Raw genomic sequence first — 108,726 nt, 5'->3', positions numbered from 1 at the left:
ATGGGGCCAATCTGGGGTCATTATTACTGGATATGGGGACACCCCTAATGGGGATACAGCTGCAGGAAAATAAACGTGCTATAGATCTGCTATGCAGCTTGGATTATGTGAATAAAGAGCAAATTGGCGCTACTGGTGCCAGTGGTGGTGGCAATCAGACCATGTGGCTAACAGCAATGGATGCTCGCGTCAAAGCTGCTGTCCCGGTAGTCAGTATAGGTACCTTCCGCTCTTATATTATGAATAGCAACTGTGTCTGTGAGTTACATCCTAATGGCCTGCAGCATTTTGAAGAGGGGCAGCTCTTGCAGGCGATGGCTCCTAAGGCTGTAAAGATCATTACAGCCCTAAAAGATGGGAACGCCGCATTTAACGTTCATCAGATGCTGAAGTCGTATCGTCTTGGCAAGTTAGCATATCAACAACAGGACTCGGCTGATCAATTAGCGTATGAATTATTTGATGAGTCGCACAGCTATACAATTGAAATGAATAAAGCTATGCTCTCTTGGTTTAATAAAAGCTTTAATTATCGCCAGTCCTTACCAATTGAGCTAAATGCGGTACATATGCTCGATACCAGTCGTTTGTCGGTGTTGCAATATGGGATTAAAAGCGAAAAATAATGACGATACCAGCCTTTGTGAATAGGGAGTTCAAACTAGCTGAAAATAAGTTAATCGTTACTAATGGGCGGAGCACAGAAACCTATCTGCAGGAGCTCCGCTTGCTGCTCTCCAAGGTCGAATCGGATCGACTGCTTTCGGTAAGAACGTTATTACCTGAGGCAGGATGGCGACGAATTATTCTCGAAACGGCTCAGCGGCAACTGATTCCTCTGCTCGTTAAGGAGCCTGCTGGAGGAGGGCAGATGATGCACGTGCTATTCCCCGATCAGGGCAAACAGGGACTTAATCTTACGGAAATTGAACAGATGGTCGCGAGGGGCGAGGGCATTGCGATCGTAGATCTCTTTGGCCTCGGGGAGCGAGCTTCAGCCAGTGCCGAACATATTGATGGGGCGCTACCTCGTTTTCATACCATCTCACGTTCAATGCTTTGGATGGGGCAAACTATGATGGGAATATGGGCCAACGAGATTACGCTCGTAAGTGACTATCTGCAGCAACATTACGGTAACCATAAGCTGATTGTTCATGCCTATCGCGAAACTGCTTTGGCAGCCTTGATCAGCAGCGACTTATCGCCACAACAACGGATACTGCAGCTCCGGCGATTGCCCGCCAGTTACCTGCCAGATATGACCGGCAGTCTGGAAAATTTCAACATGGCCGTCCATATTCCTGGAATTTTAAAGTGGGGCGATATACCCTTGTTGTTGGCATTGAGTAGGGAAGATATTAATGTGGATGAGCTGATGCCCTGGAGTGGTAAAAGCTGCCCAGAAAAGGATAAAAAGCAATTATTGAATAAGGTAAATGCGTATAAAAGAAAGTTTAACATTGGAGGAACTCTCCAGATCAATTAGTGACCATGGGAACAAATAGAAGATCATTTTTAAAATTATCTGGTCTAGCCGGTTTTGGACTAATAACCGGTTGCACTGCACAGGAAAAGGAAACCTCGGGTACTAAACTCGATCATATCCGGCTGGAAGCATCTAAAAAATATAACAGCATTTTTAACATGTCGGGCTATGCCGCACCCAAAATTGAAACTGTACGCGTGGGTTTTATTGGTGTTGGAAACCGGGGCTCGGCGGCGGTAGAACGAATGAGCCAGATTGCTGGTGTCAGCATTCATGGTATCTGCGACATCAGGCCGGAAAAAGCCCATGAAGCCAAAGAGCGGATTAAGACGTCAGGCCATATTGCCACAATTTATGCCAAAACTGGAGAAGATTGGAAAAGGATGTGTGAATCGGATCAATTTGATCTGATCTATATTGCTACACATTGGAGCATGCATGCTGATATGGCGATCTATGCCATGGAACAGGGTAAACATGTCGCACTCGAGATCCCCGCGGCAATTACCGTGGAGGACTGCTGGAGATTGGTGAGAACCTCCGAAGCAACAAAAAAACATTGTGTGATGCTCGAAAATTGCTGTTACGACTATTTTGAGCTATTGACGCTCAACTTGGCAAGACAGGGGTTTTCGGTGATATCATCCACTGTGAGGGGGCTTATATCCATGATATCATGGACAGCCTTTTGATGAGAAAAAGCGATACGATTTTTGGCGGCTCAAAGAAAATGCTGCTCGAAACGGAAATCTATATCCAACCCATGGACTGGGGCCGATTTGCCAGATACTTCGGATCAATCGTGGCAACAAAATGGACTATATGAACTCAATGTCTTCAAAGGACTTTATGCTTAATTCCAAAGCAAAGGAAATGGCACAGGTAGATAAGCAGTTTGAAAGTTATGTCGATAAACCTTTCCGCGGAAATATTAATGTGTCGAACATTATGAACTCAGACGGTAGTACGATGATGTTGCAGCATGACGTAAGTTCACCGCGTCCGTATTCGCGTATTCATCTGGTGAGTGGTACAAAGGCTTTTGCTCAAAAATATCCATTGCCTGGAAAGATTGCTATAGGGCATGATGATTTTTAGGAGCAACCGAGATGGCTGAATTGGAAAGAAGTATGCTCCTGGTATTATCACCAGGATCGGCGAGCTAGCAAAAGCAATTGGTGGTCATGGGGGATGGATTTTATGATGGATTGGCGATTGATCGACTGTCTTAGAAATGGGCTTCCGGTCGATATGGATGTCTACGATGCCGCAAGCTGGAGTGTTATCGGCCCATTGAGCGAATGGTCTGTGGCTAATGGCTCCCAACCGATTGAAATACCAGATTTTACAAATGGCCTCTGGAAAGATAATCTGGTACATGATATCAACTTAACAAAAGGTGGAACAACACAAGTATTGAAATCAACTAAATAAAATCAAGTGAACTTAAAAACTTTTAAAACACGCGAAGAACTGGGTTTGGCGGCTGGAACGGCCGGAATCGAGGCTATTAAAACTGCAATAGCGGAAAATGGTGAGGTAAATATTATTCTGGCGACAGGACAGAGCCAGTTTGAAACTTTGGCAACGCTGGTAGCGGCGACGGATATTGATTGGGGCAAAGTACGGATGTTTCATCTGGATGAATACATCGGTATTCCGGTAACACATAAAGCAAGCTTCCGTAAGTATTTGACCGAGCGCTTTCTTAATCTTGTAGCTCCTTTAAAAGAGGTCGTGCTCATTAATGGAGAAGGGGATCCCCAAGCTGAATGTGAACGTCTCGACAAAAAAATCGGTGCACATCCCATTGACGTTGCCTTTGTCGGGATAGGCGAAAATGGACACCTAGCTTTCAACGATCCGCCTGCGGATTTTGATGCCAGTGGAGCTTATCTGGTAGTAAACCTTGATACACAGTGCAGGCAGCAACAGCTAGGCGAGGATGGTTTGCATCGATTGACGAAGTTCCTGCTCAGGCTATCAGTATGTCTATTCGACAGATTATGTTATCCCGAAAAATTATATGTGCAGTACCAGATAAACGAAAAGCAGAGGCGGTGCGGAACTGCCTCTCCGGGATGATCTCGAACTGGCACCCTGCGAGCATATTACAGCAACACACGGATAGTACTTGCTATCTCGACAAAGAATCAGCTTCTTTACTATAATCCGCTGCGATGACATCAACTGCTTTAGATCGAAAGACAACATTGGTATCCATAGGGATCATAGGACTGATGTTCTTTATTTTTGGATTTGTCTCCTGGGTAAATGCGATACTGATTCCTTATTTTAAAATCGCATGTGAATTAAGTAATTTTCAGTCGTATTTGGTAGCGTTTGCGTTTTACATTTCCTACTTGTTGATGTCGATGCCTGCATCTTATATATTAAAGAAGCTGGGTTATAAAAATGGGATTATGGTCGGTTTTGGATTATGGCAATGGGAGCATTGTTATTCGTCCCGGCTGCTTATGGACGTACATACCTTATTTTTTTAGTAGGTCTTTTTACTTTGGGTACCGGATTGACGGTGCTGCAAACTGTCGCTAACCTGTATATTACACTGATTGGTGAAAAGAGCGGGCAGCACAACGAATTAGCATGATGGGGATCTGTAACAAAGGAGCCGGGATACTGGCTCCGCTGATCTTTTCATATGTTATCCTGCGACCCCAGGACAATACGCTTTTTAATCAACTGGAAGCAATGGATGAGGTATCCCGTGCCATCGCGTTGGATGAGTTGATTTTACGTGTCGTCTGGCCTTACACTGTCGTAAGTGGGGTGCTGTTTCTGATTGGGGTATTAGTCAAGTTTTCCATTCTCCCAGAATTGGATCAACAGGAAGCCCCTATAGCGGATGGACAAAGGATAAACAAAAAGGAATCTTTCAGTTCCCTCACCTCGTACTTGGGGCACTGGCAATTTTTTTTGCATGTGGGAACGCAAGTCATTGCGATCGATACCATAATTAATTATGCCGGATCGATGGGGTATCCCTGTTGGAAGCCAAAGCTCTGCCATCTTATACATTAACTGCTACGATCTGTGGATATCTCTGCGGTATTGTGCTGATCCCAAAGATCTGCAGCCAACGACTCGCGCTTAAATTTTGTACGATCCTTGGGTTAATGCTGGCGTTATTAGTTTGTACATCGCATGGCTCTGTCTATTTTTTTGAATAAAGATTTGGATATTTCGGTTTGGTTCATCGTACTGATCGGGCTACCCAATGCCCTGATTTGGGCTGGAATTTGGCCCCTAGCATTGGAAGGCTTGGGAAGTTATGCAAAACAGGGGTCTGCATTGTTGATTATGGGACTGAGTGGGAATGCCGTATTACCGTTGCTGTATGGATTATGGGCAGATGCTGTTGATGTAAGGTCTGCCTATTGGATATTGATACCTTGTTTTCTATATTTAGTTTTCTATGCATTCAAAGGCCATAGGTTACGCACATGGAATATATTTAATAAACAAAATTGAGCTATGCTAACGATTACAAACACTAACATCATTACGCCCAATCGCATCATTGAAAATGGAACAATAAGGATTGCTGAGGGAAAATTGTGGATATCGCTACGCAGCGAGTTTCAGCGGAAGAGCAGTCAGGTGAATGGCTGGATGCCAAGGGGCTTTTTTTGTCCCCGGGATTTATTGATATCCATGTGCATGGGGGTGGTGGTGCCGATTTTATGGATAATACGGTTGATGCTTTTCTAAAAGTTGCACAGACACATGTCTGTTATGGTACCACAGCGATGTTGCCGACGACACTGACCAGTGAGCCAAGTGAGTTATTGGCTTTGTTTGATACCTATATGGAGGCTTTAAACCGCAACGTGCACGGCTCGCGCTTTTTGGGGTTGCACTTGGAGGGACCTTATTTTGCGATGAACCAGCGGGGGCACAGGATCCACGTTATATTCGAAATCCAGACCCGAATGAGTATTTGCCTATTCTCGAGCAGTATCATCACCTGATTGCACGATGGAGTGCCGCTCCTGAACTTCCGGGGCGCTTGATTTTGGACAGAAAGTCCATGACTATGGAATTTTACTGGCCCTGGCTCATACAGATGCTATCTATGAAGAAATCCTCCCAGCAGTCGAACACGGCTATCGGTTGGCAACTCATTTGTATTCGGGAATGTCTGGAATGACACGACGGAATGCTTATCGTTATGCTGGGGCAATAGAAAGCTGTCTGCTTCTAGATGCTATTGATGTCGAGATTATCGCCGATGGTGTTCATTTGCCAGAACCCTTTTTAAAATTGATCCATAAAATCAAGGGTGATGATAAAATCATTCTGATTACAGACGCCATGCGGGCCGCAGGAATGCCCGAAGGAAAAAGTATATTGGGAAGTCTTACAGGTGGAATTGAAGTTATTGTTGAAGATGGCGTTGCTAAACTACCTGATTACTCTTCTTTTGCCGGGAGTGTCGCTACCGCCGATCGGCTAATCAGGACTATGATCAATATGGCTGGTTTAGATCTTATAACGGCCATAAAGATGATGACGCTAAACCCTGCAAGATTACTTGGCTGCGACGATCGTATGGGTGCGATAGATATCGGCAAGGATGCGGATATTGTTCTGTTTGATCAAGATATACGGGTACACTATACTTTTATATCCGGCAAATTATGTTATAAAAATTAATTAGGTGATCTTGTTGATCACCGAATCACGAACCACCAGTTTTCCAGGGAGTATAATATCCTGAATTTCGAAGTCTTTATTTTTATGTGACGGATCAGCAGGGCACAGCTACGTTTTCCGATATCAAAGGCGGGTTCCTCTATGGTGGTCAGATTGGGTTCGACTACGGTGCAGATGGGGTCATTTGTAAAACCAATAACGCTGATATCAATACCTACGCGCAAGTTGTGTTTTTTGATGCACAAGATTGCACCGACAGCTTTGCGGTCATTGGCGGCAAAGATGGCGTCGGGACGCTGAGGTAGTGCCAGTAGTTTGGTTGTATCCTCACTGCCGTGAATTTGCGAGAAACCGGAATGTACGATCAGGTTCTCTTCTAAAGGTCTGTTGCACTGTTTCAAGGCTTCAATATAACCGTTGAGCCGCTGTTGTGTAAATTTGAGGTCTTTCGGACCAGCAATATGGGCAATACGGTTGGCGCCATTCTCGAGTAGAAATCTTGTTGCCTGAAAAGCGCCCGCAAAGTCATCCTGTACAACTTTCGATGCTACGATATTATTTGGGACCCGGTCGAAAAATACAATAGGTAGCCCTTTAGCCATCAGTCGTTCAAAATGTTCGTTGATATAGGAATCCGAAGATATGGAGACTAGAAGTCCGTCGAGGCTACTGGTCGATAGGTTTTCCAGTAGGCTCTGCTCACGGGCCATACTATCGTTGGTGACATAAAGAATGATATTGTAATCCTGTTCATAGGCTTCCTCCTGAATACCTGAAATAACTGTCGAGAAATAATAGTTGGTAATAAATGGAATGACAACGCCAATATTTTTTGTTGAACCTGAGGCTAATGCCGCTGCATTTTTGTTGGGCTTAAAATTAAGTTCCCTGGCCAGTGACAATACTTTCTGACGTGTTGTGGGGTTGACATCATGCGTGTCTCGAAACGCTCGTGAAACAGTGGAAACAGAAATGCCAAGCATTTCAGCAATATCCTTGATGCCGATGGGATTTTTCATAGATAAAAGGTTGGTTCGAATTATTCGATTTACAATTTACTAAAAACTATTTATATATGATTGTGATATATGATATTGCCCTGTCAGAATTCAGTTACTATGATTTTTTTATCTTTATTGAGCATCAATAAAGAGGAGGTTTTTTGTTTTATTGCTTAGCTTGCTTTTTTATCTGTTATTACGTACGATTAAGGGTAGCCAATGATCCTATTTGATTTTATAAAACTCGTATTGATTGCAACTGTCTTCTTATGGAGTGGAGTACTCTATGGGCAGAATGATAGTGACCTGGTCAAAGGCAAGGTGGTTGATCCGGGGATGTCACCTGTTGCCTTGGCTACAGTAGGCCTGTACAGTAGCAGTGGGATATTGGTATCCAGTACAAACACCGATAGTCTCGGGACTTTTCAGCTTCGGGGTAAAATTCCGGGTAAATATTTTATCGCAGTGAAACACCTTGGCTACCAAGATTATAGGAGCACGCTATTTGACCTTGCCAATAGTAATTTGGAGATAGTAAAACTCTCCCGACAGGAAAATAAGCTGGAAGCAGTGACAGTCGAAGGCAAAAGAGCGGTGCTGACGGTTGATGGCGGCACCATTGTCTATCAGGTAGAAAATAGTATCGGAGCACAGGATATTTCGGCCTTTGATGCATTGAAAAGAGCTCCTGGTGTACAGATCGAAAATGAAGTCGATATTACGCTCAATGGTAAAAGCGGGGTGCAGATACTGTTGGATGGAAGACAAACTTTTCTTTCGGGCAAGGAGCTCAGCGATCTATTGAAGTCGATGTCATCGAATAACATCAGATCCATCGAAATTGTCAATAGTCCCTCGGCTAAATATGATGCGAGCGGTGCAGCTGGTATTATCAATATCAAAACGAAGAAAAATCAGTTGAAGGGCTTGAATGGAAGTATAACAAGTGCCTTTGCTTATGGTGTCAGCCCGAAGCAATTGCAGCATATGACCTTCAATTACCGGGTGAACAAACTTAATGTATTTGGGAGTTATAACCATACACTTGGCCACTACAATTACTTGTATGGCACTAATCGTCAGCAAAACGGCAAATCCTATGACAGCCACACGGTCGATGTGGATAAGCGCCAGAAAATGGGCGCTCAGGTGGGGATAGATTACTTTCTCAATGATAAAAATACAATAGGTCTTTTGGTAAACGGTAATTTTATCTTCGGTGGCGGACTGACCAATACAGCTACGACGATTGCTACACTTCCCTCGGTAGTGTTGGAAGGATCTCTTGATGCTATCAACGATTACTACGGCCAGAGCACCAAGCGCTACAACTTTAATCTGAACTACAAATATGAAGATACGTTGGGCCGTAGCTTAAATGTGGATTTGGATTACGGTCTTTTGATAAATGGAATAAAAACCTGCAATCGAATACCTATCGGGACAATGGGGAAATGTCTTTGACGAGAATCTGTACCGTACGCTGAATGATATCGATATTGATCTAAAAGGGCTAAAGGTGGATTACGCTACGAAACTGTGGGACGGAAAATTGGAAGCAGGTGCCAAATATTCGGCTGTAGGTTCTAAAAACAATTCCCGGTTTTATCATGTCGGCCCTGTAAGTGATAGTCTCGATAATAGACGGTCCAATGATTTTCATTTTGACGAACGCATAGCTAGTGCATATCTTGACTATAAAAGAACGATCGGAGAATGGTCTCTCCAAGCTGGACTAAGGCTAGAAAATGCGAATTCCAAGGGTGTTTTATTTTATAGGGAGCAAGAAAAGGATCTGGATGATCAAATCAATAGAAATTTCACTAATCTTTTCCCTTTTTTATCTATCACTAGGCAACTGGCCAATAAACAGACGATTTCACTGTCATACGCTAAGCGTATTGAACGACCAGCCTATCAGGATTTGAATCCTTTTGTCTATATGCTCGATGAGCTGTCTTTCTGGAAAGGAAACCCTTTTTGATCCCTTCACTGACCCAACGATTTTCCTTACTTTATTCCCTAAAGAGCTCGACGGTTGTCGGCTTAAATTATGCGTATACGGATCAATTGAATGCCAAAATAACGGATACATTGGAAGCTGATAAAATAATGATGATCAGCAAAAATGTGGGTACACAAAAGCATTGGTCGCTATCCTTGACTCAGACGCTATCACCAAAACCTTGGTGGGATATTACCTTGAATGGGTTGCTATATTATATCCACAATGATGTTTCATTTGACCAGTACCAAAACCTCAATTTAAAGCAGACTGCGGGACGTGTTAGCCTTCTTCAGTCTTTTAAGCTGCCGAATAAGGTGCGGTGTGAGATTTCAATGGTCTACAACTCGAAGCGGCTGGGTGGAGCAAATACGATAAGTAGACCGATCAGTCAAGTGGATATTGCATTACAAAAGAGTTTATGGAAGGACAAGGCGACGCTTAGACTAGCCGTGACGGATGTCTATAAAGGCAACCAGATTAAATACACGCAGAATTTACCCGGCTTGCAGTCATCAAGCTATGGCTATTATGAGTCAAGGCAGGTGCGTCTTAGTTTTGGCTATAGATTTAGCCGTGGGGCGACAAAGGAACAGCGTAGTCGAAAGTCAGCGCTCGAAAGTGAAAGTGGCCGAATACAGTAACGAAAAAATAAAGGATGTCAATCAGCTCCTGTGTTTTCTAAATATCGCGTTCTTGTAAAGCCATTGAGAATGGATGTGTTATACATCCCAATGTTGAATTTTCAGAAACTTAATCGTAATACCCATCTGCCCGAGGTGGTACATGTCATGGTGAATTAAACCCGTTAACAGGTACTTGTAATTGTGCGGAAAGGAGCTGTCAGCATGTGGGTAAGCAGTATGAAGGAAAGAATCATCTTTTCCTTCCAGAAAAGAAATAATATTTTGCTGTGTTGCGTGAAGATCCTGCATTAGATTTTCCCAACCACGTTTTCTTAACTCATCATTATTTCGCCAGTTTGCTGCATCACTCATCTCAAGTCCTCTTGGATTTCCCTTTAGGCGGCTCAAAACTTCCCTGCGCCACTCGATTAAATGGGATGCTAGTTCTGCGATGCTGTGCATTTCAGGGATGGGACGCTCAAAAGCTGTTGTTCCGTCCACCTGAGCTAGTTTCTTTGCAAAATTTTCGTCGATCCAGAGGTCAGCTGCTTCGACATCCTTTAATTGTTGAATATGATCTTTTATCAAAATATCATTCATGACTGTCAGTTTTTGTTCTTCTTTTTTAGAAAGGAACAATTGTTAGAAGAGGATAGTTTAAAGTTTGTGTATGTGTGCTTTGGGTTAAAGCGATCATCACGCAAGCTGAAAGGTCTCGCCCTCGATGTATAGCGCTTAGATCTTTTGTTCTGCAAGGTATCTGTATAAAGATTGTATTGATTACCCTGATATAATCGGTAGGTATTTCAAATGTTTCTTTTTGGAAAACGCGCTCTCCACAACTACTTGATAAGGCTTGTGTTTTTCAGAGGATTATTTCCTCAAACTCCAACGGATCTTTTTTACACAAAATATTTCGCTCAGCGATTCTCATCGCATCATTACCTGGATTATTAAAATGGTATATTCCAAGAAGGATCACATTGACCTTCTCTTGGGCATGTAGCGATGTTGTGGTTAAAGATGAAAATAATATATTTCGACTTAAGTTTTTGTATATTATTTTCATATGATATGATGAATAGGGCTATGAATGACTTTACCGCTTAACGAAAATTTAATATAATATTATCTGATACCTTATATTACACAAATAGCTTTGTTGTCAAGAATAGTATAAAAAAGTAGAAATCCATATTAGCCAGCATTCCCAGGTATTTACGAAAGCGTACATCCATTTACACGGATAATAGTTTGCATACAACGAATGGTAAATAAGATGTGCCGGATATCAATTTGCCGCTGTTGCCGGTCTGTAATTGCCTTATATTTAAACGTAACTCCATAGATAGTGGACAATGGAATAACTTTTTAGTCATTTCTGCCTCACATAATTTCACCGATCTGATGGATGGATAGTGATGAAGTTTGTGTTTAATTTGGTTGTTGTAGTGTGTTGATTATTAATTGTTATTATGTTTTTTTGTAAAAGGGTATTAGTCGGTATTGAACTGCTATATGCTAATGGCTAGTTTGAAATAGTGGTCATGGGGCGGTGCTTATTAGTAGGGGAATAAAAGATAAATTCTATAAATCGGAAAATTAAGACATGGAAAAAAATATTGAAAATAATACCATATCGTTGACAGTGATCGGAAATCTGACATTTAGAGCACTTAGCAGCAAAAGATATCAGATAGCCATTGGACTGATCCTGATGGCTATTCTGATCCCGGTAGCAGCCTTTATGGGTTTTGTAATGCACAATAATATCACCGATTTGAATAGGGGACAAATAATCGGTATTATGGGAGGCTTAGGTATTGTGTCCTTTGTTTGTGTCGCATTTATTTTTTCGAAATTCCTCGCTAAAAATATATCATGGCATTTTATCCAGATCGCATCTTGGTGCAAGGGGACGGGGTACGACAGTTTGATTTGGATAAGATCGTGAGTTTTGATATTTGGAATGATTCCGACTATGCTAAACTCGTGATCAACTACCAGGATAAGTTGATCAAGTATCATGTAGGTTTCGCTAATTTGATCTTTGGCAAACCTATTTTGGAGGAAAGAGATAAACTGGATACTATCTTTACAAAAGAAAGAGGCTTTAACAAAATGGTAGAAAACAGGAAAGGAATAACCAGAATCTACTATTCCATTGGGGAATTCTGACTGGAGCTTTTATTTTAAATTCAATAATTCGCTTTTAATATGATATTACGGAAAATAATACATAGTAAATCCAAAGGTCATTATGGAATAACTATGAATTATCAAGAGGCTCTTGCATTGTTCTATACGCTGAATTGGGATGATGAAAACACATTTTACAACCAAGAATTCGGGGATTCTTATTTACAGTTGAAACCCTTAGATAGGACTGAAGTAGCGGATAATAAAGTAATCAAAGTGGAGATACTAATAGATGAATATCTGATCAAATTTGCCGTCACAGCAGTGACGATGAGCGAAGCGACTGCTTTGATAAAATACTATTTTGAGCATGATAAAATCGGTAATATAGATTCCTATGGAGTCGGATATCCATAATGGATTTGTAGCGATGAACTTGGGATTTTTAAATGTGTTTTGTGTGTGTTTTATTTTTGTAATCTAGTTGGTTATATTGTTTATATGAATTAAAAGTGTAGTGCTAAAAATGCATGCTTATAACCAATGGTTATGGTTGTTTTTGAGTGATTTAATGTTTTTAAGCAGAGACGACTGTTGCGTATTCTCAGTATCCATTCAAAAAATCCCTTCTGCGGATAAATTGCTCCTTTAGACGGATTCTGTATAGCTTTCTTAACAATATCTTTGCAGCATATTTATATTATTTAGAATAATTCTTGATATGCTTTACACAACAAAAATTAAATGGTCATTTATTGCTAGTATACTGGCAGCGGTATGTTGGATTATCGGAGATATGTTTGTCGCGGGTTTTGATGTAGATCCTGGAGAATATCCACTTTTTTTCGAAGACTTATGCGGAGCAGGTGGATGTGGATATTGCGGTACTCATGCTGAAAGGGTCGAGCGAACGTCTCATGTTTGGTGCACTGATTGCCTCGATGACAGCTACTTTATTCTTACCGGGCGTGTGGCTGGCCTATCAGTATTTTAACGACAAATCAAGTGGTATGCCTGGGGACTTATTTTGTGTTAATAGTCAGTGTTATGTTGATGCCGCTAGGTCATGCGGACTTTTATTATACGGGTGAAATATATAAAGCGATATACCACAGCGATCCGGTCGCTCATCCATATCTGTTGGAGACAGCATCAGGCTTTACGAAGGTACTGTATATTGCTTGGGGACGGCTATTGTGGTGTTGATGGTAGGCTGGCTGCTGTTTTCGATACTGGTTTTTATGCGGAGGACACAGTTACCTCGCTGGGCAGCCTTTATCAGTCCTGTTTTTATCACTATATATCAGTTGCCCTTGAGATTCCTACCCTCGTCTGTACTGAAGGGTTGGTTACTCGCAGCGGGATTTAATATTGCCTACCTGATTTTTTTATCTTGTTGTGGCTGCTTTTTAAAAAACCTGCAGCTCAAGAGACGCTGAAGGATTCTTAATCTACATTAAGCTTTTAGCTTAAGCTAGGTTATTGGCTTATACCTCTTTGTTTGCGTAAATTTGAATATACAAAATCGAACAGCAAGCAAGCAAGCAAGCAAGCAAGCAAGCAAGCAAGCAAGCAAGCAAGCGGAGCGTATTCGGTGATGTATGAATTCAAAAGATAGGAGTATTAAAAATGAAAAAATCAATTGAAAAAATCTTCCCTCGTCCTGCACAGCCCGGTATGGTAGGTGACGGATTCCGTGTTTATAATATGGTTCCCGGTAACGGCATTACCAAGAGACGGATGAGTCCTTTCCTCTTATTGGATTTCAATGCGGAATTTGATTTTGGTCCATCAGATCATATTCGTGGGGTAGATGTTCATCCGCATAAAGGGTTTGAAACAGTTACAATCGCCTATAAAGGCAGTGTAGCGCATCACGACAGTTCAGGCAACAGCGGAGTGATCAATCCTGGGGATGTTCAATGGATGACAGCTGGAGCAGGAATATTGCACAAAGAGTATCATGAGGAGAATTTCTCCAGAGCTGGTGGCCCCTTTGAAATGGTACAGCTTTGGGTTAATCTTCCTGCAAAGGATAAATCTACCGAAGCACATTATCAGGGTATTACGGCAGATCAGATGGGCAAAGTACAGTTGCCTGAAAATGGCGGGATCGTCAATATCATAGCCGGTGTATTTCAGGATATAAAGGGACCTGCCGAAACTTATACTGCAGTCAATCTCTTTGATATTAAATTGGAAAAGGGACATCAGACAGCATTTAGTGTTCCGCAACATCACAATTCCGCCATTCTGGTGGTCAATGGAGAAGCGGAGGTCAATGGACAGTTGGCCAAAGAACATAGTTTTGTGCTGTTTGAAAACGATGGTGAAGAAGTCGTGATCAAGGCCAATGAGCAAGCTGTCTTATTGTTTATGAGTGGAGAACCTATTGACGAACCTATTGTAAGCTATGGCCCTTTTGTAATGAACACACAAGAGGAAATCTATCAGGCTTTTGAAGACTTTCAGGCTGGTAAATTTGGTACACTTGAATAATCATTAATGGAAAACCACTGTACTATTCTCTGCTAAAAACGGTTGCCGAATATAATTATCGGTTAATTGATTTCGTTATGAAAATATCCCCTAAGCTCAAAAGCTTAGGGATATTTTTTGAATAATGTACTCTTTATAACAAGCCTCTCTGTTTTTTTGTTTATAGATAGGCCTAGTATTCGAATAGCGACTAAGACGCTTTCTTGCTTTAAATGGTAGCAGATAATCCAGTAAAAAATAAGCTCAATAACAAAAAGGTATTTCAACTTGATGCGTAAGGGTCGAGTATAGAAACCGGGAAAGTTATATGCGTAGCATGGGGTAAAAATAGACCAATAAAGGCAGGTAATTCCTGAGGTCTTTCCTCAGGATTTTCAGCGCTTGTTGGATGCGGTAATCAACGGTCTTGGGTGAAACTCCTAATTTTAACGCAATCTCTTTGTAGGTGAAATTCTCAAACCTATTCAATTCAAAAGCCTCACGAAACGGACTAGGCAGATTGGCGATTGCTTTATCGATCTTCTCTTTCAGTTCCTTTTCAAAATAGAGATCCTGGCTCGATAGCTCGAATCCACTCAGCTGGCTTAATTCATAAAAAGAACTTGCTTTTGTTTTTTCCTTCTTGATTGCTGTCAAACAGCGGTTGCGTACAGCTGCAAATAGATAGCTTTTTAGGGAAGTACTAAAATAGAGGTTCTCACGGTTGTTCCAGAGCCATAACATCAAGTCCTGTACATTTTCTTGTGCATCAGCTAATTCCACATATTGCTTCCCATAAGCCAATAGCGGGGCATAGTACTTTTTGAAAATAGACTCGAATGCGTATTTATCTCCTTTAACCAGATTTTCGACGAGGATCTCGTCGCCTAAACTCGTATTCATAAAATAATAAAAAATTTTTAGGATATACTCCCCTTAAATAGTCATCCTTTAAAATCATTGTAAAAATGCATAAAAATGATGAATATATAGAAACTCTGCTTTTGAATTTTGTTAATAATAATTTAGCGGCAGATGAAGAGGAGTTTTTGCGGGGTTGGCTGCTGGAATCAGAAAGCAATCGAGACAGAGCACGTGCCTTCTGTGAATTTTACCATCAGATCGATGCCTACACAACTTTGGAGAGCACTGATACTGATCAGGCATTTGAGAAAATGACCGGGAAAATCGGTGAATTTAGGCCGGTTCGATCGCTGAGCTATCTCCGGGTACTCCAACGTGCAGCGGCTGTACTGTTTATTCCACTGTTGCTGGTTCAGTTGTATCAATGGTACGACAACCGTTCTGGTTCCGAAGCTTGGGTTACCATGCGGACCAATCCAGGAATGGTAGCTTCAATACGATTGCCAGATAGTTCAACGGTGTGGTTGAATGCAAATACAGTGATCAGCTATCCGCAGAAATTCAATAAAGAGCGACTTGTCAAACTGGACGGTGAAGCCTTTTTGATGTAACAAAAAATCCTGAAAAGAAATTTAAAGTACAGACTCCTGCGCAGGCGGCTATTGAGGTATTGGGAACCCGTTTTAATGTAGATGCCTACCATACGGACTCGACTGTGCGGGCAACGCTTGAAGAGGGAAGTGTACAGTTTAATTACCAATCCAATACAGGGTCTAAATCCTTGCTACTGCAACCGAGCCAGACTATAGTCTATAACAGGAAAAATCAGTCGATAGTGCCTAACGAATTAAATGAGAAGACCCTGACCTCCTGGAAAGATAATCAGATCGTACTCAAGAACACGAGTCTAACTGAGTTACTGACAATTGTATCCAAGCGATTCAATGTCAAGTTTAATTTGAAATCGTCGAAACTGAATGACGAACGGTTTACGGGTGTGTTTGATTCGCAACAATTGATTACGGTGTTGGAGCATATCAAAATATCCTCGCAGATCCAATATAATATGATCAATGATGGTAGCAAAACCGATGGTTCGATCACGGTGGAACTCTATAAATAAGCCTTATTACTATGTAAACAATAAAATTCTACTTATACAATTTATTAACCATTATCATGAACAAGTTAAGATTAAAACTGATCTTATTGGGTTTTGGAATCTCTGCATTCCAATTTGTCCAAGCCCAGCAGAAGTCACTGACTTTGTCTGTCAGCAACAAAAGCATGCAGACAATCCTGGATGAAATTGAAAAGAAATCGGGTTTTCGATTCTTCTACAACAACAATCAGATTGACACTAAGCGTAGTTTTTCGGTCAATGCCAAGGGCGAGGATATCAATGCCGTGCTTGAGCGACTTTTTAAAGGCACTGAAATCAGTTACCGTATTATGGAAGGAAATATCATCCTTTCGGTAAAGGAAAAATCAAGTGTTACGAAATCGGAAGGGCAACAGCAGCTGATTACGGTCAGTGGTATCGTATTGATGAATCACAAAAGCCCTTTTCCGGAGCAACGGTAAGTCAAGGGAACGAAAAACAAGTACGGATCAACTGGGGAAATTTACGATCCGTGTTCAAGCTGATCAAAATCTATTCGTCAATGCTCTTGGTTTTGAAAGTGTGGAGCTGAGCCCTTCAAGCTCACATGAACTTCGTGTCCAGTTGAACACAGGAAACAGGGCATTGGATGAAGTCGTGGTGACCGCCTTAGGGGTAAAACGTGAACAGAAAGCGTTGGGTTATGCTGTCCAAAAGGTAGGTGGAGCAGCACTTTCTTCAGCTAAAGGTGTGGATGTAGCGACTTCGTTGACAGGGCGTGTGGCCGGTCTGAATATTAAAAATAGCACTGAGTTTAACACTACGCCAACAATTGAACTACGCGGGCGTACACCCTTGATTGTAATTGATGGGGTAGCGTCGCAATTTGTTAGTCTACGGATGTTCCGGCAGATGATATAGAAGATATCAGCGTATTGAAAGGAGCAACAGCTGCGGCGTTATATGGTTCCAGAGGCGGTGCCGGAGCCATCATGATTACCACAAAAAGAGTAAGGGAAAGGGATTGGATGTGCAGCTTAATAGTAGTACAATGTTTAATGCGGGTTATCTGCGGAGACCAGAGGTCCAGACATCCTATAGTACAGGACAGGGCGGTAAATATAAACCGGGAAGTTATGTCTGGGGCGATAAGTTGGATATCGGAAGAACCGCAAAGATTTATAACCCTTATACTTTTCAGGAAGAGGATACCGAATTACGATCTGTAGGAAAAGATAATCTGAAAAATTTTCAACAACAAAGCTTTATTACCAATAATAATATAAGTATCGCTCAACGGGGTGAAAATGGTGGCGTCAGAGCTTCTTTTACGCATGTATATAATAAAGGCCAGTATGAAAACAACAAGCTGAACAAGATGACTTACTCCGTCTCCGGTGATATGACTGCTGGTAAATTTAAATTTGAGGGCGGGCTGAATTATAATAAGCGGTACTATCCAAATATGGGAGCCACAGGGTATGGTGGTGGCGGTATTCTTTACAACTTAACTGTTTGGTCGGGAACCGAATACGATATTAGGGATTATAAGAATTATTGGGTGACACCTAATGAAAAACAGAACTGGATGGATGCTTCCTGGTATGATAACCCGTATTTTATCGCTAATGAAATTGTGCATTCCGGTGATTACAATATCCTAAATGGCTACCTAAATACCGAGTTTAAGTCAAACGACTGGCTGACAATCACGGCACGTCTGGGTTCGGATGTTTATTCGCAGCTCGACCAATACCAAAATCCAATTGGTGCCGTGGGGGATGGCACCGGTTAGGCTATTTCTCAACAAGCCGTGAGGGTGGCTATAGTGTGAATGGAGATTTGATGGCAACAGCAAAGAAACAGTTTGGCCAATTCAATGTTGAGGGCTTCGTGGGTACGGGAATAAACTACCGCAATAAGGATAACCAAAATGGAAGCACCTCAGGTGGGCTAACGATTCCAGGATTCTATTCGCTAAAAGCTTCGGTCAATCCAGCAACAACAACATCTCAACTCGAGCGGCGCCAGGAGAATGCAATATATGGACGATTTACTGCTTCATGGAAAAATGCCGTTTTTTTGGAAGTGACGGGACGTAACGATTGGAGCTCTACATTGGACAAAAATAATCGTTCATTTTTCTATCCTTCGGTATTGTCCAGTGTGGTACTCTCTGACTTATTGAATCTGCCTTCAGCCATTAGTTTCTGGAAGGTAAGAGGCTCTTGGACAAGGACAAATACGGCTCCCGATATCTACGCCATTAACCAACAGTATACAATTAATAGCGATGTTTGGCAGGGGTTAGGAACAGCTTCTTATCCATCCACGTTAAGAAATGCTTCGATTAAACCAGTCACAATGGATTCATGGGAATTGGGTACTGGAATCAATTTACTGAAAAATAGAATACAATTTGATCTTACCTACTATGACGCATTAACATTTAACCAACAGCGTGATGCGGCTATCAGCTCTGCCTCAGGATTTTCTAGAACACAGATCAATATCAAAGAAGACCTACGCAGACGCGGTGTGGAGATTATGCTAGGTGCGGACGTTATAAAAGTGCTGACTTTAATTGGAATTCCAAAATCAACTGGTCTCGAGAACGCTATACGTATGATCGGGTGGATCCGGATTACTCCACAGATAGACCTTGGGTAAAAGATGGTGCTCGATGGAACTGGGTGGCTATTAATGATTGGGAAAGAGACCCTAGTGGTAATATTATCCATTATGGCGGATTACCTAGAGCGAGTGCCTACCAAACTGTCGCTGGATTTAACGAAGCTGACTTTATCTGGGGCTGGTCAAATACTTTTTCATACAAGCAGTTTACCTTAAACCTATCTTTTGATGGTCGTGTTGGTGGTATTGCTCAAAGTGTGACTGATCAGGCCATGTGGAATTCGGGAAGTCACCCTGATAGTGATAACGAATACCGCTATGATATGGTGGTCAATGGAAAGAATAATTATGTAGGTCAAGGTGTGAAGGTGCTTTCTGGTTCGGTTGATTACGATTCGTATGGTAATATCACCAGAGATGACCGTGTATTTACTGCCAATGATGTACCAGTGTCCTATGAAAACTATCAAATTCGTATGGCACCTTATATTGGTAGTCCAAGATCACAATTTATGTTTTCGCAGACCTTTGTCAAATTAAGAGATCTGAGCTTAGAATACCGTTTGCCAGTTGCCTGGTCACAGAAGATCAAAGCCAAAAATACATCGGTAGGTTTAATCGGGCAGAATCTGTGGATGTGGGCCAAGGACTTTAAATATTCGGACCCGGATATCGGTAAAGAAAACTTAAACTCAGCGTCAATCCGATATATCGGGATGAATGTAAAACTTCAATTTTAACTTAAACAGCAGCATCATGAAACAGAAAATAAATAAATTATTTGTACTAGTATTGACCTTGGGTACAACTTTTACATCGTGTAATAATTTTGAGGATATCAATACTGATCCCAATGGATCAACACGAGCGTCAAGGCCGCTATTAGCGACAAATATTATTTTGGATTTGACTTCGAGTAGTATGGGTAAGCCATTTTACGCCAACCAGCTGGTATCTAAAAGCTTGGCCTGGGGAGAAAGCGCAGATGGCAACCAATATAATTCTTTTGGTCGATCGGACCTGAGCGGCTACAGTACAGTAATCAACGGTAATAAAATGTTGGAGTTGACGACTGATGCAAATAGGCCGGCTTATGAGGGACTATATTACTTTGCTAAAGCCTATCAGATGTTTTATCTAACGATGACTTTAGGAGATATCCCTTATACTGAAGCGTTCCAAGGGGAAAGCGGGATTTTGAAACCTAAATATGATACGCAGAAAGAAGCCTTGTTGGCTATTTTAAATGATCTGGATCGATCTTATGAGGCTTTTGGTAAAGGAGTCAAGCTGGAGGCTGATCCAATTTTTAAGAGTGATCCGGTCAAATGGCGAAAGACTGTGCGCGCTTTTCAGCTTAAAGTATTAATGCATTTGTCTATTAAACAGACTGATAATGACCTGAAAGTGGCCAGCCGCTTTCAAAATTATGCGAAATCGGATTTGATGACCTCTAATGCGGACAACTTTCAACGCATTTATTCCAATAATGCCAAAGAATATTATCCTGTATATTTTACACGGCTTAATCATAATCCCTATGCGATGTTGAGTTATCTAATCATCGATAAATTGAAGGAAAGCTCAGATAACAGATTGTATTACTTTGCCAAACCGGCAAAAAGCGAAACAGATAAACAGGTGCCAGCCAATAGTCCGGATGCTTATCTAAGTGTTGACCCTTCAGCTTCATTTGATGTGATCAGCAAAAGATGGTCTTCTGGTCAATTCTCAGGAATTAATGCACGTTATACGCAATTGCCTAGCGGGGAGCCTATTGTTAAGTTAGGCTATGCTGAACAGCAATTTATTTTGGCAGAAGCTGCCTTGCGTGGCTGGATTCCAGGCCAGGCGAGTAGCTACTACAATGAAGCCATCCGTGCGAGTATGCTATTTGTGGCCGATAATACACCGGATGTTGCGGACTATCACCATAATAAAAAGATTGATGGTGCCAATATACAAGCTGTACAAAACCATCCGTCAAACCTTTTAACCGGAAACTTTGAGACAGATTTGGAGAAAATTATGTATCAGAAATACCTGTTGTCTTTTATGCAACGCGAGTGGGAATCGTATTATGACTATAGACGTACAGGATATCCGAAATTTCCGATTAATCCGAATACGAATCAGAATATCACGAATACAAAAATGCCGATGCGCTGGATGTATCCAAGCTCAGAATTTGATACCAATCGGGAGAATGTGGATGCGGCGATACAACGTCAATGGGGTGGTGTAGACAATGTAGACAAAATCATATGGTTGTTACAAAAATAAAATAGGACTTGTGCCAAAGTCTTTGGATATTTGAAGATTAGACTTGCCTTAGTTCGCTAGGGCAAGTTTTATATACTGATGCATTAATATATACCATAGATGAAAATAGGAAAATTTATAATGCTGTTGCTACTGCTCAGCATTGGGCAGTTCATAGTCGCTCAGGGAAAACCGAATTGAAAGTGTTGCAGATCAATATTTGGCAGGAGGGGACAGTCGTACCCAATGGTTTCCCGGCTATTGCAGATGAAATCATCGACAAGCATGCGGATATCGTGCTCTTTAGTGAGGTACGTAATTACAAAGGGACAGACTATATCCAGCGGATATTAGCAGAATTAAAATCCAAAGGAGCAAGCTATTTTGGTAAGTCAAGTGATGAAAAGCTGGATGTTGGATTGATCTCCAAATTTCCAGTGACGGACCAACACGCATTGTATGGCAAAGATAGTGGGATGGGAGGTGTGTTGAAAAGTAAGATCAAAGTTGGCAAACGCGATTTTGTCTTTTATTCTTTACACCTGGATTATACCAATTATGCCTGTTACCTACCTAGGGGTATGATGGTGTAACCTGGAAGAAAATGGAAAATCCGATTACTGAGGTATCGGCAATTGTGGAAGCCAATCGTAAAAGCAAAAGGGATGAGGCGATACGTGATATTATACACGATGTGGAGGGGAGAAGCAATTGCAATCTTTTATTGTTGCGGGTGATTTTAATGAACCTTCACATCTGGATTGGACTGTAGCGACAAAGGATCTGTTTGACCATCGGGGTGCTGTAGTGCCTTGGGACTGTTCAGTTCTATTGGAAAAGGCAGGATTTAAAGATAGTTTTCGTGTGCAGTATCCTAACCCGGTAAGTCATCCCGGCTTTACCTATCCGGCGTTCAATAAGGATGTGCCTATTGATAAGTTGGTCTGGGCACCTACAGCGGATGATCGGGACAGAATAGACTATGTCTATTATCGTAGTAAGCTACCATTAAAAGTGGTGAGGGCGAGAATTGTGGGACCTGCGGAAACGGTGAAATATGCCAAAAAGCAGGAAAAAGATAGCGAAGATGAATTTTTGCTTCCAAAAGGAATATGGCCTACAGATCATAAGGCCCTGTTGGTGACTTTTACCTTTTAGGAAAGGAAATTCAATTGCACTGCTGTTGATTGAATACGGTGCTAAAGGAATACATGGGGATATTGCACGGCATAAGAAGCACGGACAGGTTTTTAGCAATAGGTCTGTGCTTCTTTTTGGAGCCCTGGTTTCTGGTGGGGTATGACGGTAAGCCAACAGTGAAAATTGAACCTTTATTGGGAATACTCTGAATATCGACTGTACCTTTGTTGCGCTCGATCAGATCTTTACATAATACGAGCCCTAAGCCCGATCCGGGTTCATCTTCCGTACCGAATGATTTATGCTGTATTACATTAAAGAGTAAGGCCGATTTGGAGGGATTAATTCCAACCCCCTCATCTTGGATATGAATGTTGGTATGAATCTCATTTCTACTGCAATAAATACTTATCTTTCCGGCCACATAACTAAATTTGATTGCATTACTAATAAGGTTTCGGAGAATAATGGAGGTATGATCCTTATTGGCGAAGATATGTGTTCCTTCGGGTATAGCAACTTCTATCTTGAGCTGTTTTGCTTGTATTTGATCGGTAAACAATATGATGATTTCGCGGATCAATGGTTCGATCAGTACTAAAATAGCAGGGCTGGTAATCCCACGCATACTGCTACTTCCCCATTGCAGAAAGTCGTCCAGCGCTTGATTTTGATGTACAATCTGTTGATAAAGCTGTTGTATGTATTCTCTAGATACGGTATTGTTGAGAATCTGGTCGCGAAGCATCAATACCAATGCCTCCAAACTGGCAAATGGACTTTTGATATCATGAGCGACAATGGAAAATATTTTCTCCTTATCGCGATTCATAGATTCCAGTTTTCGACGCTGTTCCTCAATCTTCTCCATATTGTTGTAAATAATCTGTAGGAAGGAATTTACAGCGATAACAATAAAGGCAAGTGCATTGCTAATATTGAAGATCAGTCTTAGCCTGGGGACACGTTGGGCTACAGGAACAATGGTCGGAAAGAAATAGAGCAACGCAATAGCGAAAGCGGTAGCAAGGCAGAAAAAATATGGACACGACGGTCGTCGTAAAGCAACATCGAAGCAATCAGGGTGCATAATAGAAAATATTCGCCGCCATTTTTAAATAACATAGCACCCAAAAAAAAAAAAGATGAAATTGCTGACCAATAACATCGCCTTCGCAAAGTTATGTTTACCGTCATATTGTAGAAAGAGTACCGAAATAGAACAAATGGTATTGGATAGGTTGATCGTTGACAGCAGATAACGTTGGTCGATGATATTAAGGATAAAAAAGCAAAGTGTGGGCAATAAACAAAGTATGGCAATCAAATTGACCATCTGTATCCTTTTGAGGTCGATATAGGACATATCCGGATGCGTTCCGATATTCGTGAGTATGTTCCAATATCTTCGGATATAGTTCATAATTTTATTTAAACTGCTAGTGAATATTAATCCGCTAAATTAACATAAATAAGGTGTTGTAGCGCGATGCTTAGCGAAAAAATGTTCGCAATACTTTAATTGACAGATGGCTGGGGTACCTCTGGTGGATAATCGTGAGACAACTGATTTAAGACTTCGATTGAAAAGCATTAAATCAGTTGCTGGATTGATGGAGATTAGCTATTTTCTGTATGTAACCAGACTACTTTTTGCTCTGCTTCATGTTGTTGACCAATAATGTTGCGGTAGAGTTCTGGTCGTCGGGCGCTGATATAACGATGTCCGCCAGCCTGTATCAGTTTTTCGGGTGTGACTGTGGCTATGACAAAACTATCGTCAAATGTATGGCATTCTGCGAGAATATCCCCGAAAGGATCTAAAATCATTGAACAACCATTTTTAACTGATCGTCATCCATTCCGATGGGGTTTGAAAAAACGGTGTAAACGGCGTTGTCATAGGCTCTGGCTGGCAACCATTTCATTAACCAGCCGCGTCCTTTCATTCCATCAAACTCCAATCGCAGGGAGGTTGGGTCATTTTCACGGTTATGCCAGAGCTGAGGATCCACAAAGCCCGCTCCAGGTCTAGATGAAGGAGTACACATGGTCACATGTGGCATAAAGATAATGTCAGCTCCCAATAATTTTGTTGCGCGTACATTTTCAATGACATTATTGTCGTAGCAGATCAAAATGCCACATTTCCATCCTTTGATCTCAAATACCGTATAAGCTTGACCTGGGGTCAGATAGGGGTTTATGAAGGGATGTAATTTGCGATGTTTGGCGACTAAGCCATCTTTGTCGACACAGATATAGGGCTTATATAAATTATCGTTTTCATCTTTTTCAAATAAACCGGCAAGAATGGTGATATTGTATTTGGTTGCTATCTCGATCAACTTCTGGGTGCTGTTTCCTTCAGGAACGAGTTCGGCAATATCGAGCATTTGCTGTTTATCTAAATTTCTTGCGAAAGTATAACCAGTAATGGAGCATTCGTGAAAAGCAATCACATCAGCACCTTGGGCTGCGGCCTGTTGCGCAAGGGTGTCGATGATTGTCAGATTATAGGCTTTATCCGCACTTTTATGCTCAAATTGTGCTGTAGCAATTCTTAATTTGTCCATATTTCTTTCTTTGATCTATTGACAAATCTACTTGTAAGTTGTTAAGATAAATTGTACAAATCCGACAAACGATCAGGCAAGGCTTGGAGCTCCATAAAATTGATTGCCAGTCTGCTTGTATTGTTCAAATATATGGATGGTGTAAAACCAGTATATTTTTTAAATGTCCTGATGAGATGAGATTGATCAAAATACCCGCTTTCGTAGGAGATGGTCGTCAGTGTTGTACCATCAGGTTTATTGCGAAGTAACTTCAAAAAGAAATGGAGTTGGACAATGCTTCCGAATTTTTGGGACTCATACCGACCTGTTCGGCAAATAACCGTTCCATCTGCCGCTCATTATGACCACTGAGTTTGAGTAATTCTTCCACAGAGAGGAGCCCTTTGTGGTCGGTAATACATTTTAATACGTTAGAAAAGCAGGTCTGACCTGGCGATTTGTGTTGAATGGCGAGTGTATAAAAGAAGGTGTTTAATGCATTTAATTTAGCTGTTGGATACTTGCAGTACATAAGCTGATCGTAAAGCCGGTCTGCTGACTGTCCAAAGATATCCTTTAAGCCAATGATTTGATCTCTTAGCTCATGTGCCGGTATACCCAGTAATTTGTAGAGACCATCGGGTTGAAATACAACAATAATAAAGGAAATGCGTTCGACTACACAGAGATCTTTAAAATGACTGATCTGACCATACAAAAATGACTGCGGGAGATGATCGTTTCGGTTGATGGATAATCGGCCTTGATTCAAAAGAAATACCATTCCTGTATTGCCGTCCGAGAATAAGCGTAGCGTTTTTTGCGAATCGGCAGCGCTTTCCAAAAAGAGGTAGTGTTTGATGTAAGGCAATAATTCTTTTGGCGGGAGTATCTGCATGGCCTAATCCGTGAGTTGATGTATACCAAATGTACATATTTCCTGTTGTATGAAAAATTAAAAATGATTTGATATTTAGCGTTATCTGTCGTCTCAACTGAGGTTTCTGATCGCTCGCTTTACGATGTATATGGTTTCTTTACTTTTACTTTCTCTTTCCCATCTGGTACATAATTCTTTAACAAATAACGGACAGGTCTTGGCGGCGTCATTCAGCCAATTGGCCACGCTATTTTGCACATATCGGGATGGATCGGACTTCAAGGCTTCCAATATTGATAAGGCGATGGCGGGATTTTGTTTTAACGCATCAATATGTGCAGACCATACACCTCTGGGCCGTATAGCCTCTGAAGCAAAGCGCCTAATATTTTCATCGACGTTGTTGGTCCATTCGGTAAGAATATAAATGCTTTCTTGCAAGTTGCTGCTTATTTTTTCTCGTACGGCTAGCCAGCTGATTTCTCGAACACCAAAATGTTGGTCAGCAGCAAACTGTTGTATCCGGTTTAGTGTTTCGGAGGTACTTAGATCCTTATTTTTCCCAACAGTATATGCGGCCCAACAACGAACCAGATCAGCAGGATGAAGCGATATCGTCTGGAGGAAAACAGCGTCGTTTTGCTGCGTGATCTGTTCAAGAAGTCCGGTTCCGATGGCTTCATTGATGCTGTTAACAGTCTGTTTTTTTAACTGGTTAATTCTTTTCAATATAGGCTTAAGATAGGCTGTCCGATCATGCTGTGTGAGTAGATGGTTTAGCAAAACAGGTTGGTCTACGGCTAGCCATTCGACAAGATTGGCAGTTTCAATCTCGCCCTTGTTCAATTGTTCCAGAATAGATACTGGTATCTCACTTGTTTTTCGTGCACCTGTTCGTTTTGGTTTTGACAACTTTTTGCTGAATTTTTATTTAATACTGGCATATCCTCTTGTCTATTTTTCATATTTATTCCTAATCTTTGCAAAGATTCGAAAGTTAATCCATAAGTACAATAACGCATAAAATTGTCACTATGGGCTAAAAAAAGTCAACATTATGAAAAAAACGGATAGAGCCATAGAAGAAAAAAATATGCCCATTAGAATTTGCAGTCAATGCGATCAGTGGGAAATGGAAAATTCCGATTGTCTGGCGTATCAATCAGGGTGAAAAGCGTCCAAGCGAAATGTTGCGTGGTATTGTTAAAGTAGATCGGCGTGTATTGAATCAACAGCTAAAGGAGCTGGAGCGTGACGGAATACTTCGCAAGGAGGTCTTTAAAGAGCTGCCCCCGCGGGTAGAATATACACTGACACCGCTAGGTAAAAGTCTGGTAGAGGTGCTCTGGAAATTAAACGACTGGGGTGAATCGCTTTTAGTTGAAAAAATGATTCTCACTGTTAAAAGCCTACTCATTCTATGATCGATAGTGGGCCATATTGTTCCAATACATCACGTACTTAGTTTCTATAGTCGTTACAGCGATCTATACAGCTACAAAATTGCAATTTAGTCCTTCTTGGATTGGCGCGATTTGAGTTCTTGGTTGATCTGTATATTATTCACATAAATCGGTATAAACACACAAAATAAGGAAGCTGCAATACCTGAAAGAGCGTACTTTTTGTTTTAAAGGAGAGGTAGACCAAAACTACAATAGCTATAAACATGACAACACCAAAAGATATCATGACTCCAATGGACTGTTTTTTCTTTTTGTTTAACTCCTCGTTGGTCAATTGAGATAAAACTTTATTCTCTGGCATGGTTCAATTGTGTTAGGGTTTATAAAGAAGGGTTATATACTTCTCTTGTTAGAAACAAATTTAAATAAATTTTTGACCCTATCAAGTTTTTTTGATGCCGGTGGTAAAGCTAGATAAGAGCTGCTTTTCAAGGCTGAATCTTTGGGTTGCCGGGAATATAAGGGTATAAATGATAGAAGGGAAGGAAAAAATAAAAATTATCAAACGCTTGGTCAACTTTGTTGTTCTTTTATTTAACTAGTCTAGGGACTGGATGTTGTGAATTTCTATTTAAGTATTCATAATAGTAATGGCCAGATAAGGAATAGTATAAATAACCATAATAAAGAAAGAAATGAAATCAGCGAAATACATTGTGCTCAGTTTTCTCGAAAGTCTGAATAAAGAAGATTTTACTGCTGCATATGAATTATTGGATAGTGATATGGTGTTCGAGGGGTGCTTGGGAGTCGGCATACTGCAGATCATTATATTGCGGATATGAAGAAAATGAAGTTTAAATACAATATTAAAGAAGTAATGACAAATGGTAATCATGTGGCTATCTTCTATAACATTGATATGGGGGAATGGAGATCTTTAGTGCAGGCTGGTATCAAGTAGAAAACGAGCTGATCCTGAAGATAAAGGTTGTCTTTGATCCACGGCCGCTTCTGAAAGATAAATAGCTTGACTCAAGAGTTTGTGAATCCAAACTCTTGAGTCAAGCTATTCGGCCCTTCGTTTGAGATCGTCGGCGGCACCTGTTTTTCGAGACTGTCCTGTTTTGGTGGATCCAAAATTATAGCTATAGGACAACATCACAACGCGGGGTTCTCTTCTGCTTTTAAAATTTTCTTTGTAATCATTGTAGACAGTCACTCCCTTTATGGTATTGCTGTTGAATAGATCACTTAGGGCGAGCTTCAAGGTGTTTTTGTCCCTAAATTTCTTTTGTAACCCGATATTGAGATACCAATAAGGGTCAATACGGACGAAGGCATATACTTCGGTAGCTTTATAATTGGCCGCTAATTCGGCGACGAAATTTTTACCCAATTTAAGGGTATGGAGGCTATTCATGTCGAGGGTAAAATTGCCAATATTATTGATCTGTGTCCCTGAGACGTTTCCTGTATATGAACCGTAATAGAAGTTTGCACTATTGTTTATATCCCACCAATTGGTCGGCTTGATCGGTAGAATGAGATTCAGAGAGTAATAGGATGCTGATTTTAGGTTCTCTTCTGTCTGAACGGTGATATTTTCCCCATTTTCGATTACGGGTTTTATGACAGTCGTGATATTGTTGCTTATTTTGCTATAACTCAGGGTGGCTATATATCTACTTTTGAAACTATAGGTGAGTTCATAGTTTTGCGATGTTTGTGCATTTAGATCGGGGTTGCCAACACGATATGTTGTCGCATTAATATAGTATTTAAAGGGGTTGAGCTGTTGATAATTAGGACGGTTGATGCGACGGCTGAGATTGACTTCGAGATTATGATCTGTTGTGAACTCATAGGAAAAAACGGCACTTGGAAATAGCTGAGTGTATTGCCTTTTATTAATTTGTGCAGTGGTTAGTTGTGTTCCTGTCACATCGGTTTTTTCAATACGTAGACCTAATACGGTTTTCAGCTTATTCCATTTTTTTGATACATTACCGTAGGCTGCGTAGATGTGCTCCTGGTAGATGTAATGATTCGATTTATTGGTGTCCCTTACAGCAGGCGAGGTACTATGATTATAAAATTCAATATCGTTATCTGATTTAACGTAACTCGTTTTAAAGCCGGCTTCCAGTTTGAGGTTTTTAGGGAAGATCTTAATCCAGTCGCTTTTTAGTGCATAGATGTTCAAACCGCCATCAGTCTTTCCTCTCAAGATATAGGGTATACCTATAGGTTCATCTTCGTTGTTGTTGGTTTTGGTATCAAAACTTTGGTTCGATGTATTGACATAGCGAATGAAATCTATATCCGTGCTAAGTTCGGACCCCAGTGTATCCATACTGTATTTATGATTGAGATTAGCAGAGATATTTTTCAAGGTATTGGCCGTTTGACTTAAGGTGACGGTATGACTGAGTGGCTGATCGTTGGGACCTAGGATGGCCGTTTTGCTATCCCCACGTGGTTTAAAGACATTACTTGTGAAGCTGACAGATGCACCCAGTAGGTTTTTTTCAGTTAGATTGTAATCGAAGCCGATTTTACCGTTATGGTTACGGGTATTGAACTTAAAGAAATTGTCCTGTAGGTATGTTTTCTCTAAATTGCCTTCCGTGTAAAACTTTCGATCGATCATGAGCTCGTTAAATGCTTTGCGATAAGCAAAATTATAATTGGCAAAGAGGTTGAGCTTATTATTACGATGGTTGATATTAAAACTGTTGTTATTTTTAACGTATCTACCTGCACCTAACGCTGTAGAAAAGCTTCCGTTGGTTCCCTTATTTGTTCCTTTTTTTAGTTTTATATTAATAATGGCAGTTCCGGCAGCGTCATATTTTGCAGATGGGTTGGTGATGAGTTCAATTTTGTCAATCGCAGATGCGGGGAGTCCGCGGAGGTAATTGGCTAGCTCATCGCCGGTAAGTGGTGAGTTTTTCCCATCAATCTGTATTAAAATATTATTTTTCCCCGTAAAATAACGTTGTCATTCCCATCTATTGTAACACCAGGTGCTTTTCCCAGTATTTCTAACACAGATCCACCCGTATTTTGAAGACTACTTTCTACATTTAAGATCATTTTACCGTCATGTCGTTCAATAAAAGGACGTGATTTGTTGATGACGACGGTCTCCAGTCGTTGTTCGTTTATCCGAATTTCAGGTAAACCTATATCATGGTCCGTCACTTGAATGACCTCCGAATTGTAGAGGTCTGATTGACCACGACGAATTTTGAAGTAATAAGCTCCTTTGCTAAGGGCATCAAATCGAAACTCACCTTGCTGATTGGGAAATTCAGTTCTGATCAGCTTAGCCTCTGCATTGAATAGGTTAATTTCCAGTGAGGCAATTTCTGTGGTCGCTATTTTTCCAGATAATATAAAGTCATTTCTCTGAACCTGTTGTGCCATGATCTTGGTTGCCGATACAGACAGTAGCAAGGTTATGAATATGATCAAAATGCAACTTGCTTTCGAATGGTTGAGCATGATCATGTGGAGGTTTCGTTGAATTCGCATTTTTATATTTCTATCAACGTTGTATGTCTACTCCGTTAGTTGTATGTCGTATAAGCTAGTATTATGTTGCAGGATAATATGGTGTAAGTTTGGAATATCTCTCTTGCAATATTTTTTTGAATGTACGAATGGCTCCTGTTGTCATTACAAACAATTACGATTCGCCGAGATTGACTTAAGATTCGTTTCGTGTTGACCGAAAATAACTTGATATCTTTGATTCGGCAGTTGTTCATTTATTATTCAGGGGATTGAGGCCTTTCTTGTTAAAGATCTTTCTTTGAAAGTTAATGGATTGGAACAGTAATTTGTGCTATTTCGGATAATAGGATAGAAATCACTAAAGCATAACAGATAGTGGGTATAACAGAAATATTTGTGGTCATACTGTGCATTGGAATTGTCGGCTTAGTTGCTGGCATAATTTTGATGTTATTGTATTTTGCTCTTACGCTTTTACCAGAAAAGAGCTTTTGGGAAAATTTGATTGCAAAGCTTTTACCATAGCATATTATGTACTGCAGATAGGTATGATAATATTTCTGCTGGCGCTAGCGGGCATGACTGCCAGTATGGCTATTGACGGACTAGGAATGGGCGAATATAAGTTGAGGTTTAGCAAAACAGGTGGTGGGTATACAATGATCAAGTGGACTACCAGACCTATACGATTTGCTTTTCAGACTGTTGTTTTTATAGGTTTTCTATTATGCTCATCTATCTTTCAATTAAACAGATTCGATCTATTTCAAAGAAAAGATGATTTTTTAAGCGTCCTTGAATGAGACTTATTTTTATTATTATTGGCGGAATAGCAGGTGTTTTGTTTTCTTTTTGGGATACCATGGTTAGTTACTCCGATACGGCTCCAATTGACGATCAGTTTGGGCTAGCAATTATTTCATGGCCTTTCTTTTTAATCAAAACACTTATTTATCTATGTATGGGATCATTTTTTTGTTGGTTGATCAGTTTGGTCTTTAGAAGAAATTTACCAGAATGAGATTATACGGATAATGATGAGGCCATAGCGAATAATAAATATCTGCTAACGAATTATAAAATAACCTTATACACTACAAAAATCAACTGTATATTGCTGGAAAACTAATCTGGTATGAAGTGGATATTTTGCATATTGATTTTTGTGATAATGGAAACGAATGCAGCGTTTGCCCAAGCTTCTTTAAAGAGTGGTGTATACGAATTTACTGATATTACTTCGCCTGATACCCTTGGAAAGGGAAGAGAGAATTTGCTAAACTTTGAAAAGAAAACCATCAGAAGAACACTTATTGTATCAAATGATACGATCTGCTATCAGATTGGAGAGCATACACAAACACCTGCAGCCAGTTTTGGAATACAAGCAGATTATCGTTTGAAACTTAGATATCGCAATAATGGATTCAGTGCGGAAAGCAAGACTGTCAAATTGAAGCTTGTTATCCTAAATGATGAGATTATTACCGTAGAGGTTTTAGCGGGAAAGGCCAACTACTTTTATAGTGGCGGTCAATATTTTAAACGTGTAATTGCAATTCCATTTGAAAGAAAAACATTGATTTTTAAACGGAGATTGACACCTCAAGATATTGAAAAGCTATGGGAGCAAGAGCAATAAAGAATAATGTAGGAATTAACATCCTCAAAGTCGTCCAAGTTATTCTTGGAGGGATCTATATTCTGGTTATTCTGTTTTACCTTGGCCTTATTGTACCTGAATACCTTGCTTGTGTCGGTTGCGATACCGAAGGTGCAATGGGAACTGATATTTGGGGTGATTCCGTGCAATGTTTTGGCGATAGTAAGGTCTTTGGTCAGGTTTTGTTTGATCTGTCCACCGTGATTATCGTCGGGCTTTCTGTTATATTAAGTCTCCTATTCCTTTGGCGGAATTTAATAGCTAAGAATCAGGATCGAACTAAAAACCTCGGCAAACAATAAGTGTTATGAAAAGAGTCTTCATATTTATTTTAGCGGTTAGTACCTTCTTGCAATCTTGTCGTTATAAAACACAAGATCATGTCAAAGAAGGGGTAGTTCCAACAACAAAGGAAGCCGTAATACAACTTGATAGCCTAAACAAGGCTGATACTTCAATTCGCTCTTTTATTGGTCTAACAACTACCGATATTGACTTGTCAAAGATGCATGAATGCTTGGGAGTAATGTTATCCGAAAATGCATTGAAAGATAAGTATGCACTTGCGCAGTATTCCGCTATCATCGATCATTGCCAACACGGACAAAGCAAATTTGTCATTGAACGATTTCTGCGTCATGATGCGAATGGTAGATCTGTGTTTTTGATTGTGGATGAACTGGATGTGGTGGCCAACTATCCGGCAATCTGCTTTGGGAATTTCCGATTGGCAATCGAAGATGACAGAGAGGAAAACTATATCGTAGCGTTTTATAATAATGATAGTGAGAAGATTACTCAAATAAGCAGGATATGGCGTATTGACTTAGAAAAGGAAAAGTTTGTGGAAATTAGCAAACCTAAGGATTTGATATTAACTAATCCTGATTATGTTGAATCAGATGAAGATCCAGCATTTACATTCCCTTAACAGGGGAAAAGGCTTTGGACTTTATTGTCGATCCTACTGTTTTTGAGATTCAATATGAAACAAAAGGAGATTTAAATGCGGATGGTCTGTCTGATATCGTGATGGTGCGAAGAGATAAAACAAATAAAATGGCGATCAGATCAATCTTGGTACTACTTCAGAATAAAGACAAATCTTATCGTTTGGACAAAATTTCGAACCTCCTCATGCCGGTTGAATTTAATAAGGATGGATCAAAAATATATGGAACAGAGGATATTAATATCGTAAATGGCGAGCTTCACCTTAATTTCTATGGGCTTGCTGGTGTGCAGGGCAATATTTGGGGCATTTTAAATATTTTGGGGATGATCTGGTGTTGACTTATGTAGAGACTTATAATGTGGGTGCTGGCTCTTGGCAATCGCTTTACTATGATGTGGTAAAAGGAGAATTGACGGAGGAAATAACGGATACAACAAAGGAAGAGATGCCTGTCAAAACTAAGATATTTAAGATGAAAAAGGAGAAATATTTATTTGAAAATAGTTCGTTGGATGGGGTTATGGAAGCCTCTTATAAAATAGTCAATAACAATTAATGGAAATTGCCAACAAAATGTATATTAAATCATATTTAGTGATAAAGAAGGCTATATGTATTAAAAAAATTAGCATAGGGTTATCTATAACATTTTTCTTTTGGATAGACAGTTTAACCGAAAATATTTATTCTATTATCTTAATGATTATGGAAAATGAAAGCAATGGTAGTATAGATCGAAATCATGGGAGCTATGGTGTTATGATAAAGAAAAGTGTTGTTATTGTTTTGGCCGCTATGACTATTTTAATCTGTGGTTGGCTCATCCTTGGTCTGGTGAGCTCTTTGGATATTCCGTCCAATAAAAATGATCAGTTTGCAAGTGAGCAAAAGTGGCGGGTGGATCAACGGAGCGATATCGATTCCTGCGAAAAACAAATTATTAAAAATCAAATAGATCTGAAGCGTGCTAATGAAAGGCAGATTTCGGGGCGGGCTTTTCAAACACAAATATTAGCTCTTTTGATCATTGTATTGCAATTGATATTGATCGTTTTCGTGATATTGATACGCCGGAAGCCCTATTCTTGATAAAAGACTTCCTAATATGAAATTATTGAAATTTATATTTGTGGTGGTGATACTATTGGCATGTATTTTTTGCCTGATTTCATTTTTTGAAGCCGATACCATATTCCAACAGCTGCGGTGAGGATAATCTATACCGATATCGCATGGGAATCTATCAGATAGATACGAATATTATTAAAGAAAAGAAACTGAAGAAACTTGGTGGGCTATTGTCCTTTGCTGGAATACAGGATATTGGGTGCCCTAATGAGAAGGATAGACAGCGGGACAAAATGCTTGCACAAGCTATTGATAGCACAAATAGGAGCTTAAAATGGAGGCTTTTGAAAGATGATCTATGGATTAATAAAAATGGAGATATCGGATTAAAGGAAATGATCCCTGTTGGAAATGAAGGTATTACTTTTGTTGATAGTTATCTTACAAGAATGGGCTTTAATACAGAAGAACCATTGCATGCTATTATTGATACTAGTACCTTTCAAAAGCTAAACAGTGCATTTTATAAAGATAAAAAACATATTTATCGCTATTATGCAATGGCTTATGGCGGAAGCTTTTCTACTTTTGAAGAAGCTGATCAGGCAACTTTTGTAGCACTTGGTGATTGTTATGCTAAAGATAAAAGGCATATCTATGAGAATCGCCAAGGTATTTTGGATCATGTAGACTATAAGACCTTTAAAGTAAAAAGTACGATGTCCGGTTGTTTTGCCAAAGATAAAGATGGCTATTTGTCCTGGGGTGATCGGATTACAGAGGAGGATCTCAATGATGAATATGTAAAACAGGCGATTAGCGAATTGGATAAATAATACAGTGAGCTCATATTACTATTTGATCTTCTTTATCAGGTATAACCGGTTGCGTTGATTGGTGAAAAGTTGATAGTTTAAAGCTGGATTTGAATAGAAACTGTATACCTTAAATTGTTCGGTATTTTCAAAGGAAAGCGCCCCAATATTCTTATTGTTTATTTCAATTTTTGACCAATGCCATTCCTCATCCAAGTATAACTTATCTTTAAATTTCAGTGTATCATTGTCTACAATCAGCTGCGAAAATAAATATCCCTGCCATGCATCCCCACGGTCATATTCTCCAGTTTTAGCATCATGTCGATCGCGCATACGTTGTACTTTTTGATAATATACAGATCTGATATTTGGAGGGGGAGCATTATCGGACGGTTCAAGTTGATCTTCTTCCCATTGACCAAAAAGATCATTAACGAGATTACCTTTTGGCTCTATCTTGTAAGGGAAATATTCCTCATCTGAAAAGTTCTCATAAAATGTATACCATTTATCGTTTATTAAATAGGTTATCTTATAATAAGAGCCAGCGTATTCATTATTACGATCAGAATGATAAACGGGGTTGACATCAGATAGGTCGCTTCCTTTTCTATTTCTGTTAATTTCTGACGCTGCTGATCTCTTGACCATTTTAAGTCTTCATTGAATATCTCGATCGTCTTTCTTATCGTATCACCGCGTAACGGCCAGTTCCGAAAATAGTTTTTAGAAACATTAATCAGATAGCCCTCAAATAAAACTTCTTTATCATCATCGCTATCCTGCCGAAAAGAATAGTGATCTATCTGATTGCCATTTTTGTCAAGCTTGCAAAAATCATGGATGGTTGGAAAAGGATCATTTGTATGTTGTGGACTTGTTGTGCTGTGTATAATTAATTCATTATTTTGGGTCAACAATTGATAAACAGGATTGTCACTTGCTATAAACAGATCTATTTCATGTTTGCCAAATGTGTTTTTTTGAGTTGTTGATATCCACATATTTTTCATACTCTTTTGGCAATTTTGAGAAATTGAATGCATTCTCCAACCTAATATCAACATTAAAAATTCCATTTACATAGATGAAAAAGCAAGCGAGCAGCAAACATCCGAGTAGAAAGTACTTTAGTTGACTCCCACCTTTCAGGAGGATAAAGACATAGAAGAACACCCAGCTAAGAACAAATACAATGGGGAAAATATAATATAGTTTAATTCGTTATTACCAGGTAGGGGTAGTGTATAAAAACCAATGACATAGAGTGCCATAAATATTAAACATACCCAAAAAGATTTTAATAGAATACCCTTTCTAGGGCGCTCTGTTCCTTTATTCAAGTGCTCCAATATAATAACTGAGTTAAGTCTATTTTCTGTCTTCTAAGGTAAATAATTGCCTCATCATAGACAAGTGTTGAGGGTGGAAATCGCTTCTCCATTGGTTAAACCGTAAAGGATAATACTTGGAAATATGACAATGAGCCCCGACACCATGTAGACCATTTTTTAATCGCTATTTGTCCAGTCTTGTTCAATAATTGATTCCGGCCTTAAGCAGCTATCATTATTTTTGCTAACTCAATAGCATTCAAGAAATATGCGATGTGTTTTATGAATATCTTCTTTCTGTGGAAAGAAAAGTCAAAGAAGTCGTGAATGTTTCCTTTTCTTGTAAGTAAAAGGAAACATTCAATACCTTGTTTGGGCTGCCAAAGGTTATTATAATATAGTTACTTTCCGATACAGAATTTGGAAAAGATATTATCGAGTAAATCATCTGTAGACACACTGCCTGTGATCTCTCCAAGGTGATATAAGGCTTGACGGATATCCATAGCTAGGAAATCTGAAGTAACCGGATTATCAATACCGAATAATACGCGCTCCAGAGAATCGGATGTCTTTTGCAAGGCTTCTACATGTCGGATGTTAGTTACCATGACATCGTCTGTATTTAAATTTCCCAGCTGTACTCTGTTGATCAGTTCATCCTTCAATTCTTCTACGCCTATCTGCTCTTTTGCTGAAATATAAAGCGGATTGAGCGGTTCATATTCTGCTTTTTGTTTGTCAGATAATAAATCAGATTTATTGATGATGGTCAAAAATGGAATTTGAAGATTTTTAATTTCTAACAACTGTGATTGAACGTCATCTATTTTATCTTGCATTGGATCAAAAAGATAGATAATCAATCTCGCCTGTTTCATTTTTTTCGCGTGTACGCTCAACTCCCTTCGCTTCGATGATATCTGCCGTCTCGCGAATACCCGCTGTATCTATAAACCGGAAGGTCACACCATGGATATTAATTTCATCTTCAATAGTATCACGTGTAGTCCCGGCGATGTCCGAGACAATGGCACGTTCCTCGTTTAAGAAAGCATTCAATAGGGTTGATTTACCTACATTTGGTTTCCCGCAATGACTACAGGTACACCATTTTTTAACACATTTCCTTGTTCAAAAGACTGAACCAGTTTTTGAACAATTACTTTATTTTATTGATTAGATTTTTGAGCTGATCTCTATTCGCAAATTCTACGTCTTCCTCTGAAAAATCCAATTCTAGTTCAATAAGGGATGCAAAGTGGATCAGGTCTTCACGGAGGGATTTAAGCTGATTGGAAAATCCGCCGCGCATCTGCTGCATGGCAATTTGATGGGATGCTGCCGAATTGGAAGCAATTAAATCGGCTACAGCTTCGGCTTGTGAAAGATCCATTCCACCGTTGAGGAAAGCGCGAAGCGTAAATTCACCAGCACGGGCAGCTCGAGCTCCCTTTTGATGAGCAAACTAATAATACGCTCAATAATATATTTGGAATTGTGTGTAGAGATTTCTACAGAATTTTCTTTTGTGTAAGAGTTTGGAGCTACAAAAGGGATACGAGCACTTCATCTATAATCTCTTCTCCATCGCGAATGGTTCCAAAATGAATGGTATGGGAGGCTTGCTGGAGCAGATCTTTACCCTTGAAAATGTCGTTGGTGATTTTAATAGCCTGTTGACCTGAAACGCGAATTACAGCAATCGCACCATTGGCACCAGCCGATGTCGCCAATGCGACAATTGTATCTTCAGTAATATAACCTGTATTGGACATGCTGCAAAGATACGTTAAATTGGCTGGAATGAAAGTGCATAAATATCCCAGCAAATTAAATTTTCGATGGGGAATTAAACCTTTGTTTAGACACGCATGTCATACCAATAGAAACGCTTATAAAACGGTGAAAAAAATAGGCGGTATTGTACTTGATTTATAAATTTAAATTGTCTGGTTATGAGAAAGATAATATACTTCGCACTAGCAATAGGAGGACTTGCATTAATAACTCCAAAGGAATCGTCAGCTCAGCGTCGTGGAAATGACCGCGAATGGAAGCATGAGAAAGAGCATCGGAAATACGAGGAAAAAAGGGACAAGGAAGAACGGAAATACTGGGAAAAAAAGAGATAAAGAAGATCGGAAATATCATAAAAAAGTAGCCAAGTATTATCGTAAGGAATATAGGCATGGTCCGCCAGCTTGGGCGAGAGCACATCGATATGATAATAGACATCACGTTTATTTTAGAGACTATAAAACATTTTATGATCCTTATCGCAATGGATATGTTTATATGAGAAACGGACGTTGGAGTTTTTCGGCTAATGTACCTTCTTTCATGTTAAACGTTAACTTAGGGGCAGCCAACATACGTGTGGTGAAGGATGTGCCGATCAGTAGACATCCAGAAGATTTTTACAACGACTATCGTTGGGATTAGAAATATAATTTATCTTGTTGTTTAAACTTAAAAAGCCTCATTCTTTACAGAAATGAGGCTTTTGTTTGTGTTGTTAATCTTCTTCGAAGCTGACTTTATCTACTTCCAAAGATTTTATACGTGCTAAAGATTCTATTCGGATATCGGATAATTCCCGTAATCTTTTACCACCTTCCTGAAAGGATTTTTCGATAATAAAGCCCATACCCAATAATGCGGCACCAGACTGTTGGATGAGATCTAGCATACCAAACGCTGCATTTCCATTGGCAAGAAAGTCATCGATAAAGAGCACTTTGTCATCTGCGGAGAGAAACTCCTTACTCACACAGATATCGTAGGTTCGATTTTTGGTAAAAGAATGTACTTCACTAACATACATGTCCCCATAGTCTTAGGTTTTGCCTTTTTAACAAAAAAAAAAAAAAAAAAAACAACAGGCAGTTCTAATAGGTAGCCCAGCATAATCGCCGGTGCAATGCCACTTGCTTCAATTGTTATGATCTTGTTGATGGGTAGATCTGCGAAACGACGTACAAATTCTACTGCAATAGACTTCATCAATACAGGATCCATCTGATGGTTGATAAAGTTATCTACTTTGAGTATGCCTCCAGCGAGGCTTTTGCCGTCATTAAGGATTCTATCCTTTAATAATTTCATGTGATACTTTTTATAAATAAGTGCGAAGATATATAAAAATAGGAGTGACTTTGGTTAATCGATCTCCATTTGATATAGATTATTAAATTCTTCCTGATGATGTTCGAGAATAACTTTACGCTTCATTTTCAATGTCGGTGTTAGTTCTCCGTTTTCAATCGTGAATTCATCCCTTAAAATAATAGGCTTTTTGATTTGCTCCCAGTTGCCAAAGTGCTGATTGGCGTGGCGTACTTCCTGATTTACCTTTTGATAATTGCAGGATTAGTCAAGAAGTCCTCTTTGGTCATATCTGCAAGTTCTGGAGCATCGTTTTTAGCCCAATCCAATAGGTGGGAATAATTGGGTACAATAAATGCAGAAGCAAATTTCATCCCATCACCAATCACCATAGCTTGTTCAATAAATTTAGATTCGACAAGTTTGGTCTCTATAGGTTGCGGGATAACGTACTTGCCACCTGAAATCTTGAACATTTCTTTCTTGCGATCTATAATTTTTAGGAATTTCTCATCTTCCCATTTGCCAATGTCGCCTGTATGCAACCAACCATCAATAATCGTTTTGTCTGTCTCGGCTTTATTTTTGTAATAGCCCATCATCACATTAGGCCCTTTGACCAAAATTTCACCATCCTCAGCTAGTTTGATTTCTACGAACCGAACGGGGAGCCCAACAGTACCTATACGTATTCCTTTAATGTAATGGTTAACCGAGATCAAAGGTGATGCCTCAGTCATACCATATCCTTCATATAATGGAATTCCAGCAGCCAAAAAAGCTCGCGTTAGTCTGTTATGCAGCGAGGCCGAACCAGAAGCAACAGTTAACAGCTCACCACCCAAGGCTTCGTACCATTTATTGAGTACAAGCTGTTTGGCAAGTTTAAGCTTCATATTATAAGTGAAACTTCTCTTGATAGGATTAGGATCATATTCTTCAGCGATATTAACGGCCCAATCAAATACTTTTCTTTTGAATCCGGTAAGCTCATGACCTGTTTTCATGATTTTCTCATAGACCTTCTCGAGGATACGGGGAACCACAGTCATGATATGTGGTTTTACCTCTTTTAGGTTATCGCCAATTTTATCAAAAGACTCTGCAATATGTATGGTAAAGCCCAGATACATGTAGGTATAGAGTACCATTCGCTCATAGGCATGACAAGGAGGGAGAAAAGTTAGTCCTCGATCATAAGCCTTGCAGGGTGTGATTTCTGCTGCTCCAAGCACATTGGAAAAAATATTATTATGGGAAAGCATAACACCTTTCGGCTTACCAGTTGTGCCAGAAGTATAAATTAATGTAGCCAGATCTTCAGGTTTGATCTGATCACGTAACTGAATCAGTTTATCTTCTGGACAGTTGACCCCTAGATCATTGAGCTCATTCCAGCTTCGGGTAGATTCCTGTTCCGAAATGCAGAAGATATATTTTAATGTATAGATGGACTCCGTTAGGTTCATCAAGCGGTCATATAGACTCTTATTACTGACGATACAGACCCTGATTTCAGCATCGTTAAAAATATATTGGTAATCGGCGTCGGTAATATTGGGATAAATGGCTACCACCACTGCGCCAATTTGTTGAATAGCAAAATCTATCATGTGCCATTCCATACTACTGCCTGCAATAAGACCAACCTTTTCGTTGGGCTTGACACCGAGTTCAATCAGTCCTTTGGACAGATTGTCCACATTTTTAAGAAAATCAGCCGTTTTGATATAGTTCCACTTGCCATCCAGTTTGTGAGCAAACATGTTAAGATCGGGATATTTGCTGACCTGATGACGTGCAAGATCAAATAATCTAAGTTTTTCTTCCATTTCAAATATATATACTTATTGTTCCTGGGGAACATCATTTCCCTATGAACTTTATTTTAAGGAAAAGTTTGCAAACATAAATAATTGTTTCAATAATTTGGAATCAATTTGTAATTAGCTTATTCCAATGTCGAGAAGCTGAAATAGGAACTCTGTTTTTATGAAACATTATCGCTATTTATAATAAATGAGGAAAGTAGAGCGGGAGAAGGTAGTCACGAGATAATCGCTGCTCTCATTGGAGACGAAGATGGGGTATTGAATCGTAGAGATCGAATGGGTGGATACACGCTGAAAAAAAAAAGCTAGTCGTTATCGACGACTAGCTTTTCTTCTTTGTTTTCCTTGATCAATAGCCCAAGCTCCCGACCAGTGGCTCCGGCAACGGAGGTGTTTTCTTGTGCTCTTCTGAATAGGTAAGGCATCACAGCTTTAACCGGTCCATAAGGCATATATTTAGCAACATTATAGCCGTGGGCAGCCAAATTAAAGCTCAAATTGTCTGACATTCCCAATAGTTGAGCAAAGTAGATCCGATCTGTCGATCTGTCGATACCACGTTTGTCTATTTCCTCGGCCAATAACATACTGCTGTCTTCATTGTGTGTACCTGCCATCAGTCCGAAATTGTCCAAGTGGTCCAATATAAACTCAATAGCTTCGTTGTAATCTGTATCAGATGCAGCTTTATTCGGTTGGATAGGGTCAGCATAGCCCATTTGTGTAGCACGTGCACGTTCGATTTCCATATAGGCACCTCGTACAATTTTTTGCTCCCATGTGAAAGCCTCTGACCTTGGCATATTCAAAATCAGCTTTTAAAGAAGCTAATTTATCACTGCGGTAAAGCTGATAGGTGTTATAAACAATAGGTTTTTCCATATTGTATTTTTCCATCATTTCGCGCGCGATGTCATCAATAGCATCCTGGATCCAGGAATGTTCAGCGTCAACCAATACCTTTACGCCGGCTTCATGACAAGCTTTACAGATACGGTCTGTGCGATCCAACATGCGTTGGTATTCTGCTTGCTCTGATTCTGTTAATGTTTCTTTGGCATTAACCTTCTCGAACAATTCAAAACGACCTAATCCCGTTGGTTTAAAAACTGAAAAAGGGATATACTTGTTTTTGCTGGCAGCGGATACCGTACGTAGTACTTCTTCGCAACAGGCATCAAAAGCACTTTCGGTCTCTTCGCCTTCAACCGAATAGTCTAATATGGTTCCAACGCCATTTTCACCCAATTCATTGATGGCGGTTTCGCAGCCTTCAATGGTTTCTCCTCCACAAAAATGCTTGAAGATTGTACTACGGATTATACCCTGGATCGGCAATCCAATGTTCAGCGCAAAGTTGGTCATTGATGGACCTACTTTTGTTAAAAAGTTATTCGCTATTATTTTGAATAACCAATACGCTCTTTCTAAATCCTTATCACTTTTACTTTTAAAAGCGATCTCTGTATTATCAAAGGACAATGTTCTGGGCTCAGAATTCTCAATCATAATCTTTATTTGCAATAAGGCAAATGTAGTAATTTAGTAAGCATTAAAACGATGATTATTCTTGTATTCCTCGGTTAAACCACTATTTTTGTGAAATGCAAGAATTTAAAATCGAAGGGAATATATACAGCTTATTCAGTTACTTAAAGCTTTAAATTGGGTGGAGCATGGTGCTATGGCTCAATGGGTTGTCGCTGAAGGGTACGTGAAGTATAATGGTCAGGTTGATTATCGGAAAAGACTGAAATTGAAGCCTGGTGATGTTGTTGAATTTGATGGGATGGAAGTAAAATTGGTGTAATATTAAACAATATTGGTAAATAGAAAACTTAAACCTTAAAGAATCGTAGAATGGAAGTCATAGAAAGTTTGGGCTATCAAGTATATTTTGATGATACGTTGGCCTCTTTGGAGACGTTTTTAGCGGAACGGAATTATTCAAAAATTATAGTTTTGGTAGACACCAATACCTTAGACAATTGTTTACCATTGTTTCAACAAGCTTTACCTAATTTATCCAACTATGACGTCATAGAGGTAGATCCGGGGAAGAGAATAAAAATATAGATTTCTGCATCGGAGTGTGGCAGAATATGCTTGATTTTGGAGCTGACCGACACTCGTTGCTGATCAATCTTGGCGGTGGTGTTGTCACTGATATGGGTGGTTTTGCGGCATCCACGTTTAAGCGGGGATGGACTTTATTCAGATTCCGACAACTTTACTTTCGCAAGTAGATGCTTCTGTCGGTGGAAAGACTGGAATAGATATGGGAAGCGTGAAAAATATAATCGGAACGTTTACACAACCGCAGGCTGTATTTATCTCAAGCCAATTTTTAAAAACATTGGATAGAAGGCAGTTGATCTCCGGATTTGCTGAAGTCATTAAACACGGACTGATCTTTGATCATGCGTATTACGAACGTATTAAATTACTGGATATAACACAGGTAGATAATGAACTGGTTAAACATTCTGTTTCCATAAAGAATCAAGTAGTCCTAGAAGATCCCAAAGAAAAAGGACTTCGTAAAATCCTAAATTTTGGACATACCATAGGTCATGCTATTGAGGATATTCGCTGTTGAACGATCGCAATCCTTTATTACATGGGAAGCAATTGCTGTTGGAATGATCTGTGAAGGGTACCTTTCTCATAAACTGAATGGACTTTCTTTGGATGAATTAAATGATCTCATTGCTACTTTCAGAAGATACTTTGAAGATTATACGTTCAGTTCGGCTATCGATACAACGCTATTGGATCTGATGCGAAATGATAAGAAAAATCTATCTAATCAGATCGGCTTTGCACTCCTTGATAAAATAGGTAGCTGTCAGTATGATATTTTCGTTTCTGAGGATGATATTATTGAAAGTCTTGATTTTTACCGTGAGCTAACCGCCGGTTAGAATTTTGGAAAAAGCTGTGTACGGGGAGAGTATACAGCTTTTTCTATTATGATCTAAGGTTTAAATGAACTGCCGAAAATTATGACCTTAGCTCATAAAAAAACCTAAACTAAGTTTTAATAATAACCAACTATATCATGAATAAATTCTTCATTTTTCTGTTTTTTCTTTTTTGCGGTGACCATGACCGCCATTGCACAAAAAAAAGAGTGCTGATTTTTAGTAAAACCCAAGGGTTTAGGCACAGTAGTATCGAAAAAGGTGCTCAGGTGCTGAAACAATTGTTGGACAAGGAAAAGATCACCTCTGATCATTCCGAAGATGCAGGGCTGTTTACGGACCAAGGTTTGAAAAAGTATGATGCGATTATCTTTTTAAGTACTACAGGTAATATTTTGGATGAGACACAACAAGATGCGTTTGTCCGTTATATTCAATCGGGCAAAGGTTTTGTGGGGATCCATGCAGCAACGGATACTGAATTTGACTGGCCATGGTATAATGGTTTGGTTGGGGCTTATTTTGCATCACATCCTGCTGTACAGAATGCTAAAATAGATGTTGTTGATAGAAAACATATCGCTACCAAACATCTTGATCCCGTATGGTGGCATAAGGATGAATGGTACAATTTTAAAGATGTTAAAGAAGGTCTACATGTATTGATGAATTTGGATGAGAAGAGTTATAATGGCGGAAAAATGGGGATCAACATCCGATTTCCTGGAGCCAAAATTATGATGGAGGAAAGGTTTTTATACAGGACTGGGGCATACAGAAGAGTCTTATGATGAACCTGCATTCCAAAAACACTTGATTGGCGGGATTTTATCAGTACTTCCGAAAAAATAATGTCATTAGCCCAAAGTTAGGATAATCATCCAAAAGTCTGCGTGCTTTAATGCTAAAGATCCAATAAACGTCTAATACCCCATATTGATCATCATTTATGGGGTATTTTAGCTATAAGAGACAGTATGTATTTTTATTCAGAAGTATCTCTTTGCGACGATTTTAAGTTTTTAGTAACTGAATTTATATCTTGCACCTAGACTAAACCACCTTCCTGGCATTGGTACAGCTGCCGCTTCAATATAGCTCTTGTCAAAAATGTTCTGAATATCAGCAAAAATATTGAGGTTGATAAGCTGATAGGAAGCTCTTACATCTGCAATAAAATAATTTTTGTAACTGATACGTTCGTTGAAACGATTAGCTGTTGTCAGCATCCAATTTTTATGATTCACCGTAAAATTGAGAATAACCTGATGTCTTAAATTTTCAATGGCATACTTAGAGCGGATGCCATCTTCAACTTTGATCGTTGGATTTAGATAGTTGTAACTTATTGTCGTGTAATATCGTGTGGTGGCCATTGGATCATTGAGCTGATAACGAAAAGATCCATTGACTCCATCAACAGTATTTTTCCAATATTGGAGGGTTTCCATGGAACCACGGTTCCCTCAACAGCGCCCTCGGTTTTTTGCCAGTCTATAAAATCATTTATATTTCGGTGAAAATAGCTCGCCTGAGCAACGATACGGTTGGACAGGTATTTGATACCACCCTCAATCTGATAGGCATTCTCTGATGTTAGCGCTGGATTTCCAATATTGGCCGTCTGATTGGTATAGAGGTCGGTAAATGATGGAATACGCTGGGCAGATCCTGCACTCAGTACAAATTTCCAGCGTTCGGTTATACTATAGCCCAGGTCGAGGCCAGGGAATACCTGCCAGCCAAATTTTGAGTTATAATTTACGTAGGCTCCCGCATTGACCATTAGTTTGGCAATCGCTTCAGTTTTGAATTCCAGATAACCACCATAGTTTTCACGGTTATGGGAGCCGATGGCAGTACTATTGATTCGCTCGAATCGGCTCTCTAGTCCCAAACCAAAAGTTCCGTAATGCTGTTCTAATGCGGCATTTACTTCGGCCCCAAAAACATTGCTATAATGTTTGGATCTACCTTTGCTGTTTTGCCTTCCCAAATACCAATATTCATCTTCATTATATCGGTTACTGAGTCGAGGGCTGATAGAAAAGTCCTTGCTCAATTGATGTTTCGACTGTAGGGATGCGAATGCTGTTTTAACATGTTCATAAGCTTCTTTGTCCGTCGGGGCAGCATAATATCCATTGGCCCCAAACTGATTGTCGATATAGCCAAAGTTTGCTTTTATCTGATTGGATTCATTGGGCTGATAAGTTCCGTCGTAATACAATTTGTTATTATTGGAGGCTGTATTATAACGCTGGCCGTTGGAATCTTCGTGACCAAAATATAAGCCGTGACTGGTGCGTCCGCTGTTGAACTGCGCGCCTAATTGGGCTCCCTTGCCGTAATATCTACCAGAGCTTGCTTGTTCATTGTCTTTAAATGACGATCCACCATAGACCTGTGCACTGATCTGATTGGATTCGATTTTTTTGTAACAATATTGATCGCACCTGTTAGCGCATTGATACCGAAGATACGGGAGGCTGGGCCTCTGATAATTTCGATACGCTCAATAGATTCTACAGGTACGGGAGGTTCATATTGTGGTGTGCAGTCTGTGGATCTGTAATTTTAACACCATTTAATAGGATAGCAGTTTGTTCAAATGAGCCACCATCTATACTTACATCAGCCTGTGAACCAAAAGGTCCTCTTTGACGTACATCTACACCGGGTATATTTGTTAGTAGTTCGTTTATCGAACGATTGGGTAGCCGTTGGATGTCTTCTTGTGTCAGTATCTGTACGTTTTTGTTTTGCTTTGAGAAGGGGATCTGGAGTCTGTTCTGATTAATAATGACTTCATTCAATGCTGTCGTATCCCTCATTTGCGCATGGGTAGCACCTACAGTCAAGACGATGGCGAGCTTTGTTAACGCTATTTTTTTATTCAACATGATTTCTTTTAATTATCCTATTTAATCATAAACCGGTAGTCCGTAAAGGGATTCGATATATCCTTGTTACCTGTTTTTGATTTACGCCATTATAGTATTTTGTCTTGTTTGTAAAATCACTAGAGGGCAATTCATAGGTTTTATGCCGCAAAACTAGTTCAGTTGATTAAGAAAGTAAATAGTCCGGTACTAATATTGTGTGTAGTCCGGTCGGTTATCTGCGGTCTATTTACATCCATTCCTCGCGGCCGATAGGCTTTTTACCGTTTGTAGTAATGCTATCCTGCTTATTTTCAATTTTGATGGTGCTAGAAAGATCGGGTTGACCAGACTCAAGCCAGGCTGAGTACCAGTAGGAGGCTACGCGAAGAACTGTTTTACGCATTCTCCGTTCTACCATCCCGTTCAATGCATGATGATAGGCTTTAGCATAACTATCGGAATAAGTCCATAACAATTGATTGTTCCGTTCGATAAATGAGTTCTTTTGAGACGCTTTAAACCCTTTGTTGAGAAGCGATTCAATACGGAGTACAGAATCGACGAGTTGATTGCTTTCGCGAACAATATCCCATGCTTCGTTTAAAGGATCTGCGATATAAATGGCTTTTCCAACAAGTAGGTTATACTTGCCGGCGAACATTTCGGGTAGACGGCTCTCCCAAAAGCATGAATGCCGATCTGCCCAGTTAATTGGCCATTATAATTTTTGGTCGTATGTAAGGGGACATGGGCATCGGCGATATAATGACCTAAATCTGCTGAATGTTTGACGATTTTATCATAATCCTTGGATTGAAAGGCTTTAACAAGCTTTAGATAGGTAAAGTTAATTTGCCAAGGAATAATTCCGTTTTTAAGTAGTTGTCGTTCCTGGAATTTATCCTTTGCTTGTGACCAATGTATGGGTATTGAGTCGATCTGCCTATCTTCTCGGTAATCTTCAATATCAATAAAGTGCCGTGGCCCCTCAGTACTGTCAATAAAACAACGCTTATCTGGATCTACGGCTTTTTCCGTAATAAGGTCGATATTGGTCTTGTAAAATTTGGCCAATTTTGCAGGGAGTGCAAAGACTGCGTAATGGTTGATTTTTTTATGTGCAAAAAATCCCCATGAGTTAAATGTAAACAGTGCAACAATGGAAAGTATCCAAAGGAGAGGAGACTTTGTCATAGTAAATTGGTTATTAAATAATTGTTAATACTAAATATACGTAAAATAGAAGAAAAACCGTGTTAACGCTATAGATTCATTGTATTAATTTATCTTTTCTTAATATAACTAAACAATAAAATAATATTGATAGTCGTTAAAATTCATTAATTTGCCGACACAAATACAGTCGTTATGAAGATATTGTACGCCGTACAAGGGACTGGCAATGGACATCTGAGTCGTGCCATGGACATTGTTCCCTGTTTGAAAGCTTTGGGAGAAGTGGATGTTTTGGTCAGTGGAATTCAGGCAGATCTCTCCCTACCTTTTGAAGTAAAGTATCGTTTTCATGGTTTAAGCTTTATTTTCGGAAAATCGGGAGGCGTAGACTTATGGAAAACATTTATGAGTTCAACCATTCGTAAATTTACCAACGAGATCAAAAGTCTGCCAATCGAAGGATACGATTTGGTTATCAATGATTTTGAGCCGATTTCAGCATGGGCCTGTCACTCCAAGGACCTGGAATGCATTGGACTAAGTCATCAGATCGGGGCTTTGGATCCCGCAAGTCCTAAACCGGAAGAAAGTGATATGTTGGGCAAGTTTATTATGAAAAATTATGCACCTGCAACACATTCATATGGCTTCCATTTTAAAAGATACGCCAAGAATATTTTTCCTCCAGTTATCCGTAATGCTGTCCGTGATCTTACTGTTACTGACCAAGGGCATTACACCGTTTATTTGCCCGCTTATGATGATGCGCATCTGTTGAAACACTTAATGAAGTTTCCGGACGTGAAATGGGATGTATTCAGCAAGCACAATTCCCGGCCTTTTGAGATGAAAAATGTGACCATAAAACCGATCAATAACCAAGCTTTTATTGAAAGTATGGCTTCTTCCGCCGGAGTTTTATGCGGTGCGGGTTTTGAAACCCCGCAGAAGCGTTATATTTGAAAAAGAAACTATTGGTTGTCCCGATGAAAAATCAGTATGAACAGCATCTAAATGCGGCATCACTCGAAGAAATGGGGTGCCAGTGATATCCAGTTTAAAACAGAAAAATATGCTAGCCATTGAGGCTTGGCTCAACAGTAAATCAAGGGTTGAAGTTGATTACCCTAATATAACACAGGAAATTATTGAAGAAATTGTGCAAAAGCACCGTTAAATAAAACATGAAGTACATCGCATTAGCCCTATTGTCTCTGACTACCGTAACTGGATTTGCTCAGCAGAAAAAAAAGACCAGTTCGGTCAAGAAAAAACAGTGACAACAAAAACAAACGCAGCAAATTTGTTGGTAACCAAAGCGGATTCTGTATCCTATGCATTCGGTATGGATATTGAAAGTCATTAAAATCTACTGAAGTAGAATATTTAAAAGCTGATGTTATTGCAAAAGCGATTGCTGCCACCTTGAAAAATGAGAAAACCTTATTGGAAGATGGACAAACAAGAGAAGTCATCCAAAAGCCATTATGGATATACGCGCTGAAAAAGAAGCCGTAAGTCGTGCCCAAGAAGATAAATTCTTCGCTGAAAATGCGAAAATAGCGGGAATGAAAACAACGGCTGAGGGTATTCAATATCTTATTTTGACCCAGACAGAAGGAGCGAAGCCTACTGTGAATGATGAGGTTACTGTGCATTATAAAGGAACATTATTAAACGGTAAACAATTTGATAGCTCGTATGATCGCAATGAGCCATTAAAACTGTCATTGGGACAAGTGATTAAAGGTTGGCAAATTGGTATTCCATTGATGTCCAAAGGGGCTAAGTATAAATTTTTATACCAAGCAGACTGGCCTATGGTGAAAGAGCTACAGGCGAGATTCCAGCCAATAGTACGTTAGTATTTGAGGTGGAATTGATTGATTTCAATACAAATGGAACAACGTAGATTAGGCGAAAGTGGTCTAATGGTTTCGGAAATTGGTTTGGGTTGTATGTCGTTAAAAAGCAATCAACCCAAACAATCCAAAGATATAATCCAAAAGGCTTTCGATAAGGGAATCACATTTTTGATACCGCTGATCTCTATGACAAAGGTCAAAATGAGACCGTTGTTGGTGAGAGCGTACAGGCTTTTCGCAAGCAAATTGTTTTGGCTAGTAAAGTCGGTAATCTCTGGCGGGCTGACGGTTCAGGCTGGGACTGGAAAGCGTCGAAAGATTATATCATCAGGACTATTGAAGGATCGTTATCACGATTGAAAACAGATTATATTGATCTTTATCAATTGCATGGTGGTACAATTGATGATCCAATTGACGAAATCATTGAAGCTTTTGAATTGCTGAAGAAACAAGGAAAGATCCGTGCCTACGGGCTATCGTCTATTCGTCCGAATGTCATTAAGGCATTTCTATCAAAATCTTCTATTGCGTCAGTGATGATGCAATATAGTGTTTTGGATAGGAGACCAGAGGAGGAGATCGATGCATTATTGGCTAACAATGGTGCCAGTATGCTGGCACGAGGAGCATTAGCAAAAGGACTTTTGGTGAATAAGCCTGTGGAACCTTATCTTCAATATAGTTCTGGAGAGGTCGCGCATATACTTCGCAATCTGGATAATAGGGCAAAAAAATCAGGAGAAGGTAGGGCGACTGAAGCGCTATCCTATGTGCTATCCAATCCCGCAGTAGCAACAGCTGTAGTAGGTGTGAGCACTAAATTGCAGTTGGATGAATTGCTATCGACAACACAACGGATTAAGCAATTGGATAAATTAGACAAGAAGAAATTACTGGACGGTGTCCGGTCTTTATATTACACCGAACACCGGTAAGTGTCTATTTATTAAAAAATAGTTTTAAAATTTTATTGAGATCTTCTTTCGTATCGACTGCTACAGTTTCATGTGTGGTAACTGCCGTTTGGATTGCGTACCCATTTTCTATCCAACGTAATTGTTCGAGCGCTTCAGCTTCCTCAAGTATAGATACGGGCAATTGCGTCAAAGCTCTTAAAGTATCCACTTGATAGGCATAAATGCCAATATGCTTGTAGAAAGTCTGTTTCTTAAGCCATTGTTCCTGATCAACTCCTCTTAAAAAGGAATCGTTTGCCTGCTGAAATAAATTGCTTCCCCAAATGTGTTTCGGACAACTTTTGGAATATTCTGATTGAATAATTCCTCTGGAGTCCCGATTTCTTTTACTAAGGTTGCAATTTTTGTTTGCGGATTTTCAAAACAAGTTGCCAAAAGATCTATTTGATCAGGATTGATAAAAGGTTCATCGCCCTGGATATTGATCACAACATCATATGCTCGATCATTGGCAATGACTTCAGCACAACGGTCTGTACCGGACTGATGTGTGTCGGACGTCATGGCTACATTGCCGCCAAAGGAGAGCACTTCTGTTGCTATACGTTGGTCATCGGTCGCGACAATTACTTCGGTCAATTTTTTTGATTTCTTTACCTGCTCATATACCCGTCGGATCATGGTCTGGCCTTCAATATCAACCAAAGGTTTGCCCGGAAATCTGCTTGAAGCATATCGAGCAGGAATAATGCCTAAAAATTTCATGATACTTTGTGAATTTCTATTTAATAAAAAGCCTGTAAAATTATCAATTTACAGGCTTTTATCTATCTGTTATATATTGTTATTCAAATAATCCGAATAATTCGGCTTCTATCTTTTGTATGATTCCACCAAGATCCTCTGGATTAGTTGTGAAATCAAGATTATCTTTATCTAAGATCATTACTTTACCCTCCTTGTAATTGTTGATCCATTTGTCATATTTATCATTCAATTTGGACAAATAATCTAATCGGATGGCCGATTCATAATCACGGCCTCTTTTTTGGATATTATTAACCAAAGTGGGGACAGAAGCTTTTAAGTAGATCAATAGATCCGGAGGTTTAATGTAGTGAATAATACTTTGGAATATGTTGCTATAGTTTTCAAAGTCACGGGCACTCATTAAGCCCATATCATATAAGTTTTCGGCAAAGATATAGGCATCTTCATAGATTGTACGATCCTGAATCATATTAATCTCCGTCTCCTGAAGCTTTACGATATGCCTAAAACGGCTATTTAAGAAGAAGATCTGAAGGTTGAAGGCCCAACGTTTCATGTCTGAATAAAAATCTTCTAGATAGGGATTATTGTCCACGGCCTCAAATTGAGGTTCAAATTTGAAATGACTCGCCAATAATTCCGTTAGCGTCGTTTTTCCAGCACCTATATTTCCTACGATAGCAATATGCATATTCTCTTTCCTTGTTTAATAAAATCTCTTGATACCAATAATCTCACGAACTTCTTTCAGTGTCTTGCGTGCAGACTCACTGGCTTTCTCGGCTCCCAATTTTGCAACTTTCGCAATATAATCATCATCGTTCGATATATCTTCAATACGAAGACGTACATCATTTGTAGCCAATACCATATCTTCTGCCAACTGCTTTTTGAAATCTCCATAACGGATTTCACATTTATTGTAAAGCTCGTCAAAGTGTTGCAATGTATCGGCTGTTGAAACCACTTTCATTAGATCGAATAGATTCTGGATCGCTTCGGGTTTGGGTTGGTTCATTTCAGTTGGACCTGAATCAGAAACCGCACGCATGACTTTTTTACGGATAGCATCAGCAGAATCCGAAAGATAAATGCAATCAGCCTCACCATTGGATTTACCCATTTTACCTTGACCTGCTAACCCTGGTATTTTAACCAATTTGTCCGAGTAGGAGAAAGCAAATGCTTCTTTAAAATAATCTACATTATATAAACGATTAAAGCGATTACCAAATGTCCGTGTCATTTCCAGATGTTGTTCCTGGTCTTTTCCAACAGGTACTTTGGTTCCGTGGTGGATCAGAATGTCGCAAGCCATTAACACAGGGTAGGTTAGCAAGCCAGCGTTGACATTGTCGGGGTTGCTGCGTACTTTATCTTTAAATGCTGTCGCTCGCTCAAGTTCGCCTAAGTAAGCGTTCATGTTCATATACAAGTAAAGCTCAGCAACTTCGGGGACGTCAGACTGAACGTAAATAGTTGATTTTTCGGGGTCAATACCCGCAGCTAGATATTCAACGATAACTTGACGTACAGTGCCCTGAAGACCATGTGGTGTAGGGTGTGTCGTCAAAGAATGCAGATCCGCAATAAAAAAAAGCAATTATATTCATTTTGCATTTTCACAAAATTGCTCAATGCGCCATAGTAATTCCCTAAATGTAATTTTCCGGTACTTCTGATACCACTAACAACTGTTTCCATATTCCTGCGAATTTACGGATAAATTTGACAAAGTAGAATTAAATTCCTTGACTCCGGTGCCTTTTAATGGATTGTTGTTATTTTTTTATTTTTTTGCTTCATTCCAATAAACATCCATTTCTTCAAGGCTCATATCCTGCAATTGTTGCTTGTTTTCCGTAGCCTTTTGCTCCAAATAGGTGAACCTGGTGATGAATTTCTTGTTGGTGCGTTCCAGGGCATTTTCTGGATTGATACCAATATGCCTTGCATAATTTATGAGCGAAAATAATAGGTCGCCAAATTCAGCCTCTGCTTTTTCACGGTCGATGGCTTCGGTGGTTTCGATATTGAATTCTGTTTTAAATTCGGCAAGTTCTTCTTCGACTTTTTCCCATACTTGTCTTTTGTCTTCCCAGTCAAAACCAACACCTCTGACTTTATCTTGGATACGGTAGGCTTTGACCAGAGCCGGTAGTCCTTTTGGAACACCTGCAAGGACGGATTTATTGCCCTCCTGAAGCTTGATGGCTTCCCAGTTGGATTTCACTTGATCTTCCGTGCTTGCACTCGCATCAGCATAGATATGGGGATGGCGGGTAATTAGCTTGTCACAGATTGCATTCAGGACATCAACGATATTAAAATGCCCTTCTTCTTCCGCGATACGGGCATAGAATAAGAGGTGCATCAGAACGTCACCAAGCTCCTTTTTTATTTCGGGATAATCCTGTTCCAGGATAGCGTCTGTCAGCTCGTATAACTCTTCCATCGTCAGGTGACGCAAAGATTCCATGGTTTGTTTCTTGTCCCAGGGGCATTCAAGCCTTAAGGTGTACAAGACATCGAGTAGACGTTGGAATGCTAGTTGAGGGGTATGCTGATAAGCCGGAGCTGCGAGATTTGCCATATGATATTGAGTTTTCGTCTTACAAAAATAGAAATATGATTTTGAATAAACTATTTGAAATTGAGGAAAACAAAAGGGGTAAATGGTCGTTTTATAATAAAAAAGATTATTTAGATCAACTTAAGAAGAATTAGTTATGGAAAGAATGCATGGGTACTCGTCAGCTAGTGTGGCATTGGAGAAGTTAAGCGGCTTGGGATATAAAATAGATTACAACATCGAATTTGATGATTTATTGGCCCATGCAGACCAGTTTAAGATTGATTACCTGTTTCGTTATGAGGGAGCGTCAGATCCCGATGATGAGTCTACTGTATATGGAATAAGCCGAAATTCAGGAGAAAAAGGTGTTTTTGTAGCGGGCAATTTATCACTGATTGAAGGAAAAAAGCGGGATATTCTACTGCAGCTTGAACTAAAAGAAAGAGAACATTAGTAATAAAGCTATCCTAATAGTAGCTTTTAATATAATTAAGGTATGGAAGGAAATAGTTTTACTGAATCTGAAAGACTCAAAGAACTTAAGATATGGGCTTTGCGTCGCGATGGTAAACCTTTGGATGGAGGCTATACCGATCTAAATGGGGATCGTCTGTTGCAGGTATACCGCAATGAAGCGCTCAACTTAATGAAAGCAGGGTTTTATAATAAAGGTACAGGGCTTTTTGAGGCTTACGTCGAGCGACATTATCCGCAGGAACTGGAAAAGCTCATTGGTAAACTGGAAAGGAGTTACGATAGCCTTGAACGATTTAGCCCGGGGCTGGTTGAAGAAGGGTTTTATAATCTCATTTTAGGAGATCTCCCACTATATATGAAAGGAACAATAGTAGTACTACTCCGTGCGAAGGAATCAGAGTTTCCTTCTATTTACAACAATGATCAAGACGCGGATATGCGTAGTTCCCAAATTGGTTGTTACAGCAGCCTTATAATGATGTTTGGGTAGATATGCATCAGACTGCGTTGAACAATATCCACTATCCGGATCGGATACTCTAGTTTGGCAAAATTTTTGTTATTAACAAACACGACAAGAGGATAATGATTTTCAGTATCCTCTTTTTTGACGCTAAATTTATTGTTGAATTATTAACCATTTTCTAAATTAGAATTAATATGATTTTATACATCGGTATTTTTGCTGTGATCGTAGTTGTCTGTGTTTTTATCTCTCTTATGATGATGAAAAAGCAAAAAGAGACAGCTCGGAAGTATGAAGGAGATGCAGGGATTGCTTTGGCTCCGGGTATCAAAGATGAACTGTTGCTTCAAGAGTTTCAAGAATTAACCAAACAAATGAATGGAGCTCCAATCGAGGCGTTCACACAATGTGCCTACATTGCTACAGTTGGTGATAAGGTGGCTTCGGCGGCAGCGACGGCAGCTAAAACTGTAGCTTGGGCCGCAGTAGGTGTAAAAGCGAGATATAGCGAACGTGACAACGCCTCCTATCTTGTGCTCAGCAACAATGAACTGCATTATGTCTTTTTGACGATGGTGAAGCCAAAGATCATTTGGTTTTTGACCATGAATCTCTATTGAATGCGCGCCCCGCTCAAATCAGTAATTCGGAAAAGGTCACCCGTATGGGATCCATTATGGGATTAAAGCCTAAAAAAATGCATCTTGATATCAATGGAAATGGCCTTGACATCATCTATTATGGTGCTGTGCAACGAATGCCTGATGGTATCATATCTCCCGGTTCTGGTATGTTTGAAACACAGTCGAAGCTTCAGCTGATGGGACGTTTTTTCTGAACAGGTTGTATCAAAAATACCCACAGCTTCAGGAGCAAAACTAGTTAGACTAACGGTGAGGATACTTCTTTATTGTACCTATAATATTAAAAAGTGCGGCGCCATCTATCTTTATGGCGCCGCACTTTTTAATCGGCTACTCCAATAGTCGATTCTTCAGGTAATCAATAAAAAATAATGAACGGTGTTGGTTCATGACCTTGTTATTTTTTGACTAAACTTTCATTGATCAACTGTTGCTGGAAAAAGGACGGTTTACATCACTGTCTCCAGCTTCGGCTTTAAGTTTAATGAGTTTCTTTTTTAATCGACTAATTTCTTTTGTGTATTGCTTGTCATTGATCGCATTATGCGTTTCCATAGGATCATTTTGAAGGTCGTAGAATTCCCAAGCTGGTGCTGTAGTTTTTTTATCACTGCCGGTCATTTCCAGTGGTTGGCCATAAAAATAGATGAGCTTGTAGCGTTCGTCACGTACACCAAGATGAGCCGGGCGGATAGGAGCATGTTGCCAATATCGGTAGTACATAGATTTACGCCAATTGTTTGGCGTGTCACCCGCCAGGTTTTTACGAAAACTCTCTCCCTGTATATACGCAGGTTTTTTTATGCCGGCATAGTCTGCAAAAAGCGCTGCAAAGTCAATATTAAGGATCATATCATTAATTTTACTACCTGCCTTAATTTCCTTGGGTAGCGGATAACAAATGGCATTCGTAGCGATTCTTCATACATCAGGCGTTTGTCCATAAAATTATGTTCCCCAAGAAAATAACCTTGATCGGACGCAAGGATAATCACCGTATTTTCGTCAATTTTAGCTGTTTTCAGATAGCGCATAATTTTTCCGAGATTATCATCGACACCTGCGACACAACGTAAATAATCCTTCATAAGTTTTTGATAGATTTTTTTGCGGGCGTCGAGGGCACTCATGCCTTTGGTGGAGAAGGGGAGATCGGGGTAGGAGGTCCAGAAGGGGCCTGTGGATGCTTGTTCGTAACGGTTGCCGAGCTCTTCGAGCGGCTGGCCTTCAAAAGATCGTCCGGTTGTCGTTGCACCAGAATCCAGAAAAGTTGCAGGATAGGGAATTCAATACCCTGATACAAGTCCTTGAATCTATCTGCGAAGTCAAAAGGCTCATGCGTTGCTTTGTAATGGCACATCAAAAAGAATGGCTTGTCAGGGCTGCGCTGGGACAACCAGTCTAGGCTCAGCTGTGTTGTAATATCATCTACATAACCTTTGTATGGCGTGCCAGCCTCTTCATTGTCATTCCAGTTGTCTTTGGAAAGATATGTTGGATTGTGGTAAACACCATGTCCCGGCAATACTTTAAAATCATCAAATCCTGAAGGTTTCTTTTTAAGATGCCATTTCCCGAAAACAGCCGTTTGATAGCCCGCATGCTGTAGGTCTTTGGCGATATTCGCTCTGTTTGGATCCAGTGCATCATCGAGCGTGTAAACTTGGTTTTTGTTACTATATTGCCCTGTAAGAATGGCTGCCCGGCTGGGGTGCAGATGGAATTTGTACAGAATGCGTTATTGAGTATCGCACCTTGTTTGGCAAGGCTATCAATGTTTGGATTCTTTACAATATCTTTTAAAATTCCGCCATAAACACCCCAAGCTTGCGCAGTGAAGTCGTCAGTCAGGATAAAGATAATGTTTGGGCGAGTTTTGTTGTCGATTTTCTGCTGGGCTTGTGTTATAAATGGTAGTAAGCCACAGATAAACAAAAATAGTTTTTTATTCATGTATATTCTCCTTGTGTGTGCTATGTAATTCCGCGTAGTGCATCAACAGAACAGATACTGGTTTAGGCTCTGTTTCATGTTGTATAACAAAGCTACCAAATTCCAGTCATATTCATGCTGTGACTGCCAAAAGTCCAGGTTGCGTCTGCATTGACTCCAGCTTTTCCATTCTCTTAGTCATCTATGCCTTTCCCATCCAGAATATGCTGATAATATTTTTCAATCCTTGCTTCACGTGTTTTTGCCTGTTTTGCCTGGTTGAAATAAAATAGATATCCTTTTTGACGACCGGGAGTTAGCGATAGAAATGCATGTTGCAATTCCTTATCCCCATTTAAGGCTTTCGTGAATTCTTCGGGAACGGGGTAGTCTTCCGTTTTTCGCATGTTGACTTTAGCACCGGACTTTTCAATTGCTACAGCCTCCTGGATATAATTTGCGATTGTCTCTCTGAGGTTTGCAATTTGTCCGATATGTGTAAATCTGAGCTGTCTGCCTGATTGGACGTTTTCAGTCTGTTGAATTAATAATTGCGCCGTATCCTTCAATAGGACGCCTTTGTGAAATAATAAGGCACAGTAATCTTTAAAACCGTGGATCAAGACAACATTTTTTCCTTCAAAGGTATAACATGGGTGCATCCATTTGTAATCCTCTACGAGCGATTGGTTTTCTAGGACAATTTCCGTAGTAAATTGAATTCTTCGTTCCATCTTTTGGTATTCTCGAAGAACTGTTCTGCTTTTAGGTTTATCATTCTATTTTGGTTTAGATAATGGAGGGTTAGATAAGTTTGGTTGCGATTTCCTGAAGCCTGTTATGTGCGATATTGATGCCTTGAGCAAAGGGCATTTGAAGAAGCTGATCGCGGAGCTCACAGATTGAAATACAATATGCATGAGAAGTTTGCTGCTATTGTCGGTTATTTTTTCGAAGCTCAGATATTCCAATTGCACTGGGAAGGGGCTGTCTTCCATTTCGAATGTTCGTGTGATTTTCTCATTGGGAATAAATTCGTGTATCGTTCCGTTCGCTTTAAATACAACACGATTGTCATGGGAGGTTTCGAAGGCATAAGAGCCATGCTTTCTATTTTCCCATTTTAAAACCTTGGTTCCCATCCATTGTTCAAAGATTTCAGGTTGTTCATATGCTTTGAATAAGAGGGTTAGTGGTAAGTCAAATTCTCTGGTGATCAAAATCTCCTGTTTACCCTCTTCGGCATGGATTTTTGTTTTCTTTTCCATCTTATTTGTCTTTATAGTTTTTCATAATTTCTTCCAATTTGTTAAATCGCACATCCCACATGTCGCGGAACGGTTCAATAAAATCAGCTATTTCTTTCAATTTTGATGGATTGAGCTGATAGTAAATTTCACGGCCATTTTGCTCGGATTTTAGTAGCTCACATTCGCTTAGAATCTGCAGGTGCTTAGAAACCGTTGGCCTTGCGGTATTAAAGTTTGCGGCAATAGCCCCTGCAGTCATCGCTTGTGAAGCCAGAAGAAGAAGTATAGCTCTTCTGGTTGGATCCGCAATAGCTTGAAAAACATCTCGTCTTAAATTCATTGTGAAGTTATTTGACTACAAATTTATATGTTGCCGTTTAACTACGCAAGTGTTTTTGTATTTTTCGAAATTCGCTGTACTTCAAGAAAAGATGATCTGGTTAAACTGACCAATGTCTAGTCTGTTTTTAAGATTAAAAAGAGACTAGCAGCTATAAATATCATATATGTGTATACAATTAATTTTTTACATAATGCCCATAGAATAGCTAATAAGAAGCGAGATTGATTTGAATTTATCTTGTTAACAACTGCTTTTTACATTAATGTACTTGTTTTTAGCTCTATACGTGTTATTTTGTCTAAAAGCTTGCTTGAGTTTTTTCTGTTTTTAAACAGAAAAAAATTTGAAATTAAAACTTTAATGAGTAATTATGTATATACAAATTAAAATTTGTTTTATGAAAACCAAGTTAAACCCAGCCAGAATTAAGCGCTGAAGTATCATTTCTTATATTAGAATGGGATTATTTCGCCGTTTGTTTTTTGATCGTGAATATATACAATCGTGTATAGTTTTGTCTACTCGTTTGACAATTAAAATGGGAGGGAAAGTAGGAAGGGAAGATAATGCTGCCGTATTTCTGTTGCATCAAGGTGCTGGAAATAGTTTTTCCACGATAGGGGAACTGAATGTATATACCAAAAACAGGAATAAATAAAAAGTTTAAATCAATTATAAATTATCAGATACAAATGAATGTAAAAATGTTAGTGCTAGTAGGTCTATGTACTTTTACCGTGAGTAAGAGCAGTTATGGACAGCATGTGAAAGCCGTGAAGAACTCAGGAAGAGTTGAAATTAAACCCAAAGCGGATGTTGTCAAAACAATGGCGGAGCAATTGGTTAAAAAGGCTTTACCGCAGGTGATGGCTATGGTGAAGTCTGGATAAGAGACCTGAATACTTTTGTCACCGTTGCCAGTACAGTTAATGATAAAGAGTTAATAAAAAGCATTTGCTTACTTTTTTCAGTTTCAACAGCCTGATGGTGGTATTCTGGATGGCTATGTACCCGTCAAGAAAGGCGCCGTTCCTTACAATTATTATCATTCCGCATTAGCGCCGGAGTATGCCGGACATAAGAATACGGTGGAGACTGATCAGGAAACTTCATTAATCCAAGCAGTGGCAAAATACGTCAGAAGTACAGGAGATAAAAGTATTTTGAATAATAAGATTGGTGGAGTTTCTGTACAGAAGGGGCTTGAGCGGGCAATGGATTTTCTATTGACCAAACGGTATAATGAAAAATATGGATTATTATGGGGAGCGACAACTGTCGATTGGGGTGATGTTCAGCCGGAACACGACTGGGGGTTGTTTTGGATGAAAATTCCCACCTGACACTTGACATCTATGATAATGCGATGTTTATCATTGCCATTAATGATTTTCTGGAGATTGCAGACCTGAGCAAGGCTGAACAGAAACATTGGAAGGATATTAAAGACAAGATTGCGAAGAATGTCCGTAAGCACCTTTGGGATAAAAAGAATGAGAAATTTATACCACATATTTATCTGAACGGTTCGCCTTTTCCAGATTCATTCAATGAGTCCGAAATTTACTATCACGGCGGAACAGCTGTGGCAATAGAAGCGGGATTGCTCAGTAAGGCTGAGGTAAAAGTGGCGTATAGAAAGATGCAGGAGAACGTCAAGAAAGCAAATGCGGCAACCATAGGATTGACAATTTATCCGGTATATCCACAGGGCTTCTTTAAAAACGGCGGTATGGGACCATATTCCTACCAGAATGGCGGTGACTGGACCTGGTTTGGTGGACGTATGATCTCACAATTGATCCGTTATGGTCTTATTGTTGAAGCTTGTGAGGCACTTGAACCAATGTTAGATCGTGTACTTAAAAATAAAGGTTTTTATGAGTGGTATACACCAGACAACAAACCACAGGGGTCAGCTAGTTTCAGGGGAGAAGCTGGTGTTTTGTGGACTGCGATTACAGATCTTGAGAAAAAAAAGAGTTAATAGTCTCGAAGCACTAAAGGAGCGACTACCCAAAAAAACAAATATTGGTATATATGACCAGATAAAATTTTGGAATCTCAGTTTAATGAATGGATAAGGTCCAAGTTCTTAATGAATTTGGACCTTATTCTATTTTACCCAAATGCAGATCGCGGAAAAGCGAATAGACGCGAAATTGTAGCGAATTTAAAATGGTTCTAGGCGAATTGGTTGGCTTATAAATTTGAAGGGAATAGTTTTAATTTAGTACTATAAATTATATGACAACTTTATGAATACACATTTGGCCTATATTAAAAAATTAACTATTCTAGGAACAAAAACTTTATTGAAGTGCTATTTGTTGGCTATTCTGTCAACAATATTGTACCTCATAGTCGGATACTTTCTGCTCAGGAGCAACGCAGATGGCGCCTTCTTTTCAATGACCGGGTCTATACAGACCGTTGGAAAGTTTCTGTGGTTGATTGGGTTGATCTTGTTGCCGATCTTGCTTTTCCTATTTAGCAATAAATATGTTTTCTCGACTGTTGCCAGTAAAGTTGTTGAAGAGCGGCAGGATGATTTAATTATTCCTGTTTTGGACAAGGTGTTACTTGTTTTCAATCCAACCAGCCTGATCTTATTCAGAATGCGGGGATTATACTTTTGCGAAACTCAAATTGATCAATGAAGTGAAAAACACAAAGATTGAAAATCCATGGATCAAGCGTATTGTGGTATTTGGCCTGAACAAAATAAGCTTCGACAGCTTAGATCTCGATAACAATAACAACTTCTACGATATTGTAAAGTCCAAATTCATCGATGTACTGGAAATGCTGACTGAGGCCAACAATAAGCCTTTTTGGATCTGTATCGCTATGCAGTGGTTGATTATTCTGTTTATTTGGTTTGCTGGTTCGGATGCTTCATTAATTGGTCAATAAATTGACCATAATGCCGATATGAGATGAGCCGTTTTCCTTCAGATAGATCAAAGTTGAAAGCAGCAGCCAATGGAATTAGTGAAAAGCCCAATAAGGAAATAGTGACCTGTAAACAAGTTTAAAAAACAGATATATGAATGAGACTATTATAGAATTTGACAGCAAAAAGTGCCTAAAATTAGTCGTGTTCGGTATGGTGCTTACTGTCGCGACGTTGACCTTTGCTTATTACATTTTCTTTGTAGCTCAAAGAATAAATATAACCTTTGGTACATTGATGTTTATGATGGGCTGCCTTGGTTGTTATGGTTTAATTTCCGGTACAAAGAGTATGTTTGATAAAGACCAAACAGGTCTTATTTTGAATGCAGATGGTATCCATTTTAAGGAACACCCTGGGGAAAGCGATTGGCTTAATAAAATGGACTGCAGTGCAGTCTGTATCGGAGGGAGTTGCCCATCGTGCTCCATTTATCTCTTTGAAATTGCGGAATCCAGAAGATCATTTTCAAAATCTCTCATCGCAGTTGCAACAATTTGTTATTAGTAATGGAATAGCCGTGACGGCCGATCAATTGTCTGTTGATTTCTATGAACTTAAAAATCTGATTGCAGATTACCACCAACGGTATCGCTAATAATGGATAGCGTGATTAGCCAATGCTGGGCAGTAATTTTGATAAAATAATAGCTTTAGGAAATGAAAAAGTAATTGTAATCACCTTATTCTTGCTGCTCGCCCAGGTTGTGCTGCGGGCGAGCGAATGTTATCATTACCATACAAAGACAACCTATAAAATTGTTCAGGTAAAAGGTAGCCCTTTTTAGAGATTACTGTTATGGATCCTAATGGTATGAGTATGGCGCATCAACGGTGTATATCCATGTCACAGGTCGGTAAGGATGTGAAAATGATCAATCGAAATGGAGATAATATGCTCCTGATGGATGATAATGCCTACTATTTACTTGCGGCCGAATTCTCTGATGTTAACCAAGTAACGCCAGTAAAAATTGCAGCTAGAAAAGATGTGCAGGCTACATTTGACGCAGATCTACTTTATGTGCATGGAAAATGGTTTTCTTTTTCCTTTGATCCATACGCAAAAAAATAACCAAGACAGCTACCAGGGTGTTTCCTGATAAACCTGTTGTACTCGCTCAATTCCAAAACCGTAGATATCTGCTCAAGGACGATAAGCATGTCTATTGCTATGAAGGTAGACAATTAACGGCTGAAATAATTGAGGGACTGAACCCTGCGACCATACAATGCCTCAAACTAGAAAATAATGAGGATAAATATTTGCTTACGGATGGGAATATGGCCTACATTTATGATGTCAGTATTTTTGATCAAATGGATATTACCGAATTACTTCTGAATCTTGATCTGAAACGGCCATTTACAATTAAAGAGGTGGCACGAAACTGGCTGAATTCGTTTGTTGATTTTAATGATGGAAATATCTGGTGCTATATTTCGGCGGGACTGGGATTGCAGGATGGTACAACTGCTTACTTGTATCCAGTAAAAGCACAATGGCTGAATAAACAACATGAACTTATCGATAAAGAAGGTAAGATATATTATAATGGTTGGGATCTGATCAATGACCAGCCACCAATGAACCTGAAAGCTGTTGCACAACCAAGATCATTGGAGATCACTGCCTCTGGATTCTATTTTGATGGCACAGCTTTTTATAAGGACCAAGATGGAGCAGGAACATTAGAGCCTGTGACCTGGCTCAATAAAGATAGCAAGTTTGTCAATGGAGTCTATTCTTATCAAAAAGGAATTCCCAATTTCTTTGATGATGGTAGGCAATTGGTATTTGACGATAATACCTTGACCAAGAAAAGAACAATAACACATCAGTCCACTTTAAAAGATCTGAAACTAGCTTACGCTTATGACGATAAATTGCTGATAGAAAATAAAGAGATCCCCAACAGCGCAGATCGGGAAAGCATGGAATTGCTCGGTTCTACTGTAGATGTTATTGAAGGTTGCGATGGGGGCAGGGGCAGATACCCGTGGTGATTGAATACAACTATTTTTTTCGCGATAAAAATCATATCTATGTTTACCACTCCGGTGACCGGACGTTGACATTAATTAAGGCTATTGGACCTCATACTATAGAAAAGATAATTACGAGCAGTTGAGGGAATTGCAGAAAAAATGAAAAATTGATGCGTTGACACGCTTATTCTTTACTTTGAAATGCCGCTATTGCTAAATTGGCCTGAGATAGGTTGACGTTTTTAGGTTGTTCAATTGTATTCGCTTAAAAATTGGACGTTATGTATTCGAAGTCTATTTTTATTAAAAATTGCAAAATAAGAGAAATAAAAGGGCCTCACAATTTGAAGTATACTCTAGAAGCTTTTTGCCCTGAGGATAAACGGGATAGAGTGGCAATGAAGTTGTCAGATGAGAGAATCAGGGGTTCAGATAAGAAAAGCGTAAACAGGTTTCTTGTTGATGTTTGATGGTGACGTTTGGTTGGGAGAGGGGACTGGTGGTGACCAAGTTAAGACCAAGTTATTACCAAGTTCGGCCTGTAAGCAGATTGAATGCACAGTGAGTCCACCTTGAGTCCACCTTTTAAGGTGCTTTCACTGTGCCTGCATGTTTTTTACAAGTCGGCAGGAGGGCGAGCTTGTGGCGAACTTGTCCCTAAGTTATTTACAACGAAGTCCCTTTAAAATTACAATATTTATAATTGTCATTTTACTCGAATTTGAAATTTGCTAAAAATATATAAGATGCTTGACATCAGCTATTTACAGTCGTATCTTTAAGTATGGGAATAAATGATAATGGATTTATCAGGGGTCTGGTTGGCCCGCTGGTGAATAGAAAAGTTGGCAATAAAAACTACCTGCAAAGCAGACCATATCGCGTTAAACAGACGGATGATACCAAACGGGCAGGTAAAGATTTTGGAAAGGTAAGCCGCGCGGGTGCAATGATCCGCACGTGTTTTGGGGAAGTCCACCAGGATCTCCATGATGGACAGATGGGCAATCGGTTAAATAGGCAGGTCTATCGCGCGATAAAGACAAATCTTGATTGCGAAAAGGGCAGCCGGACGCTGAGCAACTGCGTATTGGATCGCTTGGTAAATTTTCAGTTCAATGAAAACTGTCATATGCAGGATTATCTTTTATCGATCCGGTAATCTCCTGAACAAGAAGAATGAGCTTAAAATATCATTTCCGGATTTTGATATAAAAAGAGCGCTGGTCCTTCCTGAAAAATGCAATGCGGTAGTATTTAAATTTTTGCAGTCTCATTTGACTTCGACGAGTTTGAGCCTACAGAGATAAAAGATATCGAGTGGGAATACGATGTTAAATCGGATGGGATACCAGCAAAGACCTTAACTATCAAATGTAGCGATTTTGTAGGTAGCTCCATATTTGTTGGATTTACCATACTGTATCTGGAAAAAAGTAGCCGACGGTCGAATGTGCTCAACGAAATAGATTTTAATCCAGCTTCGATTCTAGCTGCCTTTCAGCTATCCTAGGGATATGGTGAACAGTATCTTATTAAAAAGTTAGTTGAGGAATGTATTGTGTATATGAAAAAATATTGCAACTATTTATGCCAGATGCCGCAGAACTTATGGCGGATCTAAAGAAATAACAACAAGAAAGGGAACAAAATAGAAGCCGTCTCCGAAATTGTTCTTTAATACAATTGGGAGACGGCTTCTTATTTAATACTAAATAGATACACTGCAGGACTTAGCCGCGAAGAAAAATACCGCAAGCCATACAAGTCCTTTTGCCAGGAAGAAGAGGAATGCCCCATGCCGGCACGCTTCAACCATTTTGATTTATTGTCTTTTTGCTCCATCTGAAGGATTAAACAATATCACGCCTTTTTAGTTTGCACTTGTGATCGGAGTGAATACGTCTCCAAAGTTATAAAAAGTTTGGTTTGCAATTTCTACTGCGTGATCATAAGTTGCGGGATCTTCAGCATATTTATTTAATACAGCCGTAAAGCCAGCCCACATCTCGCGGCTATTTTCACCATAACCTTCGAAGAAAGAGGTTCCCTTGTTGACACCATATTTGTTCAGCATCTGTACGATATACGGACCACCCATGATAGAACCTTCCAGCACATATAAAGATGCCAACGCTTCCAACACATTGTTAACAGTAGGTGCTGTTGCCTCAGGGAGGCTATCGACGTTGCCACCTAGCGTCTCAATATCATTTTTAATATAGGACGAGTTGCGGCGTTCGGCAAGATCTGGTAATACTTCAGCCGTAACAAAAGGAGCGATGTTATCTTCTACGGCACGGAAATAAGCATAGAACCCTTTTAATACCTCAGCATAATCTGCTTCAGAACGAATATTTTTAATTGACGCACGATCGTTCCTTCTACGTTTTGGTGAGCAGCGTGCGTTTGCTCTTTGATATGTTGACTTAACATGTTCTTATTTTTATTTATAACGATTCTATACAAAGATTCGTATTTATTTCCAAATATTTATGCTGTTTTCTGATTTATCATCTATGAAAAACGACAGGATTTTTATTCTACGATTTTGATTGGATAATTATAATAGGGAGTCACTTGTGTAATAAAACGATCAAGACGGACCCGTATGCTAATACCATTGTTTAAATCCGAAGAAATGCCTATTGGAGCATCTTCGGGTATCTGCACTTTAATGGATTTTAAATCATCTGAAATACCGAGAAAGTTCAAAGATAAACTGTTGGGGAAACCATCTTCGGTGTAATTTAAATTTACAACTCTAATATCTGACGTTTTGTTCAAATGTCTTGCAGGAAGATTTATAATTTCGCCTCTTTTGACCTGCCATTCTTTTGCATGGTTAAAATAGACATAAGGAAGTGCCTGATCGGCTGCAACGCTTACGAACTTTTTACTGCTTTTAACAGGAATACCAAATTTGTTCATCACCTGTGCATAATAATCACCTGAAGGAATCCCCGAGCCATCTTGCTGATCCACATAGAAAATAATAAGTCCGTTTTCAACTTTATTCAGCATAAGTTTATAGGCTTTATTTTGATCGTTGACGAGGTACAGACTATCACTTCTATCCAGCATAAGATTATTCATTGGGATACTGAAATTGCTTTGACCCACGATAGCAGTAATCTGCGTTTCTTCGTCTCGAAAGGAAGGTAATAGTGACCCATTTGACAATTTTATCGTATAGGTCTTTATGGTGCCATCCTGGGCTTTTACCTGATATTGCAGTCCATCTTTGAGTGCGATTGCCGTTCCTGAGGCAGGGCTTATGCTTGCATTTTTGAAATATTAATAATCGGAGCAACAGTCTCCGGAATAGGCCATTCGGTTGATCCGGGCCAGGAGACATAAATGTTTTCACCATCCACAGCTGCTACAATGGTATCTTTGCCTGCGTTGTAAGGGATTTTAAAAGAAGTGATTTCTGTGTAAGGCGTTAGCGCAGTTTCGTACTCTTTTTTACAAGCGGAGAATAGTGTGATTCCTACTGCTAACAATAGGGTAGGAATGCGATATAATGTGGTTGTTTTTTTCATATTTGGGGTAAATTTCTATCGCCGGGGAGTGTTTCCGTCAATACCTAAAAGCGAATGCGGTCATGACCTCGCTTTTGAAAACAATGATTAGTTGTTGTAAATAATTCGGATAGGATTTTTTAAGGTTTCCTCGCGGCTGTAGTAACGCAATTTGACATAATAATCACCTGCTGCCGGCACTTTGTTATATGTCAGGAACTACCGCTGCCTGTGACGCGTCCTTTAATATCATTTAGAACAAGATGCATATAGGATTTTTCGATCGAGGGGGAGTTCCGGTCACAGCTATATTAAATGGATACTCTTTCCCGTCTTTATCCACTAAGCTAGCACGAACTAGTTCCAGATCACTCTCATAAGTCGCGATATAGGGGTAACTAGCGAAGTTATTGTAAATGTAAATATCATTTGAGGTATACCAGTATGATTGATCATATTCAACTGGTTCATTTGAGTTCGAACTAACCTCCTGCAAATTGAGCGATGGTTGATCACTTTTGACGATCAGCGTATAGGTGGCTGTACTGCCATCTGTAGCGGCAACAGGGTATTGAATGGTACGACCTTTGGAAAAATAATCGACCATATTGGTGATCAGTGTATCCGAGCCTTGTTTTAGGGTTGCGCCTTTGGCAACTTTTATTTCAGGCTCCAGGCTGGACATATAGAGTCCTTCGGGCAGCGTAACCGTAATGGTCTTGGCGTCATTGTCAATAGCGCCAATGACTTCTTTGCTGGTATTGACAATCTTGAAACTACTGATCCGGGCCATGCTCTCGGTTCATAGGGTTGAATTTCTGTTTTGGTACAAGAACTTAAATACAAGCTGCTCAATATAAGGCCCGTAGCGATCTTAAATTTTTGGGTGGTTAATAACTGATTTTTCATTTTAGTCTGAAAGTAACCGGTACCAGCAAGGCTGGCACCGGATTTAAAATTTACAATTCTTATTAAAAATAAGGGTATTAAGGCTTATTATAGTTTCTTATAATCGAAACTCATAAACGGAAAGTTTGTTGCGGCGTAGCTCGCATTTGGAGTTTCGTCCTTGTAAACACTATTTAGACGCAATTTCCATTGATCGCCGGTTGTCTTGTTTTCTAAAATATACGTTCTCGGCCCATAACTGCTCATAATATGATTGCTAATGTTATAGATGTACCAGCCAGTACTGCTCGGGTTGCCTGTTCCATTTGTACTATTGGAAGCTGCTGTACCGTTTGCAATTAATGTTCCTGTAGTACTTGAAGAAACAGATTCAAAAGCTGTATTTACATAATACAAGTTATACTTCGTCGTATTTACGGTCAAACTCGCATTTGCTGTACCACTAAATTGAAAATCATAGCTAGTGGATGTACCACCGTCATTGGTAATCAAGTTGTAGTAATAGGTGCTGGCTGGGTTTTTCCATTGCGTTGTGTCCACCAAATCTGGCACTGTACCTTGGTGGAAATTGCGTGCACCATAGGTGCCTGTAGCGATCGTTTTTAAATATCCTTTTGTACCGGTTGCGGTAAAGTTTACCGTACCGCCAATTGTCGTCGAAGGAGTAACAGCACGTTTGCTGAGTGATTGCTCTTCGATACTAGGAGCAAGTGAATTGTCTTTACTACATGATGCGGTCATGCCAATCGCGGCAATACCTAAGGCAATTGATAAAGTTCTGAATTTGATTTTCATTTCTTTTTCGTAATTTTGCCACTTCTACAGTGGGCTAGTTAATAAATATATGTTAATTAGTCAATTTGATACCGGATGTACCTCGACCGTATATCCGGTTTTTTTGAATAAGAATTGTACTATTTAAGGTTTTATCTCAAATGTTTTGCTGCCTTTTGGTACGATAACGTAATCAAAAGAGATAAATACATGGGGGAGTCTTTAAGCCATTGCTCGGGTTTATAGAGACCTTTATACATTGAAATCGGTCTAATTTTCGCATAATTGCCTTTTGCCGTACGAACAATTAACGTTCGTGGTTTGATTACTTTTCCATTCAGTAATGTTAGTCCATTTCCAAGCGCATAAGCAACATGTTCGTTCTGAACAGCGTGCTGCCGAACCAGACGACCATAAAAGTCATACAATAACCAGCCAACTCCATTTCCTTCATCACCATTCTGATCCATTCCGATCGCATCGCCGATTACCTTGAATTCAGTGTCAGCCGGTACTTCTGTTACTTCATCAAATGCTTTTTCAACGATTAGGATACCACCGGTTGCGTTATTGCCGTAACCAAAATTCGTATTGTTCGTCCCGTTATTTCCAGACACGTGGCTGTTGAAGATATTGCTGAATGCAATGTCCCAGTTCCGCGTTTGACGATTTGTTTCCGCGATACCTTTATTGGTTTCCAAGCTATAATATACTGTAGGGGCAGCATTTTGGCCATCGTTTTTATCTGTAGCAGCGAAATCGCGTACGGTAATCAATTTATTGTAAAGCCCGGTATTGCTCTCTTCTTCTTTCGGCGGCTCCACAACGGGTTCGGTTACTGGATCCGATTTGCTGCAAGCAGTATGGATTGCCATACCGATGCAGAGCAATGCAATATATTTTGTTCTGGTAAGCTGTCTTGATATGTTCATGTGTTACATTTTATATTTATTTAAAATCATTCTAAATAATAGTAAAGGTAAAGAGTTTACCCCATTACTTGTGTATGAAAAATGATATTTTATATATTAATTTTGATTTTAGCCGTTTGACTTAATATGTTATATGTTCTTTGCATATAATGTTAATGGAACTTCAATTAAGAGCTTTTTGATCGGAAAAATAATAATGATGTCTCCAAATTTAATTGATGTAGGTTTTTTTGATTTAAATATATTTGGAGACATTAACTACTTGAGTAGATTGATCGTACCTTTTAATAAATTATTTTACAAACTTTTTAAAATTAATATTGTACGTTGCATTTCCATTGAGAGCAGTAATTCCAGCTGCCTGAATCACAAAGAGTTCGTCGCTCTTATCGCTTAGCTTTTCCCCTTTATACATTACGATGTAACGGTTAGGGGTGGGGTATACTGCATGATTATTCTTAAAGTCATAGATTATCCATGTGGGGCCTGTGGCTGGAGCACCAGCACTGGAAGCATCTATGCCTAATTTTTCTGTGGAGGTTATATTGGCACCTAGTACTGCCGCTAATGTCAATTTTTCAATATTTGTATTCTCTTGATCGAAATATCCCATTTTATAGTTTTCAGTTGATGTATTTTGCAAAGTAGAACCATACATGCCAGATAGATTTATCATACTTTTTGCTTCCTCCTGAACACTATTTGTTTTGAAATCATAAAAAACTTTTGCGCCTGCGGAACTTCAATTTTGCAACTGCAGTTATAGCCGTTGCATCGTTAAGTTTGCTTTCTTCAACTTTATCATCATCCTTGCTACAGGAAGTAAAACCTAGACTCAATGCACATAAAAGTGCCGCTGTTGTAAATAATTTGTTCATCTTTAATTTATTTGTGTAATTTTTCCTTATTTATAATGTGTTTGTATTTAAATCTTTACTGCCATCTTCCTGTACATAATATTTAAAGGTGTAATAGGGAGCCGGCCAGTTCATATTGGTCACTGCCGATGGATTTCCTTTATAGGCATTGATCAATTGTAACTTGGCATATTTACCATCGGGAAGTCGGATAACATAGGTGCGATTTGGCAGCGCTTGCATAATATGGGTACTTAGACTATACTGAAACCAGCCGAGCGATTCGGAATTGGACGCCCAGCCGATTTTACCGGTACCGTTCTTATTGAACTCCTCATCCGAAGGGGCGACCATAAGGCTTTGGTAGGATTGTTTCAGGAGCATGACAGCTGTATTGTTGGCTTCACCTTGATAACCTGGGTTAAACTCATCCATGGCATTGTTGACAAAAACCTCAGAATTATAGGGCCCAGTAAATGCAATATCCCAGTCTTTTGTCTTCAGCCATTGGACAGAATCGGCCTTTGTCTTGATCCATATCTGTTTTTATCCTTAAAACGAAATAGAAATGTATAGAAGGGTCGTTTTTCTTTACCCTCGGCACCGTCACCCATGGCGGCATCGGTGTCACCGGCCAGATCTTTGATGACAATACTCTTGCCATCTTCTAGTCCAATCGTATAGTCTTTGTCCTTCCCGCAGGAAAGGAACATAAATGCCAGAAAACCTGAAAAAATACAACGTCCAATCTTATGAAATGAAAGCCAGATGCTGCATTCCGCTATAATGATGTTAATTGTTCTCATTGTTTTATCTACTATTTTGTGTACTTCTCTTTAGCTTTAATCTCCAATCTCTAATCCTTCATCCATCGATAACTGACTCCGCCCATAATCACTCTACCGGGCTGACCCAATAGGTAGCGGCTGGTAAAATTGAACAGGTTGTCCCCGATCAGACGAAAGGTTAACCTCCGGTTCATCAGACTTTTTCGATCGTCATGTTCAGGAGTGTATGGTAGGGGATAAAGATGTCATACTTGTCAATAAATTGATTTCCATTATTCTCCTGAAAAGGGTGTTGCCTCTGAAATTGACGCGGGCATTAACATTGACTCCCCAGGGTTTGTATTCATATTGTGCTTTGAAATTGACCATATGGCGCGAGCGATCCTCAATGCCCCAATAGTCCGATTTTTTGCTCTGTCGATAGAGGTCGCTTGCAGCATCATTGATCTGATTATAAGGGTAGTTGCCCGCTGCGATACTATCCAATACACTAAGATCTTTTGCGATGAGGTATTGATAGCCCATGGATAATTGCAGATCCCTGGTAGCCTGATAACTCATTGAAACTTCAAAACCCTTATTCATCGCTTTCGGTAAATTACGGTAACTATAGATCTGCGCGATACTTGTACCATTGCCTACACTGACCGTATTGATCTGATTGTTGATACGGTGATAGAAAAGAGAAAAATCTGCCTGAAATTTGGTTGAAGGATTCCAGGTAAGCCCAATATTGTTGGAGAGGCTAGTTTCGGCCTTTAAGTTACCTGCGACTAAATTCAGCATATAGCTGTTCTTGTAACTTAATTCACCCGCTTGGTCCATGGCAGCAACCACATCGGCTACCCGTTCGGTGCCTACAACTAAATAATTGGCGGCAGGATTGAAAAATACCTGATAACGCATCTTATAGTCCGGCGCTTTGAACCCGGCGCCAACACCTCCTTTGACCAATAATGTTGGACTGATATGATACTGTAAACCTAGACTTGGACTCAGATGCCCGTTATAAACATTGGTCTGGTCATAACGTAGCCCTAGTGTCGTCAGCATGCGGTCTACCGGTTTCCACTCCGTTTGGAGATAGACAAACGCACTGTTCAACGAGCGTTTGGCATCCAGGTCCTGATTATCCATCTGCTCTAGACTACCACCAATTCCACCCGTAAACTTGACCTGTTGGATTGGACTGTAGGCGAACTGCTGCTCAATGCGGTGTACATTTTGACCAAACTCTTCAGCATTGGCCAAAACCCCTTGTCGTAACCATTGTGCCGCGATCTGGGAATGGAACCTGGAAAAATAATAACGTGTCATGCTGCGTAGTCCTGATTCGAAATTATGGTCATAGCTGACTGACAGATTGATATCTTGATCTTTTTGCTTGTCCTGCAGGGTGCGGTCTTCAGACCAGGCATTGATCATTTCAGATTCGCGGGCAGCAAATCGGCCTGTCATTCCCACTGTACCATTTTTGCTCGTGCGATAGCGTACTCGCCCCTGAAAACTGTAATTGGTATAAGGCGGGAATGTTGTACTTTTTGAGTTGAGGTATTGTTTGTCCGTATTGAATCCATCTGTACGGTAATAATTTCCGGAAACAACGGCGCTACCCGTTGATTGGAAAATGGTGTTTCGCCTTCTAATGTTGCGTCAACTGTGTTTAAGCTGCCATAGAGGAGGGAAGCATGTACTTGTGGGGTTATGGCGCCATGACGGGTAATAATATTGATGGCGCCACCAAGTGCATCACTGCCGTAGAGACAGGAGGATGCACCCTTGATAATCTCGATACGCTCAATGTTGGTCACCGAAATACGTGAAAGATCAAAATTGCCACTATTACGGCCAAGCATGGGTTGTCCATCGACCAATACCATGACATAGTTGCTGCTAAAGCCTTGAATTTGAACGCCAACAGCTCTAGAGCCACCGGCGATATCATTGACGATAGCAATACCAGTCTGCTCTTTCAGGACTTCGTCTAACCTACGGCTGCCCATAAGCTCAATCTCTCTTTTTGTGATGACCTTGACCGGCATAGCAGCGTTTTCGGCTTTGATAAGATTATCGACGGCCTCCAATTTACGGTTTACTTCGACCTCGCCGATTTGACGACTATCTGCCTGTACCGTAAGGGTCAGTTCCTGGTTCTTATCCGTCAAGTCTACAAATTGACGCAGCTCCTTATAGCCTAACGCTTGTGCGACAAGTTCATAACGGCCAGCATAAAGTTTATTGAATTGAAATTTTCCAGCGGTATCTGTTTTGAAAGCATATTTATCCGGATAGAGGTAAACAGTTGCATTGGCTATCGCTTTGTTGGACTCGTTTTTAAGGTTCCGGATAGCTTCCATTTTCCTGCGCTTGCACAGCTAAGATCTGGCAGGAACATAGGGCGATTACTGTACTTATTCGAATAGAAGAGAGGCTTTTAGACACTATTTTTATTTTTAATCATTCTAAATAATGTTGCAAAAAAAGGTAATACTATTGGATTTTTCTATATGCAAATTGTCATAAATTCTATTTAATCCGATTTTTGTTATTCATAATGAGCTTAGTTTTGTGTGCTACTTTGTTGTATTACAGTGTGATAGCTTGTTCATTTTGCTGTATGCCTTTATTTAGGTGAATTGAAAATAATTTGTATTTAGACTGATTATTGATTTGTTTTGTAATCAAATATGATTGCCATACAAGAAAACAAGGAACAAAATCTTGTGTGGTTCTAATGGAGTTAACAGAAAGAGATGCGTAGAATTTACTTAATTATGCTCTGTTGTTTGCTACATCTTGGAGGATGGGCAAGTGTACAGCAACGGATTATTACATTGAACAGTTCACTGACAGAAACAATTTACGGGCTCGGGATAGGGGATCGTATGATTGCGACAGATGTGACCAGTATATCACCAAAGGCTGCGGCGGCATTGCCAAGGGTAAGCAAAACCGTTCTGTTTCGGCTGAAGGTTTATTGTCGTTTAAGCCTACACTGGTTCTGGCAAATGAGGGCGATGTGGCCAATGCCGTAATCCAGCAGATCCGAGCAGCTGGCGTAAAGTTTATTGCAGTCAAACCAGATTATTCTGCCGCTGGAGCTCTGCGCTATATTCAGGAAGTCGCTAATGGTGTCGGTGAACCTGCTTCGGGAAAAGCCTTGGTATCCCGTACAAAAATAAGCCTGGATCGCACATTGGAGCTGGTAAAAAGGAAAATAAAGGAAAAGCTGTTCCCAAAGTGTTGTTTTTGTATGCACGCGGAACAGGAACAATGAGTGTTGCAGGAAAGGGTAGTAGCTTGGATGCGATGATCAATTTAGCCGGTGGAAAGAACGCTATACAGGAGTTTTCGGATTTTAAGCCCTATACGACAGAGGCATTAGTTCAGGCCAATCCAGATATAATATTATTGTTTGATTTTGGTGCGAGTAGCCTGGGAGGGGAGGAAGCTATTCTTAAATTGCCAGGGATGCGAATTACAAATGCGGGTAAAAACGACCGCATATTGGTAATGAATGCTTCCTTGCTCGTTAATTTCAGTAATCGGCTGCCTGATGCGATCTTGGAACTGCACCGTGGATTTGGAAAGGTAATGGATTCAAAATAGATCAGGTGCAGAAGAAACAAAAGTTAATATTGCTGGCTTTGAGCCTGATATTATTTATTACTTGTATTGTCGCATTAGGTTTAGGTGCTTATCATATACCGGCAGGAGATATTTTATCCATGCTCATGCAGAAGCTGCATCTGTCTACAGCACCAGATCAGGATAGTATGCAGACCAACGTTTTATTTGAGATCCGCATGCCACGCTTATTACTGGGGTTGTTGGTCGGTGCCGCCTTAGGTATTTCAGGTGCTGCCATTCAGGGGATTTTTCGAAACCCGCTTGCAGAACCCGGATTAATCGGTATTTCTTCTGGTGCCTCCTTGTTTGCGGTATTGATTATTGCATTTGAAACGTTCTTGCTGACTTCACTTTCAGCATGGATAGGTTATTATATTTTGGCTTTGGGGGCTTTTGTAGGAGCTGGATTAACCGCCTTTTGGTATATCGTATTGCCAGTAAAAATGGTCGCCCCAATGTGACTACGATGCTGTTGGCGGAATAGCCATTAATGCATTTGCGGGTGCACTTACAGGTTTGATGACTTACATGTCTACAGAACAGCAGCTCCGCACCATTACGTTTTGGATGCTAGGCAGCTTGGGCGGTGCAACCTGGGATAATTTATTAGCTGTAGGCCCATTTATAGGTATTTCCTTGTTTATTCTTCCATTTTTTGGAAAATCTTTGAATGCATTTGCGCTGGGCGAACTTCAAGCGGATTTATTGGGGATGCGTAGTGATCGCGTAAAAGATGGGTGGTCATCTTATCGACTTTGGCCGTTGGGGCCTCAGTGGCTGTATCGGGAATTATAGGTTTTGTAGGACTTATTGTTCCGCATACCGTACGCCTGATGGGGGCAGATCACCGCTTTGTGCTTCCAGGCTCACTGCTCTTAGGGGCTCTGGTGCTGACACTGGCAGATGTTATCGCCCGCGTATCGGTAGCACCGATAGAATTGCCTATTGGTGTGATTACTGCCCTATTAGGGACACCTATATTTTTGTATATTTTAATCAAGGATAAATAGTCTTCGTTCGGATGTCTAAATAATATTGTCTTATGTTGCGTGTAGAGAAAATCAACTATGAGCTGAAAGGCCGAAAACTACTGAAAGATATCACCTTTCAGGTGCGTAAAGGTGAGATTTTGGCTGTACTTGGTGCCAATGGGGCCGGAAAGTCCACCTTGATGGGGGTATTATGTGGGGAGAAAAAACCTGATTCTGGACAGATCCATTTCAATGGAAAGCTACTATCTGCGTATGATGCAGCAGCATTATCCAAATGCAGGGCGCTCTTAAGTCAGCAGCAACAGATGACATTGAGTTTTAAGGTGGAAGAAATTGTTTTAATGGGCAGATACCCCATTATAGAAATACGCCCACAGCGCACGACTATAAGGTGGTGGCCGAGACGATGGAACTCTGTGGTGTAACCGCTTTTGCCGATCGGGATTTTCTGAACCTCTCGGGAGGGGAACAACAACGGGTTCATCTTGCACGTGTCTTAGCACAGATATGGGATAATCCGGATGCCCTTTTATTATTGGATGAACCTATCTCTGCCTTAGATTTACATTATCAGCAAAAGTACTTGCTATAGCCAGAGCACTGGCCCGTAAAGGATTTATGGTTATTTTGGTTGTCCATGATGTTAATTTTGCAGCGATGTATGCCGACCGGATCCTGATGCTTAAACATGGACGTAAACTCTTTCATGGAACGCCAGTGGAGGTTTTAGCACAGAAGGAAATCTACACCATTTTTTCGGTTGAATCCAATGTGATCATGAATCCACGTACATTAAAACCTTATGTACAATTGGAGGAGATGGAGATTGATCTAGAGTAGATCTAATGGTTTCTATTTTTTTATGTCTTACAAAAATTATTTAGATAGATTATAAATAATTTTTAATTACCACTCTAATTTGTTAATTTTAATTGCTTCGGGCTTATTTGGATTGAAATCATGTTGGTGAAAAGTAAAATAGTTGAGTTGGCTGATTGGCTTTTTGAAGAAGAAATACCGGATGGCTATGTGCCAGACAAGCCTTTGGTTGAAAATAAAATCACAATCCATACGGAGCCCGTTCACATGGAGAATTTTCAGCTCTCTACATCGGGCTTATTTATATTGCATTCGAAAATGCAATTTGATCGGCCTGTTCAAATATTGACCGAGATCGAAGGGGAGACCATTACCAGTCAATTTATATTTTTTAAACCGGCGGCCAGTAAATTGCCCTATGGGATGAGTAGGCATAATATCCGATATATTCCTTCTGTCAAATCGGTTCATCAAGTGGAACCCGGTATTGAGTATACGTATTTTATTGCTGTTATATCCAAGGAATATTACCTGAATCTTATTAAGCGGGATTCGTTATTGCACCAGCAATTTGTGCATGAAATCGAGAAAGGAGAGTATACATCGTTTTCAGAAGAAGATCTGATGGCAACCTACGAGATGCAGCATACCATAGCGGAGCTTATTGAATCCAAGAAAAAGGTGAGATACGAAGGCTTCATACCGAATCTCGTATTGTTGAGTTGCTGATGTATCAATTTGAGCAGTACAACGAGAAAAGTGAACAGGTTGTCTCTTTATTCCACGAAGAGGATGTACAACGTTTGGAAATGGCGCGGCAGATTCTCGAACAGCGCATTGCCAATCCGCCAACACAAAAAGAACTGGCGGCAGAGGTATTGACGAGCGAAAGTAAGTTGCGAAAAGATTTTAAAGAATATTTTTCAGTGACCATTCACGACTATCTGACGAGAATCCGCATGGAAAAAGCAAAAAGCTACCTGTTGGATGATAAGATGACCGTTTATGAAGTTGCTTTATTAACAGGTTATGGTCATCAGAATAATTTTAGCAGTGCCTTTAAAAATACTATGGAATCTCGCCGGGCGAACTAAAAATGTAACTAGCTATTCTTTAGTGGGAGGATTATTTCTTCGTGCAAAGCATAGCAATCGTATTCTTCTGACATTTTTCGGCTATCCAGTCCCGTAAACTTGCTAAATGCCGGTAGAATAATCTGTTGTGGAGAAACCCAAAAACAGGGTAGACGGAGATGCTTGTTGGGTGGAAGTTTGATACTGACGCCCGGATGAATATGTCCACTGATGGTGAAAAGCGAAAGATCTATTGCCGGTTCGTGTACAAAGTGGATTTGCTCCAGCTCGAATTTGTCGTGATGATAGATTATATTAATCTGCTTAGCTAATTTTTCCACCTGTCGATCATGGTTGCCTATCACCAAATGAAAATTGAGGCTGGCATGGTTTTGTTTAAATTCTTCCAGTAGAAGGACTTCCTGATTGATGCCCGCATGAATAAGATCACCGACAACCAAAATGTTTTCTGCTCGGTAGTAATCAATTAAAGAAGCTAGTCTTTGCAGGTCGAGGCTAGATATATCTGAAGGAATCGGAATACCATTTTTACGGAAATGCGCAGCTTTACCAAGATGAAGGTCAGATAGAATGAGGGTGTTCTGCTTCGGCCAAAAGATAGTACGTTGATTATTAAGGATAAGTTTTTTTTATTGAATGTAATGTGCTGTTCCTGTATATTCATTTTCTTCGTCCACGTTTTGATTTATTTGCATGCTCCATGCGTTGAATTCGTTCGATCAACGCTTCACTAGAAAGGACTGACGTAAACTGTCCACTTTGATCGGAAAACTTAGTGGTGTATATTCCTCTACAAAGGTATAGATGATTTGGCTATTGTTTATCCTTTCAAATGCTTTTATCAGACGGTATTCTTCGAGTTGTTGATTGAACACTTCGGTGAAAGCCTGTTTTAATAATAGATTGTCAGGATCATGATCCATCAAAACACGAAATATAATTCCGGAGGAAGCTTGTAAGGATTTGTTGTTTTGTTGTGTGCCGGGATAGTTTTGTACTACCAATCCGGAAATTACAGCAATATCGCGAAATTTACGGCTCGCCATTTCCGCGGAGTTGATGCTACTGATCACATCCTGCATAAGATTCTCCCGACTCAAGATCTCAGTTAATTGCGTTTGGTCCAAGTGGATTTCTTGGTCGGAATAGAGTTCAAAACCATAGTCGTTCATGGCCATGGAGAAGCTAATGGGATAACGTTTGCTGATGCGGTAAGCGATCAATGCGGCCATGACTTCATGGATCAATCGACCCTCCAGTGGATAGAAAAACAGATGATTCCCCTCGTTGGTCTTAATATGTTCGACAAGAAATTCTGATTCATTAGGCACAGCCGAAAGGCTTTGCTGCTTCTGGATCAACGGTGCCAGGAAGCGTAGTTCTTTTTCGGCGTTGTCGGGGTTTATTGCCTCCGCAAGTTTTTTACGGAGAAAATGGCTCAGATTGGAAGATAGGGGCAATCTGCCTCCCAACCAGCTTGGTGTGATGGCTTTACCGGATGAGTTCTTGACAAATACGGTCATATCCTTGACCATAACGAGTTCAAGAATTCGCCCAGCAAGGTTAAATCGTTCGCCTTTCTTCAATTTGCTGATAAAATATTCTTCAATCATACCAATATATCCACCTGAGAGGAATTTTACACGCATCATGGCGTCTCCAACAATAGCACCGATATTCAATCGATGGAGAAGGGCAATGCGTCTATTTTTTATAACCCAGTTGCCATCACTGTCTTGTACTACTTTGTGAAATTCCTCATAGCGCTTGCCGATTTTGCCACCCGCGGTGATAAAGTACATACACCACTGCCATTCCTCATCTTCCATGTAGTTGAAGGCATGGGTCCGGGCAACGATCTGATGGAGTTCTGTCGATTGGAAACCACCTCCGAGAGCGATCGTGACCATAAATTGTACCAACACATCAAAACTCTGGACCATGGGGTCGCGGTTTTCTATCGTTTGGGTTTTGACAGCTTCCTTTAATGCGGCCACTTCAATGAGCTCCAATGAATGTGTCGGGACAAAGTAGATGATCGATGTTTCAAAAGGGCTGTGTCCACTTCTTCCGGCACGTTGCATAAATCTGGCGACACCTTTGCTTGATCCGATTTGAATTACGGTATCGACAGGCTTAAAATCTACGCCCAGATCAAGTGATGAAGTGGATACCACCGCTTTTAGCTTTCCATTGCTCAGATTGTCTTCGATCCATTCGCGGATGTGAGCATCTACCGAGCTGTGATGCAATGCAATCTGTCCGGCAAAATCTGGATGTGCTTGCAGCAATAGCTGATACCACAGTTCACTTTGACTACGGGTATTGGTGAAAAGGATGGTGCTTTTGCTTTGCAGTATGATAGGGACGACCTGATTCACGAGATTGCCACCAAGATGGCCTGCCCAGGGAAGGAGCTCTACTTTATCTGGATAGATGGATTTGATTGCAATTTTCTTTTTCTCCTTTGCGACAATCTGCACGCTCTTTTTTTTTCTCCCGGCAACAGTACATCCATTGCTTGGTCCAGATTACCTATGGTGGCGGTGATGCCCCAAATCTGGAGATTTTTATGGTGGTGTTTTAAGTATGATAATGCCAGTTCTACCATGACACCACGTTTATTTCCAATAAGTTCGTGCCATTCATCTACAGTAATGCAGCGTATATTCTTGAAATATTTGTCACGTTGTTTTTGGGCGAGCAAGAGATGAAGGCTTTCAGGAGTTACCAAAAGAATATCGGGCATTGCCTTGGTCTGTTGCACTCTGATCTTTGGATCAGTGTCCCCATTACGCACTTGTACAACCCAATCTAATCCGATATCATCTATAGCGGTCTGCATTGCTTTGGCCAAATCCTTTGCCAGAGAGCGCAAAGGCGTGACCCAAAGTAACTTTAATCCTTTTTGGTAGCATTCAGGATGATTCATGTAGTCGATCAAGACAGCCATAAATACCGAAAATGTCTTACCAAATCCTGTAGGAGCAATCACCATTCCGCTGTATCCCAGCATGTACCGATCCCAGGTCTTAACCTGAAAGCCAAAAGGGTATTACCCAAGGATTCAAAATAACGATTGACGATCTTGAATCCTTCACTATGTATTATCTTCTGACTCAATTTATGTTATTAATTTTTTGATGTTTTCCAATGTATCTATATCTGCTGCCTTTTGTCCTTACGCCAACGCAAAATTCGTGGAAAACGCAAAGCTACACCAGATTTGTGACGTTTACTGTAACCTATTCCTTCAAAGGCAATTTCAAATACCAGCTCGGGTTTGACAGTTCTTACTGGCCCGAATTTCTCCAGTGCATTCTGTCGAATATAGCGGCTAACCTCAAGTATTTCTTTATCTTTAAGGCCTGAATATGCTTTTGCGATACTTACTAAATGATCACCATCTTTAACCGCAAAGGTATAGTCCGTATAATGCGCACTTCTTCGCCCACTGCCTTTCTGCGCATATATCAACACCGCATCTATGGTCATGGGGTTGACTTTCCATTTCCACCAACCACCTTTTTTTTCGGCCAACATAATATACGGAGTCTTTCTTTTTAAGCATAATACCTTCACTGTTTAGCTCACGCGATGCAAGTTGTAAGATCCGTAGATCGGCCCAATTTTCGCAAGAAATAAGTGGAGACAATAATATCGTAGGACCAATATTGCATTGGTACAGCTGTTCCAATAACTTGCGTCTTTCTTGCAGCGGCTCAGATCGGAGGTCTTGACCATCTAGCTCCAATAGGTCATAAAGGTATACAACAATGGGGACTTCTTCACGTAAAGTCTTGGAAATTAGCTTACGATTGATCCTTTTTGTAGTTCATTAAAATTCAATATTTGACCGTCTTTTGCGGCAAGGATTTCGCCATCTAGAACAAAACTTCCTTTCCATTTTTTGAGCGCATCGGTAATCTCGGGGAACTGTATGGTGACAAGTTCTTCACCTCTTGACCAAATAAAAGTTTCGTTGTCTCGTTTGATCAGCTGTCCGCGTATACCGTCCCATTTGTATTCGCATTGCCATTCTGTAATTGCGCCAAGTTCTTCCACTTCTTTTTCAATAGGGTAAGCGAGACAGAAGGGATAAGGTTTTGAAAGGTTTGTATTGCTATATTCACCTCGAACGAGTTTGTCAAATGCGTAGGCATGAGGGTTCCATTCCCCATAATACTATGGGTGACAACGCTTGGTTCGATCTGGAAATGTGTCGCAATTGTATTTATTAGCCCTTTGGAAGAAACCCTAAACGAAAGCTGCCGCCTAGCAATTTATTAAAAATAAAACGCTCAATGCTGTTTAGCCTATTCCAGGAAGCGAGCACAAATGCTTTTTTTCTGCCATTGAAACATTTGCCAACTGCAGGATGTCTTCCATCCATTCACTGAGGCTTTTGTTTATTTTTTCAGAAGCGGGGGCAGTAATAGTGCTAAGGTCTCTGAGAGATCACCGACAGCGGCATAACATTCTACAAACAACCATTCTGGGATATTGGTAATTTCCAGTACCCACGTTTTAAGCTCTTTAGTGGAAATTGGGCGCCTTGGCCTTTTGCCAGTCATTAAGGCCAGAAACCAAAGTTTGTCTTTCTCAGGTGCAAAGGTTAGAAAGCGTATAATAGCTTCTTTTTTAAGCTGGCTTTATTGGTGCTATCCAGCGCATTGACCAATGTTGCAAATTCTATCATACGCTTAACTCTTCCCCGTAATTTGTGTTAACCTCTTCAGCCCCAATGCCTATTTCATTTAGGTATTTGCTAAATGAGGCCGTCTGTCCATGGGTTACATATACTTTTTCGGCTCCACTTTCCTTCACCGCTTGCAACAATCCGTTCCAGTCTGCATGATCACTGATAGCGAAGCCAGCATCTGCGCTGCGCCACCTCCGTGCGCCGCGAATTTGCATCCAGCCAGAACAGATTGCATAGGCAACATGTGGTATCTTTTGAAGCAACTTCGTGTCGAGTAATGCTGGAGGGAGTAATATAATCTTGCCGTCTAGGTGTTTCATATCTGTGGTAGGGTCGATAATTTGATAAGACGGTAAATTTATACCAGCATCACTATAGGCCATATTTAATTTGGCGATACTGTAATGTACATATATTTCGCCCATATCCTTTACTGCGTTTAATATCCTTTGGGATTTGCCTAATGAATAACCAATAAATACGGATGTTTTTTTGTATCCCTGGTTTTGCATGATCCATGCATTCAAGCGTTGATTTTGCATTTCAACACTTTCCCAGCGATAAATCGGTAGACCAAAGGTACTTTCAGTAATTAGCTCATGACATTTTACGGGTTCAAATGGGGTCGAGGCCATCATCCTGGAGCTTGTAATCTCCAGTAAAGACCGTCACTTTTCCTCTGTATTCCATACGTATTTGCGCCGATCCAATGATATGCCCAGCAGGATGTAAAGAAATTTTTACACCGTTGATATGGATAGATTCGTTGTAAGCTAAGCCTTCCACCTGGATATCGGGGCCAATACGACTTTTCAGTATACCAACTGTAAAATGGTGACAGAGATATTTTTTCATACCTGGACGCGCATGATCTGCATGTCCATGTGTAATGATGGCAAGATCAACTGGTTGCCATGGATCCAGGTAAAATTTGCCTGGGATACAATAAATGCCTTTTGATGTGAATTGAATCATATTGAATCCTTGTTTTTGACAACATAACTTCTGTCTCTAGTATGTTATGTATTCAAACAGGTAGCAATAAGTTAAAGTTTTGTTTATTTTTTAGTGAAAGTCAATCCTAGTATTTAAATTGCGGCTGTAATGAAATTTTTGCCTGAAATGATTCTCGCGTGGATTCGGTTAATTTCTTTACATTTGTTTACTTTGATTCTTAGTTTTAGCTCTCTATGATATTAATAGTCGATGACAACCCAGATAATATTTATTCGTTACAAAAGTTATTAGAATCCAAAAATTTTAAAGTCGATACCGCCCAGTCTGGCGAAGAAGCTTTAAAGAAGATTTTAAAATATAATTATGCTTTAATCATATTGATGTGCAGATGCCCGATATGGACGGTTTTGAAGTTGCCGAGAACATTGCTGGATTCAGTAAGACCAAGGAGACGCCTATCATATTCTTGTCTGCCGTCAATACAGATAAACGCTTTATTACAAAGGGTTATGATTCTGGAGGTTTGGACTATGTAACCAAACCTGTTGATCCGGATATCCTGATGCTCAAAGTCAAAACATTCTACCGGCTATATGAGCAGACGCAAGCGTTAAAAGATATCCAGCAGACCTTGGAGATGGAGGTAGAGAGACGAAAGCAGGCACAAAAAGAGCTTCGTTCGAAAGTGGATTATTTGCATACGTTACTGGAATCATTGCCCCAAATTGCGTTTACCTGTGACCATCGTGGGAATATCGGCTTTGTCAATGGTCGTTGGTTTCAATTTTCGGACAATGAGCATACATTTCCGCAGACACATCCTGATGACAGACCGATTGCTACCGAGTTGCAAGAAAGTCTTGAATCCGGCAAACCTCTGGAAATGGAGGTACGGGTCAAAAAGCGGATGAATCGGGGTATTCTTATCAATTATTAAGGGTTTGGCCAATTTTAGAGAATGGTGAAAATAATTGGGTAGGAACCTTTACTGATATAGATGTCCAAAAGAAAGCTGAGAAAGAAAAGGATGAATTTTTAAGTATAGCCAGTCACGAACTCAAGACTCCATTGACGAGTATTAAAGCTTATATGCAGTTGCTTGCCCGAAAGCTAAAACTTGACAAAGGTTGTGCTGAGGCCAAATATGTCAACAGAGTTCAGGATCAAGTGGAAAAACTCAATAGTCTGATTACCGATTTGCTCGATTTATCAAAAATTGACAATGGCAAATTAGGTATCAATAAAAAGTCTTTTCGCTTGAACGTATGGTTCAGAACGCCATTGATTCCATCGTGCAGACCCATGATCAGAGCAATATGGAATTATATCGGCAAGGAGATATTTCCGACTTAATGATATATGGAGATGAGATACGACTTGAACAGGTGCTCGTTAATTTTTTAACCAATGCTTATAAATACGCGGCTGGAACAGAGAAGGTAATCGTTGATTGTGAAATCATGGTAGACTTTGTCAAAGTGAGTGTGATAGATTTCGGAATCGGAATACCCGAAAGCAAGCAGTCTGAAGTTTTCGATAAGTTTTACCGCGTAGAAGAAACTTCGTTTGATTTTCAGGGCCTGGGAATAGGCCTTTATATTTGTTCGGAAATTATACGTAGCCATCAAGGTACAATTGCCGTCGAAAGTTCAGCCGGTAAGGGAGCCACTTTTTATTTTACAATACCATTAAATCTGCCTACAGATGCCAAATAAAACACTGAATAACTTATCTATAGGAATTGGCTTATCCTTATTTGTACTGTTGGTTAGTTCCACAGCCTCCTATCTAGGGATTAAAGAGCAGAATAAACATCGTCGGGAGTTGACCGCTACCCGGAAAATAATCAGTTTATCAAATATTATCCTGAATTCTTTACAGGGGCTGAAACGGGAAACAGGGGCTATTTGCTCACAGGAAAGAGAATTACCTGGAGCCATTCAACCAAGCTTTAGAGAACCTGCCGATTGAATTGAAGGAAATAAAGGAGCTGACGGAAGCAGATCCGGACCAAAAGGTTCGCGTAGATAGTTTATTTACAGCGGCTCAGCAAAGGTTAGCTGTATTAAAAGAATCAGTGAATATCAAAAGGAATGGCGGGACTGTAAGTCTGGCACATCTCGACGAGAGCAAATCCGCCATGGACAAATGCCGGACCATTATCAAGGATATTATTCACTATGAAGATGACGATATCGATCAGAAATCTGCCAATTTAGATAACTCTTCTTTTATAACGACCTTATTTATCGTTATCAGTGCTTTACTATCTTTGATTATTACAGCATACTTTTATTTTCGGCTGAGGGCTGACTTTCTAAAACGTTTAGCACTGGAAAAATCGCTGGTGGAAAAGGATGAAGGAATTGCACGTAGACTAAATCTGGTTCAACAAATCACCAATCGTATTGCTGCCGGTGATTACAATGTAAAAGCAGAAGATATCGAGGAAGATGATCTCGGTGCGATCGCAAAATCTGTGAATCGGATGTCAAAATCCTTGAAAAAATCGTTTGATCAGCTTAAAGATAATGACTGGTTACATATGGGATATGCTGATCTCTATACGGGATTGGTCGGCAACAAAACCGAAAGATTACTCACCACAGATGCAATAAAAGGATTAGTAAATTATATTGGCGCTATCACGGGAGCGATATATATATTCAATGAAGAAAAACTTGAACGATCAGGATGTTATGGATTGGATCCGAAAACACAGCTCTACTTCCTTCCGGGTGAAGGCTATGTGGGACAAGTATTCGTCGATAAGGAATTAAAAGTCGTCAATAATATCCGTACAGAAGATTATCTGGTTAGTTTTGCCAGTGGCAAAATCAATGTGCCACATCTTATTTTTGTACCTATCGTATCGGCAGATCAAGTATTGGGTGTTTTGGAGATTGGACATGGTCAGCCATTTACAGAAATAGAAATAACCTTTCTGACCGAATGTGCCCGACAACTTGGTATCGCTATAGCATCTGCAAAGGTCGTGCCAAAATCCAGGCACTTTTGGAGGAAACACAGGTTCAATCGGAGGAATTATTGTCACAACATGCTGAACTTGAGAATCTAAATACGGAATTGGAGGCCCAGACCCTGCGCTTACAGTCGTCTGAAGAGGAACTGAAGGTACAACATGAAGAATTGATGCAATCTAACCAGGAGTTAGAGGAACGTTCAAGATTGTTGGAGGATAAAAATCTATTGATTGCCGAACGGAATCAGGAAATTCAACAGAAGGCGGAAGAACTTGCGTTGAGTACAAAATATAAGTCGGAATTTTTAGCAAATATGTCTCATGAACTGCGTACGCCGCTAAATTCTATTCTGCTACTTTCTCGCCTGTTATCCGAAAATAATGAACAGAATCTGAGTTCGGATCAGATTGAATCGGCTAAAGTGATCCAAAGTTCCGGAACAAGTCTATTGACATTAATAGACGAGATATTGGATCTTTCAAAGATTGAATCTGGTAAGATGACCTTGGAATATGCGAGTCTAAATTTAAACGATATTTCTGCAGATCTGAATAATTTATTCTTGCCATTGGTCAATGAGAAAGGCTTGGCCTTCACGATCAATATTGATCCCAACCTCAACCAACGTTTTCAGGAGATCGGCTTAGAATAGATCAGGTATTGCGTAATCTGATCTCTAATGCGATTAAATTTACTGCGGCAGGCGAAGTAAGATTGGATATTTATGAGGACAGTGCAGCTAAAGATAAACTTGTTTTTGCAGTTGTAGACTCCGGTATTGGGATACCATTAGAGAAACAAAAGATAATTTTTGAAGCTTTCCAACAAGCAGATGGTTCCACGCGGAGGAAATTTGGTGGTACAGGATTAGGTTTATCCATTAGCAGGGAGATTGCCCGCTTGCTCGGAGGGGAAATCAGATTAGTGAGTGAGGAAGGAAAGGTAGTACGTTTTTATTTATCATTCCGAATCATCAAGTGGAACCTGATGAAGTTCGCTCAAAGGAGCAGCAGCTCGTGGAAGAGATCCATTCTGAAATTGAGGAGGTGCGTGAGCTTGTCATGGACGATGTCTATAATCCTGCGACAATACGTATACCTGAAGAGCTGCCTGATGATCGGAATCATATTACCGATGGAGATAAGGTTATTCTGATTGTCGAAGATGATATCAATTTTGCGAAAGCACTATTGAAATATGCGCATAGCCAGCACTATAAAGGTGTTGTTGTGGTACGGGAGATCACGCGCTACCAGCAGCCAAGAAGTACCATCCGCAGGCTGTGTTATTGGATATTCAGTTACCCATAATGGATGGTTGGGCTGTGATGGATGAATTAAAAGGGGATAAGGAGACACGGCATATTCCTGTACATATCATGTCTTCGCTTGAAGTGAAAAAGGAAAGTCTGCTCAAAGGTGCGATTGATTTTATCAATAAACCCGTAGCACTAGAGCAGATGACATCTGTGTTCCAGAAAATTGAATCCGCATTGAGTAGGTCCCCGAAAAAGGTTCTTATTGTCGAAGAAAATCCTAAACATGCAAGTGCACTCGCTTATTTTTTAAGTAGTTTTAATATTTCACTTGAAGTAAAGGATAATGTGGCTGATAGTATCGATGCATTGGGAACGGCCGAGGTAGACTGCGTAATCTTGGATATGGGGTACCTGATGAAATGGGCTACAATACATTGGAAGCCATCAAACAGCATGAAGGACTTGAAAATCTACCTATAATCATATTTACTGGCAAAAATCTATCGAAATCTGAGGAGCTGAAAATTAAAAAATATGCAGACTCTGTTGTTGTCAAAACTGCGCATTCCTATCAGCGTATCCTTGATGAGGTTGGCTTATTTCTGCATTTGATTGAAATTAACAATTCAGATGATGTGAGACGGAAAAACAATGGCTTGGGGGCTTTGACCGATGTGCTGAAAGGGAAAAAAAGTATTAGTGGCCGATGATGATGTACGCAATATATTTTCGATGACAAAGGCATTGGAAAAATTTCAGGTGCAAGTCATTCCGGCAATGGACGGCAAGGAAGCCCTAGAAGTGCTGAACTCGGGCGAGGCTATTGATATTGTGCTGATGGATATGATGATGCCTGAAATGGATGGATATGAAACGATCAAGAATATTAGACAGACACCTCCATTTGCAACATTGCCTATCATTGCGGTTACGGCCAAATCTATGATTGGCGATCGGGAAAAAATGTATACAAGCGGGAGCTTCAGACTATATTTCAAAACCTGTTGATATAGATCAGCTTCTTTCATTGTTGCGGGTATGGTTGTACGAGAATTAATGGAGACGGTTTAATGAATCGAAATAAGGTAATATTAATTGTGGACGATGACAACCGAAATATTTTCGCGCTGGGGCTAACCTTAAGAGCGAGGGGTTATCAGGTCGTTAGTTGCGCCATGGCAAAGGAAGCAATAGAATTATTGGAGGCTGAAAATAATGTTTCATTGGTTTTGATGGACATGATGATGCCTGAAATAGATGGGTATGAGGCTATTCGTTTGATTCGCAGTTCTACCGCTATTAAAGATCTTCCCATTATAGCGGTGACAGCACAGGCAATGAGTGGAGACCGAGAAAAATGCCTCGCAGCGGGGGCACAGGCGTACGTGTCAAAGCCAATTGATGTGGATATACTAATGGTTGAAATAGAACAGTTAATTTAGCGATGTTGGGCCATAATATAATTAAAGATGAGGAGATAGATATTTTACTGGAAGATATCTACCAACGCTATGGCTACGATTTTATACAATATAGTCGGGCTTCGATCAAAAGAAGGATTAATAGAATCATGACGAATGACCGATTTGCGAGTTTTGCGGAACTCCGGTTTGCGCTAAGAGACGATCCGCAGTTTCTTCAGCATTTTGTTGAGGAGATTACGGTTAATTTGACTGAGATGTTTAGGGATCCGCTGTTTTTTAGGCAATTGCGTGAGGAGATTTTGCCGCAACTGGGGACCTATCCGCTGATACGGATTTGGATCGCTGGATGTTCAAGTGGAGAGGAAGCTTATTCGCTCGCAATTTTATTGAAGGAGGCCAATCTGCATCATAAATCGTTAATCTATGCTACCGATATTAATCCGCGCGTATTAGAAATAGCGCGTAATGGAATCTATCCTTTAAGCCAGATTAAGTCGTTTTCAGAAAACTATATTGAATCCGGCGGAAAGCAGGACTTCTCTAACTATTATACGGCAAATTATGAATGGGCAAAATTTAACCCAGAGCTGAAACAAAAATGATCCTATCAACCCATAACTTGGTGTCAGATACATCGTTTAACAGCTTTCAATTGATACTATGCCGGAACGTGTTGATTTATTTCAACAAGGATTTGCAGGACCGGGTTTTTAAACTGTTTGATGCGAGTCTGGAAAATTTGGGATATCTTGCATTGGGCAGCAAGGAAACCATAAGGTTCTCCAGTATACAACAGAATTTCACCGCAGTGGGTGATCAAAAATTTGGAAAAAACTTTATTCGTTATAATATGGTTCTATTTAGAAATGGTATGACATTCAGACCATAGTAGGCCCCTATAAAAGACATAAATTAAGCTATATGAGCAAAAGAAAAACTGTACTGATATTTGAAGATGATACGATTATTTTAGAGGTCATAACAGTCGTGCTGACAGATTTGGGATTTCATGTAGAAGTCTCCGAGACTTCACACGATATTATTCAGAAGGTTGAAACTACAGAACCTAATCTTATTTTGATGGACAATTGGATCCCAAATATTGGGGGAGTAGAGGCAACCCGGCTGTTGAAGGCCGATGACCGGTTCAAACATATTCCTGTTATTTATGTGTCCGCCAATAACGATATTGAATCATTAGCTGCTCGTGCCGGGGCAGATGATTTCCTGTCCAAGCCCTTTGATCTTGATGATCTGGAAGGTATTGTTAATAAACATATCTAACAAAAATCGTACTATTGATATGTCCTACTGACAAACGATTTATAGCCTACAGACCTTTGTAGACTTATTGTACCGTACATGGAGAAGTGTATTATGCCTCCCCAATTGCCAACCCTTCTGGTTCGAATCCAAATACAACGAAAAAAGCCTTTCATTTTTGAAAGGCTTTTTCTGCGGAGAGTGAGCGATTTATCGCGTCCCACACCCCTTGCTATAACCCGCGATGATAAAGTTCGAACCCCGGCCAGCCCTTCTGGTTCGAATCCGAATACAACGAAAAAAGCCTTTCATTTCTGAAAGGCTTATTCTGCGGAGAGTGAGGGATTTATCGCGTCCCACACCCCTTGCCATAACCCGCGATGATAAAGTTCGAACCCCGGCCAACCCTTCTGGTTCGCATCCGAATACAACGAAAAAGCCTTTCATTTCTGAAAGGCTTTTTCTGCGGAGAGTGAGGGATTTATCGCGTCCCACACCCCTTGCCATAACCCGCGATGATAAAGTTCGAACCCCGGCCAACCCTTCTGGTTCGCATCCAAATACAACGAAAAAGCCTTTCATTTCTGAAAGGCTTATTCTGCGGAGAGTGAGGGATTCGAACCCCGAACCTGTGACAGTTAACGGTTTTCAAGACCGCCGCATTCGACCACTCTGCCAACTCTCCGCGACAAAAGTACGAATTTTTGCTCTCCTGCCAAATTTTATTTTAGAAATACTTCTTATTTTGCTTTTATAAACTGGATATCAGCACTAAATTTTACGTCATCACTCACCATCACACCGCCTGTTTCAAGAGCTGCATTCCAATTAAGTCCAAATTCTGAGCGTTTGATCTTTCCTTCTACGATAAATCCAGCTTTGGTATTTCCCCAAGGGTCTTTCTGAATACCTGCAAATTCCAATTCAAATACGACAGGTCGAGTCACGTCCCGGATAGTCAGATTTCCTTTGATTTCTTCATTCGCTAAGCTTGTTGCTTCAAATGTTATCGCTGGATATTTTTCTACGTCAAAAAATCAGCACTTTTTAAGTGTCCATCCTGTTGTTCATTTCGTGTATTGATTGATGCTGTATCGATAGTTACTTTTGCAAGAGCATTATCAAAATTATCATCGTCTGTATCAAGATCTATTTTAAAATTGTCAAAGTTTCCTTTAACATTTGTGATCATCATGTGTTTTACTTTGAATTCTATCTCGCTATGTGCAGCGTCTAATTCCCATTTTCCTTGTGCCATAATTTTTGTGTTTTCTTATTTGTTTAATAATACAAAGGTAACAGCAGCTTTTAAATTTTTGTTTGACCTAGATCAATAAAATAATCTTATTGAAAAGCAATCAGTTATTGAAAAACCGCAAAAAAAAGCATATGATATTTTGGAATTGTTGAACAAATGTCTACTTTTGCATTACCGAAAACGACGCGCCAATAGCTCAGCTGGATAGAGCATCGGTTTTCTAAACCGACGGTCTCAGGTTCGAATCCTGATTGGCGTACAAAATTGTAAAAGGTCCTTAATAATTATATTAAGGACCTTTTTTACTTATTAGCAATTTGTAGCCATGCTAGATGAATCTTTCTTAACCTAGGATCTGAACAGGTGTTGTTTTCCTTTTGAAGTTATCTCCTTTATTAAAACACGCACTGTTTTTAGCGGAACTATGCAGCCTGAGGATAAATTTATCCACAATTTAAGTTTAGTCATGCTATCGTTAAGCATCTGTTTTTTTGTATCTTTAGTCGACATTGAATTATATTGATTTTGGCTTATCATTACTGATCTGAACGATCTGTAGGGCCTAATGATAAGTTGAGTTAGGGATCTAATAGATACAATATGGATGAAACATTTAAACAGCAAGTGTATGAATTGGCGAGATTAATTCCAAAAGGGCGAGTTTCAACATATGGCGCAATTGCTAAAGCGCTGGGTTATCCAAATCATTCCCGCCATGTTGGAAAAGCAATGGGAGGATGTCCCAAAGATGTGCCTGCGCATCGGGTGATTTCAAGTGGCGGAGTACTGTCGGTTCCAGAGTTTCAGTCTAAACTCGAAAACGAAGGCGTTGGAATAAATAATCTCAGGATCAAGGATTTTAAAAAGATATTTTGGAATCCGATGGATGAAGTTTAATAAATCGATAAAAGATGAAATACTGCGCGTTTTTACGAGGGGTAAATGTAAAGGAACCAACATGAAGATGGTCGATGTATGCCAGGTATTTAAAGATGCTGGGATGGATCAGGTAAGTTCGGTGTTGGCTTCCGGAAATATTGTTTTTTCTTCGGATAGGTCCGCGGAAGAACTTAAAATAGTTCTGGAAGCAGCGATGTCCAGTTATTTTTCCTATGAATCCTTCCTTTTCATTAAGTCGCAGGAAGAAACGAGTTTATTTTGGAGTAACATTCCCTTTGAAAAACATCCTGATTTTCATATTTATGGTTTTGTAGGTTTACATGGGATAGAAGAAGTTCTCCTAGATGAATTTAATAAAAGTACCAAAGCCAATAATGAAAAAGCGGAAGTGATCAATGGACTGTTTTACTGGCAGGTCCCTAAAGGAAATACATTGGATTCAACATTCGGAAAAGTATTGGGTAAGAAAAATCTGAAAGATAAGTTCACAAGCAGGAATGTGAATACATTTGAGAAAATTTTGAAGATCATGCATTAAATCAATGTGTGTTGATTTAATGGAATTATATGTAAAAAGCGTATTAATTACCTTAAGATAATCAATACGCTTTTATGTTAATGAAGTAATTTATACTTTGATCTAGCCTTTATTAATCTCCGCAGATTGAGCCCATATATTGATATGTCCATCTTTTGCATACAGATCAATCTCATGAATTTCTTCTGGACTAAATGATAGGTTCTTGAGCGACCCTACGCAATCGATGACCTGTTGTGGCTTGATGCGCCGATCAGTGCCGAAGTCACTTGCTGGTTGCGAAAGACCCAAGCGATGGCCATTTGGGCCAAAGACTGCCCCCTGCGTTGTGCAATAGCATGAAGTGCCTGTATGTTCTGTCTGTTTTCCTCACTTAAAAACTTTGTCTGCAAGGATTTTGATTGTGATGCCCTGCTATCCTCTGGGATATGATGTAAATATTTGTCCGTTAGCATGCCCTGGGCGAGTGGCGAAAAACAATAGAGCCAATACCGATTTCATCCAGTGTGTCCAATAGCCCATCTGTCTCCACCCATCGGTTTAACATAGAATAGCTGGGCTGATGGATTATAAACGGTGTTCCTAAGGATTTCAATATTGCGTAAGCCTCTTTGGTACGTTGCGAATTATAAGACGAAATACCAATATAAAGGGCTTTTCCACTCCGTACAAGTTGATCCAAAGCCAACATGGTTTCTTCTAATGGTGTGTTTGGGTCAAAGCGATGTGAATAGAAAATGTCAACATAATCTGTACCTAGACGTTTTAAAGATTGATCACAGCTGGAAATAATATACTTTCTGCTGCCCCATTCGCCATAAGGACCATCCCACATGTGGTACCCTGCCTTCGACGAAATAATCAATTCATCCCGGTGGCCAGCGAACTGTTGCTTAAGAATTTGTCCGAATGCGGTTTCTGCACTTCCTGGAGGCGGACCATAATTATTGGCAAGGTCAAAATGCGTGATTCCAAGATCAAAAGCTGTCGTACAGATATCAACTTTGGTTTGGTGGGCTGTGTCGTTTCCAAAGTTGTGCCATAGACCTAAAGAAATAGCTGGTAACTGAAGACCGGATTTACCACAACGATTGTATATCATCTGTTGGTAGCGATCAGGGTTTGGGATATACTGCATAAATTTGAATTGTTATAATCCAAATATAATAATAAACGGATTTCCTCGAATTGAAATTTAGTGTATTTTTATACGAAATTTTGAATAAGTTGATTCTGTTAATAAATATGAAGAAAATCACACTGATTATAGGCCTGTTGTTCATCTGCATGAGTAACAGTAATGCCCAGTCAAAACGGCTGTTATTTAAAACCGCATTTGGAGAATTTAAGGTGGTGCTCTATGATTTTACGCCAAATCATCGGGATCTGATCTTAAAGTCCATAAAGGATACTGTCTACCAAGGCGCATTATTTAATCGCATTATTGAAAATTTTGTGGTACAAGGTGGTGAGCACGATATAGATATTGAAAAGAGAGAGGCGGTAGATCCCCAGCACCGCAAACCCCGTTTGGCTGCCGAATTCGACCAACGTGCTTTTCACAAAATGGGCGCATTGGGGGCGGGACGTGATGGTAACCCTGAAAAAGCCTCTTTCTTGAATCAAATCTATTTTGTCGTTGGAAAGAAGATCAGTTCTGCTGATCTCGATAGTCTGGAAATAAAAAAGGGTATAAAATACAGTAAAAAACAGCGCAAGGAATATTTAGCGCACGGTGGACAACCTAGGCTTGATCATGATTTTACAGTCTTTGGCGAAATATATCAGGTCTTGATGTGATCTTGAAGATTAGCCAGGTGAAAACAGATCAACAGGACTTCCCTTTAGAAAAAGTTCCTTTTAGCATCGTGGAGATCAAAGAATAAAACCATCTTTTAAGATGGTTTTATTCTTATAGTAGGAAGCTATCTTTTATATACCTTTCTCTATTTGTTGTGTTGTTCAAACTCTTCTTTTAATTTTTCGTAACGTTCTTTCCATTCGTTAGGAAGTTTGTCGGGGATATTTTTCAGGCTTTTCAGCTGAAAAGCAAATACACAGGCAGCAAAGCCAGCGGTACTAATTGCCATTCCGGTCCATATCACAAGAGATAACCCTGCAAAAAGCGGGTTCCAAAGTAAAATAAAGCTAAAGACAATACCTAGTACCGAAAATAATGTAATCCAGCCCCAAGATTTACTGCCATAGTTTTTGAGATCAAAGGAGAAAGACAACAATTGAAAAGATCTGAACAAAGCATAAAATCCGACAATAAAAGCCAAAGTTCCTGCAGATAACAGGGGATTGGTCATCAATAAAATTCCAAATAAGGCGTAAAGGATACCACCGGTAAGGTACCAGCCCCAACCGTCAACCTCATTTTTGTTTTGTAAGGCAAAAATAATTTCTAGTATCCCAGAAACAATGAATGACCAGGAAAACAACATACTCAATGCGAGAAAGGATGCGACTGGCGTGGATATCGTATAGAAACCCAATAAAATCAAAAGAATTCCAATGATAAGCGGAATATACCAATGTTTAATGGAGGACCTGATTGTTTTTAAAAATGAATTTGCCATAATAGTGTTGTTAAATTTAAATCTTTCCGGATTCTTTAAAAATAGTGTAAGATGCCTATACAATATTGACTTCAGCATTTGCAGACTTCAATCCCGCTGCGAATTTAGAAATGGAAGTGCCTATGGTATAGATTATTCGTGTCAACTCGCCAATTGGTTCAAATACTTTTTTCAATAATATACTACTTCCTATCAGCAAACGTTTTGTTGTATATCGACACATCACGTCGTGGGTAGGCCTTATTGTATTTAATGTATGCAGTATTAACAGTTGCGCTAAACTTTTGTTTCGAGCAAGCCTATATTTCTTGTTTTTTGGAATTTGCAAATCGTGTTAAGAGCGTGGGGTAGGGCTAAAAGAATGGAACTTGCCGCATCAACAACGGGAAGCTGTCAATTTATTCACAGGCAGCATGTAGTTGGGGAACTTGCTGTCGCAATTCAAAATCAACAGGTTCGAGGTGGAAAAAGATAAAAAGTCCTCCAAGCATATTCGCTTGGAGGACTCTTGCTATGTGATTTGGAATACTATCGATGATTTAGAATGCTACTTTTTTAGGATCCGATCCGGAGAAGCCCATTGCTGGTAATGTCCGAATTGTCCTGATATCCTCCTCCGTAAGATCGAAGCTATCAATATCCAAGTTTCGTTTAATATTTGCCGGATTGGTGGATTTTGGTAGTGGTAAAATGCCCTGCGAGAGAGCAAATTTAATACAGATCTGTCCGACACTGGTAGACTTCTGTTCCGCTAAAGCGATCAGGGTCTCATCCTGCAATATTCTTCCTGAGCCTAGTGGAGACCATGCCTGCACCAAAATATCATTTGATTTGCAAAGCTCGACAGTTTCCTCTTGCAGATAACCAGGGTGGAATTCAATTTGATTGACAGCCGGGATGATCGTTGCTGTTTCCAATAATTTGGCGAGATACTCTTTCGGGAAATTGCTAACCCCAATAGCTTTCACCTTTCCCTGTTGGTATAAATATTCAAGGGCTTTCCAGGTATCGGCATTAATCGCTGCCCAATCCTCAAATTGAGTTTCGTTGGCTGGCCAGTGTATCAAATACAGGTCCAGATATTCCAATTCCAAGTCTGCAAGGGATTTTTCAAATGCAGCTATTGTCTTATCATAACCACGTTCAGTATTCCAAAGTTTGGTTGTTATAAATAACGTATTACGAGCTATTCCGCTATCTTTGATCGCTCTGCCGACACTTTTCTCATTACCATAAATTGCCGCAGTGTCAATATGTGTATATCCTGCTGCCAGAGCTTCCTTAACAGCTTGGTATGCGTCTTCTCCTTCCGGAATTTGCCAGGTTCCAAATCCAATTGCTGGAATATCAATTCCATTGTTCAATTTGAATGATTTCATGCTTAATAATAATTTTTGTTTGACTAAATTAGGATTTCAATCCTATTATCTCGTCACTGAAATGTCAAGAGGGCTGTCTTTTAAAGCGATGATGGCAAACTTATTCTGTATTGCCAAAATATATTTATTTTCACAATTTTATTGTCAAAAGGTCGGATTAACGCATGGTTTATAGCATTAATTCTTATCTTTAGGCGAAATTTTGAGAAATTTAGATTTTTCACTGATTTCACATAGCATTAAAAATTAAACATATTTCTAATAGATTACTATGTCAAACAAATCAAAAATTGTTTGGACAAAAACAGACGAAGCACCTTTGTTGGCGACTTACTCGTTTTTGCCTATTGTACAAGCGATTACAGCTACAGCTGATATCGATGTTGAATTGAGAGATATCTCTTTAGCAGGTCGTGTTCTTGCAAGCTTTCCAGAATTTTTAAAAGAAGATCAAAAAATTGCCGATGCATTGGCAGAGTTGGGGCAGATGGCAACAACTCCAGAGGCAAACATTATCAAGTTGCCAAATATTTCTGCGTCTATTCCACAGTTGAAGGGTGCTATTGCCGAATTACAAAAGCTGGTTATGCTATTCCAAACTATCCAGATGAAGCAACTACTGAGGAAGAAAAATCCATCAAGGCTAAATATGCGAAAGTATTGGGATCAGCTGTAAACCCGGTATTACGTGAAGGTAACTCTGACCGTCGCGCACCTAAGGCGGTGAAGAATTATGCTAAAGCAAATCCACATAAGATGGGTGCTTGGGCAAAGGATTCAAAAACGAAGGTAGCATCGATGACATCTGGTGATTTCTATGGTTCAGAGCAATCTGTAACAGTAGAAAAAGCAGGTCAATTCAAAATTGAATTTGTGGATGCACAAGGTGCTGTTACTGAATTAAAAGGTCTTTCTCCGTTGAAAGCTGGTGAAGTAATAGATACTTCGACCTTAAGCTTGAATGCATTGAAAGGTTTTGTTGCTGATGCAATAGCAGAAGCGAAAGCTGCTGGTGTATTGTTATCTGCGCATTTGAAAGCAACAATGATGAAAGTTTCCGATCCAATTATCTTTGGAGCAGTGGTTGAAACATACTTTGCAGATGTGTTTGCAGCGTATGGCGACTTGTTCAAAGAACTGGGGTCAACAAAAACAATGGTTTAGGTGAAGTATATGCTAAAATTGCAGGTCACGCAAAGGAAGCGGAAGTGAAAGCTGCTATCGATGCTGCGATCGCAAAAGGTCCTGCTTTGGCAATGGTTAACTCAGATAAAGGTATTACAAATTTCCATGTTCCTTCTGATGTAATTATTGATGCTTCTATGCCAGCAATGATCCGTATCGGTGGTAAAATGTGGAATAAGGAAGGCCAAGAAGAAGATACCATCGCCATGGTTCCCGACCGTTCTTACGCAGGTGTTTATGAAGCTACAATAGAAGACTGTAAAGCAAATGGCGCTTTGGATCCCAAAACAATGGGTTCTGTTCCAAATGTTGGTTTGATGGCTCAGAAAGCGGAAGAATATGGTTCACACGACAAAACTTTCCAGGCTGCTGGTAATGGTGTGATCCGTGTCGTAGATGCCGAAGGTAATGTATACATGGAGCAAAAGGTTGATGAAGGTGATATCTTCCGCATGTGTCAAACAAAAGATGCACCTATTCAAGATTGGGTAAAATTAGCAGTAAACCGCGCGCGTTTGTCTGGTACTCCAGCAGTATTCTGGTTAGATAAAGGCCGTGCTCACGATAGAGAGATCATCAAGAAAGTAGAGAAATACTTGCCTGATTTTGATACAACAGGTTTGGATATTAGAATCCTTTCACCAATAGAAGCTACTAAATTCTCTTTGGAGCGTATCCGTAAAGGCGAAGATACAATCTCTGTAACAGGTAACGTATTACGTGATTATCTGACAGATTTATTCCCTATTTTGGAAGTTGGTACTTCAGCAAAAATGTTGTCTATTGTACCATTGATGAATGGTGGTGGTTTGTTTGAAACTGGTGCAGGTGGCTCGGCTCCAAAACACGTAGAGCAATTTCTTCAGGAAGGTTACCTACGTTGGGATTCATTAGGCGAATTTTTGGCACTGGGTGCTTCTTTGGAGCACTTGTCGCAAACGCAAAATAATGCTAAAGCGCTGGTTTTAGCAGAGACGTTAGACGAAGCAACAGAGAAATTCTTGGCAAATGATAAATCTCCGGCGCGTCGAGTGGGGCAGATTGATAACCGTGGATCTCATTTTTATTTAACATTATATTGGGCTCAGGCTTTAGCTGCTCAAACGAAAGATGCAGATTTAGCAAATCGATTTGCAGGTGTTGCACAAGTATTGACAGATAACGAAGCTAAAATCAATGAAGAATTGATCGGAGCACAAGGTCAGGCACAAAACATCGGTGGTTATTACTTCCCTAATGACGAATTAGCAACAAAAGCTATGCGTCCTTCAGAGACATTAAATAGTGCAATAGCGGGTATTTAATTGCTAATTGTCTTAATTAAATAATGAGAGCCCCGGTCATCGATCGGGGCTCTTCTGTTTAGGTTTGGTTGTATGTATATTTCTTACTCCCTTGGGAAAAATAATCTATTTTAATGGGTATTTGACACCTTTAAAGGTCATTTCGACCGGGAGAATATGACCATTTTTGTCAAATTTCATCTCTTCGATACAGGTGACACGTTCATTGGCTCCTTCCTTTCCTAATGGCCTACGGTGATAGACGATGAAATATTTGTCTTTATTGGGTACTTTGATAACGGAATGATGCCCAGCACCGACAGCAACCTTTGGATCACGTTCGAGAATTGTTCCGATACGTTCAAATGGTCCAAAAGGAGAATCGGCAATTGCGTAAGCCACTTTATAATCCGGACCAGTCCAACCACCTTCGGACCACATAAAATAGTATTTACCATTTTTAATAAACATAAATGGCCCTTCTACATAATCCTTTGGTGTAATTTCCTTGTAATAGGTCCCGTCATCGAAGGGAAGCAAGCCCGTAAAATCAGGTTTAAGTTTGACCAAATTACAATGCTTCCAGCCACCATAATACATGTAGAATGTTCCATCCTTATCTTTAAATACAAACTGATCTATAGGCTGCGCACCATTGATAATGTCATTGATCAAAGGTTTGCCAAGTAAATCTGTATAAGGCCCTTCAGGTTTGTCTGCTACAGCGACACCAATTCCGCCGATTTCGCCCTGATGGACATCGTTTGCACTAAAGAATAAATAATATTTGCCCTTGTTTTCGAGGACAGCAGGAGCCCACATCGCTTTTTTGCCCATGTTACCTGATTGTTTTGAAGTACACGGGGATGTTTTGTCCAGCTAGTCAGATCTGATGAAGAAAAAGCATCAAAAATACCTGTTCTTCATAAGGTGCCGAATAGGTGGGAAAAATCCAATATTTGTTTCCATAGATGATACCCTCCGGATCTGCATAGTTTCCACGAATGACGGGATTCTGTTGTGCAAAGAGTGTCGTTGCCAATAATAGAGATGTTGTCGTAAAAAATGTTCTGATCATCGTTATGCTTTAAATGGTTAAGATAGGATATCTTGTCGGTTGGGATATTCAAAAAAATCATTTTTATGCGGATTTTTCTCAATATTTTCAAAGTGTTAAAATTATGTTAAAATGAGGTGGTACTTTCGATTCTTTCCGCTTTATTTCACATATTTGTTTATGTCATTTCCAAATGGCATAAATACTTTTCATAAAATAGGTTAATAATATGGCTAAGATACCCGGAGTCCCCAGACTTCGGGTGTTTTTTTTATTCACGCTCCAAGCCGAAGATCATCACTAGCCTTCCGTCTATATATAAGTTTAGTGTCTGCTCGGCGATATCAAATTGAATCTGTTTTTGCTCAACAACCGCGAAGAAATCATTTTCAATATTGGGTCCATTGCAAGACTTCATGGTGCTTGCCAAGTTCGGAAAGCTTATCATATTGCCTTTAATGCTAAAATTTCCCCAAAATTTATTACATCCCGTCGATCCGGCGATCGTTCCATTTTTTGCGTCGAAACCAATGTTGGCGCTGTTGCTTGTTACATCTTTGCCATTTAACTGCAGCAAATTCCACTTAAATCTGGCGAGGAATGAGGCAACACTGGGGAGCTCGGTGACTTTATCTTTGGAAATAATATTAAGCAATTCATAATGTATACTGTCGGTATCTTTTGCTTTCGTTTGCTTTACTTTGATGCGATAACGATACTGTTCCTGGTAATCAAAACCGAGAATGGGTACCGAAATATATTCCCATTTGTTTTTTTGTTGGATTTTATCTGTAGACAGGTCAATTTTCCAGACACTGGGTCATTGACATAATTCTCACCGACATCCCAAATGGTGATGTCAGAATGATCAACTTTCAATTTGCTAATAATTTCCTCCAATGTGTAGATTGACGCTTGTGCTGTTTTTGTCTTTTTTACACGAATATTGTACTCAAACGCGGCATTGTAATTAAACTGTTGAATTTCCGCATAAAAATTCTCCCAGTTTTTACTATTGTAATACTTTACAAGATAAGGTGGCGTATTGTCAAGTCCAGATTTTACTTTTATCCGAAACGAAGTGCTTTGTGCCTGTAAAGTATATTGGAATAGAAATAATAGGATAAAAACAAACTTGATTTAATGGATTTCTTCATAATGGGCATTAAATATCAATAAAAACGTATCTTTAAACATGAATATTGCACGAACAAAAGTACTCGTGATGATTGTACTTTTTTGTCCGGCTTACGGATATATGCCCAAAATAACAAGGATTATTTTAAAACACAAATCCCCTTAGGCGAATTGAAAGATGCACAGTTAAAAGAAGTGTCTGGAATTGTGGCGGCTCAAGAAGAGGGCTGTTTTTGGGTTCATAATGATAGTGGGGATGGTGCAAACATCTATCTGATCGATCGTCAGGCCAATCTACTCAAAAAGTTTAGACTCGAAGGTGTGGATGTGGTTGATTGTGAGGATATGGATCGCGTCAAAATCAATGGTAAAAATTACCTGGTTTTGGCTGATATCGGCAATAATCTTGGGAAGCGGACTTGGGCAAGCCTGTATGTATTTCCTGAGCCTTCAGCCAATGATTCGCTCGTCATATCCAAAAAAGATATTAAAACCATATTTGTCAAATTTCCGGGGCAAAAACGTTTAGATGCGGAATCCATTATGGTTGATCCCCGTGATAATATGTTGTATATCGTTTCTAAGCGTGAATTTCATTCCACAGTATATGCTGCTGCTGTTTTTAAAGGTGTTCAACAACAGTATTTTACGTTAACCAAAGTCGCCGAACTTCCTTTTACTTTTGCTACAGCTTCGGCTATCGATCCAACAGGAAGAGAGATGCTTATCAAGAATATTACACATATCTTTTATTGGAAGAGAAAACCGGGGAATCTTGGGGAGGTGCACTGCAACGGAAACCAATCGAGGTGCCTTATACGGTAGAGCCCCAGGGGAAGCGATCACTTTTGATAATAAGGGGACTGGCTTTTATACAATTAGTGAACGTCCATTTGGATTAAAATCCTATCTTTATTATTTTGAAAAAATTCTAAATCAGCGGATAAGTAACAAGCTCAATTCAGTAAAACAGATCATTGATAGCGGTCTGAATAGATCGAATGAACATATATACCAATTGCTAACATCATGAATTTAAAACAAATTTTACTTTTATCACTTGCGCTATTTTGCTTTGTATGGGCTAGTAAGGCTGCCAAGGTGGATACCTTGAATATTCCAAGTCGGAGTATGGCAAAAGAGATTAAAACAGTCGTTATTCTCCCCAAAGGTTATTCAGCGAATACGAAATATCCTGTGCTTTACTTACTTCACGGATATTCAGGTAATTATAGTAATTGGGTTAAAAATACCACTGTAGCTTCTTTGGCAGACCAATATGGATATATGGTGGTTTGTCCGGATGGGGATTTGGAAGTTGGTATTGGGATAGTGCCAACGATCGGAATTATCAATATGAAACATTTGTTTCCAAAGAACTCGTTGATTATATCGATCAGCATTACACGACAGTCAAAGATCGAAAAGGTAGAGCAATTACCGGACTGAGTATGGGAGGGCATGGGGCCTTATCGCTTGCGATAAAACATCAGGATCTCTATGGAGCAGCGGGTAGTACAGCAGGTGGTGTTGATTTTAGACCCTTCCCTTTAAATTGGGAAATTAAGGATCGTATCGGTAATTATGCAGATGTGCCACAGGCTTGGGACGATCGAGTGGTGATCAATATGATCCCGAAATTGCTGAATAATAAACTTCGTCTGATGATTGATTGTGGTAAAGAGGATTTTTTCTATACTGTCAATATCGCGCTGCATGACAAACTCATGTATCACAACATCAACCACACCTTTGTTACAAGTGAGGGTGGGCATAATTGGGCCTATTGGTCACGCTCAATTATCTATCAAATGGCTTTTTTAACGAATTTTTCAATCAGCCAGAAAAAAATAGTATTAAAAATAGATAAATATTTGGCTTAAATGAATAAAATGCTATTTTTGTTTCCAGAAGATCTTGACTAACAAATTATAAACTTATTATTAAGCCTTGCAAATTGTAAGGCTTTTTTATTATTTTCAATAAATTTTTGATTTCAATCTGTTATGCTTAAACCTATAAAGGTTGTTTTTTATTTTTCTTCTATTTTGTTTTGCGCACAGCAATCCTATGGTCAACAATCCAAATCTATATCAGGATTTATCAGAGATAGTATAAGTGGTGAAAATATTATTGGCGCCTTGGTCCGTAATGACACAGAAAGAAAATCGACGGCTTCCAATAAATATGGATTTTTAGTTTATCCCTTCGTGGAGAGGAGGCCTTCTTGGAAGTTTCCTCAATGGGATATAGAACAAAGGTTTTACCGGTCCAAATAGGAAAAGACTCTACTTACATTGTACAATTGGTACCCGAAGAAAATCAATTGGCTGAGGTGGTTGTCACTGGAAATAGAAGAAAATCGATCAAAGATTTGACTCCCGGCTTGACGCAATTTAGTCCGAAGGAGATTGAGAAAGTTCCTGTATTATTTGGAGAGAAAGATATTTTAAAGACAATTCAATTGTTTCCAGGCGTGACAAGTGGCGGCGAAGGAAGTAGCAATTTTTATGTTCGTGGAGGTGGTGGAGACCAAAATCTGATTTTGTTGGATGAAGCCCCAGTTTACAATAGCTCTCACCTTTTTGGTTTCTTTTCAACCTTTAACTCTGATGCCATCAAAGATGTCAACTTTTATAAAGGTGGTGTACCCGCGCAGTATGGAGGAAAGATCTCTTCGGTCATGGAAATAACAACCTTGGATGGAAATAACCAGCATTTTAATGTTGAAGGGGATTAGGGTTAATAGCGTCACGACTGAAGGTCGAGGGGCCTATACAAAAAGGGAAGAGTTCATTTATGATATCCGGTAGACGTACCTACGCCGATTTATTCCTGAAGCTTTCAAGTGATGAGAACATTAAGAAAAGCGCATTATTCTTCTATGACCTGAATGCCAAGTTGAATTATAGGATTAACGATAAGAATACCCTTTATTTATCGGGATATTTCGGTAAAGATGCCATGGCTTACCATGATTTATTTGACTTCAATTGGGGGAACGCAACCGGAACGATGCGCTGGAATCATGTTTGGAGCAATCGCTTATTCAGTAATACTACATTGATATTCAGTAAATTTAATTATCAGGTGAAGATTGAAGACGACAATAATTTCAAGATTCGTTCGGATATCTTCAATTATAACTTTAAACAGGATTTTCAATATAGCCTCTCGGACCATCACAATCTAAAGTTTGGTCTACAGGCGGCCTTACAGGAGATTCGTCCAGCAAGTATCGAAGCCGGTGAAGATTCCAAAGTAAATTCATTACGTATTCAAGAACGCAAAGGGTTGGATGTTGCCGCATACATTTCGGATGATTGGGCGATAAATGATAAATTCAAACTGAATTATGGTATTAGGGCAACAGCGTATGCCGCTTTAGGACCGGGGATGTTCTATACCTATGATAATGCTGGAGAGGCTGTTGATTCAACCTATGTGGGGAGTGGAGAAATGGGTAAAAATATGTTTACCTGGAGCCACGTCTTTCGCTGAACTACGCCTTGAATGAATTAACAACATTAAAGGCTTCTTATAATACGAATGTCCAGTACCTGCATCAATTGAGCAATACAACAAGTAGCTTGCCAACAGATCAGTACGTGTTAAGCAACAATACCATAAAACCGCAATTGTCAACACAATATTCCTTGGGTTATTTTCGGAATTTTGCGTCTAATAGGTATGAGTTTTCTGTAGAAGGTTACTATAGAGACCTTAAAAATCAGATCGACTATAGGAATGGAGCTGATCTACAGGCGAATGAACTCCTGGATGGTGAACTGCTATTTGGAAAAGGAAGAGCATATGGCGTTGAGTGGTTTATAAAGAAACGATTGGGAGGCTTAGTGGATGGATAAGTTATACATTATCCAAAAGTGAAAGACAATTTGACCAGATCAATGATGGAGAGTGGTTTAACGCGCGTCAGGATAAGATTCATAATATCGCAGTCGTGGCACAATATCAATTGAATCCTAAATGGAATCTAAGCGCAAACTTTGTCTATTATACGGGTGATGCGGTAACCATGCCTGCTGGGAAATATTTTGTTGACGATAGAACCATCTTCTATTACGATAAGCGGAATGGCCAACGTATGCCGGCTTATCACCGCTTGGATCTCGCCGCGACCTATGATATCAAGCGTACAAAAATACTTATTCCAGTTTATCTTTCGGAATTTATAACGCTTATAATCGCAAAAATGCTTATTTGATTGATTTTAGAGAGAAAGAAGGACAATCCAATATAACAGAGATCTATAGGATTGCGTTGTTTGGAACTATACCCTCCATTACTTGGAACTTTAAATTTTAGCACAACATGAGAAAGATAGTAGGATTGATCGCCATAGCTTGGATAACTTTGATTGGTTGTGAAGATAAAATTGATTTGAAATTACCTGAAAACACGGGCCAGCTCGTGATTACAGCTGATCTAATGGTGTCGGATCAACTACATGAGATCCGTATTCAAAAAGTCGTCAGTTTAAAAGAATCAATGTTAGCTCCAATAACAGATGCGGAAGTTTACATAAGAAATCTGCAAAATAATCGTATATATACCTTTTTGCCTGGATCCGATGGTGTGTATACCAATAAGACATTGCGACTACAGGAAAAGTCCAGTTATCGACTGTATGTCAAAACCGCTGATGGCAAAGAAATTGAAGGAACTTCGACAGTACCGTCCTATGTGGATGTGGATTCGATAGGACTTTCCGAACGGATCATATTTACAGACACCATATATTATCCTACACTGGTCTTTAACGATCCCCAGAAAAAGGGAACTATTATAAGTATAAGATGTCTGTGAACGGGGAGAGTTGCGCTTTATCGATGTGTTTAGTGATAAATATAATAATGGGCTGCAAGTACAACATGATATTGTCGACCGCGATAGAGATCTCAAGATAGGAGATCGGGTACGGGTTTTGCGTCAATGCATTGATCTGGGCGCATATAACTATTGGAATAGCTTCCAGATGATTAATCCTGGAGCAGCGTCACCTTCCAATCCGATTTCAAATCTGTCCAATAATGTTTTGGGATATTTCAGTGTGAGTGTAGGTAAATATTACGAATCTGAAGTGGTTTTATCGCGATCTAGGCCCTAATACTTATTCTAGTCTTACTATTTGATATTGATTTGCTAGGAGAAATTCAATCGTTCTAGGTAAAGCGTATTCAACTCGGGGAATGGCTTTGATATTGTCATGGAAGATGATAATCGAGCCATTCTGTATATTGGGAAGTACATTTTCAAGGCATTTTTCAGGACTTAGCTTCTGATCAAAGTCGCCGGACATGATATCCCACATTACCACACGATAATTTTTGTATAACTTTTTAAGCTGTGATTTTGTTGCTTTTGCATAAGGTGGACGAAAGAGATCGGTTTGTGTTAGCTCCTGACATTGAGTTACATTGTCGATGTAGACCTCGTCATTTGTATCCCAGCCCTTGAGGTGATTGTAGGTATGATTACCTACTTGATGTCCTTCTTGTAAAATTCTTTGAAACAAATGTGGATTTTTTTAATATTTTCACCAACACAAAAAAATGTTGCCTTGACCTGATATTTTTTAGGATATCGAGTATAAAAGGTGTAATTTCAGGAATTGGACCATCATCAAAAGTAAGATAGACTTTTTTTTCCATCCTCGGCATATGCCAGACTGATCTGGGGTAAAGCCAACGAAGGAAGAAAGGGATTTGACAAAATACATAACCGATAAATGAAGTTCAAATCTAT

At 39.8% G+C, this 108,726-nt stretch carries 155 protein-coding genes, 2 tRNA genes and 16 pseudogenes (1 of these 173 only partly in view); 103 read left to right on the top strand and 70 right to left on the bottom strand.

Features of this window, described 5'->3' with window-relative positions; genetic code table 11:
* The 12 genes and pseudogenes from KUH03_RS00800 to KUH03_RS45100 form a co-directional block, all read left to right on the top strand.
* On the top strand, positions 1-48 hold the end of the coding sequence (locus KUH03_RS00800) for a S9 family peptidase (RefSeq protein ID WP_257091123.1). Its footprint begins 522 nt before the window's first position; only the last 48 of its 570 coding nucleotides appear in the window; its start codon lies off the left edge, out of view; the stop codon is at positions 46-48.
* A complete protein-coding gene (locus KUH03_RS00795) occupies positions 33-626 on the top strand; it encodes a S9 family peptidase (RefSeq protein WP_257091122.1) in 594 nt (197 codons plus the stop codon). The genes KUH03_RS00800 and KUH03_RS00795 overlap by 16 nt, the downstream gene beginning before the upstream one ends.
* On the top strand, positions 626-1,489 hold the full coding sequence (locus tag KUH03_RS00790) for a hypothetical protein (RefSeq protein WP_257091121.1): 864 nt from the start codon (positions 626-628) through the stop codon (positions 1,487-1,489). The genes KUH03_RS00795 and KUH03_RS00790 overlap by 1 nt, the downstream gene beginning before the upstream one ends.
* Positions 1,490-1,494: 5 nt before the next feature.
* Positions 1,495-2,181, top strand: a complete 687-nt coding sequence (locus KUH03_RS00785) for a Gfo/Idh/MocA family protein (RefSeq protein WP_257091120.1) — start codon at positions 1,495-1,497, stop codon at positions 2,179-2,181.
* 67 nt (positions 2,182-2,248) lie between these two features.
* Positions 2,249-2,587, top strand: a pseudogene (locus KUH03_RS00780) (acetylgalactosaminidase); the annotation flags it as partial.
* A gap of 93 nt (positions 2,588-2,680) precedes the next feature.
* Entirely contained in the window at positions 2,681-2,923 is a 243-nt protein-coding gene (locus KUH03_RS00775; protein WP_257091118.1) for a hypothetical protein, read from the top strand.
* Between the two features lie 6 nt (positions 2,924-2,929).
* Entirely contained in the window at positions 2,930-3,574 is a 645-nt protein-coding gene (locus KUH03_RS00770; RefSeq protein ID WP_257091117.1) for a 6-phosphogluconolactonase, read from the top strand.
* Positions 3,575-3,669: 95 nt separating this feature from the next.
* Positions 3,670-3,993: a hypothetical protein gene (locus tag KUH03_RS00765; RefSeq protein ID WP_257091116.1), complete on the top strand. Its 324-nt coding sequence runs from the start codon at positions 3,670-3,672 to the stop codon at positions 3,991-3,993.
* Between the two features lie 103 nt (positions 3,994-4,096).
* A complete protein-coding gene (locus KUH03_RS00760; RefSeq protein ID WP_257091115.1) occupies positions 4,097-4,531 on the top strand; it encodes a hypothetical protein in 435 nt (144 codons plus the stop codon).
* 153 nt (positions 4,532-4,684) lie between these two features.
* Positions 4,685-4,981 (top strand): hypothetical protein, encoded by a 297-nt coding sequence (locus tag KUH03_RS00755; protein WP_257091114.1) that lies wholly within the window; start codon positions 4,685-4,687, stop codon positions 4,979-4,981.
* An 86-nt stretch (positions 4,982-5,067) separates the two neighbouring features.
* Positions 5,068-5,481, top strand: coding sequence for an amidohydrolase family protein (locus KUH03_RS45105; protein WP_306429417.1), 414 nt, complete (start codon positions 5,068-5,070; stop codon positions 5,479-5,481).
* A 70-nt stretch (positions 5,482-5,551) separates the two neighbouring features.
* Entirely contained in the window at positions 5,552-6,166 is a 615-nt protein-coding gene (locus tag KUH03_RS45100) for an amidohydrolase family protein (RefSeq protein ID WP_306429916.1), read from the top strand.
* A gap of 17 nt (positions 6,167-6,183) precedes the next feature.
* Here KUH03_RS45100 and KUH03_RS00745 read toward each other — a convergent pair whose 3' ends face one another.
* Positions 6,184-7,185: a LacI family DNA-binding transcriptional regulator gene (locus tag KUH03_RS00745; protein WP_257091113.1), complete on the bottom strand. Its 1,002-nt coding sequence runs from the start codon at positions 7,183-7,185 to the stop codon at positions 6,184-6,186.
* A gap of 201 nt (positions 7,186-7,386) precedes the next feature.
* Between KUH03_RS00745 and KUH03_RS00740 the strand changes: the two genes are divergently transcribed.
* Complete coding sequence (locus tag KUH03_RS00740) at positions 7,387-8,631, top strand: TonB-dependent receptor (RefSeq protein WP_257091112.1); 1,245 nt, start codon at positions 7,387-7,389, stop codon at positions 8,629-8,631.
* A pseudogene (locus KUH03_RS47880) lies at positions 8,594-9,816 on the top strand (outer membrane beta-barrel family protein). The gene KUH03_RS00740 and the pseudogene KUH03_RS47880 overlap by 38 nt, the downstream one beginning before the upstream one ends.
* 78 nt (positions 9,817-9,894) lie before the next feature.
* Here the strand turns inward: KUH03_RS47880 and KUH03_RS00725 are convergent.
* Positions 9,895-10,398: a DinB family protein gene (locus KUH03_RS00725; protein WP_257091110.1), complete on the bottom strand. Its 504-nt coding sequence runs from the start codon at positions 10,396-10,398 to the stop codon at positions 9,895-9,897.
* 1,009 nt (positions 10,399-11,407) lie between these two features.
* Between KUH03_RS00725 and KUH03_RS00720 the strand changes: the two genes are divergently transcribed.
* The 5 genes from KUH03_RS00720 to KUH03_RS00700 all read left to right on the top strand — a co-directional run bounded on the left by KUH03_RS00720 (position 11,408) and on the right by KUH03_RS00700 (position 14,436).
* On the top strand, positions 11,408-11,752 hold the full coding sequence (locus KUH03_RS00720) for a hypothetical protein (protein WP_257091109.1): 345 nt from the start codon (positions 11,408-11,410) through the stop codon (positions 11,750-11,752).
* Positions 11,749-11,976 carry a hypothetical protein gene (locus KUH03_RS00715; protein WP_257091108.1) on the top strand — a complete coding sequence of 76 codons (228 nt, stop codon included), beginning with the start codon at positions 11,749-11,751 and terminating at the stop codon, positions 11,974-11,976. The genes KUH03_RS00720 and KUH03_RS00715 overlap by 4 nt, the downstream gene beginning before the upstream one ends.
* 93 nt (positions 11,977-12,069) lie before the next feature.
* Positions 12,070-12,354 (top strand): hypothetical protein, encoded by a 285-nt coding sequence (locus KUH03_RS00710; RefSeq protein ID WP_257091107.1) that lies wholly within the window; start codon positions 12,070-12,072, stop codon positions 12,352-12,354.
* 473 nt (positions 12,355-12,827) lie between these two features.
* A complete protein-coding gene (locus KUH03_RS00705) occupies positions 12,828-13,028 on the top strand; it encodes a hypothetical protein (RefSeq protein ID WP_257091106.1) in 201 nt (66 codons plus the stop codon).
* A 538-nt stretch (positions 13,029-13,566) separates the two neighbouring features.
* Positions 13,567-14,436: a pirin family protein gene (locus tag KUH03_RS00700; RefSeq protein ID WP_257091105.1), complete on the top strand. Its 870-nt coding sequence runs from the start codon at positions 13,567-13,569 to the stop codon at positions 14,434-14,436.
* 303 nt (positions 14,437-14,739) lie between these two features.
* Here the strand turns inward: KUH03_RS00700 and KUH03_RS00695 are convergent, their stop codons facing one another.
* Positions 14,740-15,318, bottom strand: coding sequence for an RNA polymerase sigma-70 factor (locus KUH03_RS00695; RefSeq protein ID WP_257091104.1), 579 nt, complete (start codon positions 15,316-15,318; stop codon positions 14,740-14,742).
* 65 nt (positions 15,319-15,383) lie between these two features.
* Between KUH03_RS00695 and KUH03_RS45095 the strand changes: the two genes are divergently transcribed.
* From KUH03_RS45095 to KUH03_RS00640, 11 genes are all read left to right on the top strand, one after another.
* Positions 15,384-15,890, top strand: a complete 507-nt coding sequence (locus KUH03_RS45095; RefSeq protein ID WP_306429416.1) for a FecR domain-containing protein — start codon at positions 15,384-15,386, stop codon at positions 15,888-15,890.
* A 50-nt stretch (positions 15,891-15,940) separates the two neighbouring features.
* Positions 15,941-16,402, top strand: coding sequence for a FecR family protein (locus KUH03_RS00685; RefSeq protein ID WP_373564918.1), 462 nt, complete (start codon positions 15,941-15,943; stop codon positions 16,400-16,402).
* A 56-nt stretch (positions 16,403-16,458) separates the two neighbouring features.
* Positions 16,459-16,863, top strand: a complete 405-nt coding sequence (locus KUH03_RS00680; protein WP_257091103.1) for an STN domain-containing protein — start codon at positions 16,459-16,461, stop codon at positions 16,861-16,863.
* 100 nt (positions 16,864-16,963) lie between these two features.
* Positions 16,964-17,302, top strand: a complete 339-nt coding sequence (locus tag KUH03_RS00675) for a TonB-dependent receptor plug domain-containing protein (protein WP_257091102.1) — start codon at positions 16,964-16,966, stop codon at positions 17,300-17,302.
* 109 nt (positions 17,303-17,411) lie between these two features.
* Complete coding sequence (locus tag KUH03_RS00670) at positions 17,412-18,176, top strand: hypothetical protein (protein WP_257091101.1); 765 nt, start codon at positions 17,412-17,414, stop codon at positions 18,174-18,176.
* Complete coding sequence (locus KUH03_RS00665; protein ID WP_373564917.1) at positions 18,080-19,051, top strand: TonB-dependent receptor domain-containing protein; 972 nt, start codon at positions 18,080-18,082, stop codon at positions 19,049-19,051. The genes KUH03_RS00670 and KUH03_RS00665 overlap by 97 nt, the downstream gene beginning before the upstream one ends.
* A complete protein-coding gene (locus KUH03_RS00660; RefSeq protein WP_257091099.1) occupies positions 19,015-19,755 on the top strand; it encodes a hypothetical protein in 741 nt (246 codons plus the stop codon). The genes KUH03_RS00665 and KUH03_RS00660 overlap by 37 nt, the downstream gene beginning before the upstream one ends.
* A 16-nt stretch (positions 19,756-19,771) precedes the next feature.
* A complete protein-coding gene (locus KUH03_RS00655; RefSeq protein WP_257091098.1) occupies positions 19,772-21,298 on the top strand; it encodes a SusD/RagB family nutrient-binding outer membrane lipoprotein in 1,527 nt (508 codons plus the stop codon).
* 182 nt (positions 21,299-21,480) lie between these two features.
* Positions 21,481-21,870 (top strand): hypothetical protein, encoded by a 390-nt coding sequence (locus tag KUH03_RS00650; protein ID WP_257091097.1) that lies wholly within the window; start codon positions 21,481-21,483, stop codon positions 21,868-21,870.
* An 11-nt stretch (positions 21,871-21,881) separates the two neighbouring features.
* Complete coding sequence (locus tag KUH03_RS00645; protein WP_257091096.1) at positions 21,882-22,049, top strand: hypothetical protein; 168 nt, start codon at positions 21,882-21,884, stop codon at positions 22,047-22,049.
* Complete coding sequence (locus tag KUH03_RS00640) at positions 21,989-22,435, top strand: endonuclease/exonuclease/phosphatase family protein (RefSeq protein ID WP_257091095.1); 447 nt, start codon at positions 21,989-21,991, stop codon at positions 22,433-22,435. The genes KUH03_RS00645 and KUH03_RS00640 overlap by 61 nt, the downstream gene beginning before the upstream one ends.
* A gap of 10 nt (positions 22,436-22,445) precedes the next feature.
* On the opposite strand, the gene KUH03_RS00635 is transcribed toward KUH03_RS00640, so the two are convergent.
* The 7 genes from KUH03_RS00635 to KUH03_RS00605 all read right to left on the bottom strand — a co-directional run bounded on the left by KUH03_RS00635 (position 22,446) and on the right by KUH03_RS00605 (position 26,767).
* Positions 22,446-23,423 carry a sensor histidine kinase KdpD gene (locus KUH03_RS00635; protein WP_257091094.1) on the bottom strand — a complete coding sequence of 326 codons (978 nt, stop codon included), beginning with the start codon at positions 23,421-23,423 and terminating at the stop codon, positions 22,446-22,448.
* Positions 23,424-23,531: 108 nt separating this feature from the next.
* Complete coding sequence (locus tag KUH03_RS00630; RefSeq protein ID WP_257091093.1) at positions 23,532-23,840, bottom strand: hypothetical protein; 309 nt, start codon at positions 23,838-23,840, stop codon at positions 23,532-23,534.
* A gap of 197 nt (positions 23,841-24,037) precedes the next feature.
* Positions 24,038-24,247 carry a hypothetical protein gene (locus tag KUH03_RS00625; RefSeq protein ID WP_257091092.1) on the bottom strand — a complete coding sequence of 70 codons (210 nt, stop codon included), beginning with the start codon at positions 24,245-24,247 and terminating at the stop codon, positions 24,038-24,040.
* Positions 24,244-24,993, bottom strand: coding sequence for a nitrilase-related carbon-nitrogen hydrolase (locus KUH03_RS00620; RefSeq protein ID WP_257091091.1), 750 nt, complete (start codon positions 24,991-24,993; stop codon positions 24,244-24,246). The genes KUH03_RS00625 and KUH03_RS00620 overlap by 4 nt, the downstream gene beginning before the upstream one ends.
* A gap of 41 nt (positions 24,994-25,034) precedes the next feature.
* Complete coding sequence (locus tag KUH03_RS00615) at positions 25,035-25,250, bottom strand: AraC family transcriptional regulator (RefSeq protein WP_257091090.1); 216 nt, start codon at positions 25,248-25,250, stop codon at positions 25,035-25,037.
* The gene (locus tag KUH03_RS00610; RefSeq protein WP_257091089.1) at positions 25,247-25,873 is read right to left on the bottom strand and encodes a DUF6597 domain-containing transcriptional factor; all 627 of its coding nucleotides are present in this window, start codon (positions 25,871-25,873) and stop codon (positions 25,247-25,249) included. Before KUH03_RS00610 ends, KUH03_RS00615 begins: the two co-directional genes overlap by 4 nt.
* Positions 25,874-25,966: 93 nt before the next feature.
* Positions 25,967-26,767 (bottom strand): DNA alkylation repair protein, encoded by an 801-nt coding sequence (locus KUH03_RS00605; protein ID WP_257091088.1) that lies wholly within the window; start codon positions 26,765-26,767, stop codon positions 25,967-25,969.
* 179 nt (positions 26,768-26,946) lie between these two features.
* Between KUH03_RS00605 and KUH03_RS00600 the strand changes: the two genes are divergently transcribed.
* Positions 26,947-27,279, top strand: coding sequence for a helix-turn-helix domain-containing protein (locus tag KUH03_RS00600; RefSeq protein ID WP_306429913.1), 333 nt, complete (start codon positions 26,947-26,949; stop codon positions 27,277-27,279).
* Between the two features lie 139 nt (positions 27,280-27,418).
* Here KUH03_RS00600 and KUH03_RS00595 read toward each other — a convergent pair whose 3' ends face one another.
* Positions 27,419-27,622 carry a hypothetical protein gene (locus tag KUH03_RS00595; protein ID WP_257091087.1) on the bottom strand — a complete coding sequence of 68 codons (204 nt, stop codon included), beginning with the start codon at positions 27,620-27,622 and terminating at the stop codon, positions 27,419-27,421.
* Positions 27,623-28,060: 438 nt separating this feature from the next.
* Here KUH03_RS00595 and KUH03_RS00590 point away from each other — a divergent pair, with 438 nt between their 5' ends.
* Positions 28,061-28,225 carry a hypothetical protein gene (locus tag KUH03_RS00590; protein ID WP_257091086.1) on the top strand — a complete coding sequence of 55 codons (165 nt, stop codon included), beginning with the start codon at positions 28,061-28,063 and terminating at the stop codon, positions 28,223-28,225.
* 105 nt (positions 28,226-28,330) lie between these two features.
* On the opposite strand, the gene KUH03_RS00585 is transcribed toward KUH03_RS00590, so the two are convergent.
* Both KUH03_RS00585 and KUH03_RS00580 read right to left on the bottom strand, forming a co-directional pair.
* Positions 28,331-29,914, bottom strand: a complete 1,584-nt coding sequence (locus tag KUH03_RS00585) for an outer membrane beta-barrel family protein (protein ID WP_257091085.1) — start codon at positions 29,912-29,914, stop codon at positions 28,331-28,333.
* Positions 29,915-30,231: 317 nt separating this feature from the next.
* Entirely contained in the window at positions 30,232-30,741 is a 510-nt protein-coding gene (locus KUH03_RS00580) for a hypothetical protein (RefSeq protein WP_257091084.1), read from the bottom strand.
* 533 nt (positions 30,742-31,274) lie between these two features.
* Here KUH03_RS00580 and KUH03_RS00575 point away from each other — a divergent pair.
* The 8 genes from KUH03_RS00575 (at position 31,275) to KUH03_RS00540 (ending at position 35,305) form a co-directional block, all read left to right on the top strand.
* Positions 31,275-31,586: a hypothetical protein gene (locus tag KUH03_RS00575; protein ID WP_257091083.1), complete on the top strand. Its 312-nt coding sequence runs from the start codon at positions 31,275-31,277 to the stop codon at positions 31,584-31,586.
* Between the two features lie 368 nt (positions 31,587-31,954).
* Positions 31,955-32,425, top strand: a complete 471-nt coding sequence (locus tag KUH03_RS00570) for a hypothetical protein (RefSeq protein WP_257091082.1) — start codon at positions 31,955-31,957, stop codon at positions 32,423-32,425.
* Positions 32,407-32,748, top strand: coding sequence for a hypothetical protein (locus KUH03_RS00565; protein ID WP_257091081.1), 342 nt, complete (start codon positions 32,407-32,409; stop codon positions 32,746-32,748). Before KUH03_RS00570 ends, KUH03_RS00565 begins: the two co-directional genes overlap by 19 nt.
* Positions 32,749-32,753: 5 nt before the next feature.
* Positions 32,754-33,377, top strand: coding sequence for a hypothetical protein (locus KUH03_RS00560; RefSeq protein WP_257091080.1), 624 nt, complete (start codon positions 32,754-32,756; stop codon positions 33,375-33,377).
* 14 nt (positions 33,378-33,391) lie between these two features.
* Positions 33,392-33,739, top strand: coding sequence for a hypothetical protein (locus KUH03_RS00555; RefSeq protein ID WP_257091079.1), 348 nt, complete (start codon positions 33,392-33,394; stop codon positions 33,737-33,739).
* Entirely contained in the window at positions 33,733-33,957 is a 225-nt protein-coding gene (locus tag KUH03_RS00550; protein ID WP_257091078.1) for a hypothetical protein, read from the top strand. Before KUH03_RS00555 ends, KUH03_RS00550 begins: the two co-directional genes overlap by 7 nt.
* Before the next feature lie 149 nt (positions 33,958-34,106).
* Positions 34,107-34,490, top strand: coding sequence for a hypothetical protein (locus tag KUH03_RS00545; protein ID WP_257091077.1), 384 nt, complete (start codon positions 34,107-34,109; stop codon positions 34,488-34,490).
* 143 nt (positions 34,491-34,633) lie between these two features.
* Entirely contained in the window at positions 34,634-35,305 is a 672-nt protein-coding gene (locus KUH03_RS00540) for a DKNYY domain-containing protein (RefSeq protein WP_257091076.1), read from the top strand.
* 18 nt (positions 35,306-35,323) lie between these two features.
* On the opposite strand, the gene KUH03_RS00535 is transcribed toward KUH03_RS00540, so the two are convergent.
* Positions 35,324-35,938 carry a hypothetical protein gene (locus KUH03_RS00535; RefSeq protein ID WP_257091075.1) on the bottom strand — a complete coding sequence of 205 codons (615 nt, stop codon included), beginning with the start codon at positions 35,936-35,938 and terminating at the stop codon, positions 35,324-35,326.
* A 1,084-nt stretch (positions 35,939-37,022) separates the two neighbouring features.
* Positions 37,023-38,399 (bottom strand): annotated as a pseudogene (gene mnmE, locus KUH03_RS00530) (tRNA uridine-5-carboxymethylaminomethyl(34) synthesis GTPase MnmE).
* Positions 38,400-38,664: 265 nt separating this feature from the next.
* Between mnmE and KUH03_RS00525 the strand changes: the two are divergent.
* On the top strand, positions 38,665-39,066 hold the full coding sequence (locus KUH03_RS00525; RefSeq protein ID WP_257091074.1) for a hypothetical protein: 402 nt from the start codon (positions 38,665-38,667) through the stop codon (positions 39,064-39,066).
* A gap of 73 nt (positions 39,067-39,139) precedes the next feature.
* Here the strand turns inward: KUH03_RS00525 and KUH03_RS00520 are convergent, their stop codons facing one another.
* The 5 genes from KUH03_RS00520 to KUH03_RS00505 all read right to left on the bottom strand — a co-directional run bounded on the left by KUH03_RS00520 (position 39,140) and on the right by KUH03_RS00505 (position 43,070).
* Complete coding sequence (locus KUH03_RS00520; RefSeq protein ID WP_257091073.1) at positions 39,140-39,394, bottom strand: hypothetical protein; 255 nt, start codon at positions 39,392-39,394, stop codon at positions 39,140-39,142.
* Positions 39,391-39,729 carry a hypothetical protein gene (locus KUH03_RS00515; RefSeq protein ID WP_257091072.1) on the bottom strand — a complete coding sequence of 113 codons (339 nt, stop codon included), beginning with the start codon at positions 39,727-39,729 and terminating at the stop codon, positions 39,391-39,393. Before KUH03_RS00515 ends, KUH03_RS00520 begins: the two co-directional genes overlap by 4 nt.
* A gap of 242 nt (positions 39,730-39,971) precedes the next feature.
* On the bottom strand, positions 39,972-41,561 hold the full coding sequence (locus tag KUH03_RS00510; RefSeq protein WP_257091071.1) for a long-chain fatty acid--CoA ligase: 1,590 nt from the start codon (positions 41,559-41,561) through the stop codon (positions 39,972-39,974).
* Positions 41,562-41,866: 305 nt separating this feature from the next.
* Positions 41,867-42,310, bottom strand: coding sequence for a proline dehydrogenase family protein (locus KUH03_RS45090; RefSeq protein ID WP_306429415.1), 444 nt, complete (start codon positions 42,308-42,310; stop codon positions 41,867-41,869).
* Positions 42,267-43,070 carry a proline dehydrogenase family protein gene (locus KUH03_RS00505; RefSeq protein WP_306429414.1) on the bottom strand — a complete coding sequence of 268 codons (804 nt, stop codon included), beginning with the start codon at positions 43,068-43,070 and terminating at the stop codon, positions 42,267-42,269. Before KUH03_RS00505 ends, KUH03_RS45090 begins: the two co-directional genes overlap by 44 nt.
* 160 nt (positions 43,071-43,230) lie before the next feature.
* Here KUH03_RS00505 and KUH03_RS00500 point away from each other — a divergent pair, with 160 nt between their 5' ends.
* The 5 genes and pseudogenes from KUH03_RS00500 (at position 43,231) to KUH03_RS00490 (ending at position 45,276) form a co-directional block, all read left to right on the top strand.
* Positions 43,231-43,371: an RNA-binding S4 domain-containing protein gene (locus tag KUH03_RS00500; protein WP_257091070.1), complete on the top strand. Its 141-nt coding sequence runs from the start codon at positions 43,231-43,233 to the stop codon at positions 43,369-43,371.
* 50 nt (positions 43,372-43,421) lie between these two features.
* Positions 43,422-43,637 carry a hypothetical protein gene (locus KUH03_RS45085; RefSeq protein WP_306429413.1) on the top strand — a complete coding sequence of 72 codons (216 nt, stop codon included), beginning with the start codon at positions 43,422-43,424 and terminating at the stop codon, positions 43,635-43,637.
* Between the two features lie 26 nt (positions 43,638-43,663).
* Positions 43,664-44,160: pseudogene (locus tag KUH03_RS45075) on the top strand (3-dehydroquinate synthase family protein).
* A 43-nt stretch (positions 44,161-44,203) separates the two neighbouring features.
* Positions 44,204-44,485 (top strand): hypothetical protein, encoded by a 282-nt coding sequence (locus tag KUH03_RS45070; RefSeq protein ID WP_306429410.1) that lies wholly within the window; start codon positions 44,204-44,206, stop codon positions 44,483-44,485.
* A 209-nt stretch (positions 44,486-44,694) separates the two neighbouring features.
* Positions 44,695-45,276 (top strand): ThuA domain-containing protein, encoded by a 582-nt coding sequence (locus KUH03_RS00490; RefSeq protein ID WP_257091069.1) that lies wholly within the window; start codon positions 44,695-44,697, stop codon positions 45,274-45,276.
* A gap of 231 nt (positions 45,277-45,507) precedes the next feature.
* Here KUH03_RS00490 and KUH03_RS00485 read toward each other — a convergent pair whose 3' ends face one another.
* The 5 genes from KUH03_RS00485 to KUH03_RS00465 all read right to left on the bottom strand — a co-directional run bounded on the left by KUH03_RS00485 (position 45,508) and on the right by KUH03_RS00465 (position 48,564).
* The gene (locus KUH03_RS00485) at positions 45,508-45,861 is read right to left on the bottom strand and encodes a TonB-dependent receptor (protein ID WP_257091068.1); all 354 of its coding nucleotides are present in this window, start codon (positions 45,859-45,861) and stop codon (positions 45,508-45,510) included.
* Positions 45,831-46,715, bottom strand: a complete 885-nt coding sequence (locus KUH03_RS00480; protein WP_373564604.1) for a TonB-dependent receptor plug domain-containing protein — start codon at positions 46,713-46,715, stop codon at positions 45,831-45,833. Before KUH03_RS00480 ends, KUH03_RS00485 begins: the two co-directional genes overlap by 31 nt.
* Positions 46,716-47,010: 295 nt before the next feature.
* A complete protein-coding gene (locus tag KUH03_RS00475; RefSeq protein ID WP_257091067.1) occupies positions 47,011-47,388 on the bottom strand; it encodes a TonB-dependent receptor in 378 nt (125 codons plus the stop codon).
* Positions 47,389-47,617: 229 nt separating this feature from the next.
* On the bottom strand, positions 47,618-48,031 hold the full coding sequence (locus tag KUH03_RS00470; RefSeq protein ID WP_257091066.1) for a hypothetical protein: 414 nt from the start codon (positions 48,029-48,031) through the stop codon (positions 47,618-47,620).
* Positions 47,971-48,564: a zinc dependent phospholipase C family protein gene (locus KUH03_RS00465; protein ID WP_257091065.1), complete on the bottom strand. Its 594-nt coding sequence runs from the start codon at positions 48,562-48,564 to the stop codon at positions 47,971-47,973. The genes KUH03_RS00470 and KUH03_RS00465 overlap by 61 nt, the downstream gene beginning before the upstream one ends.
* Positions 48,565-48,738: 174 nt before the next feature.
* On the opposite strand from KUH03_RS00465, the gene KUH03_RS00460 reads away from it, so the two are divergent.
* The 4 genes and pseudogenes from KUH03_RS00460 (at position 48,739) to KUH03_RS00445 (ending at position 51,349) form a co-directional block, all read left to right on the top strand.
* Positions 48,739-49,509: a glycosyltransferase family protein gene (locus KUH03_RS00460; protein WP_257091064.1), complete on the top strand. Its 771-nt coding sequence runs from the start codon at positions 48,739-48,741 to the stop codon at positions 49,507-49,509.
* Complete coding sequence (locus KUH03_RS47875) at positions 49,506-49,595, top strand: hypothetical protein (RefSeq protein ID WP_373564603.1); 90 nt, start codon at positions 49,506-49,508, stop codon at positions 49,593-49,595. Before KUH03_RS00460 ends, KUH03_RS47875 begins: the two co-directional genes overlap by 4 nt.
* A 438-nt stretch (positions 49,596-50,033) precedes the next feature.
* A pseudogene (locus KUH03_RS45060) lies at positions 50,034-50,458 on the top strand (FKBP-type peptidyl-prolyl cis-trans isomerase).
* A 117-nt stretch (positions 50,459-50,575) separates the two neighbouring features.
* Positions 50,576-51,349 carry an aldo/keto reductase gene (locus KUH03_RS00445; RefSeq protein ID WP_257097947.1) on the top strand — a complete coding sequence of 258 codons (774 nt, stop codon included), beginning with the start codon at positions 50,576-50,578 and terminating at the stop codon, positions 51,347-51,349.
* Between the two features lie 4 nt (positions 51,350-51,353).
* On the opposite strand, the gene KUH03_RS45055 is transcribed toward KUH03_RS00445, so the two are convergent.
* The 5 genes and pseudogenes from KUH03_RS45055 to mazG all read right to left on the bottom strand — a co-directional run bounded on the left by KUH03_RS45055 (position 51,354) and on the right by mazG (position 54,695).
* A complete protein-coding gene (locus KUH03_RS45055) occupies positions 51,354-51,539 on the bottom strand; it encodes a hypothetical protein (RefSeq protein WP_306429409.1) in 186 nt (61 codons plus the stop codon).
* Positions 51,540-51,610: 71 nt separating this feature from the next.
* Complete coding sequence (gene kdsB / locus KUH03_RS00440) at positions 51,611-52,096, bottom strand: 3-deoxy-manno-octulosonate cytidylyltransferase (RefSeq protein ID WP_306429408.1); 486 nt, start codon at positions 52,094-52,096, stop codon at positions 51,611-51,613.
* Between the two features lie 79 nt (positions 52,097-52,175).
* The gene (locus KUH03_RS00435; RefSeq protein ID WP_257091063.1) at positions 52,176-52,793 is read right to left on the bottom strand and encodes a deoxynucleoside kinase; all 618 of its coding nucleotides are present in this window, start codon (positions 52,791-52,793) and stop codon (positions 52,176-52,178) included.
* A gap of 15 nt (positions 52,794-52,808) precedes the next feature.
* Positions 52,809-53,806, bottom strand: a pseudogene (gene trpS, locus KUH03_RS00430) (tryptophan--tRNA ligase).
* A gap of 85 nt (positions 53,807-53,891) precedes the next feature.
* Complete coding sequence (mazG, locus tag KUH03_RS00425) at positions 53,892-54,695, bottom strand: nucleoside triphosphate pyrophosphohydrolase (RefSeq protein WP_257091062.1); 804 nt, start codon at positions 54,693-54,695, stop codon at positions 53,892-53,894.
* A 136-nt stretch (positions 54,696-54,831) separates the two neighbouring features.
* Between mazG and KUH03_RS00420 the strand changes: the two genes are divergently transcribed.
* The 4 genes from KUH03_RS00420 to KUH03_RS00405 all read left to right on the top strand — a co-directional run bounded on the left by KUH03_RS00420 (position 54,832) and on the right by KUH03_RS00405 (position 56,458).
* Positions 54,832-55,131, top strand: a complete 300-nt coding sequence (locus KUH03_RS00420) for a hypothetical protein (RefSeq protein WP_120257318.1) — start codon at positions 54,832-54,834, stop codon at positions 55,129-55,131.
* 42 nt (positions 55,132-55,173) lie between these two features.
* On the top strand, positions 55,174-55,644 hold the full coding sequence (locus tag KUH03_RS00415) for a hypothetical protein (RefSeq protein ID WP_257091061.1): 471 nt from the start codon (positions 55,174-55,176) through the stop codon (positions 55,642-55,644).
* A 170-nt stretch (positions 55,645-55,814) separates the two neighbouring features.
* On the top strand, positions 55,815-56,240 hold the full coding sequence (locus KUH03_RS00410; RefSeq protein ID WP_257091060.1) for a hypothetical protein: 426 nt from the start codon (positions 55,815-55,817) through the stop codon (positions 56,238-56,240).
* Complete coding sequence (locus KUH03_RS00405; RefSeq protein WP_257091059.1) at positions 56,213-56,458, top strand: hypothetical protein; 246 nt, start codon at positions 56,213-56,215, stop codon at positions 56,456-56,458. Before KUH03_RS00410 ends, KUH03_RS00405 begins: the two co-directional genes overlap by 28 nt.
* Positions 56,459-56,687: 229 nt before the next feature.
* Here KUH03_RS00405 and KUH03_RS00400 read toward each other — a convergent pair whose 3' ends face one another.
* The 6 genes and pseudogenes from KUH03_RS00400 to KUH03_RS00375 all read right to left on the bottom strand — a co-directional run bounded on the left by KUH03_RS00400 (position 56,688) and on the right by KUH03_RS00375 (position 59,786).
* A complete protein-coding gene (locus KUH03_RS00400; protein ID WP_257091058.1) occupies positions 56,688-57,116 on the bottom strand; it encodes a sulfatase/phosphatase domain-containing protein in 429 nt (142 codons plus the stop codon).
* Positions 57,113-57,394 carry a sulfatase-like hydrolase/transferase gene (locus tag KUH03_RS00395; protein WP_257091057.1) on the bottom strand — a complete coding sequence of 94 codons (282 nt, stop codon included), beginning with the start codon at positions 57,392-57,394 and terminating at the stop codon, positions 57,113-57,115. The genes KUH03_RS00400 and KUH03_RS00395 overlap by 4 nt, the downstream gene beginning before the upstream one ends.
* Positions 57,391-58,217 (bottom strand): annotated as a pseudogene (locus tag KUH03_RS00390) (sulfatase-like hydrolase/transferase). The gene KUH03_RS00395 and the pseudogene KUH03_RS00390 overlap by 4 nt, the downstream one beginning before the upstream one ends.
* A 173-nt stretch (positions 58,218-58,390) precedes the next feature.
* On the bottom strand, positions 58,391-58,930 hold the full coding sequence (locus KUH03_RS00385) for a YdeI family protein (RefSeq protein ID WP_257091056.1): 540 nt from the start codon (positions 58,928-58,930) through the stop codon (positions 58,391-58,393).
* A gap of 45 nt (positions 58,931-58,975) precedes the next feature.
* A complete protein-coding gene (locus KUH03_RS00380; protein ID WP_257091055.1) occupies positions 58,976-59,464 on the bottom strand; it encodes an SRPBCC domain-containing protein in 489 nt (162 codons plus the stop codon).
* Between the two features lies 1 nt (position 59,465).
* Positions 59,466-59,786 (bottom strand): helix-turn-helix transcriptional regulator, encoded by a 321-nt coding sequence (locus KUH03_RS00375; RefSeq protein WP_120257324.1) that lies wholly within the window; start codon positions 59,784-59,786, stop codon positions 59,466-59,468.
* 695 nt (positions 59,787-60,481) lie between these two features.
* Between KUH03_RS00375 and KUH03_RS00370 the strand changes: the two genes are divergently transcribed.
* The 10 genes from KUH03_RS00370 to KUH03_RS00325 all read left to right on the top strand — a co-directional run bounded on the left by KUH03_RS00370 (position 60,482) and on the right by KUH03_RS00325 (position 65,896).
* On the top strand, positions 60,482-60,679 hold the full coding sequence (locus tag KUH03_RS00370; protein ID WP_257091054.1) for a hypothetical protein: 198 nt from the start codon (positions 60,482-60,484) through the stop codon (positions 60,677-60,679).
* Positions 60,680-60,877: 198 nt separating this feature from the next.
* Positions 60,878-61,132 carry a hypothetical protein gene (locus KUH03_RS00365; protein ID WP_257091053.1) on the top strand — a complete coding sequence of 85 codons (255 nt, stop codon included), beginning with the start codon at positions 60,878-60,880 and terminating at the stop codon, positions 61,130-61,132.
* Complete coding sequence (locus KUH03_RS00360; RefSeq protein WP_257091052.1) at positions 61,111-61,776, top strand: hypothetical protein; 666 nt, start codon at positions 61,111-61,113, stop codon at positions 61,774-61,776. The genes KUH03_RS00365 and KUH03_RS00360 overlap by 22 nt, the downstream gene beginning before the upstream one ends.
* Positions 61,777-62,047: 271 nt before the next feature.
* Positions 62,048-62,449 carry a hypothetical protein gene (locus KUH03_RS00355; protein ID WP_257091051.1) on the top strand — a complete coding sequence of 134 codons (402 nt, stop codon included), beginning with the start codon at positions 62,048-62,050 and terminating at the stop codon, positions 62,447-62,449.
* A complete protein-coding gene (locus KUH03_RS00350; protein WP_257091050.1) occupies positions 62,439-62,705 on the top strand; it encodes a hypothetical protein in 267 nt (88 codons plus the stop codon). Before KUH03_RS00355 ends, KUH03_RS00350 begins: the two co-directional genes overlap by 11 nt.
* A 431-nt stretch (positions 62,706-63,136) precedes the next feature.
* Positions 63,137-63,343 (top strand): hypothetical protein, encoded by a 207-nt coding sequence (locus tag KUH03_RS00345; RefSeq protein WP_257091049.1) that lies wholly within the window; start codon positions 63,137-63,139, stop codon positions 63,341-63,343.
* Positions 63,344-63,365: 22 nt separating this feature from the next.
* Positions 63,366-63,533 (top strand): hypothetical protein, encoded by a 168-nt coding sequence (locus KUH03_RS00340; RefSeq protein ID WP_257091048.1) that lies wholly within the window; start codon positions 63,366-63,368, stop codon positions 63,531-63,533.
* 11 nt (positions 63,534-63,544) lie between these two features.
* On the top strand, positions 63,545-63,820 hold the full coding sequence (locus tag KUH03_RS00335; protein ID WP_257091047.1) for a hypothetical protein: 276 nt from the start codon (positions 63,545-63,547) through the stop codon (positions 63,818-63,820).
* Between the two features lie 17 nt (positions 63,821-63,837).
* Positions 63,838-64,752 carry a hypothetical protein gene (locus KUH03_RS00330; protein WP_257091046.1) on the top strand — a complete coding sequence of 305 codons (915 nt, stop codon included), beginning with the start codon at positions 63,838-63,840 and terminating at the stop codon, positions 64,750-64,752.
* 766 nt (positions 64,753-65,518) lie between these two features.
* Positions 65,519-65,896: a hypothetical protein gene (locus KUH03_RS00325; protein WP_257091045.1), complete on the top strand. Its 378-nt coding sequence runs from the start codon at positions 65,519-65,521 to the stop codon at positions 65,894-65,896.
* Between the two features lie 711 nt (positions 65,897-66,607).
* Here KUH03_RS00325 and KUH03_RS00320 read toward each other — a convergent pair.
* The 13 genes and pseudogenes from KUH03_RS00320 to KUH03_RS00260 form a co-directional block, all read right to left on the bottom strand.
* A complete protein-coding gene (locus KUH03_RS00320) occupies positions 66,608-67,090 on the bottom strand; it encodes a biliverdin-producing heme oxygenase (RefSeq protein WP_257097943.1) in 483 nt (160 codons plus the stop codon).
* Between the two features lie 182 nt (positions 67,091-67,272).
* Positions 67,273-67,917 carry a hypothetical protein gene (locus tag KUH03_RS00315; protein WP_257091044.1) on the bottom strand — a complete coding sequence of 215 codons (645 nt, stop codon included), beginning with the start codon at positions 67,915-67,917 and terminating at the stop codon, positions 67,273-67,275.
* 92 nt (positions 67,918-68,009) lie between these two features.
* Entirely contained in the window at positions 68,010-68,279 is a 270-nt protein-coding gene (locus KUH03_RS00310; RefSeq protein WP_257091043.1) for a hypothetical protein, read from the bottom strand.
* 232 nt (positions 68,280-68,511) lie between these two features.
* Entirely contained in the window at positions 68,512-69,051 is a 540-nt protein-coding gene (locus KUH03_RS00305) for a hypothetical protein (protein WP_257091042.1), read from the bottom strand.
* A 203-nt stretch (positions 69,052-69,254) separates the two neighbouring features.
* Positions 69,255-69,962 carry a hypothetical protein gene (locus KUH03_RS00300; RefSeq protein WP_120257335.1) on the bottom strand — a complete coding sequence of 236 codons (708 nt, stop codon included), beginning with the start codon at positions 69,960-69,962 and terminating at the stop codon, positions 69,255-69,257.
* Between the two features lie 131 nt (positions 69,963-70,093).
* Positions 70,094-70,831: an HmuY family protein gene (locus tag KUH03_RS00295; RefSeq protein ID WP_257091041.1), complete on the bottom strand. Its 738-nt coding sequence runs from the start codon at positions 70,829-70,831 to the stop codon at positions 70,094-70,096.
* 334 nt (positions 70,832-71,165) lie between these two features.
* A complete protein-coding gene (locus KUH03_RS00290) occupies positions 71,166-71,549 on the bottom strand; it encodes a hypothetical protein (protein ID WP_257091040.1) in 384 nt (127 codons plus the stop codon).
* Between the two features lie 37 nt (positions 71,550-71,586).
* Positions 71,587-71,751 carry a hypothetical protein gene (locus KUH03_RS00285; protein WP_257091039.1) on the bottom strand — a complete coding sequence of 55 codons (165 nt, stop codon included), beginning with the start codon at positions 71,749-71,751 and terminating at the stop codon, positions 71,587-71,589.
* A 30-nt stretch (positions 71,752-71,781) separates the two neighbouring features.
* A complete protein-coding gene (locus KUH03_RS00280) occupies positions 71,782-72,165 on the bottom strand; it encodes an HmuY family protein (RefSeq protein WP_257091038.1) in 384 nt (127 codons plus the stop codon).
* Between the two features lie 65 nt (positions 72,166-72,230).
* Complete coding sequence (locus tag KUH03_RS00275) at positions 72,231-72,536, bottom strand: hypothetical protein (protein WP_257091037.1); 306 nt, start codon at positions 72,534-72,536, stop codon at positions 72,231-72,233.
* A gap of 50 nt (positions 72,537-72,586) precedes the next feature.
* Positions 72,587-72,712 carry a hypothetical protein gene (locus KUH03_RS00270; protein ID WP_257091036.1) on the bottom strand — a complete coding sequence of 42 codons (126 nt, stop codon included), beginning with the start codon at positions 72,710-72,712 and terminating at the stop codon, positions 72,587-72,589.
* 22 nt (positions 72,713-72,734) lie between these two features.
* Complete coding sequence (locus KUH03_RS00265; protein WP_257097941.1) at positions 72,735-74,147, bottom strand: TonB-dependent siderophore receptor; 1,413 nt, start codon at positions 74,145-74,147, stop codon at positions 72,735-72,737.
* Positions 74,148-74,263: 116 nt separating this feature from the next.
* A pseudogene (locus tag KUH03_RS00260) lies at positions 74,264-74,875 on the bottom strand (TonB-dependent receptor plug domain-containing protein); the annotation flags it as partial.
* 446 nt (positions 74,876-75,321) lie between these two features.
* Between KUH03_RS00260 and KUH03_RS00255 the strand changes: the two are divergent.
* From KUH03_RS00255 to KUH03_RS00215, 10 genes are all read left to right on the top strand, one after another.
* The gene (locus KUH03_RS00255) at positions 75,322-75,795 is read left to right on the top strand and encodes an ABC transporter substrate-binding protein (protein ID WP_257091035.1); all 474 of its coding nucleotides are present in this window, start codon (positions 75,322-75,324) and stop codon (positions 75,793-75,795) included.
* Positions 75,759-76,127: a hemin ABC transporter substrate-binding protein gene (locus KUH03_RS00250; protein ID WP_373564602.1), complete on the top strand. Its 369-nt coding sequence runs from the start codon at positions 75,759-75,761 to the stop codon at positions 76,125-76,127. Before KUH03_RS00255 ends, KUH03_RS00250 begins: the two co-directional genes overlap by 37 nt.
* Positions 76,128-76,132: 5 nt before the next feature.
* Positions 76,133-76,609, top strand: a complete 477-nt coding sequence (locus tag KUH03_RS00245; protein ID WP_257091033.1) for an iron ABC transporter permease — start codon at positions 76,133-76,135, stop codon at positions 76,607-76,609.
* A gap of 58 nt (positions 76,610-76,667) precedes the next feature.
* The gene (locus tag KUH03_RS47870; protein ID WP_373564601.1) at positions 76,668-76,943 is read left to right on the top strand and encodes an iron chelate uptake ABC transporter family permease subunit; all 276 of its coding nucleotides are present in this window, start codon (positions 76,668-76,670) and stop codon (positions 76,941-76,943) included.
* Positions 76,922-77,158, top strand: a complete 237-nt coding sequence (locus KUH03_RS47865; protein ID WP_373564600.1) for an iron chelate uptake ABC transporter family permease subunit — start codon at positions 76,922-76,924, stop codon at positions 77,156-77,158. Before KUH03_RS47870 ends, KUH03_RS47865 begins: the two co-directional genes overlap by 22 nt.
* A 32-nt stretch (positions 77,159-77,190) precedes the next feature.
* Positions 77,191-77,565 (top strand): ATP-binding cassette domain-containing protein, encoded by a 375-nt coding sequence (locus KUH03_RS00235; RefSeq protein WP_306429407.1) that lies wholly within the window; start codon positions 77,191-77,193, stop codon positions 77,563-77,565.
* Positions 77,535-77,732 carry an ATP-binding cassette domain-containing protein gene (locus tag KUH03_RS45050; RefSeq protein WP_306429406.1) on the top strand — a complete coding sequence of 66 codons (198 nt, stop codon included), beginning with the start codon at positions 77,535-77,537 and terminating at the stop codon, positions 77,730-77,732. Before KUH03_RS00235 ends, KUH03_RS45050 begins: the two co-directional genes overlap by 31 nt.
* Before the next feature lie 26 nt (positions 77,733-77,758).
* Positions 77,759-77,980: a hypothetical protein gene (locus tag KUH03_RS00225; protein WP_257091032.1), complete on the top strand. Its 222-nt coding sequence runs from the start codon at positions 77,759-77,761 to the stop codon at positions 77,978-77,980.
* A 120-nt stretch (positions 77,981-78,100) separates the two neighbouring features.
* A complete protein-coding gene (locus KUH03_RS00220; protein WP_257091031.1) occupies positions 78,101-78,688 on the top strand; it encodes a hypothetical protein in 588 nt (195 codons plus the stop codon).
* Positions 78,688-79,053, top strand: a complete 366-nt coding sequence (locus tag KUH03_RS00215) for a helix-turn-helix transcriptional regulator (RefSeq protein ID WP_257091030.1) — start codon at positions 78,688-78,690, stop codon at positions 79,051-79,053. Before KUH03_RS00220 ends, KUH03_RS00215 begins: the two co-directional genes overlap by 1 nt.
* An 8-nt stretch (positions 79,054-79,061) precedes the next feature.
* On the opposite strand, the gene pdeM is transcribed toward KUH03_RS00215, so the two are convergent.
* The 8 genes and pseudogenes from pdeM to KUH03_RS00175 all read right to left on the bottom strand — a co-directional run bounded on the left by pdeM (position 79,062) and on the right by KUH03_RS00175 (position 84,730).
* Positions 79,062-79,673, bottom strand: a complete 612-nt coding sequence (gene pdeM / locus KUH03_RS00210; RefSeq protein ID WP_257097931.1) for a ligase-associated DNA damage response endonuclease PdeM — start codon at positions 79,671-79,673, stop codon at positions 79,062-79,064.
* Positions 79,674-79,772: 99 nt separating this feature from the next.
* The gene (locus KUH03_RS00205) at positions 79,773-81,536 is read right to left on the bottom strand and encodes a helicase-related protein (protein ID WP_257091029.1); all 1,764 of its coding nucleotides are present in this window, start codon (positions 81,534-81,536) and stop codon (positions 79,773-79,775) included.
* Positions 81,473-82,069 (bottom strand): DEAD/DEAH box helicase, encoded by a 597-nt coding sequence (locus tag KUH03_RS00200; protein WP_257091028.1) that lies wholly within the window; start codon positions 82,067-82,069, stop codon positions 81,473-81,475. Before KUH03_RS00200 ends, KUH03_RS00205 begins: the two co-directional genes overlap by 64 nt.
* A 143-nt stretch (positions 82,070-82,212) precedes the next feature.
* Entirely contained in the window at positions 82,213-82,596 is a 384-nt protein-coding gene (locus tag KUH03_RS00195; protein ID WP_257091027.1) for a hypothetical protein, read from the bottom strand.
* A gap of 34 nt (positions 82,597-82,630) precedes the next feature.
* A pseudogene (locus KUH03_RS00190) lies at positions 82,631-82,831 on the bottom strand (ATP-dependent DNA ligase); the annotation flags it as partial.
* A gap of 29 nt (positions 82,832-82,860) precedes the next feature.
* Positions 82,861-83,118 (bottom strand): hypothetical protein, encoded by a 258-nt coding sequence (locus KUH03_RS00185; protein ID WP_257091026.1) that lies wholly within the window; start codon positions 83,116-83,118, stop codon positions 82,861-82,863.
* A gap of 630 nt (positions 83,119-83,748) precedes the next feature.
* Positions 83,749-84,393 carry a hypothetical protein gene (locus KUH03_RS00180; protein ID WP_257091025.1) on the bottom strand — a complete coding sequence of 215 codons (645 nt, stop codon included), beginning with the start codon at positions 84,391-84,393 and terminating at the stop codon, positions 83,749-83,751.
* Positions 84,371-84,730 carry an MBL fold metallo-hydrolase gene (locus KUH03_RS00175; RefSeq protein ID WP_257091024.1) on the bottom strand — a complete coding sequence of 120 codons (360 nt, stop codon included), beginning with the start codon at positions 84,728-84,730 and terminating at the stop codon, positions 84,371-84,373. Before KUH03_RS00175 ends, KUH03_RS00180 begins: the two co-directional genes overlap by 23 nt.
* Before the next feature lie 215 nt (positions 84,731-84,945).
* On the opposite strand from KUH03_RS00175, the pseudogene KUH03_RS00165 reads away from it, so the two are divergent.
* From KUH03_RS00165 to KUH03_RS00135, 15 genes and pseudogenes are all read left to right on the top strand, one after another.
* Positions 84,946-85,649 (top strand): annotated as a pseudogene (locus tag KUH03_RS00165) (response regulator).
* 131 nt (positions 85,650-85,780) lie between these two features.
* Positions 85,781-86,065 carry a histidine kinase dimerization/phospho-acceptor domain-containing protein gene (locus KUH03_RS00160; protein ID WP_257091022.1) on the top strand — a complete coding sequence of 95 codons (285 nt, stop codon included), beginning with the start codon at positions 85,781-85,783 and terminating at the stop codon, positions 86,063-86,065.
* Positions 86,065-86,427, top strand: coding sequence for a sensor histidine kinase KdpD (locus KUH03_RS00155; protein WP_257091021.1), 363 nt, complete (start codon positions 86,065-86,067; stop codon positions 86,425-86,427). The genes KUH03_RS00160 and KUH03_RS00155 overlap by 1 nt, the downstream gene beginning before the upstream one ends.
* Positions 86,417-86,683 carry a hypothetical protein gene (locus KUH03_RS45045; protein ID WP_306429405.1) on the top strand — a complete coding sequence of 89 codons (267 nt, stop codon included), beginning with the start codon at positions 86,417-86,419 and terminating at the stop codon, positions 86,681-86,683. Before KUH03_RS00155 ends, KUH03_RS45045 begins: the two co-directional genes overlap by 11 nt.
* A 1-nt stretch (position 86,684) precedes the next feature.
* Positions 86,685-87,791, top strand: coding sequence for a GAF domain-containing protein (locus tag KUH03_RS45040; protein WP_306429404.1), 1,107 nt, complete (start codon positions 86,685-86,687; stop codon positions 87,789-87,791).
* Positions 87,728-88,348, top strand: coding sequence for a HAMP domain-containing sensor histidine kinase (locus KUH03_RS45035; RefSeq protein WP_306429403.1), 621 nt, complete (start codon positions 87,728-87,730; stop codon positions 88,346-88,348). The genes KUH03_RS45040 and KUH03_RS45035 overlap by 64 nt, the downstream gene beginning before the upstream one ends.
* Positions 88,349-88,356: 8 nt before the next feature.
* A pseudogene (locus tag KUH03_RS45030) lies at positions 88,357-88,602 on the top strand (ATP-binding protein); the annotation flags it as partial.
* Positions 88,603-88,673: 71 nt separating this feature from the next.
* Positions 88,674-89,006 carry a hypothetical protein gene (locus tag KUH03_RS45025; RefSeq protein WP_306429936.1) on the top strand — a complete coding sequence of 111 codons (333 nt, stop codon included), beginning with the start codon at positions 88,674-88,676 and terminating at the stop codon, positions 89,004-89,006.
* Positions 88,979-89,434 carry a response regulator gene (locus KUH03_RS45020; RefSeq protein ID WP_306429402.1) on the top strand — a complete coding sequence of 152 codons (456 nt, stop codon included), beginning with the start codon at positions 88,979-88,981 and terminating at the stop codon, positions 89,432-89,434. The genes KUH03_RS45025 and KUH03_RS45020 overlap by 28 nt, the downstream gene beginning before the upstream one ends.
* The gene (locus KUH03_RS45015) at positions 89,374-89,664 is read left to right on the top strand and encodes a hypothetical protein (RefSeq protein WP_306429401.1); all 291 of its coding nucleotides are present in this window, start codon (positions 89,374-89,376) and stop codon (positions 89,662-89,664) included. Before KUH03_RS45020 ends, KUH03_RS45015 begins: the two co-directional genes overlap by 61 nt.
* Entirely contained in the window at positions 89,654-89,962 is a 309-nt protein-coding gene (locus tag KUH03_RS45010) for a response regulator (protein WP_306429400.1), read from the top strand. The genes KUH03_RS45015 and KUH03_RS45010 overlap by 11 nt, the downstream gene beginning before the upstream one ends.
* A gap of 62 nt (positions 89,963-90,024) precedes the next feature.
* The gene (locus tag KUH03_RS00145; RefSeq protein WP_120257349.1) at positions 90,025-90,396 is read left to right on the top strand and encodes a response regulator; all 372 of its coding nucleotides are present in this window, start codon (positions 90,025-90,027) and stop codon (positions 90,394-90,396) included.
* A 2-nt stretch (positions 90,397-90,398) separates the two neighbouring features.
* Positions 90,399-90,980: a protein-glutamate O-methyltransferase CheR gene (locus KUH03_RS00140; RefSeq protein WP_306429399.1), complete on the top strand. Its 582-nt coding sequence runs from the start codon at positions 90,399-90,401 to the stop codon at positions 90,978-90,980.
* Positions 90,977-91,267 (top strand): CheR family methyltransferase, encoded by a 291-nt coding sequence (locus KUH03_RS45005; RefSeq protein ID WP_306429398.1) that lies wholly within the window; start codon positions 90,977-90,979, stop codon positions 91,265-91,267. Before KUH03_RS00140 ends, KUH03_RS45005 begins: the two co-directional genes overlap by 4 nt.
* Before the next feature lie 32 nt (positions 91,268-91,299).
* Entirely contained in the window at positions 91,300-91,662 is a 363-nt protein-coding gene (locus KUH03_RS00135; protein ID WP_257091020.1) for a PleD family two-component system response regulator, read from the top strand.
* Between the two features lie 580 nt (positions 91,663-92,242).
* On the opposite strand, the gene KUH03_RS00130 is transcribed toward KUH03_RS00135, so the two are convergent.
* Positions 92,243-92,326: transfer RNA gene (locus KUH03_RS00130), tRNA-Ser, on the bottom strand.
* A gap of 55 nt (positions 92,327-92,381) precedes the next feature.
* Positions 92,382-92,833, bottom strand: a pseudogene (locus tag KUH03_RS00125) (YceI family protein).
* A 251-nt stretch (positions 92,834-93,084) separates the two neighbouring features.
* On the opposite strand from KUH03_RS00125, the gene KUH03_RS00120 reads away from it, so the two are divergent.
* From KUH03_RS00120 to KUH03_RS00110, 3 genes are all read left to right on the top strand, one after another.
* Positions 93,085-93,158: transfer RNA gene (locus tag KUH03_RS00120), tRNA-Arg, on the top strand.
* Positions 93,159-93,499: 341 nt separating this feature from the next.
* Positions 93,500-93,796, top strand: a complete 297-nt coding sequence (locus tag KUH03_RS00115; RefSeq protein ID WP_257091019.1) for an MGMT family protein — start codon at positions 93,500-93,502, stop codon at positions 93,794-93,796.
* A complete protein-coding gene (locus KUH03_RS00110) occupies positions 93,786-94,337 on the top strand; it encodes a DUF1697 domain-containing protein (RefSeq protein ID WP_257091018.1) in 552 nt (183 codons plus the stop codon). The genes KUH03_RS00115 and KUH03_RS00110 overlap by 11 nt, the downstream gene beginning before the upstream one ends.
* A gap of 215 nt (positions 94,338-94,552) precedes the next feature.
* Here the strand turns inward: KUH03_RS00110 and KUH03_RS00105 are convergent.
* A pseudogene (locus tag KUH03_RS00105) lies at positions 94,553-95,439 on the bottom strand (aldo/keto reductase).
* 143 nt (positions 95,440-95,582) lie between these two features.
* Between KUH03_RS00105 and KUH03_RS00100 the strand changes: the two are divergent.
* On the top strand, positions 95,583-96,137 hold the full coding sequence (locus tag KUH03_RS00100) for a peptidylprolyl isomerase (RefSeq protein ID WP_257091017.1): 555 nt from the start codon (positions 95,583-95,585) through the stop codon (positions 96,135-96,137).
* A gap of 146 nt (positions 96,138-96,283) precedes the next feature.
* On the opposite strand, the gene KUH03_RS00095 is transcribed toward KUH03_RS00100, so the two are convergent.
* The 3 genes from KUH03_RS00095 to KUH03_RS00085 all read right to left on the bottom strand — a co-directional run bounded on the left by KUH03_RS00095 (position 96,284) and on the right by KUH03_RS00085 (position 98,298).
* Positions 96,284-96,919 carry an HdeD family acid-resistance protein gene (locus tag KUH03_RS00095; protein ID WP_257091016.1) on the bottom strand — a complete coding sequence of 212 codons (636 nt, stop codon included), beginning with the start codon at positions 96,917-96,919 and terminating at the stop codon, positions 96,284-96,286.
* Between the two features lie 55 nt (positions 96,920-96,974).
* A complete protein-coding gene (locus tag KUH03_RS00090; protein ID WP_257091015.1) occupies positions 96,975-97,118 on the bottom strand; it encodes a hypothetical protein in 144 nt (47 codons plus the stop codon).
* A 340-nt stretch (positions 97,119-97,458) separates the two neighbouring features.
* The gene (locus KUH03_RS00085; protein ID WP_257091014.1) at positions 97,459-98,298 is read right to left on the bottom strand and encodes an aldo/keto reductase; all 840 of its coding nucleotides are present in this window, start codon (positions 98,296-98,298) and stop codon (positions 97,459-97,461) included.
* 271 nt (positions 98,299-98,569) lie between these two features.
* Here KUH03_RS00085 and KUH03_RS47860 point away from each other — a divergent pair.
* Positions 98,570-100,787, top strand: a pseudogene (locus tag KUH03_RS47860) (NADP-dependent isocitrate dehydrogenase).
* A gap of 105 nt (positions 100,788-100,892) precedes the next feature.
* Here KUH03_RS47860 and KUH03_RS00065 read toward each other — a convergent pair.
* The 5 genes and pseudogenes from KUH03_RS00065 to KUH03_RS47850 form a co-directional block, all read right to left on the bottom strand.
* On the bottom strand, positions 100,893-101,603 hold the full coding sequence (locus KUH03_RS00065) for a glycoside hydrolase family 43 protein (RefSeq protein ID WP_257091012.1): 711 nt from the start codon (positions 101,601-101,603) through the stop codon (positions 100,893-100,895).
* Between the two features lie 46 nt (positions 101,604-101,649).
* Positions 101,650-101,844, bottom strand: a complete 195-nt coding sequence (locus tag KUH03_RS00060; RefSeq protein ID WP_257091011.1) for a hypothetical protein — start codon at positions 101,842-101,844, stop codon at positions 101,650-101,652.
* A 250-nt stretch (positions 101,845-102,094) separates the two neighbouring features.
* Positions 102,095-102,478, bottom strand: coding sequence for an META domain-containing protein (locus tag KUH03_RS00055; protein WP_257091010.1), 384 nt, complete (start codon positions 102,476-102,478; stop codon positions 102,095-102,097).
* A 39-nt stretch (positions 102,479-102,517) separates the two neighbouring features.
* Positions 102,518-102,568 (bottom strand): annotated as a pseudogene (locus tag KUH03_RS47855) (hypothetical protein); the annotation flags it as partial.
* 146 nt (positions 102,569-102,714) lie between these two features.
* Positions 102,715-102,894: pseudogene (locus KUH03_RS47850) on the bottom strand (DUF4377 domain-containing protein); the annotation flags it as partial.
* A 168-nt stretch (positions 102,895-103,062) separates the two neighbouring features.
* On the opposite strand from KUH03_RS47850, the gene KUH03_RS00045 reads away from it, so the two are divergent.
* From KUH03_RS00045 to KUH03_RS00010, 9 genes are all read left to right on the top strand, one after another.
* Positions 103,063-103,785 carry a hypothetical protein gene (locus KUH03_RS00045; protein ID WP_257091009.1) on the top strand — a complete coding sequence of 241 codons (723 nt, stop codon included), beginning with the start codon at positions 103,063-103,065 and terminating at the stop codon, positions 103,783-103,785.
* A 204-nt stretch (positions 103,786-103,989) separates the two neighbouring features.
* The gene (locus KUH03_RS45000) at positions 103,990-104,409 is read left to right on the top strand and encodes an alpha/beta hydrolase-fold protein (RefSeq protein WP_306429397.1); all 420 of its coding nucleotides are present in this window, start codon (positions 103,990-103,992) and stop codon (positions 104,407-104,409) included.
* Positions 104,352-104,843, top strand: a complete 492-nt coding sequence (locus tag KUH03_RS44995; protein ID WP_306429909.1) for an alpha/beta hydrolase family protein — start codon at positions 104,352-104,354, stop codon at positions 104,841-104,843. Before KUH03_RS45000 ends, KUH03_RS44995 begins: the two co-directional genes overlap by 58 nt.
* 344 nt (positions 104,844-105,187) lie before the next feature.
* Positions 105,188-105,700 (top strand): TonB-dependent siderophore receptor, encoded by a 513-nt coding sequence (locus KUH03_RS00035; protein ID WP_257091008.1) that lies wholly within the window; start codon positions 105,188-105,190, stop codon positions 105,698-105,700.
* 59 nt (positions 105,701-105,759) lie between these two features.
* On the top strand, positions 105,760-106,461 hold the full coding sequence (locus KUH03_RS00030; protein ID WP_257091007.1) for a hypothetical protein: 702 nt from the start codon (positions 105,760-105,762) through the stop codon (positions 106,459-106,461).
* An 8-nt stretch (positions 106,462-106,469) separates the two neighbouring features.
* Positions 106,470-106,826, top strand: coding sequence for a TonB-dependent receptor (locus KUH03_RS00025; RefSeq protein WP_257091006.1), 357 nt, complete (start codon positions 106,470-106,472; stop codon positions 106,824-106,826).
* Positions 106,784-107,185, top strand: a complete 402-nt coding sequence (locus KUH03_RS00020; RefSeq protein ID WP_257091005.1) for a TonB-dependent receptor — start codon at positions 106,784-106,786, stop codon at positions 107,183-107,185. Before KUH03_RS00025 ends, KUH03_RS00020 begins: the two co-directional genes overlap by 43 nt.
* Positions 107,186-107,292: 107 nt before the next feature.
* A complete protein-coding gene (locus tag KUH03_RS00015) occupies positions 107,293-107,787 on the top strand; it encodes a DUF4249 domain-containing protein (protein ID WP_257091004.1) in 495 nt (164 codons plus the stop codon).
* Between the two features lie 10 nt (positions 107,788-107,797).
* Positions 107,798-108,088 (top strand): hypothetical protein, encoded by a 291-nt coding sequence (locus KUH03_RS00010; RefSeq protein WP_257091003.1) that lies wholly within the window; start codon positions 107,798-107,800, stop codon positions 108,086-108,088.
* A gap of 3 nt (positions 108,089-108,091) precedes the next feature.
* Here KUH03_RS00010 and KUH03_RS00005 read toward each other — a convergent pair whose 3' ends face one another.
* The gene (locus KUH03_RS00005) at positions 108,092-108,496 is read right to left on the bottom strand and encodes a polysaccharide deacetylase family protein (protein WP_306429396.1); all 405 of its coding nucleotides are present in this window, start codon (positions 108,494-108,496) and stop codon (positions 108,092-108,094) included.
* The gene (locus KUH03_RS44990; protein ID WP_306429395.1) at positions 108,456-108,632 is read right to left on the bottom strand and encodes a polysaccharide deacetylase family protein; all 177 of its coding nucleotides are present in this window, start codon (positions 108,630-108,632) and stop codon (positions 108,456-108,458) included. Before KUH03_RS44990 ends, KUH03_RS00005 begins: the two co-directional genes overlap by 41 nt.
* Positions 108,633-108,726 lie beyond the last annotated feature (94 nt).

Origin of the sequence: Sphingobacterium sp. E70, assembly GCF_019285695.1 — a bacterium.
GTDB lineage: Bacteria > Bacteroidota > Bacteroidia > Sphingobacteriales > Sphingobacteriaceae > Sphingobacterium > Sphingobacterium detergens.
Note: the sequence above shows the minus strand (reverse complement) of the source record. Positions and strands in the feature narration are given on the sequence as shown.

What these genes read in the sequence shown, in the direction of transcription:
- KUH03_RS00795 (WP_257091122.1), top strand. Translation starts at nt 33, where the DNA reads ATGGGGACACCCCTAATGGGGATACAGCTGCAGGAAAATAAACGTGCT.
- KUH03_RS00790 (WP_257091121.1), top strand. Translation starts at nt 626, where the DNA reads ATGACGATACCAGCCTTTGTGAATAGGGAGTTCAAACTAGCTGAAAAT.
- KUH03_RS00785 (WP_257091120.1), top strand. Translation starts at nt 1,495, where the DNA reads ATGGGAACAAATAGAAGATCATTTTTAAAATTATCTGGTCTAGCCGGT.
- KUH03_RS00775 (WP_257091118.1), top strand. Translation starts at nt 2,681, where the DNA reads ATGGATTTTATGATGGATTGGCGATTGATCGACTGTCTTAGAAATGGG.
- KUH03_RS00765 (WP_257091116.1), top strand. Translation starts at nt 3,670, where the DNA reads ATGACATCAACTGCTTTAGATCGAAAGACAACATTGGTATCCATAGGG.
- KUH03_RS00760 (WP_257091115.1), top strand. Translation starts at nt 4,097, where the DNA reads ATGATGGGGATCTGTAACAAAGGAGCCGGGATACTGGCTCCGCTGATC.
- KUH03_RS00745 (WP_257091113.1), bottom strand. Translation starts at nt 7,185, where the DNA reads ATGAAAAATCCCATCGGCATCAAGGATATTGCTGAAATGCTTGGCATT.
- KUH03_RS00740 (WP_257091112.1), top strand. Translation starts at nt 7,387, where the DNA reads ATGATCCTATTTGATTTTATAAAACTCGTATTGATTGCAACTGTCTTC.
- KUH03_RS00725 (WP_257091110.1), bottom strand. Translation starts at nt 10,398, where the DNA reads ATGAATGATATTTTGATAAAAGATCATATTCAACAATTAAAGGATGTC.
- KUH03_RS00720 (WP_257091109.1), top strand. Translation starts at nt 11,408, where the DNA reads ATGGAAAAAAATATTGAAAATAATACCATATCGTTGACAGTGATCGGA.
- KUH03_RS00710 (WP_257091107.1), top strand. Translation starts at nt 12,070, where the DNA reads ATGAATTATCAAGAGGCTCTTGCATTGTTCTATACGCTGAATTGGGAT.
- KUH03_RS00705 (WP_257091106.1), top strand. Translation starts at nt 12,828, where the DNA reads ATGCTGAAAGGGTCGAGCGAACGTCTCATGTTTGGTGCACTGATTGCC.
- KUH03_RS00700 (WP_257091105.1), top strand. Translation starts at nt 13,567, where the DNA reads ATGAAAAAATCAATTGAAAAAATCTTCCCTCGTCCTGCACAGCCCGGT.
- KUH03_RS00695 (WP_257091104.1), bottom strand. Translation starts at nt 15,318, where the DNA reads ATGAATACGAGTTTAGGCGACGAGATCCTCGTCGAAAATCTGGTTAAA.
- KUH03_RS45095 (WP_306429416.1), top strand. Translation starts at nt 15,384, where the DNA reads ATGCATAAAAATGATGAATATATAGAAACTCTGCTTTTGAATTTTGTT.
- KUH03_RS00680 (WP_257091103.1), top strand. Translation starts at nt 16,459, where the DNA reads ATGAACAAGTTAAGATTAAAACTGATCTTATTGGGTTTTGGAATCTCT.
- KUH03_RS00655 (WP_257091098.1), top strand. Translation starts at nt 19,772, where the DNA reads ATGAAACAGAAAATAAATAAATTATTTGTACTAGTATTGACCTTGGGT.
- KUH03_RS00645 (WP_257091096.1), top strand. Translation starts at nt 21,882, where the DNA reads ATGGAAAATCCGATTACTGAGGTATCGGCAATTGTGGAAGCCAATCGT.
- KUH03_RS00630 (WP_257091093.1), bottom strand. Translation starts at nt 23,840, where the DNA reads ATGAACTATATCCGAAGATATTGGAACATACTCACGAATATCGGAACG.
- KUH03_RS00625 (WP_257091092.1), bottom strand. Translation starts at nt 24,247, where the DNA reads ATGATTTTAGATCCTTTCGGGGATATTCTCGCAGAATGCCATACATTT.
- KUH03_RS00620 (WP_257091091.1), bottom strand. Translation starts at nt 24,993, where the DNA reads ATGGACAAATTAAGAATTGCTACAGCACAATTTGAGCATAAAAGTGCG.
- KUH03_RS00610 (WP_257091089.1), bottom strand. Translation starts at nt 25,873, where the DNA reads ATGCAGATACTCCCGCCAAAAGAATTATTGCCTTACATCAAACACTAC.
- KUH03_RS00595 (WP_257091087.1), bottom strand. Translation starts at nt 27,622, where the DNA reads ATGCCAGAGAATAAAGTTTTATCTCAATTGACCAACGAGGAGTTAAAC.
- KUH03_RS00585 (WP_257091085.1), bottom strand. Translation starts at nt 29,914, where the DNA reads ATGATCGATCGAAAGTTTTACACGGAAGGCAATTTAGAGAAAACATAC.
- KUH03_RS00570 (WP_257091082.1), top strand. Translation starts at nt 31,955, where the DNA reads ATGGAAACGAATGCAGCGTTTGCCCAAGCTTCTTTAAAGAGTGGTGTA.
- KUH03_RS00565 (WP_257091081.1), top strand. Translation starts at nt 32,407, where the DNA reads ATGGGAGCAAGAGCAATAAAGAATAATGTAGGAATTAACATCCTCAAA.
- KUH03_RS00560 (WP_257091080.1), top strand. Translation starts at nt 32,754, where the DNA reads ATGAAAAGAGTCTTCATATTTATTTTAGCGGTTAGTACCTTCTTGCAA.
- KUH03_RS00545 (WP_257091077.1), top strand. Translation starts at nt 34,107, where the DNA reads ATGGAAAATGAAAGCAATGGTAGTATAGATCGAAATCATGGGAGCTAT.
- KUH03_RS00540 (WP_257091076.1), top strand. Translation starts at nt 34,634, where the DNA reads ATGGGAATCTATCAGATAGATACGAATATTATTAAAGAAAAGAAACTG.
- KUH03_RS00535 (WP_257091075.1), bottom strand. Translation starts at nt 35,938, where the DNA reads ATGGTCAAGAGATCAGCAGCGTCAGAAATTAACAGAAATAGAAAAGGA.
- KUH03_RS00525 (WP_257091074.1), top strand. Translation starts at nt 38,665, where the DNA reads ATGACCGCGAATGGAAGCATGAGAAAGAGCATCGGAAATACGAGGAAA.
- KUH03_RS00515 (WP_257091072.1), bottom strand. Translation starts at nt 39,729, where the DNA reads ATGAAATTATTAAAGGATAGAATCCTTAATGACGGCAAAAGCCTCGCT.
- KUH03_RS00510 (WP_257091071.1), bottom strand. Translation starts at nt 41,561, where the DNA reads ATGGAAGAAAAACTTAGATTATTTGATCTTGCACGTCATCAGGTCAGC.
- KUH03_RS45090 (WP_306429415.1), bottom strand. Translation starts at nt 42,310, where the DNA reads ATGGAAATCGAACGTGCACGTGCTACACAAATGGGCTATGCTGACCCT.
- KUH03_RS00505 (WP_306429414.1), bottom strand. Translation starts at nt 43,070, where the DNA reads ATGATTGAGAATTCTGAGCCCAGAACATTGTCCTTTGATAATACAGAG.
- KUH03_RS45085 (WP_306429413.1), top strand. Translation starts at nt 43,422, where the DNA reads ATGGAAGTCATAGAAAGTTTGGGCTATCAAGTATATTTTGATGATACG.
- KUH03_RS45070 (WP_306429410.1), top strand. Translation starts at nt 44,204, where the DNA reads ATGATCTGTGAAGGGTACCTTTCTCATAAACTGAATGGACTTTCTTTG.
- KUH03_RS00485 (WP_257091068.1), bottom strand. Translation starts at nt 45,861, where the DNA reads ATGGCCACCACACGATATTACACGACAATAAGTTACAACTATCTAAAT.
- KUH03_RS00475 (WP_257091067.1), bottom strand. Translation starts at nt 47,388, where the DNA reads ATGTTGAATAAAAAAATAGCGTTAACAAAGCTCGCCATCGTCTTGACT.
- KUH03_RS00470 (WP_257091066.1), bottom strand. Translation starts at nt 48,031, where the DNA reads ATGTTCGCCGGCAAGTATAACCTACTTGTTGGAAAAGCCATTTATATC.
- KUH03_RS00465 (WP_257091065.1), bottom strand. Translation starts at nt 48,564, where the DNA reads ATGACAAAGTCTCCTCTCCTTTGGATACTTTCCATTGTTGCACTGTTT.
- KUH03_RS00460 (WP_257091064.1), top strand. Translation starts at nt 48,739, where the DNA reads ATGAAGATATTGTACGCCGTACAAGGGACTGGCAATGGACATCTGAGT.
- kdsB (WP_306429408.1), bottom strand. Translation starts at nt 52,096, where the DNA reads ATGAAATTTTTAGGCATTATTCCTGCTCGATATGCTTCAAGCAGATTT.
- KUH03_RS00435 (WP_257091063.1), bottom strand. Translation starts at nt 52,793, where the DNA reads ATGCATATTGCTATCGTAGGAAATATAGGTGCTGGAAAAACGACGCTA.
- mazG (WP_257091062.1), bottom strand. Translation starts at nt 54,695, where the DNA reads ATGGCAAATCTCGCAGCTCCGGCTTATCAGCATACCCCTCAACTAGCA.
- KUH03_RS00420 (WP_120257318.1), top strand. Translation starts at nt 54,832, where the DNA reads ATGGAAAGAATGCATGGGTACTCGTCAGCTAGTGTGGCATTGGAGAAG.
- KUH03_RS00415 (WP_257091061.1), top strand. Translation starts at nt 55,174, where the DNA reads ATGGAAGGAAATAGTTTTACTGAATCTGAAAGACTCAAAGAACTTAAG.
- KUH03_RS00410 (WP_257091060.1), top strand. Translation starts at nt 55,815, where the DNA reads ATGATTTTATACATCGGTATTTTTGCTGTGATCGTAGTTGTCTGTGTT.
- KUH03_RS00400 (WP_257091058.1), bottom strand. Translation starts at nt 57,116, where the DNA reads ATGATCCTTAATATTGACTTTGCAGCGCTTTTTGCAGACTATGCCGGC.
- KUH03_RS00395 (WP_257091057.1), bottom strand. Translation starts at nt 57,394, where the DNA reads ATGAGTGCCCTCGACGCCCGCAAAAAAATCTATCAAAAACTTATGAAG.
- KUH03_RS00385 (WP_257091056.1), bottom strand. Translation starts at nt 58,930, where the DNA reads ATGGAACGAAGAATTCAATTTACTACGGAAATTGTCCTAGAAAACCAA.
- KUH03_RS00380 (WP_257091055.1), bottom strand. Translation starts at nt 59,464, where the DNA reads ATGGAAAAGAAAACAAAAATCCATGCCGAAGAGGGTAAACAGGAGATT.
- KUH03_RS00375 (WP_120257324.1), bottom strand. Translation starts at nt 59,786, where the DNA reads ATGAATTTAAGACGAGATGTTTTTCAAGCTATTGCGGATCCAACCAGA.
- KUH03_RS00370 (WP_257091054.1), top strand. Translation starts at nt 60,482, where the DNA reads ATGAATGTAAAAATGTTAGTGCTAGTAGGTCTATGTACTTTTACCGTG.
- KUH03_RS00355 (WP_257091051.1), top strand. Translation starts at nt 62,048, where the DNA reads ATGAATACACATTTGGCCTATATTAAAAAATTAACTATTCTAGGAACA.
- KUH03_RS00340 (WP_257091048.1), top strand. Translation starts at nt 63,366, where the DNA reads ATGCTGGGCAGTAATTTTGATAAAATAATAGCTTTAGGAAATGAAAAA.
- KUH03_RS00335 (WP_257091047.1), top strand. Translation starts at nt 63,545, where the DNA reads ATGGATCCTAATGGTATGAGTATGGCGCATCAACGGTGTATATCCATG.
- KUH03_RS00325 (WP_257091045.1), top strand. Translation starts at nt 65,519, where the DNA reads ATGGGAATAAATGATAATGGATTTATCAGGGGTCTGGTTGGCCCGCTG.
- KUH03_RS00310 (WP_257091043.1), bottom strand. Translation starts at nt 68,279, where the DNA reads ATGAAAAAAACAACCACATTATATCGCATTCCTACCCTATTGTTAGCA.
- KUH03_RS00305 (WP_257091042.1), bottom strand. Translation starts at nt 69,051, where the DNA reads ATGGCCCGGATCAGTAGTTTCAAGATTGTCAATACCAGCAAAGAAGTC.
- KUH03_RS00300 (WP_120257335.1), bottom strand. Translation starts at nt 69,962, where the DNA reads ATGAAAATCAAATTCAGAACTTTATCAATTGCCTTAGGTATTGCCGCG.
- KUH03_RS00290 (WP_257091040.1), bottom strand. Translation starts at nt 71,549, where the DNA reads ATGATAAATCTATCTGGCATGTATGGTTCTACTTTGCAAAATACATCA.
- KUH03_RS00285 (WP_257091039.1), bottom strand. Translation starts at nt 71,751, where the DNA reads ATGAACAAATTATTTACAACAGCGGCACTTTTATGTGCATTGAGTCTA.
- KUH03_RS00280 (WP_257091038.1), bottom strand. Translation starts at nt 72,165, where the DNA reads ATGGATGAGTTTAACCCAGGTTATCAAGGTGAAGCCAACAATACAGCT.
- KUH03_RS00275 (WP_257091037.1), bottom strand. Translation starts at nt 72,536, where the DNA reads ATGAGAACAATTAACATCATTATAGCGGAATGCAGCATCTGGCTTTCA.
- KUH03_RS00270 (WP_257091036.1), bottom strand. Translation starts at nt 72,712, where the DNA reads ATGAACCGGAGGTTAACCTTTCGTCTGATCGGGGACAACCTGTTCAAT.
- KUH03_RS00255 (WP_257091035.1), top strand. Translation starts at nt 75,322, where the DNA reads ATGGGCAAGTGTACAGCAACGGATTATTACATTGAACAGTTCACTGAC.
- KUH03_RS47870 (WP_373564601.1), top strand. Translation starts at nt 76,668, where the DNA reads ATGACTTACATGTCTACAGAACAGCAGCTCCGCACCATTACGTTTTGG.
- KUH03_RS00235 (WP_306429407.1), top strand. Translation starts at nt 77,191, where the DNA reads ATGTTGCGTGTAGAGAAAATCAACTATGAGCTGAAAGGCCGAAAACTA.
- KUH03_RS00225 (WP_257091032.1), top strand. Translation starts at nt 77,759, where the DNA reads ATGGTTATTTTGGTTGTCCATGATGTTAATTTTGCAGCGATGTATGCC.
- KUH03_RS00220 (WP_257091031.1), top strand. Translation starts at nt 78,101, where the DNA reads ATGTTGGTGAAAAGTAAAATAGTTGAGTTGGCTGATTGGCTTTTTGAA.
- KUH03_RS00215 (WP_257091030.1), top strand. Translation starts at nt 78,688, where the DNA reads ATGTATCAATTTGAGCAGTACAACGAGAAAAGTGAACAGGTTGTCTCT.
- KUH03_RS00200 (WP_257091028.1), bottom strand. Translation starts at nt 82,069, where the DNA reads ATGCTGGGATACAGCGGAATGGTGATTGCTCCTACAGGATTTGGTAAG.
- KUH03_RS00195 (WP_257091027.1), bottom strand. Translation starts at nt 82,596, where the DNA reads ATGTTGGCCGAAAAAAAAGGTGGTTGGTGGAAATGGAAAGTCAACCCC.
- KUH03_RS00180 (WP_257091025.1), bottom strand. Translation starts at nt 84,393, where the DNA reads ATGATGGCCTCGACCCCATTTGAACCCGTAAAATGTCATGAGCTAATT.
- KUH03_RS00175 (WP_257091024.1), bottom strand. Translation starts at nt 84,730, where the DNA reads ATGATTCAATTCACATCAAAAGGCATTTATTGTATCCCAGGCAAATTT.
- KUH03_RS00155 (WP_257091021.1), top strand. Translation starts at nt 86,065, where the DNA reads ATGATATATGGAGATGAGATACGACTTGAACAGGTGCTCGTTAATTTT.
- KUH03_RS45045 (WP_306429405.1), top strand. Translation starts at nt 86,417, where the DNA reads ATGCCAAATAAAACACTGAATAACTTATCTATAGGAATTGGCTTATCC.
- KUH03_RS45015 (WP_306429401.1), top strand. Translation starts at nt 89,374, where the DNA reads ATGGGCTACAATACATTGGAAGCCATCAAACAGCATGAAGGACTTGAA.
- KUH03_RS00145 (WP_120257349.1), top strand. Translation starts at nt 90,025, where the DNA reads ATGAATCGAAATAAGGTAATATTAATTGTGGACGATGACAACCGAAAT.
- KUH03_RS00140 (WP_306429399.1), top strand. Translation starts at nt 90,399, where the DNA reads ATGTTGGGCCATAATATAATTAAAGATGAGGAGATAGATATTTTACTG.
- KUH03_RS45005 (WP_306429398.1), top strand. Translation starts at nt 90,977, where the DNA reads ATGATCCTATCAACCCATAACTTGGTGTCAGATACATCGTTTAACAGC.
- KUH03_RS00135 (WP_257091020.1), top strand. Translation starts at nt 91,300, where the DNA reads ATGAGCAAAAGAAAAACTGTACTGATATTTGAAGATGATACGATTATT.
- KUH03_RS00115 (WP_257091019.1), top strand. Translation starts at nt 93,500, where the DNA reads ATGGATGAAACATTTAAACAGCAAGTGTATGAATTGGCGAGATTAATT.
- KUH03_RS00110 (WP_257091018.1), top strand. Translation starts at nt 93,786, where the DNA reads ATGAAGTTTAATAAATCGATAAAAGATGAAATACTGCGCGTTTTTACG.
- KUH03_RS00100 (WP_257091017.1), top strand. Translation starts at nt 95,583, where the DNA reads ATGAAGAAAATCACACTGATTATAGGCCTGTTGTTCATCTGCATGAGT.
- KUH03_RS00095 (WP_257091016.1), bottom strand. Translation starts at nt 96,919, where the DNA reads ATGGCAAATTCATTTTTAAAAACAATCAGGTCCTCCATTAAACATTGG.
- KUH03_RS00085 (WP_257091014.1), bottom strand. Translation starts at nt 98,298, where the DNA reads ATGAAATCATTCAAATTGAACAATGGAATTGATATTCCAGCAATTGGA.
- KUH03_RS00065 (WP_257091012.1), bottom strand. Translation starts at nt 101,603, where the DNA reads ATGGGCAAAAAAGCGATGTGGGCTCCTGCTGTCCTCGAAAACAAGGGC.
- KUH03_RS00060 (WP_257091011.1), bottom strand. Translation starts at nt 101,844, where the DNA reads ATGATCAGAACATTTTTTACGACAACATCTCTATTATTGGCAACGACA.
- KUH03_RS45000 (WP_306429397.1), top strand. Translation starts at nt 103,990, where the DNA reads ATGAATTTAAAACAAATTTTACTTTTATCACTTGCGCTATTTTGCTTT.
- KUH03_RS00030 (WP_257091007.1), top strand. Translation starts at nt 105,760, where the DNA reads ATGATATCCGGTAGACGTACCTACGCCGATTTATTCCTGAAGCTTTCA.
- KUH03_RS00015 (WP_257091004.1), top strand. Translation starts at nt 107,293, where the DNA reads ATGAGAAAGATAGTAGGATTGATCGCCATAGCTTGGATAACTTTGATT.
- KUH03_RS44990 (WP_306429395.1), bottom strand. Translation starts at nt 108,632, where the DNA reads ATGGAAAAAAAAGTCTATCTTACTTTTGATGATGGTCCAATTCCTGAA.